77 protein-coding genes (1 of these 77 running past the window's edge) are annotated in these 88,195 nt (G+C 72.7%); 44 read left to right on the forward strand and 33 right to left on the reverse strand.

Going from position 1 to position 88,195, the window contains the following annotated elements; all coding sequences use genetic code 11:
- Both NLX94_RS33470 and NLX94_RS33475 read right to left on the reverse strand, forming a co-directional pair.
- Positions 1 to 949, reverse strand: partial view of a hemolysin family protein gene (locus NLX94_RS33470; RefSeq protein ID WP_254386902.1) — the 5' portion only. 71 nt of this gene lie to the left of the window's left edge; 949 of the gene's 1,020 nt are visible here — the first part of the coding sequence; its start codon is at positions 947 to 949; its stop codon lies beyond the left edge, outside the window.
- The gene (locus NLX94_RS33475) at positions 946 to 2,286 is read right to left on the reverse strand and encodes a hemolysin family protein (RefSeq protein ID WP_254386904.1); all 1,341 of its coding nucleotides are present in this window, start codon (positions 2,284 to 2,286) and stop codon (positions 946 to 948) included. The genes NLX94_RS33470 and NLX94_RS33475 overlap by 4 nt, the downstream gene beginning before the upstream one ends.
- Before the next feature lie 328 nt (positions 2,287 to 2,614).
- Between NLX94_RS33475 and NLX94_RS33480 the strand changes: the two genes are divergently transcribed.
- Together NLX94_RS33480 and NLX94_RS33485 are read left to right on the forward strand one after the other, a co-directional pair.
- Complete coding sequence (locus tag NLX94_RS33480; RefSeq protein ID WP_254386906.1) at positions 2,615 to 3,046, forward strand: GNAT family N-acetyltransferase; 432 nt, start codon at positions 2,615 to 2,617, stop codon at positions 3,044 to 3,046.
- Positions 3,043 to 3,681 carry a hypothetical protein gene (locus tag NLX94_RS33485; RefSeq protein WP_254386907.1) on the forward strand — a complete coding sequence of 213 codons (639 nt, stop codon included), beginning with the start codon at positions 3,043 to 3,045 and terminating at the stop codon, positions 3,679 to 3,681. The genes NLX94_RS33480 and NLX94_RS33485 overlap by 4 nt, the downstream gene beginning before the upstream one ends.
- Positions 3,682 to 3,704: 23 nt before the next feature.
- On the opposite strand, the gene NLX94_RS33490 is transcribed toward NLX94_RS33485, so the two are convergent.
- The 4 genes from NLX94_RS33490 to bioB all read right to left on the reverse strand — a co-directional run bounded on the left by NLX94_RS33490 (position 3,705) and on the right by bioB (position 7,979).
- The gene (locus NLX94_RS33490) at positions 3,705 to 4,577 is read right to left on the reverse strand and encodes a DMT family transporter (RefSeq protein ID WP_254386909.1); all 873 of its coding nucleotides are present in this window, start codon (positions 4,575 to 4,577) and stop codon (positions 3,705 to 3,707) included.
- Positions 4,578 to 4,698: 121 nt separating this feature from the next.
- Positions 4,699 to 5,400: a dethiobiotin synthase gene (bioD, locus tag NLX94_RS33495; protein WP_254386911.1), complete on the reverse strand. Its 702-nt coding sequence runs from the start codon at positions 5,398 to 5,400 to the stop codon at positions 4,699 to 4,701.
- 1 nt (position 5,401) lies between these two features.
- Entirely contained in the window at positions 5,402 to 6,739 is a 1,338-nt protein-coding gene (locus tag NLX94_RS33500) for an adenosylmethionine--8-amino-7-oxononanoate transaminase (RefSeq protein ID WP_254386913.1), read from the reverse strand.
- Positions 6,732 to 7,979, reverse strand: coding sequence for a biotin synthase BioB (bioB, locus tag NLX94_RS33505; RefSeq protein ID WP_254386915.1), 1,248 nt, complete (start codon positions 7,977 to 7,979; stop codon positions 6,732 to 6,734). Before bioB ends, NLX94_RS33500 begins: the two co-directional genes overlap by 8 nt.
- Before the next feature lie 157 nt (positions 7,980 to 8,136).
- Here bioB and NLX94_RS33510 point away from each other — a divergent pair, with 157 nt between their 5' ends.
- Complete coding sequence (locus NLX94_RS33510) at positions 8,137 to 9,312, forward strand: 8-amino-7-oxononanoate synthase (RefSeq protein WP_254386917.1); 1,176 nt, start codon at positions 8,137 to 8,139, stop codon at positions 9,310 to 9,312.
- A gap of 6 nt (positions 9,313 to 9,318) precedes the next feature.
- Here the strand turns inward: NLX94_RS33510 and NLX94_RS33515 are convergent, their stop codons facing one another.
- Entirely contained in the window at positions 9,319 to 9,558 is a 240-nt protein-coding gene (locus NLX94_RS33515) for a DUF397 domain-containing protein (protein ID WP_254386919.1), read from the reverse strand.
- Positions 9,559 to 9,570: 12 nt separating this feature from the next.
- Positions 9,571 to 10,458: a helix-turn-helix transcriptional regulator gene (locus tag NLX94_RS33520; protein WP_254386921.1), complete on the reverse strand. Its 888-nt coding sequence runs from the start codon at positions 10,456 to 10,458 to the stop codon at positions 9,571 to 9,573.
- Between the two features lie 198 nt (positions 10,459 to 10,656).
- Here NLX94_RS33520 and NLX94_RS33525 point away from each other — a divergent pair, with 198 nt between their 5' ends.
- Positions 10,657 to 11,109 carry an ATP-binding protein gene (locus NLX94_RS33525; protein ID WP_254386922.1) on the forward strand — a complete coding sequence of 151 codons (453 nt, stop codon included), beginning with the start codon at positions 10,657 to 10,659 and terminating at the stop codon, positions 11,107 to 11,109.
- Between the two features lie 6 nt (positions 11,110 to 11,115).
- Here the strand turns inward: NLX94_RS33525 and NLX94_RS33530 are convergent, their stop codons facing one another.
- The gene (locus NLX94_RS33530) at positions 11,116 to 11,505 is read right to left on the reverse strand and encodes a VOC family protein (protein ID WP_254386924.1); all 390 of its coding nucleotides are present in this window, start codon (positions 11,503 to 11,505) and stop codon (positions 11,116 to 11,118) included.
- A gap of 304 nt (positions 11,506 to 11,809) precedes the next feature.
- On the opposite strand from NLX94_RS33530, the gene NLX94_RS33535 reads away from it, so the two are divergent.
- The 7 genes from NLX94_RS33535 (at position 11,810) to NLX94_RS33565 (ending at position 18,354) form a co-directional block, all read left to right on the forward strand.
- Positions 11,810 to 12,112, forward strand: a complete 303-nt coding sequence (locus tag NLX94_RS33535) for an urease subunit gamma (RefSeq protein ID WP_254386926.1) — start codon at positions 11,810 to 11,812, stop codon at positions 12,110 to 12,112.
- Between the two features lie 14 nt (positions 12,113 to 12,126).
- Positions 12,127 to 12,474, forward strand: coding sequence for an urease subunit beta (locus tag NLX94_RS33540; RefSeq protein WP_254386927.1), 348 nt, complete (start codon positions 12,127 to 12,129; stop codon positions 12,472 to 12,474).
- Positions 12,467 to 14,188: an urease subunit alpha gene (locus NLX94_RS33545; RefSeq protein WP_254386928.1), complete on the forward strand. Its 1,722-nt coding sequence runs from the start codon at positions 12,467 to 12,469 to the stop codon at positions 14,186 to 14,188. The genes NLX94_RS33540 and NLX94_RS33545 overlap by 8 nt, the downstream gene beginning before the upstream one ends.
- Before the next feature lie 31 nt (positions 14,189 to 14,219).
- On the forward strand, positions 14,220 to 14,894 hold the full coding sequence (locus tag NLX94_RS33550) for an urease accessory protein UreF (protein WP_254386929.1): 675 nt from the start codon (positions 14,220 to 14,222) through the stop codon (positions 14,892 to 14,894).
- Between the two features lie 53 nt (positions 14,895 to 14,947).
- A complete protein-coding gene (gene ureG / locus NLX94_RS33555) occupies positions 14,948 to 15,643 on the forward strand; it encodes an urease accessory protein UreG (RefSeq protein WP_254386930.1) in 696 nt (231 codons plus the stop codon).
- Positions 15,644 to 15,666: 23 nt separating this feature from the next.
- On the forward strand, positions 15,667 to 16,446 hold the full coding sequence (locus tag NLX94_RS33560) for an urease accessory protein UreD (RefSeq protein WP_254386931.1): 780 nt from the start codon (positions 15,667 to 15,669) through the stop codon (positions 16,444 to 16,446).
- A 222-nt stretch (positions 16,447 to 16,668) separates the two neighbouring features.
- Positions 16,669 to 18,354 carry an alpha/beta hydrolase gene (locus NLX94_RS33565; RefSeq protein ID WP_254386932.1) on the forward strand — a complete coding sequence of 562 codons (1,686 nt, stop codon included), beginning with the start codon at positions 16,669 to 16,671 and terminating at the stop codon, positions 18,352 to 18,354.
- Between the two features lie 29 nt (positions 18,355 to 18,383).
- Here the strand turns inward: NLX94_RS33565 and NLX94_RS33570 are convergent, their stop codons facing one another.
- From NLX94_RS33570 to NLX94_RS33595, 6 genes are all read right to left on the reverse strand, one after another.
- A complete protein-coding gene (locus NLX94_RS33570; RefSeq protein WP_254386933.1) occupies positions 18,384 to 19,094 on the reverse strand; it encodes a lysophospholipid acyltransferase family protein in 711 nt (236 codons plus the stop codon).
- A gap of 77 nt (positions 19,095 to 19,171) precedes the next feature.
- A complete protein-coding gene (locus tag NLX94_RS33575) occupies positions 19,172 to 19,330 on the reverse strand; it encodes a hypothetical protein (protein ID WP_254386935.1) in 159 nt (52 codons plus the stop codon).
- A gap of 32 nt (positions 19,331 to 19,362) precedes the next feature.
- Positions 19,363 to 20,292, reverse strand: coding sequence for a cytochrome c oxidase assembly protein (locus NLX94_RS33580; RefSeq protein WP_254387021.1), 930 nt, complete (start codon positions 20,290 to 20,292; stop codon positions 19,363 to 19,365).
- A gap of 122 nt (positions 20,293 to 20,414) precedes the next feature.
- On the reverse strand, positions 20,415 to 21,443 hold the full coding sequence (locus NLX94_RS33585; RefSeq protein ID WP_254386937.1) for a 6-phosphofructokinase: 1,029 nt from the start codon (positions 21,441 to 21,443) through the stop codon (positions 20,415 to 20,417).
- 196 nt (positions 21,444 to 21,639) lie between these two features.
- Positions 21,640 to 22,368 carry a type 1 glutamine amidotransferase gene (locus NLX94_RS33590; protein ID WP_250740166.1) on the reverse strand — a complete coding sequence of 243 codons (729 nt, stop codon included), beginning with the start codon at positions 22,366 to 22,368 and terminating at the stop codon, positions 21,640 to 21,642.
- A gap of 19 nt (positions 22,369 to 22,387) precedes the next feature.
- Positions 22,388 to 23,626, reverse strand: coding sequence for a MurT ligase domain-containing protein (locus NLX94_RS33595; RefSeq protein WP_254386939.1), 1,239 nt, complete (start codon positions 23,624 to 23,626; stop codon positions 22,388 to 22,390).
- 123 nt (positions 23,627 to 23,749) lie between these two features.
- Between NLX94_RS33595 and def the strand changes: the two genes are divergently transcribed.
- The gene (gene def, locus NLX94_RS33600; RefSeq protein ID WP_254386940.1) at positions 23,750 to 24,319 is read left to right on the forward strand and encodes a peptide deformylase; all 570 of its coding nucleotides are present in this window, start codon (positions 23,750 to 23,752) and stop codon (positions 24,317 to 24,319) included.
- A gap of 229 nt (positions 24,320 to 24,548) precedes the next feature.
- On the opposite strand, the gene NLX94_RS33605 is transcribed toward def, so the two are convergent.
- Positions 24,549 to 25,193, reverse strand: coding sequence for a TetR family transcriptional regulator (locus NLX94_RS33605; protein WP_254386942.1), 645 nt, complete (start codon positions 25,191 to 25,193; stop codon positions 24,549 to 24,551).
- Positions 25,194 to 25,388: 195 nt separating this feature from the next.
- Here NLX94_RS33605 and NLX94_RS33610 point away from each other — a divergent pair, with 195 nt between their 5' ends.
- The gene (locus NLX94_RS33610) at positions 25,389 to 26,618 is read left to right on the forward strand and encodes an acyl-CoA dehydrogenase family protein (RefSeq protein WP_254386944.1); all 1,230 of its coding nucleotides are present in this window, start codon (positions 25,389 to 25,391) and stop codon (positions 26,616 to 26,618) included.
- Between the two features lie 57 nt (positions 26,619 to 26,675).
- Here NLX94_RS33610 and NLX94_RS33615 read toward each other — a convergent pair whose 3' ends face one another.
- On the reverse strand, positions 26,676 to 27,113 hold the full coding sequence (locus NLX94_RS33615; protein WP_254386945.1) for an SRPBCC family protein: 438 nt from the start codon (positions 27,111 to 27,113) through the stop codon (positions 26,676 to 26,678).
- 155 nt (positions 27,114 to 27,268) lie between these two features.
- Here NLX94_RS33615 and NLX94_RS33620 point away from each other — a divergent pair, with 155 nt between their 5' ends.
- Entirely contained in the window at positions 27,269 to 27,454 is a 186-nt protein-coding gene (locus NLX94_RS33620; RefSeq protein WP_250740159.1) for a DUF5999 family protein, read from the forward strand.
- 160 nt (positions 27,455 to 27,614) lie between these two features.
- Here NLX94_RS33620 and NLX94_RS33625 read toward each other — a convergent pair whose 3' ends face one another.
- Positions 27,615 to 29,636 (reverse strand): NB-ARC domain-containing protein, encoded by a 2,022-nt coding sequence (locus NLX94_RS33625; protein WP_254386946.1) that lies wholly within the window; start codon positions 29,634 to 29,636, stop codon positions 27,615 to 27,617.
- Positions 29,637 to 29,802: 166 nt separating this feature from the next.
- On the reverse strand, positions 29,803 to 30,822 hold the full coding sequence (locus NLX94_RS33630) for a fibronectin type III domain-containing protein (protein ID WP_254386947.1): 1,020 nt from the start codon (positions 30,820 to 30,822) through the stop codon (positions 29,803 to 29,805).
- A 277-nt stretch (positions 30,823 to 31,099) separates the two neighbouring features.
- On the opposite strand from NLX94_RS33630, the gene NLX94_RS33635 reads away from it, so the two are divergent.
- The 7 genes from NLX94_RS33635 (at position 31,100) to NLX94_RS33665 (ending at position 38,280) form a co-directional block, all read left to right on the forward strand.
- Positions 31,100 to 32,740 carry an ABC transporter substrate-binding protein gene (locus NLX94_RS33635; RefSeq protein WP_254386948.1) on the forward strand — a complete coding sequence of 547 codons (1,641 nt, stop codon included), beginning with the start codon at positions 31,100 to 31,102 and terminating at the stop codon, positions 32,738 to 32,740.
- Between the two features lie 56 nt (positions 32,741 to 32,796).
- Complete coding sequence (locus NLX94_RS33640; RefSeq protein ID WP_254386949.1) at positions 32,797 to 33,762, forward strand: ABC transporter permease; 966 nt, start codon at positions 32,797 to 32,799, stop codon at positions 33,760 to 33,762.
- Positions 33,763 to 33,772: 10 nt separating this feature from the next.
- Entirely contained in the window at positions 33,773 to 34,678 is a 906-nt protein-coding gene (locus NLX94_RS33645; RefSeq protein WP_254387022.1) for an ABC transporter permease, read from the forward strand.
- 59 nt (positions 34,679 to 34,737) lie between these two features.
- On the forward strand, positions 34,738 to 35,628 hold the full coding sequence (locus NLX94_RS33650) for an ABC transporter ATP-binding protein (protein WP_254387023.1): 891 nt from the start codon (positions 34,738 to 34,740) through the stop codon (positions 35,626 to 35,628).
- Entirely contained in the window at positions 35,621 to 36,280 is a 660-nt protein-coding gene (locus NLX94_RS33655; RefSeq protein WP_254386950.1) for an ABC transporter ATP-binding protein, read from the forward strand. Before NLX94_RS33650 ends, NLX94_RS33655 begins: the two co-directional genes overlap by 8 nt.
- Positions 36,281 to 36,380: 100 nt before the next feature.
- Positions 36,381 to 36,575 carry a hypothetical protein gene (locus tag NLX94_RS33660; RefSeq protein ID WP_254386952.1) on the forward strand — a complete coding sequence of 65 codons (195 nt, stop codon included), beginning with the start codon at positions 36,381 to 36,383 and terminating at the stop codon, positions 36,573 to 36,575.
- A 136-nt stretch (positions 36,576 to 36,711) separates the two neighbouring features.
- Complete coding sequence (locus NLX94_RS33665; protein WP_254386954.1) at positions 36,712 to 38,280, forward strand: hypothetical protein; 1,569 nt, start codon at positions 36,712 to 36,714, stop codon at positions 38,278 to 38,280.
- A 40-nt stretch (positions 38,281 to 38,320) separates the two neighbouring features.
- On the opposite strand, the gene NLX94_RS33670 is transcribed toward NLX94_RS33665, so the two are convergent.
- Both NLX94_RS33670 and NLX94_RS33675 read right to left on the reverse strand, forming a co-directional pair.
- Complete coding sequence (locus tag NLX94_RS33670) at positions 38,321 to 39,481, reverse strand: PP2C family protein-serine/threonine phosphatase (RefSeq protein WP_254386956.1); 1,161 nt, start codon at positions 39,479 to 39,481, stop codon at positions 38,321 to 38,323.
- A 106-nt stretch (positions 39,482 to 39,587) separates the two neighbouring features.
- Positions 39,588 to 43,055 carry a M28 family peptidase gene (locus NLX94_RS33675; RefSeq protein WP_254387025.1) on the reverse strand — a complete coding sequence of 1,156 codons (3,468 nt, stop codon included), beginning with the start codon at positions 43,053 to 43,055 and terminating at the stop codon, positions 39,588 to 39,590.
- A 200-nt stretch (positions 43,056 to 43,255) separates the two neighbouring features.
- Between NLX94_RS33675 and NLX94_RS33680 the strand changes: the two genes are divergently transcribed.
- From NLX94_RS33680 to NLX94_RS33690, 3 genes are all read left to right on the forward strand, one after another.
- A complete protein-coding gene (locus NLX94_RS33680) occupies positions 43,256 to 44,215 on the forward strand; it encodes a LysR family transcriptional regulator (RefSeq protein ID WP_254386958.1) in 960 nt (319 codons plus the stop codon).
- Positions 44,216 to 44,322: 107 nt separating this feature from the next.
- Complete coding sequence (locus tag NLX94_RS33685) at positions 44,323 to 45,723, forward strand: sulfatase (RefSeq protein WP_254386959.1); 1,401 nt, start codon at positions 44,323 to 44,325, stop codon at positions 45,721 to 45,723.
- A 78-nt stretch (positions 45,724 to 45,801) separates the two neighbouring features.
- The gene (locus NLX94_RS33690) at positions 45,802 to 46,686 is read left to right on the forward strand and encodes a formylglycine-generating enzyme family protein (RefSeq protein WP_254386962.1); all 885 of its coding nucleotides are present in this window, start codon (positions 45,802 to 45,804) and stop codon (positions 46,684 to 46,686) included.
- 7 nt (positions 46,687 to 46,693) lie between these two features.
- On the opposite strand, the gene NLX94_RS33695 is transcribed toward NLX94_RS33690, so the two are convergent.
- The 3 genes from NLX94_RS33695 to NLX94_RS33705 all read right to left on the reverse strand — a co-directional run bounded on the left by NLX94_RS33695 (position 46,694) and on the right by NLX94_RS33705 (position 50,489).
- Positions 46,694 to 47,293 (reverse strand): TetR/AcrR family transcriptional regulator, encoded by a 600-nt coding sequence (locus tag NLX94_RS33695; RefSeq protein ID WP_254386963.1) that lies wholly within the window; start codon positions 47,291 to 47,293, stop codon positions 46,694 to 46,696.
- Between the two features lie 82 nt (positions 47,294 to 47,375).
- Positions 47,376 to 49,367, reverse strand: coding sequence for a discoidin domain-containing protein (locus NLX94_RS33700; RefSeq protein ID WP_254387027.1), 1,992 nt, complete (start codon positions 49,365 to 49,367; stop codon positions 47,376 to 47,378).
- A gap of 309 nt (positions 49,368 to 49,676) precedes the next feature.
- Complete coding sequence (locus NLX94_RS33705) at positions 49,677 to 50,489, reverse strand: AraC family transcriptional regulator (RefSeq protein WP_254386964.1); 813 nt, start codon at positions 50,487 to 50,489, stop codon at positions 49,677 to 49,679.
- Positions 50,490 to 50,538: 49 nt separating this feature from the next.
- On the opposite strand from NLX94_RS33705, the gene NLX94_RS33710 reads away from it, so the two are divergent.
- From NLX94_RS33710 to NLX94_RS33765, 11 genes are all read left to right on the forward strand, one after another.
- A complete protein-coding gene (locus NLX94_RS33710; RefSeq protein WP_254386965.1) occupies positions 50,539 to 51,060 on the forward strand; it encodes a DUF2000 domain-containing protein in 522 nt (173 codons plus the stop codon).
- Positions 51,061 to 52,373: 1,313 nt separating this feature from the next.
- Positions 52,374 to 53,351, forward strand: coding sequence for a hypothetical protein (locus tag NLX94_RS33720; protein WP_254386966.1), 978 nt, complete (start codon positions 52,374 to 52,376; stop codon positions 53,349 to 53,351).
- The gene (gene pstC / locus NLX94_RS33725) at positions 53,348 to 54,370 is read left to right on the forward strand and encodes a phosphate ABC transporter permease subunit PstC (protein WP_254386968.1); all 1,023 of its coding nucleotides are present in this window, start codon (positions 53,348 to 53,350) and stop codon (positions 54,368 to 54,370) included. Before NLX94_RS33720 ends, pstC begins: the two co-directional genes overlap by 4 nt.
- Positions 54,367 to 55,698 (forward strand): phosphate ABC transporter permease PstA, encoded by a 1,332-nt coding sequence (pstA, locus tag NLX94_RS33730; protein ID WP_254386970.1) that lies wholly within the window; start codon positions 54,367 to 54,369, stop codon positions 55,696 to 55,698. The genes pstC and pstA overlap by 4 nt, the downstream gene beginning before the upstream one ends.
- A 69-nt stretch (positions 55,699 to 55,767) precedes the next feature.
- Positions 55,768 to 57,552 carry a phosphate ABC transporter substrate-binding protein PstS gene (locus NLX94_RS33735; protein WP_254386972.1) on the forward strand — a complete coding sequence of 595 codons (1,785 nt, stop codon included), beginning with the start codon at positions 55,768 to 55,770 and terminating at the stop codon, positions 57,550 to 57,552.
- Complete coding sequence (locus tag NLX94_RS33740) at positions 57,552 to 60,224, forward strand: hypothetical protein (protein ID WP_254386973.1); 2,673 nt, start codon at positions 57,552 to 57,554, stop codon at positions 60,222 to 60,224. The genes NLX94_RS33735 and NLX94_RS33740 overlap by 1 nt, the downstream gene beginning before the upstream one ends.
- A gap of 209 nt (positions 60,225 to 60,433) precedes the next feature.
- Positions 60,434 to 61,426 carry a substrate-binding domain-containing protein gene (locus NLX94_RS33745; protein WP_254386974.1) on the forward strand — a complete coding sequence of 331 codons (993 nt, stop codon included), beginning with the start codon at positions 60,434 to 60,436 and terminating at the stop codon, positions 61,424 to 61,426.
- A 38-nt stretch (positions 61,427 to 61,464) separates the two neighbouring features.
- Positions 61,465 to 63,039, forward strand: coding sequence for an Ig-like domain repeat protein (locus NLX94_RS33750; RefSeq protein ID WP_254386976.1), 1,575 nt, complete (start codon positions 61,465 to 61,467; stop codon positions 63,037 to 63,039).
- 111 nt (positions 63,040 to 63,150) lie between these two features.
- A complete protein-coding gene (locus NLX94_RS33755; protein WP_254386977.1) occupies positions 63,151 to 65,169 on the forward strand; it encodes a WxL protein peptidoglycan domain-containing protein in 2,019 nt (672 codons plus the stop codon).
- A gap of 44 nt (positions 65,170 to 65,213) precedes the next feature.
- Positions 65,214 to 66,113 carry a sortase gene (locus NLX94_RS33760; RefSeq protein ID WP_254386979.1) on the forward strand — a complete coding sequence of 300 codons (900 nt, stop codon included), beginning with the start codon at positions 65,214 to 65,216 and terminating at the stop codon, positions 66,111 to 66,113.
- An 11-nt stretch (positions 66,114 to 66,124) separates the two neighbouring features.
- Entirely contained in the window at positions 66,125 to 66,943 is an 819-nt protein-coding gene (locus NLX94_RS33765) for a phosphate ABC transporter ATP-binding protein (protein WP_254386980.1), read from the forward strand.
- A 25-nt stretch (positions 66,944 to 66,968) separates the two neighbouring features.
- Here NLX94_RS33765 and NLX94_RS39500 read toward each other — a convergent pair whose 3' ends face one another.
- Both NLX94_RS39500 and NLX94_RS33775 read right to left on the reverse strand, forming a co-directional pair.
- Positions 66,969 to 69,005, reverse strand: a complete 2,037-nt coding sequence (locus NLX94_RS39500) for a sigma-70 family RNA polymerase sigma factor (protein ID WP_254386981.1) — start codon at positions 69,003 to 69,005, stop codon at positions 66,969 to 66,971.
- A gap of 3 nt (positions 69,006 to 69,008) precedes the next feature.
- On the reverse strand, positions 69,009 to 69,332 hold the full coding sequence (locus NLX94_RS33775; RefSeq protein ID WP_254386983.1) for a YciI family protein: 324 nt from the start codon (positions 69,330 to 69,332) through the stop codon (positions 69,009 to 69,011).
- A 165-nt stretch (positions 69,333 to 69,497) separates the two neighbouring features.
- Between NLX94_RS33775 and NLX94_RS33780 the strand changes: the two genes are divergently transcribed.
- From NLX94_RS33780 to NLX94_RS33805, 6 genes are all read left to right on the forward strand, one after another.
- Positions 69,498 to 70,187, forward strand: a complete 690-nt coding sequence (locus NLX94_RS33780) for a DUF998 domain-containing protein (RefSeq protein WP_254386984.1) — start codon at positions 69,498 to 69,500, stop codon at positions 70,185 to 70,187.
- Positions 70,188 to 70,379: 192 nt separating this feature from the next.
- Positions 70,380 to 70,976 carry a hypothetical protein gene (locus NLX94_RS33785; protein WP_254386986.1) on the forward strand — a complete coding sequence of 199 codons (597 nt, stop codon included), beginning with the start codon at positions 70,380 to 70,382 and terminating at the stop codon, positions 70,974 to 70,976.
- A 145-nt stretch (positions 70,977 to 71,121) separates the two neighbouring features.
- Complete coding sequence (locus NLX94_RS33790; RefSeq protein ID WP_254386988.1) at positions 71,122 to 71,616, forward strand: hypothetical protein; 495 nt, start codon at positions 71,122 to 71,124, stop codon at positions 71,614 to 71,616.
- A gap of 113 nt (positions 71,617 to 71,729) precedes the next feature.
- Entirely contained in the window at positions 71,730 to 72,302 is a 573-nt protein-coding gene (locus NLX94_RS33795; RefSeq protein ID WP_254386989.1) for a hypothetical protein, read from the forward strand.
- Between the two features lie 102 nt (positions 72,303 to 72,404).
- The gene (locus NLX94_RS33800; protein ID WP_254386990.1) at positions 72,405 to 73,388 is read left to right on the forward strand and encodes a serine/threonine-protein kinase; all 984 of its coding nucleotides are present in this window, start codon (positions 72,405 to 72,407) and stop codon (positions 73,386 to 73,388) included.
- Between the two features lie 147 nt (positions 73,389 to 73,535).
- Complete coding sequence (locus NLX94_RS33805) at positions 73,536 to 74,759, forward strand: transposase (RefSeq protein WP_254387029.1); 1,224 nt, start codon at positions 73,536 to 73,538, stop codon at positions 74,757 to 74,759.
- Between the two features lie 62 nt (positions 74,760 to 74,821).
- On the opposite strand, the gene NLX94_RS33810 is transcribed toward NLX94_RS33805, so the two are convergent.
- The 3 genes from NLX94_RS33810 to NLX94_RS33820 form a co-directional block, all read right to left on the reverse strand.
- Entirely contained in the window at positions 74,822 to 75,079 is a 258-nt protein-coding gene (locus NLX94_RS33810; protein ID WP_254386991.1) for a response regulator transcription factor, read from the reverse strand.
- 201 nt (positions 75,080 to 75,280) lie between these two features.
- A complete protein-coding gene (locus tag NLX94_RS33815; RefSeq protein WP_254386993.1) occupies positions 75,281 to 77,809 on the reverse strand; it encodes a SpoIIE family protein phosphatase in 2,529 nt (842 codons plus the stop codon).
- Positions 77,810 to 77,896: 87 nt separating this feature from the next.
- Positions 77,897 to 79,453, reverse strand: coding sequence for an acyltransferase domain-containing protein (locus NLX94_RS33820; RefSeq protein WP_254386994.1), 1,557 nt, complete (start codon positions 79,451 to 79,453; stop codon positions 77,897 to 77,899).
- A gap of 219 nt (positions 79,454 to 79,672) precedes the next feature.
- Here NLX94_RS33820 and NLX94_RS33825 point away from each other — a divergent pair, with 219 nt between their 5' ends.
- Positions 79,673 to 80,323 (forward strand): hypothetical protein, encoded by a 651-nt coding sequence (locus NLX94_RS33825; RefSeq protein WP_254386996.1) that lies wholly within the window; start codon positions 79,673 to 79,675, stop codon positions 80,321 to 80,323.
- Positions 80,324 to 80,389: 66 nt separating this feature from the next.
- On the opposite strand, the gene NLX94_RS33830 is transcribed toward NLX94_RS33825, so the two are convergent.
- Complete coding sequence (locus tag NLX94_RS33830) at positions 80,390 to 82,069, reverse strand: carbohydrate binding domain-containing protein (RefSeq protein ID WP_374684056.1); 1,680 nt, start codon at positions 82,067 to 82,069, stop codon at positions 80,390 to 80,392.
- Positions 82,070 to 82,385: 316 nt separating this feature from the next.
- Here NLX94_RS33830 and NLX94_RS33835 point away from each other — a divergent pair, with 316 nt between their 5' ends.
- Both NLX94_RS33835 and gap read left to right on the forward strand, forming a co-directional pair.
- Positions 82,386 to 83,342 (forward strand): GlxA family transcriptional regulator, encoded by a 957-nt coding sequence (locus NLX94_RS33835; protein ID WP_254386998.1) that lies wholly within the window; start codon positions 82,386 to 82,388, stop codon positions 83,340 to 83,342.
- A 126-nt stretch (positions 83,343 to 83,468) separates the two neighbouring features.
- Positions 83,469 to 84,467, forward strand: coding sequence for a type I glyceraldehyde-3-phosphate dehydrogenase (gap, locus tag NLX94_RS33840; protein ID WP_254387000.1), 999 nt, complete (start codon positions 83,469 to 83,471; stop codon positions 84,465 to 84,467).
- A gap of 10 nt (positions 84,468 to 84,477) precedes the next feature.
- Here the strand turns inward: gap and NLX94_RS33845 are convergent, their stop codons facing one another.
- The 3 genes from NLX94_RS33845 to NLX94_RS33855 are packed head-to-tail and all read right to left on the reverse strand — an operon-like array spanning position 84,478 to position 88,077.
- Entirely contained in the window at positions 84,478 to 85,242 is a 765-nt protein-coding gene (locus tag NLX94_RS33845; RefSeq protein ID WP_254387002.1) for a hypothetical protein, read from the reverse strand.
- Complete coding sequence (locus tag NLX94_RS33850) at positions 85,226 to 86,836, reverse strand: VWA domain-containing protein (protein ID WP_254387003.1); 1,611 nt, start codon at positions 86,834 to 86,836, stop codon at positions 85,226 to 85,228. Before NLX94_RS33850 ends, NLX94_RS33845 begins: the two co-directional genes overlap by 17 nt.
- Positions 86,833 to 88,077 carry a hypothetical protein gene (locus tag NLX94_RS33855; RefSeq protein WP_254387005.1) on the reverse strand — a complete coding sequence of 415 codons (1,245 nt, stop codon included), beginning with the start codon at positions 88,075 to 88,077 and terminating at the stop codon, positions 86,833 to 86,835. The genes NLX94_RS33850 and NLX94_RS33855 overlap by 4 nt, the downstream gene beginning before the upstream one ends.
- Positions 88,078 to 88,195: the final 118 nt, after the last annotated feature.

An 88,195-nucleotide genomic window follows, 5' to 3' on the forward strand; every position in this document is an offset into this window, starting at 1 on the left:
CGTCCGGTCCGAGTACCGCAGCCAGGTGCGTACGGCTGCGCCGCATCGCGGTCAGCACGTCGTCCAGCGGGGTCTCCGCCCGGACCTGCGCGATCGGCCGCAGCGCGGTGACCGGGAAGGGCTCGTCCCGCTCCGTCGCGTCCAGCGCGTCCTTGACGTGCAGGTATCCCAGGATCCGGCCCCGAGCGTCGATCATCGGGAACCGGGAGTACCCCGACTCGGCCGACAGCCGCTCCAGGCCGGCCGGCGTGATGCCCTCGCGTGCCGGAACCACCCGATCCGCGGGCAGCACCACATCGGTCACCGGCCGCCGCCCCAGTTCCAGGGCGTCGTGCAGCCGCTCGCTCGCGCGGTCGTCGATGAGTCCCGCCTCGCTGGAGTCCTTGACGATCCGGGCCAGCTCGTCGTCCGAGAAGGTCGCCGCGACCTCGTCCTTGACCTCCACCCGCAGAAGGCGCAGCAGGGTGTTGGCGAAGGCGTTGATCGCGAAGATCACCGGCTTCAGCCCCCGGGTCAGGGCCACCAGCGGCGGGCCCAGCAGCAGGGCGGTCCGTACCGGCTCGGCCAGCGCCACGTTCTTCGGGAGCATCTCGCCGAAGAGCATGTGCAGGTACGTGGCCAGCGCCAGCGCCACCACGAAGGAGATCGCGTGCGTCAGCCCGGACGGCACCCCGAAGAGGTCGAACACCGGGGTCAGCAGGTGGGCGATGGCCGGTTCGGCCACCACGCCCAGCACCAGGGTGCACAGCGTGATGCCCAGCTGGGCCGCCGCCATGAGCGCCGACACGTGCTCCAGGCCCCACAGGACGGCACGCGCCCTGCGGTCGCCCTGCTCGGCGTACGTCTCGATCTGGCTGCGCCGTACGGAGATCATGGCGAACTCCGCGCCGACGAAGAAGGCGTTGACGACCAGGGTCGCCAGGCCGATCAGCAACTGGACGGCGGTCATCGGGCCTCCTCCACACCATCGCCGGGGGCCGGTCCGACCGGCACGTGCAACAGCACCCGCGCGGCCCGCCGCCCACTCGCGTCCACCACGTCCAGGCGCCAGCCGTCGAGCTCCAGGCTGTCGCCGACCAGCGGGATCCGCCCCAGCTCGGTCGCTATCAGACCGGCCAGCGTCTCGTACGGGCCGTCCGGCACGCGCAGTCCGATCCGCTCGAGCTGGTCGGTGCGCGCGGAGCCGTCCGCCGAGAACAGGGCGCGCCCCGTGTCGTCCTCGCCGGCCGGGGCCAGGTCGGGGGTCTCGTGCGGGTCGTGCTCGTCGCGCACTTCGCCGACGACCTCCTCGACGATGTCCTCGAGCGTGGCCACACCGGCCGTGCCGCCGTACTCGTCGATGACCACGGCCATCGTCTGCTTCCCGGACAGCCGGTCCAGCAGCCGGTCCACGGTCAGCGACTCCGGTACGAGGAGGGGTTCGCGCAGCAGCTGCGACACCGGGGTGCGGTGCCGCTCCTCCGCCGGAAGGGCCAGCACGTCCTTGATGTGGACGGTGCCGACGACGCTGTCGAGGCTGCCCCGGTAGACGGGGAAGCGGGACAGGCCGGTGGCGAGCGTCGCGTTGGCCACGTCCTCGGCGGTGGTCTGCAGGTCGAGGGCGGTGACCTGGACCCGCGGGGTCATGACGTTCTCGGCGGTCAGGTCGGCGAGGTTCAAGGTCCGCATGAACAGTTCGGCGGTGTCCTTCTCCAGCGCGCCCGCCCGCGCGGAGTGCCGGGCCAGGGCCGCCAGCTCCTGCGGGGTGCGGGCCGAGGCCAGTTCCTCGGCGGGCTCCATGCCGAACCGGCGGACCATGTGGTTCGCCGTGGTGTTCAGATGGCTGATGAGGGGCCTGAAGGCGCGGCTGAAGACCCGCTGCGCGGTGGCGACCCGCTTGGCCACGGCCAGCGGGGAGGAGATCGCCCAGTTCTTGGGGACGAGCTCGCCCACGACCATCAGGATGATGGTCGACAGCACCGTGCCGAGGATCAGGGCGGTGGAGGACGCCGCTCCGGCGGACAGTCCCATGGCCTCGAAGGGACCTTTGAGGAGGGCGGCGATCGAGGGCTTGGAGATCATGCCGATGACCAGGCCGGTCACGGTGATGCCGAGCTGGGCGCCGGAGAGCTGGAACGTCAGGCTGCGGACCGCGGACAGGGCGCTGTCGGCGCCGCGCTCGCCGCGCTCGACGGCCCGTTCCAGTTCGCTGCGCTCGATGGTGGTCAGCGAGAACTCGGCCGCGACGAAGACTCCGCAGGCAAGGCAGAGCAGCAGCGCCACGACGAGCAGGAGCACTTCGGTCATCGGTCCTTCACCTCCGTCCCATGATCAGCCAGGAGGAGGGGTGTCGCGCGCTGTCGCGGACGGGAAGGGAGGGGACTGGGAGGCTCGCCCATGGGCGGACGCTCACACCTTTCGTTCGGGGGAGGAGAAGAAGAACAGCTGCCCCCATGGTAAAGGAAGGGCAAAGTGCTCGGATCATTCTTTTGGCGGACCAGCCCGGTCACGCTGATGCCGCGATCGGGCCGGATGCGAACGATCTTCGCATCCCGGCCGCGCCGGTGTCGGGGGCGCGTCTCGGTGGGCGGAAGTCGGTGGCGGGCCGACGGCCGGCCGTGCTTGGCTCCCGGACATGATCGATCTGCACATACGGGCCGCCGTCGCGGCCGATGCCGAGACCGTGCTGGCCTTCTGGAAGGAAGCCGCGGAGGGCACCTCGATCACGGACGACGCGGACGGCGTGACCCGGCTGGTCACCCGTGACCCCGAGGCGCTGATCCTCGCGGAATGCGACGGGGTCCTGGTCGGGTCCGTGATCGCCGGCTGGGACGGCTGGCGGGCCTCCCTGTACCGGCTCGCCGTACTGCCGTCCCGGCGCCGCCAGGGGATCGCCACCGCGCTCCTGGAGGCGGCCGAGCGGCGCTTCGTCGCCGTCGGGGGCCGCCGCGGTGACGCGATGGTCCTCGAAGCGAACGAGAGCGCGCAGCGGGCCTGGGCCGCGGCCGGCTACCACCGCGAGGATCACTGGCGGCGCTGGGTCAAGCCGCTGGTGGAGACGCCGTGACGGCTCGTCCCCGCACCCGGATCCGGGTCGCGGCACTGCTCCTCGCCGCCGGAGCGGTCGCGCTGAGCGGCTGCGGCACGAGGGCCGCGGGCGCCGCGGACGAGGCCGGACCTCCGGCGCCGTCCGTGACCCCCTCCGTGGACTACGCGGCCCGGGCGGCCGCGGCGGTCGCGCGCCACGACCGGCTGTTCCCCGCGATCGCGGCGCGGTGCGCGGACGTCGGCGAGGGCACGGGGGGCGCGAGCCCCGGGCCGGGGGCGGGCGAGCTGCCCGAGGACCCCGAGGCACGCAAGTACGCGGAGAACCACGCCTACAAGCAGCAGGCTCAGCTCACCCCCGGCGCCCGGTGCCGGGGCGACGCGCACGCCGCACGGATCAAGGAGGCGGTGACCGGCGGTGCCGGCGGGAAGGCCGCGCCGCGCACGGCGGAGGAGCTCCGCGCGGTCCTGACCGGACTGGGGTACGGGTTCGACGGCGGGGGTGTTTACGAGTCCGGAGCGGTGAACGTCTCGTTCGTCCTCTCGGTCCCCGAGAGCGGCCCGTGCGTGACGGGCCGGCTGGGCCCGCCGGTGACCGTGAAGGCCCACGGGATGTACGTGGAGGGCGGCTGCCTGGAACCCCGCGGAGGCCACTGACCCTCAAGCGGCCGACTCCCGGCTCACGTCGCGTCGGCGTCGGCGGCGTCCTTCGCGGCGTCCCCGGCGAGGGCCAGGACTCCGGCGCAGATCAGGGACAGGCCCAGCAGCTGGGCCAGCAGCCACCAGTGCGTGCGGAGGTGTTCCTCGTACAGGAGCACGCCCAGTGCGACGCTCACGCCGGCGTCGCCGAGCGTCAGCGCGGGCTGGGAGGCGACCAGCGGGCCGCCCTGCATCGCATGTTCGAGGAGCAGGAGGGCGCAGATCCCGGTCGCGCCGAAGGCGTAGGTCTCCCAGGTGCGGAGGAAGGCGCCGATGCCGGCTTCGTCGAGCACGTGCATGGCCGATTTCATCAGCGCGGCGGTCAGCGCGTAGCAGACGGCGGTGGCCGCGCCGAGGCAGCCGGCGCGCATCCGGCCGGGGCGCCGCCGCAGGCCGGCCCAGGCGAGCACCGCCACGGCCACTGCGGACGCGGCCAGGGCCAGGATCCACCGGTCGGCCGGAACGTCCGTACGGTTGCCCGCCGGCGAGGCGGCCACCAGGACGATTCCGAGTCCGGCAACCACGCCGCCCACGGCGAGCCACAACGGCCCCGGCAGCCGGCTGCGCGTCACGAGGGAGGCGATCAGCAGCGCGAGCGGCAGCTCCAGGACGAACAGGGGCTGTACGAGGGCCAGCGGGCCCGTGGCCAGGGCCACGGCCTGGCCGACGCCGGCCGCGATCACCGCCAGGATGCCGCCGAGCCAGAGGGGGCGTCGCAGCAGGTCGAGGACCAGCCCGAAGCGGAATCCGTCGCTCTGCGGCACCGTGAGGGCCGCCCGCCGCTGGAGCACGGTCGCGAGGGCGTTGCTGAGCGCCGCGAACAGCGCGAAGAGGACCGGCACGAGGAAGCCCACGCCCCGATCCTCATCCGCCCCGCCGCCGCTCCCCGCCACGACACCGCCGGGTGGGCGCGCGGAGCCGCCCGTTCCCCCCGTCCGGCCTCACGGACGGGGCCGGGGGGAAGAGGGTGGAGGTTCAGGCGGAAGGTGCCGACCAGGTGCCGTGCAGGGAGGCGGCGAGCCAGCCGGGCGCCGAGGCGCGGAAGGCGGCCGGCGGGAGGGTGCCCGCACCGGCCGGGACCGCGCCCAGGAGGGGGAGTGCGGACACCGAGGGCAGGTCGGCCAGGTTGCAGCGGGACGCCAGGTCCGGCTCGGCCGGCCAGCTGCCGATCACCACGCCCGGGGAGCTCAGGCCGCGGGCCCGGAGGGCTTCGGCCGTGAGGGCGGTGGAGTTGAGGGTGCCGAGGCCTGCCGGAGCCACGATCAGCACCGGGGCGTTCAGCAGGCGGGCCGCGTCCGCCAGGGTGTGCCCGGCCTCGTCGAAGCGGACCAGGAGGCCGCCCGCGCCCTCGACCAGGACCAGGTCGTGGGAGAGGGCGAGTTCGCGGGCCGTCTCCGCGATCCGCTCCGGGGAGACGGTCGGGAGGCCCGAGCGACGGGCCGCCGTGTCCGGGGCCAGCGGCTCCGGGTAGCGGGCCAGTTCGACCGGGGTGACCGCGGAGCCGGCCAGCCGGCCGACCTCCGCAGCGTCCCCGGGCTCGTCCGGGCCGACGCCCGTCTGCGCCGGCTTCACTACGGCCACCGAGAGGCCCGCCGCGAGCGCCGCCGCCGCGACGGCCGAGGTGACCACCGTCTTGCCGATCTCGGTCCCCGTCCCGGAGACCATCAGTACCGCCATGTCAGGCCTCCCTCGCGGCCGCGACCACGGCCCGGCAGATGCGGGCCACGTCGGCGTCGCCCGTCACGTACGGCGGCATCGTGTAGATCAGGTCCCGGAACGGGCGCAGCCAGACGCCCTCCCGGACCGCCGCCGCCGTGGCGCGGCCCATGTCGACGGGGTGGTCGAGCTGGACCACGCCGATCGCGCCCAGGACCCGTACCTCCCGTACGCCCGGCAGGTCCGCGGCCGGGGCCAGGCCCTCCAGGAGGGCAGCCTCGATGCGCTTGACCTCGCCCTGCCAGTCCTGGCCCAGCAGCAGGTCGATGGAGGCCAGGGCCACCGAGGTGGCCAGCGGGTTGCCCATGAAGGTCGGCCCGTGGGCCAGGACCGGGACCTCGCCCTTCGAGATCCCGTCCGCCACCCGCTCCGTGCAGAGCGTGGCGGCCAGGGTGAGGTACCCGCCGGTCAGCGCCTTGCCCAGGCACATCACGTCCGGGGTGATCCCGGCGTGGTCCGCCGCGAACAGCGCGCCCGTGCGGCCGAAGCCGGTGGCGATCTCGTCCAGGATCAGCAGCACATCGAACTCGTCGCATAGCTCGCGCAGCACCCGGAGGTAGCCAGGGTTGTGGAAGCGCATGCCGCCCGCGCCCTGGACCACCGGCTCCACGATCACGGCCGCCAGTTCGTCCGCGTGCGCGGCGAACAGGGAGCGCAGGTGGGCGACGTAGGCCTCGTCCACGGGCGCGGAGAAGCCGCTCGGCGGGACGTCCGCGAAGAGCTGGCGCGGGAGGACGCCCGACCACAGCTCGTGCATGCCGCCCTCGGGGTCGCAGACGGCCATGGGCTGCCAGGTGTCCCCGTGGTAGCCGCCCCGCCAGGTGAGGAGGCGGGTCTTCCCGGCGCGCCCCACCGAACGCCAGTACTGGAGGCACATCTTCACCGCGACCTCGACCGAGACCGAGCCCGAGTCGGCGAGGAAGACGTGTTCCAGGCCGGCCGGGGTGAGCTCGACGAGCTTCGCGGCCAGCCGGACGGCGGGCTCGTGGGTGAGCCCGCCGAACATCACGTGCGACATCCGGCCGAGCTGGCCGGTGACCGCCCCGTTCAGCACCGGGTGGTTGTACCCGTGGATCGCCGACCACCAGGAGGACATGCCGTCGACCAGCTCGTCCTGTCCCTGCGAGGGCTCGGCGAGCCGGAGGCGGACCCCCGAGGCGGAGGCGACGACGAGCGGCTCCTGCCGCCCGGGCATCGGGCCGTACGGGTGCCAGACGTGCTGCCGGTCCAGCGCGAGCAGTTCGGCGGCCGGCAGCGCGTCGGGCGAACCCGTCTCGGAGGATTCCGCCTGATCAGGCATTGGGAGCGAGGTCCGTTCCCGCACCGCGGCGGCGTACCGCCACCAGGTCGGAGCGGACGTCGCCCGCCTCCGCCTGGACCGGTACGGGGGCCTCGTGCCCGGCGTGACCCGAGCAGCCGCCGCACGCCGAACCGCAGCCGGCCTCCTCCGCCGTGGCGGAGGAACCGCACACGCCGCCGGACGCGCCGCCGGAACCCTTCGTGCCGCAGCCTCCGGTGGCGGCGGCCGCGACGTCGGCGCGGTGCGCGGGAAGGGTCGTCGTACCGGCGCCCTCCACCTCGAAACCGGCGTCCGCGATCATGTCGAGGTCGGCCTGTCCGGCCTGGCCCTCACTGGTCAGGTAGTCGCCGAGGAAGATCGAGTTCGCCACGTGCAGCGCCAGCGGCTGCAGGGTGCGCAGGTGCACCTCGCGGCCGCCCGCGATGCGGACCTCGACGTCGGGGCAGACGAAGCGGACCATCGCGAGGATGCGCAGGGCGCGCTGCGGGGTGAGGTTCCACTCCTTGGCGAGCGGAGTGCCCTCGAAGGGGATGAGGAAGTTGACCGGGACCGAGTCGCTGTCGAGCTCGCGCAGCGCGTAGACGACGTCGACGAGGTCCTCGTCGCTCTCGCCCATGCCCGCGATCAGGCCCGAGCAGGCCGACAGGCCGGCGGCGTGCGCCTTCTGCACCGTGTCGACCCGGTCCGCGTAGGTGTGGGTCTTGGTGATGGCGCCGTACGTGGCCTCGGAGGTGTTCAGGTTGTGGTTGTAGGCGTCCGCGCCGGCGTCCTTCAGGCGCTCGGCCTGGCCGTCCGACAGCAGGCCGAGGCAGGCGCACACCTCGACGCCCTCGTTCTGCTCCTTGATGGCGGCGATCGTCTTGCCGACGCGCTCCACGTCGCGGTCGGTCGGACCGCGCCCGCTCGCCACCAGGCAGACCCGCTTGGCACCGCCGGCGACGCCGGCGGCCGCGGCCTGGGAGGCCTCATCGGGCTTCAGCCACGTGTACTTGAGGATCTCGGCCTTCGAACCCAGTCGCTGGGAACAGTACGAGCAGTCCTCGGGGCAGAGCCCCGACTTCAGGTTGACCAGGTAGTTCAGCTTGACCCGGCGTCCGAACCACTGCCGGCGCACCTTGCCGGCAGCGGCCACCACGTCGAGCAGTTCGTCGTCAGAGGTCGCCAGCACGGCGAGTGCCTCTTCGCGGGTCGGCAGCTCACGCCGCAGCCCCTTGTCCACGAGGGTGTTCAGCAGGTCCATGATGCCGATCCTGTCCCACCCGGGCACTCCCGGCCAAGGAGAGATCGAACAACATGGCCGGAAGAGAGTGTGTGTATCGCCACACCTGACGCAGGGGTCACGGGCGGTTAGGGTCGGGCAGGTCTGTGGACTGCCGACAAAAACCCGAGGACCGTCGATGCCGCACCAGCACACCCCCGCCCCCGTGGACGTCTTCTCCTGGATCGACGACGCGGAGCAGGTCAGGGAGCGGGCCGGACTCGTCCGGACGCTGCGTCCGCGTCCGGCGGACTCCCCGCTCCTCGATCTCGCGAGCAACGACTACCTCGGGCTCTCCCGGCACCCGGAGACCGTACGGGGCGCGCAGGAGGCCGCCGAGCGCTGGGGCGCGGGGGCCACCGGATCGCGCCTGGTCACCGGCACCACCGAACTGCACGCCGAACTGGAGCGGGAGCTCGCCGCCTTCTGCGGGTTCGAGGCGGCGCTGGTCCTTTCCTCCGGGTACGCGGCCAATCTGGCCGCCGTCACCGCGCTCAGCGACCGGGGCACCCTGGTGGTCTCCGACGCGGGCAACCACGCCTCGATCGTGGACGGCTGCCGGCTCTCGCGCGCCGAGACCGCCGTGGTCCCGCACGCCGACCCGGACGCCGCCCGCAAGACGCTCGCCGCCCACCAGGGACGGGCGCTGCTGGTCACCGACTCGGTGTTCTCGGTCGACGGGGACGCCGCCCCGCTCGCGGCCCACGCCGAGGTCTGCCGGGATGAGGGCGCGGCCCTGCTCGTGGACGACGCGCACGGCCTCGGGGTGCTCGGTCGGGGCGGCCGCGGGGCGCTGCACGCCGCCGGGCTCGCGGGGGCTCCCGGGGTGGTCGCGACGCTGACCCTCTCGAAGTCCCTGGGCAGCCAGGGAGGTGCGGTGCTCGGCCCGGCCAAGGTGATCCGGCACCTGGTCAACACGGCGCGGACCTTCATCTTCGACACCGGGCTGGCCCCGGCCGCGACGGGCGCCGCACTGGCCGCCCTGCGCCTGATCGAGCGGGAACCGGAGCGGGCGGACCGGGCCCGCGCGGTGGCCGCCGAACTGTACGGGCGGCTCACCGCGTCCGGCCTGACCGCGGCCCGGCCGGACGCGGCCGTGGTGTCGGTACGGGCCCCGTCGGCTTCGGCGGCACTGCGCTGGGCCGCCGACTGCCGCGAGGCAGGTCTGTCCGTGGGGTGCTTCCGGCCGCCGTCGGTACCGGACGGCATTTCCCGGCTGCGACTGACCGCGCGGGCGGATCTCACGGGGGACGAGATCAGCCGTGCGGTGGAGACGATCCTGGGGACCGCTCCGGCCGGAGCCACGGACCGCTGAGCCTTCCTACGTCCCGAGATCCGCGAGATCCGCAAGATCGGCACGGACGGAGACGAGGAAGCCGTTCCAGGCCGTCCCGGTGAAGAGGACGGCCGGGCCGTCCGCCCGCTTGGAGTCGCGGACGGCGAGCAGGCCGCCACTGAGGACGGCCGTTTCCACACAGTTGTTCATTCCGGTGCTGCGGCTGCTCCGCCGCCACCGCGCGCTGTTCAGAAGTCCGCCTGTGGATAAGGGGGTTGCGGACACGGGGGTGCCTCCTTACGCGTCGTCAGCGAGGGCGCTGATGAGATCCGACGAATCGCGGGGCGGGAGGGCGTGCGCCTGGATGGTGCGGAACGCGGCGCTGTACGCCTCAAGGTCTTCCTTCCGCTCCAGATAGAGGCTACTCGTCAAATGGTCGAGTACCACCACATCCAGATCGGCGATGTTCGGAAATGAGAAGATGACGAACGGTCCGGTCAGGCCGAGATGTCCCCCCACGCTGAACGGCAGTACCTGAAGCCGCACTTGGGGCAAACGCGCCACCTCCACCAAGTGCCTCAGCTGTTCCTCCATCACCCCCGCCCCGCCGATCGCGCGCCGCAGCACCGCCTCGTCCAGGACGGCACTCAGTTCGAGGGGCGGATCCGCCCGCAGTACGGACTGACGTGCCAGCCGTACGGCGACCAGCGCGTCCACCTTCGGCTCCGGCAGCCCGCCCAGCGCGGCCCGGGTCACGGCGCGCGCGTACTCCGGGGTCTGCAGCAGGCCCGGCACCACCGACAGTTCGACCGTGCGGGCCGAGCGGGCCCCCGCCTCCAGGCTGATGAAGTCCCGGTACTCCTGCGGCAGCAGCCCCCGGTAGTCGTGCCACCACTGGCGCCCACGCCCGGTGTCGGCGTCCGGGGCGGGACCCGCCGCCGAGGCCGAGAGGGCTTCCAGCAGGGCGCGCTGCTGCGCGCTCACCACGTCCTCCCCGTAGACGTCGAGCAGCAGCCGGATGTCCTCCACCTTGACCCCGCTGCGCCCCGTCTCGATACGGCTGATCTTCGACTGGTGCCATCCCGCCAGCCGGGCCGCCTCACCGCTGGTGAGTCCGGACCGGTCGCGAAGGGCACGCAGTTCCTCGCCGAGCTTGCGCCGACGCACCGCGGGACCGTGCTGCACACCCGCCTCCCTTCCACCGGCACAGGTCGCACCAGTCTGCCGTCCAAATACGCTCTTCCGTAGCAGAGTTCACCGCATTGAGCGACAGATATATGCATATCTTGAGGGATCGGCGGAAACGGCAGGACGATGGGTGGCACTCTGGCGTCCAGCACAGATCCGGGGCGGCTTCGCCCCGGTGGGAAAGGGACCGTCGCCATGGCAGATCACCTGGAAGCATCCGTCACTCTGCCGAGCGATCCCGCCTCGGTCGCGGCCGCCCGCCGCTACGTCGCGGAGGTGCTGGGGGAGTGGGGACTGTCCGAGGAGACCGAAGCCGCCGACAGCATCAGGCTCATCGTCTCGGAACTGGCTACCAACTCCGTGCAGCACACCTTCGGGCAGTCGCCGACCTTCACCGTGGACATCCGCCTGGAGCGCGAGGAGTGGCTCCGCATCGGGGTCACCGACAGCCACCCGCGCTGGCCCAAGCGGCTCCCGGCCGCCGTCCAGCAGGACAACGGCCGGGGGATGGTCATCATCCGCTGGCTCGCCGCGGAGGCGGGCGGCCGGCTCTCGGTCAGCCCGACCGAGGACGGCGGCAAGACCGTGTGGATCGCACTGCCGTGGGTGGCCGCAGGCGCCCCGGCACCGACTCCCACCGGTTGTTGAGGCCGGTCAGGCGCCGGCGCGCTCCGACGCGCTGCGCTCGATGCACAGCTCGTTGCCCTCGGGGTCGGTCAGCGTGACCCAGCCGCTGCCGTCCTCCCGGCGGTGGTCGCCCTGGAGCTTCGCGCCGAGCGCGATCAGCCGCTCCACGTTCTCGTCGCGGGTGCCGGTGGTCGGCTGGATGTCCAAGTGGACGCGGTTCTTGGCGGACTTGCCCTCGGAAACCTGGACGAACAGCAGTCCGGTCACCCCCGGCTGTCCCGGAACGAGCGAGATCTCCGGGTCGTCCGCCAGGTCGTCCGGGTGTATCGGCCAGCCGGTGACCTCGGACCAGAACTGCGCCAGCGCGTAGGGCTCCTGTGCGTCGAAGGTGATGTGGTGGACGGGGTTCGCGAACATGCTGCTCCTCGTGGGCGGCTCCGTATACGGAACCGGGCTGTGCGATGCCCGGAGTTGAACCGGGTACCTGCTCGAAACGTGGGTTAACTCAGCGGAAAAGCGCGGCACCTAGCGTGGCGTCCACGTTCCTTCCGTCAATGGTCACCCATGCTCCGGCAAAGCGGCGGTGAGCGGGACGGAAAGCCTTCCTCTGTGTTGGGCAAGACACGCTTGGCTCGGATATGCGCAGGTCAACAAAGTGTTGACGGCCCATAAGGTCGGCTCGGCGCGATGTCGGTCATGTCCCGGAAGCTTGGTGATTGCTGTGCAGCTGACCCCCCACGAGCAGGAGAGACTGCTCATCCACGTGGCCGCGGACGTGGCCGAGAGACGCAGGGCGCGGGGCGTGCTCCTCAACCATCCCGAGGTCGTCGCCCTGCTCACCGCCCACATCCTCGAAGGAGCCCGCGACGGCCGGACGGTGGCCGAGCTGATGGCCTCCGGGCGGACCGTGCTCACCCGCGAGGAGGTCATGGAGGGGATACCCGAGATGATCCACGACGTCCAGGTCGAGGCCACCTTCCCGGACGGCACCAAACTCGTCACCGTCCACCACCCCATCGTCTGAGAGCGAGTACCCGCATGATCCCCGGCGAAATCGCCTACGGGGACGGCCCGGTGCGCCTCAACGAAGGCCGGCCCGTCACCCGACTCACCGTGCTCAACGCCGCCGACCGGCCCGTCCAGGTCGGCTCGCACTACCACTTCGCCGAGGCCAACCCCGGCCTCGAGTTCGACCGCGGTGCCGCCCGCGGGCTGCGCCTCGACATCGCCGCCGGCACCGCCGTCCGCTTCGAGCCGGGCATCCCCGTCGCCGTGTCCCTCGTGCCGCTGGCCGGGCTGCGCACCGTGCCCGGACTGCGCGGGGAAACCGGAGGAGCGCTCGACGCCGGTGGGGCGCTCGATGCCGGAGGGCAGCTCGATGGCTGAGATATCGCGCCAGGTCTACGCCGACCTCTTCGGGCCCACCACGGGCGACCGCATCCGGCTCGCCGACACCGACCTCTTCGTCGAGATCGAGCGGGACCTCGGCGGCGGCCCCGGACGGGCCGGTGACGAGGCCGTCTTCGGTGGCGGCAAGGTCATCCGCGAGTCCATGGGCCAGGCCCGCACCACCCGCGCCGAAGGGGCCGCCGACACCGTCATCACCGGTGTGGTGATCCTCGACCACTGGGGCATCGTCAAGGCCGACGTGGGCCTGCGCGACGGCCGGATCTGCGGCATCGGCAAGGCCGGCAACCCCGACACCATGGACGGCGTCGACCGGGCGCTGGTGATCGGCCCCGAGACCGAGATCATCGCCGGCAACGGGAAGATCCTCACCGCCGGAGCCGTCGACGCCCACGTGCACTTCATCTCCCCGACCGTGATCGAGGAGGCCCTCGCCTCCGGCATCACCACCCTCGTCGGCGGCGGCACCGGCCCGGCCGAGGGCACCAAGGCCACCACGGTGACCCCCGGACCCTGGCACCTGGCCCGGATGTTCGCCGCCCTGGAGGCCTTCCCCGTCAACATCGGCCTGCTCGGCAAGGGCAACACCATGTCCCGCGAGGGCATGTACTCCCAGCTGCGCGGCGGGGCGCTCGGCTTCAAGCTCCACGAGGACTGGGGGTCCACCCCCGCCGTCATCGACGCCTGCCTCACCGTCTGCGAGGAGACCGGCGCCCAGGCCGCCATCCACACCGACACCCTCAACGAGGCCGGATTCGTCGCCGACACCCTCGCCGCCATCGGCGGACGGACCATCCACTCGTACCACACCGAAGGTGCGGGCGGCGGGCACGCCCCCGACATCATCACCGTGGTCTCCGAGCCCAACATCCTGCCCAGCTCCACCAATCCGACCCGGCCGCACACCGTCAACACCGTCGAGGAACACCTCGACATGCTGATGGTCTGCCACCACCTCAACCCCGCGGTCCCCGAGGACCTGGCCTTCGCCGAATCCAGGATCAGGCCCTCCACCATCGCCGCCGAGGACGTCCTGCACGACCTCGGGGCCATCTCGATCATCTCCTCGGACTCCCAGGCCATGGGCCGCGTCGGCGAGGTCATCCTGCGCACCTGGCAGACCGCCCACGTGATGAAGAAGCGGCGCGGCCCGCTGCCCGGGGACGGACCCGCCGACAACCACCGGGCCCGGCGCTACGTCGCCAAGTACACGATCAACCCCGCCGTCGCCCAGGGCCTGGCCCGCGAGATCGGCTCCGTCGAGACCGGAAAACTCGCCGACCTGGTGCTGTGGAACCCCGCCTTCTTCGGGGTCAAACCCGAACTGGTCATCAAGGGCGGCCAGATCGCCTATGCGCAGATGGGCGATGCCAACGCCTCCATCCCCACCCCGCAGCCGGTCCTGCCGCGCCCGATGTTCGGGGCCTACGGGCGGGCCCCCGGGCTGTGCTCGGTCAACTTCACCGCCCAGGCCGCCCTCGACGACGGACTGCCCGAACGGCTCGGACTCGGGAAGGAGTTCGTCGCCATTGAGAGCACCCGCAAGGTGACCAAGGCGGACATGCGCAACAACGACGCCATGCCGCGGGTGGAAGTCGACCCCGACACCTTCACCGTCACCATCGACGGCGAGGTGGTGGAACCCGCCCCGGCGGCGGAACTCCCCATGGCCCAACGCTACTTCCTTTTCTGATGGGGCCTCTTCTGAGGGGGCGGGTCTTCCGATGAGCCTCGCCACCCTCCTGGTCCTCGCCGACGGCCGCTTCCCCGCCGGAGGGCACGCCCACTCCGGCGGCGCCGAGGCCGCCTGCAAGGCCGGCCGGATCCACGACGCCGCCACCCTGGCGGAGTTCTGCCGCGGCCGGCTGCACACCGCCGGGCTCGTCGCGGCCGGACTGGCCGCGGCGGCGGCCCTCGGGACCGACCCGGTCGCCCTCGACGAGGCCGCCGACGCCCGGACCCCGTCGCCCGCGCTGCGCGCCGCCGGGCGGCGGCTCGGGCGCCAGCTGATGCGGGCCGCCCGCGCCACCTGGCCCGGCGCGGAACTGGACGCACTGGCTGCGGCGTTCCCGCGCGGGGCGCACCAGCCCGTGGTGCTCGGCGTCGCCGCCCGGTCGGCGGGGCTCGGGCCGCTGGACGCCGCGCACGTGGCGGCGTACGAGAGCGTGAGCGGGCCGGCCACCGCCACCGTGCGGCTGCTCGGCCTGGACCCCTTCGAGGCGAGCCGGGTCCTGGCCGGGCTCGCCCCCGAGCTGGACTCGGTGTCCCACCGGGCGGAGCGGGCCGCGCTGCGCGCCCGCACCGAGGGCACGCACACGCTGCCCGCGGCCTCCTCGCCGCTGCTGGACATCGCGGCACAGGCCCATGCCGACTGGCCGGTACGGCTGTTCGCCTCCTGATCCCCGGGCCCCGCAGGTCCTGCATCCCCCTGCTTCAGCACAAGGAGACCCCCATGCACCTCGATCACGCAGTGACCTTCCCGCACCGCCACACCCACAGTGCCGAGCCGCTGCGGGCGGACGGCAGCCGCCGGGCCCTGCGCATCGGCCTCGGCGGACCCGTCGGCTCCGGCAAGACCGCCACCGTCGCCGCCCTCTGCCGGGCCCTGCGCGCGGAACTGTCCATGGCCGTGGTCACCAACGACATCTACACCCGCGAGGACGCCGAGTTCCTGCTCCGCGAAGCCGTCCTGCCGCCCGAGCGGATCAGCGCGGTGGAGACCGGCGCCTGCCCGCACACCGCCATCCGCGACGACATCTCCGCCAACCTGGAGGCCGTGGAGGAACTGGAGGAGGCCTTCCACGGGAACGGACGGCTCGACCTGATCCTCGTCGAGTCCGGCGGGGACAACCTCACCGCCACCTTCTCCCGGGGCCTGGTCGACGCCCAGATCTTCGTCATCGACGTGGCCGGCGGCGACGACATCCCGCGCAAGGGCGGCCCCGGCGTCACCACCGCCGACCTGCTCGTCGTCAACAAGACCGACCTCGCTCCCCACGTCGGCTCCGACCTGGACCGGATGGCCCGCGACGCGGCCGAGCAGCGCGGCGAACTGCCCGTCGCCTTCCAGTCCCTGCGCGGCGAGGAGGGCGTGGCCCCGGTGGCCGCCTGGGTGCGCGAGCGGATCGCCGCCTGGACCGCCCGGTGAGCCCTACGGGGATCCCGGCCGCGATGCCCGTGCCCCCGGCCCCCGCTCCGGCCGGCCTGCGCGCCACCGCCCGGATCGGCGCCGCCGCCGACGGCCGGGGCTCCACCGCCCTGCCGCTGCTCGCCGGAGAGGGGCCCCTCGCGCTGCGCCGCACCCGGGGCGGGCCCGGCGAGGCGGGCGTCATGCTGGTCGGCGCGATGAGCGCCCCCCTGGGCGGTGACCACCTCAGGGTCGAGGCCACCGCCGGACCGGGCGCCCGGCTGGTGCTCCACTCGGCGGCGGCCACCCTGGCCCTGCCCGGCCGGCACGGGGAACCCGCGCGGTACGACGTACGGCTCCGGCTCGCGGACGGGGCGGCGGTGCGCTGGCTGCCGGAGCCCCTCGTCTCGGTGCGCGGCAGTGACCTCAGGGTCCGCACCCGCGCCGAACTCGCCCCCACCGCCCGGCTGCTGCTGCGCGAGGAGCAGGTGCTCGGCCGCACCGGGGAGGCTCCGGGCCTGCTGCGCGCCCGGCTCACCGTGACCCGGGACGGACGCCCGCTGCTCGACCAGGAGCTGGCCTGCGGGCCCGGCGCACCCGGCGGCTGGGACGGTCCGGCGGGACTCGCGGGCCACCGGGCGCTGGGCCAGCTGCTGGTGGTGGACCCGGAGTTCGCGAAGGCCCCGCCGCAGGCCGGGATGCTGGGGGAGTTCGCGGCGGTCACCCCGCTGGCGGGCCCCGCCGTCCTGGTCACGGCCCTGGCCCCGGACGCGCTGCGGCTGCGCGAACTCCTCGACTCCGCCCGGGCCGCCTACGGTTGGTGACCTCCGGAGGCCGCCCGGGAGGAACGCGGGCCGAACCCGGGACGAACCAGGCACCGCTCAGCGGTACACGCATTTCCGGATATCGGGTTGGCAAAAAACGGCCCCGTGCTCTGTCGCCCGCTCCCGGTCAGGCGGAAGTATCCCCTGCACATGCCGAAGCACATCCACACCGGCACGAACCACGCCGCCCACGGCGGCAGATGACGCAGGGGGAACAACCACGTGATACGCAACGCGGCGCTGGGGAGCGCCGCAACACTGATCACCGGCACGCTGGCGGCGAGCCTGCTGCTCGCCCCGCAGGCGTCGGCCTCCCAGACCCTCCCGTCCGGCTTCGGCCGCGACAACCCGATCGCCGAGGCGATCGGCACCCAGATCGCCGCCGCCCGCGCGGCGCGCACCGGGATCGACTGGAAGGACTGCCCGCCCGACTGGGGTTTCGCGGCGCCCATCCAGTGCGGATACGTGAAGGTCCCGCTCGACTACAGCAAGCCCTTCGGCAAGACGATCGACATCGCGGTCGACCGCGCCGTCAGCACCGGCACCAAGGAGGAGCGCCAGGGCGCGCTGCTCTACAACCCGGGCGGCCCCGGCGCCTCCGGCATGCGCTTCCCGCGCCGGATCACCACCAAGAGCCCGCTGTGGGTCAACACCGCGAAGGCCTACGACTTCGTGGGCTTCGACCCGCGCGGCGTCGGCCACTCCGCGCCGATCTCCTGCATCGACCCGCAGGAGTACGTCAAGGCGCCCAAGGCCGACCCGGTGCCGGACAGCAAGGCCGACAAGGCCGCCCAGCGCAAGCTCGCCGAGGAGTACGCGGACGGCTGCAAGGAGCGCAGCGGCGAGATGCTGCCGTTCATGACCACGCCGAACATCGCGCGTGACCTGGACGTCATCCGTGCCGCCCTCGGCGAGAAGAAGCTGAACTTCATCGGCGTCTCCTACGGCACCTACATCGCCGGGGTCTACGCGACCCTGTTCCCGACGCAGGTGCGCCGCATGATCGCGGACAGCGTGGTCGACCCGTCCCGCGACAACATCTGGTACGAGGCCAACCTCGGCCAGGACGTCGCCTTCCAGATGCGCTGGAACGACTGGCAGGACTGGGTCGCGAAGAACGACGCCTCCTTCCACCTCGGCACCACCCGCGCCGCGGTCGAGGCCAAGTGGCTGGCGCTGCGCGCCAAGGCCAAGGCCAACCCGCTCGGCGGGATCGTCGGCCCGGCGGAGCTCATCGGCTTCTTCCAGAGCGCCCCGTACTACGACTCCTCCTGGGTGCCCGTCGCCCAGACCTGGGCCGCGTACGAGGCCGGTGACGAGCAGGCGCTGATCGACGCCATCGCCCCCGACATGAGCGACACCGCGGGCAACGCCTCGGCGGAGAACGGCAACGCGGTGTACACCGCCGTGGAGTGCGCCGACGCCAAGTGGCCCACCAGCTGGTCCAAGTGGGACCGGGACAACACCAGGCTGCACGCCCAGTACCCCTTCATGACCTGGGCCAACGCGTGGATGAACCTGCCCTGCGCCACTTGGAAGTCCAAGCAGCACCACGCGATCGAGGTCGGGGTCGGCCCGGGCCGCGGTCTGCCCCCGGTGCTGATCGTCCAGGCCGAGCGTGACGCAGCCACGCCGTACAAGGGCGGGGTCTCGCTCAACCAGCGGCTCGCCGGCTCGCGCCTGATCACCGAGAAGAGTGCCGGTTCGCACGGTGTCACCAACCTGGTGAACCCCTGCATCAACACCCGGGTCGACACCTACCTGCTCACCGGCAAGGTCGACGCCCAGAACGTGACGTGCGACCCGCACGCCACCCCGGTGGCCCCGGCCCCCGTCGCCGCCAAGCTGCTCGCGCCGGCCCCGGCCGCCGACCAGCAGGCGATCGACGAGCTCCCGGCCGTCCGCTAGCCCTGAGAAGGCCCGGCACGGGGGAAGGCTCAGCGCGTCCTGCGCCGGGCCTTCTTCCGTGCTTCCTCCTCCTCCGCCTTCACCTCGGCGGCGTACCGGTCCACGTACTCCTGGCCGGACAGGGCGAGGACCTCGTACATGATCTCGTCGGTGATGGCCCGCAGCACGGCCCGCTCGCCCTCCATCCCCGCGTACCGGGAGAAGTCCAGCGGCCGGCCGAAGCGGATCGTGACCCGGCGGATCTTGGGGATCTTCTGCCCGGGCGGCTGGATCTCGAAGGTCCCGACCATCGCGCACGGGACGACGGGCACCCCGGCGCCCAGCGCCATCGCGGCCACGCCGACCTTGCCCTTGTAGAGCCGCCCGTCGTGCGAGCGGGTGCCCTCCGGGTAGATGCCGAGCAGTTCACCCTTGGACAGCACCCCGAGCCCCTCGCGGAGCGCCGCCTGACCGGCGTCCTTGCCGGAGCGGTCGACCGGGATCTGGCCCGCGCTGCGGAAGAAGGCGGCGGTGAGACGTCCCTTCACGCCCGGCCCGGTGAAGTACTCGGCCTTGGCGAGGAAGGTGATGCGCCGGCTGAGGATCGCCGGCATCAGGAAGTGGTCGGAGAAGGAGAGGTGGTTGCCCGCGATGATCGCGGCCCCGTCCTCGGGGATGTTCTCCAGACCTTCGATGCGGGGCCGGAACAGGAGCCGCAGCAGCGGCCCCAGGATCACGTGCTTGAGCAAGTGGTAGAACACCAAGCGGCTCCCGTCGACGTTCCGTGGTCATGGAACATCCTACGGACGGTCAGCCCGGGGGTGCAGGGGGCGGTGGCTCAGGTACCGCCCGAGGCAGCCATGCCCGCGGTGAGCAGCCCCAGCACCACCCAGCCGAACCACAGCCAGCCGTTGCTTCCGAGGGCCACGGAGTACGTGGCGATCGCCACCAGGGAGGCGAAGGTCATCAGTGCCATCGCCTTCACGGATCCGGTCATGCCCCATGGTGGCGCCTGAAGGTGGTTCCGCGCTACTGGCCACGCGCTTGGAGCGAGGCGAGATACGAGTTGTAGGCCGCCAGCTCCTGGTCCCCGTTGCGGTCCTCGGACCGGTCGGAGCGCTTCGCCGCCCGCTGTTCGGAGTGGTACCACTGGTAGACCAGCGCGATCAGCACCAGCACCGAGGGGATCTCGCTGAAGGCCCAGGCGATGCCGCCACCCCACTGCTGGTCGAGCAGCGGGTCGATGCCGAGGGAGGCAGGCGGGTTCGCGTACGTCTTGATCATCGGCTCGCTGGCCATCATCAGCGCGATGCCGAAGAAGGCGTGGAAGGGCATTCCGGCGAACAGCTCCAGCATCCGCATCACGTAGCCGGGGCGGTGCGGGCCCGGGTCCACGCCCATGATCGGCCAGAAGAAGACGAGGCCGACGGCGAGGAAGTGCACCATCATCGCGATGTGGCCGGTCTTCGAACCCATCAGGAAGTCGAAGAGCGGGGTGAAGTAGAGGCCGTAGAGGCTGGCGATGAACATCGGGATGGTGAACACCGGATGGGTGATCACCTTCATGTACCGGCTGTGCAGGAGCATCAGCAGCAGCTCGCGCGGCCCCTTGTGGCCGCGGGCCGCCGGCGGCAGCGCGCGCAGCGCCAGGGTCACGGGTGCGCCCAGCAGCAGCAGGATCGGGCTGAGCATGCTGATCACCATGTGCTGGACCATGTGCACGCTGAACATGACCATGCCGTAGTCGTTCAGCTTGGTGCACATCACCAGGGCCACGCTCAGCACGCCGATGGTGAAGGCGACCGACCGGCCGACCGGCCAGGCGTCCCCGCGTGCGCGCAGCCGCAGCACGCCCCACGCGTACAGACCGAGGCCGAGGAGCGAGCCGATCAGGAAGAAGGCGTCGAAGGAGAACTCGAGGCCGCGCCCGAGAGTGAAGGGCGGCAGGTCCATGTTCATGTCCATGCCGTCGTGCGCGAGGTAACTCAATCTCTTCACTCCCTTGACTGCGGTGCCCCACCACAGTAGTGCCGCCCCCGGACGGGAAATCGTCCGGGGGCGGTGTCAGGAGAGGGGAAAGATCACAGAACGTTCTGCGCCTCGTCGTACCGCTCGGCCGGAACCGTCTTCAGCGTCTGCACCGCGTCCGCGAGCGGCACCATCTCGATCTCCGTGCCGCGCAGCGCCGTCAGCATCCCGAACTCGCCCCGGTGGGCCGCCTCCACCGCGTGCCAGCCGAAGCGGGTCGCGAGGACGCGGTCGTACGCCGTGGGCGTGCCGCCGCGCTGGACGTGGCCCAGGATGACCGGCCGGGCCTCCTTGCCGAGACGTTCCTCCAGCTCGACGGCGAGACGGTTGCCGATGCCGGCGAACCGCTCGTGGCCGTACATGTCGGTGCCGCCCTCCTCCAGGGCCATCGAGCTGCCCGCCGCGGGCTTGGCGCCCTCGGCGACCACGACGATCGCGAAGCGCTTGCCCTGCTCGAAGCGTTCGCCGACGATCGCCGTCAGCTGCTCGATGTCGAACGGGCGCTCCGGCACGACGATGGCGTGCGCGCCGGCCGCCATGCCCGAGTGCAGGGCGATCCAGCCGGTGTGGCGGCCCATGACCTCCACGACCATCACGCGCTGGTGGGACTCGGCGGTGGTCTTCAGCCGGTCCAGGGCCTCGGTGGCGACGCCGACCGCGGTGTCGAAGCCGAAGGTGACGTCGGTCGAGGCGATGTCGTTGTCGATCGTCTTGGGGACGCCGACGATCGGCAGGCCGCCCTGCGAGAGCAGGTTCGCGGCCTTCAGGGTGCCCTCGCCGCCGATCGGGATGATGGCGTCCAGGCCGAGGTCGGCGACGTGACCGCGGGCCCGCTCCACGCCGTCGCGCAGATGGGCGGGCTGGACCCGGGAGGAGCCCAGGATGGTGCCGCCGCGGGCCAGGATGCCGCTCACGGCGTCCAGGTCGAGCTTGCGGTAGTCGCACTCCAGCAGGCCGCGCCAGCCGTCGTGGAAGCCGATGACCTCGTCGCCGTGGTCGACGACGGCGCGGTGCACGACGGAGCGGATGACGGCATTGAGCCCGGGGCAGTCGCCTCCGGAAGTGAGCACACCAATGCGCATGGCAGGAAGGACCTTTGCAACGTGGGCCGACGACCGGACCACGTCGTCCGGTTGGAACTACCCAGCACCCTACAAGCGGATCGAGGGTGGACTGAACCATCCTCCACATGCTGGTCAGATAAGTCGTACGAACGCACGTCGGCCCGGATCCCCCCAGGGGAATCCGGGCCGAACACCAGGTGTCGTGAGGGGACCGCTACGCGGGCTGCGTGGCCGCCGCGATCCGCTCGGCGCGCAGCGCCTCGTACCAGCGGTCGTCGATCGGCGGCAGCGCGTTCACGTCGAGGGCCAGCTTCAGCAGCAGGTCCGCGATCTGCGGGTTGCGCGCCAGCACGGGCCCGTGCATGTACGTGCCGAACACCGTGTCGTTGTACGCGCCTTCGGTGCCGTCACCGGTGCCGTTGCCCCGGCCCATCGTGACCCGGGCGAAGGGCTTGGCCGTCGGGCCCAGGTGCGTGACGCCCTGGTGGTTCTCGAAGCCGGTCAGCTGCGGCAGCCCGAGCCGCGGGTCGATGTCCCCCAGCACGTCGCCGACGCACCGCTCGCCCTCGCCGCGCACGGTCACCACGTCCAGCAGGCCGAGGCCCTCCTGGCGCTGGCCGACGTCGTTGACGAACTCCTGCCCCAGGATCTGGTACCCGGCGCAGACGGAGAAGACGATCGCCCCGTTCGAGACGGCGCGCTCCAGGCCGCCGTCGCGCAGCAGCCGCTCGGCGGCCAGCCGCTGCGGCCGGTCCTCGCCGCCGCCGATCAGGTAGATGTCGCCCGAGGTCGGGATCGGCTGGTCGCTGCGCACGTCCACGCGCTGCACGTCCAGGCCGCGCCGGCGGGCTCGGCGCTCGACGACCAGGGCGTTGCCCTGGTCTCCGTACGTGCTGAGCAGGTCGGGGTAGACCCACACGAGACGCAGGCTGTTGTCGCTCATGCTCTTGTCCTTATGGGTACTAGTTGCCGACGCGGCGGCGCACGTCCTGGAAGGCGGTGTAGTTGGCGATCAGCTCGATCTGTCCGGGCGGCGCCAGCTGCACGGCCTCGTCGAGGGTCTCGCACACCCGGAAGTCCAGGCCCGCGACCTCGAGGCGGACCGCGAGGTCCAGCTTGCGGTCGCCGATCACGAAGATCGGGTGGCCGGCCAGGCGCGGGTAGTCCACGTCCCACAGCCAGGAGGTGTCGGTGCCGTCCGCGCCGCGCGCGTTGACCGACAGGATCACCGGGGCCGGCGGCGGGTCGATCAGGGAGAAGGTCTCCAGCCAGCCGGCCGGGTTCTTCGCGAGCAGCAGCCGCAGTTCGCGGCCCTGGAAGCTGACCACGTCGTAGCGGCCGGCGACGGCCTGGACCTGGTACATCCGCTCCAGCGCGACCTGCGGCGGGACGCCGAAGACGGCTGCCACGGCGGCCGAGGTGGCGGCGTTCGCCTTGTTGGCGCGGCCCGGGAGCTGGAGGCTGATCGGCCAGGCGCTGCCGTGCGGGTCGAGCACGTGGTCGCCGGAGAGCACCCAGCTCGGGGTGGGACGCCGGAAACCGCACTCGCCGCAGAACCAGTCGTCGCCCGGACGCTGCATGACGCCACCGCAGGAGGGGCACGACCAGGCGTCGTCCTTCCACTCCTGGCCGGCCGCGACCCACACCACGTTCTGCGAGGAGGAGGCGGCCCACACGATGAGCGGGTCGTCCGCGTTCGCGACGACCACGGCCTTGGAGCCCGAGAGGCCCTCGCGCCACTTCTCGGCGAGCATGCGGGTCTCGGCGGCGCGGTCCAGCTGGTCGCGGGAGAGGTTGAGCAGGGCGATCACCTTGGGCGTGACGTCCCGGGCCACTCCGGCCAGGTACTTCTCGTCCACCTCGATGACGCCGTACTTGGCGTCCGAGCCGCCCGCCAGGGCGGAGGTGATGCCCGCGGGCATGTTCGCGCCCAGAGCGTTGGAGACGACCGGACCGCTGGCCCGCAGGGCCTCCGCGATCAGCCGGGTCGTCGTGGTCTTGCCGTTCGTCGCCGAGACGAGGACGACGTCGAGATGCTGCGCGAGCGCTCCGAGGAGATCGGGGTCGAGTTTGAGTGCGACCTTGCCACCGATCACCGATCCGCTTCCGCGTCCCGCGGCCCGCGACACCGCCGCCGCGGCCTTGCCCGCCGTCACGGCCAGCTTGGCCCGCGGCGAAAGCGGCTCTGTGTTGCCTGCCATCGTCCCTTGTCCTCCTTGCGTCGGTCGCCCCCAGCCTATCCATGACCTGCCCGCGCCCCGACCGCGGCGCCCCCGGTCCGCCGAAGATCTCCTCATATAGTCGCCCGTCGTACCCTTACGCCCATGCGACAGCGCCCCCGCCCCCTCCCCGGTACCTCCGGCATCGTCCGCACCATGAGCCTGCTGGGCGACCCGGTGCTCCATTCCGCTTGTGCGGAGGTCACCGAGTTCGGGCCGGCCCTCGACCGGCTCATCGAGGACATGTTCGCCACGATGTACGCCGCCCAGGGCGTCGGCCTCGCCGCGAACCAGATCGGCGTCGGGCAGCGGGTGTTCGTGTACGACTGCCCCGACGACGAGGACGTCCGCCACGTCGGGCACATCGTCAACCCGCGGCTGGTCTCTGTCGAGGGGGACGAGTTCGCCGGGCCCGAGGGGTGTCTGTCCCTGCCGGGACTGGAGGCGGCCACGGTCCGCTTCGACGAGGCCGTCGTGGAGGGCTTCACCTCGGACGGGGCGGCGGTGCGGGTGGCTGGGAGCGGGTTCTTCGCGCGGTGCCTGCAGCACGAGTGCGATCACCTGGCCGGTGTGGTGTACGCGGAGCGGGTCGCGGGGCTGCGGGCGCGCAAGCTGCGCCGGCAGATCCGGAAGACCGACTGGGGTCGGGCCGGGATCCACGCGCTGGGGGAGTGACCCCGGCGGGGCCGGGGTTCCCGGGGCTCCGCCCCGGACCCCGCGCCTCAAGCGCCGGCGGGGCTGATTCTGCCGGGCAGGGCTGATTTTGCCCGGCGGGGCCGCGGTTCCCGGGGCTCCGCCCCGGGCCCCGCGCCTCAAGCGCCGGCGGGGCTGGATTTGCCCGATGGGGGCCGGATGCGCCCGGCAGGGCCGAAAGCGAAGCGGGGCCGGATGTGCCCGGTGGGCTCTAGAAGCCCGGGCCGTCTGCGCGGTTGCCTGCTGTGGCCAGGCGGCCCCAGAGGAGGTCGGTGAGGGCGCTGACGAGTTCCTTGCGGTCGCAGGGGCGTTCGCCGAGCCACCAGTCGCCCGCCGCGTGCATCATGCCGACGATGCCGTGCCCCCAGACCCGGGCCAGGCGTTCGCCGCCGGGGCCGAGGTCCACGCGTTCGCCGATCACCTGGGCCAGCTCCTCGCCGAGGCGGCGCAGCAGCGGGGCGGAGTGCAGGCCGACGTCGAAGCCGCGCTCGGGGGCCTGGGAGTCCTCGGCCGGGTGCATGAGGAAGCGGTAGACCTGGGGGCGGGCCTCGATCGCCGCCAGATAGGTGTCGAGGGTGGCCTCCACCCGGCTGCGCCGTTCGGCGGGGGCGTCCAGGGCCGCGCGCAGGGAGTCGAGCAGGGCGTCCGTGTGCCGGACGGCCAGGGCCTGGTAGAGGCCGGCCTTGTCGCCGAAGTGGCGGTAGAGGATGGGCTTGGTGATCCCGGCCTCCGCGGCGATGGCGTTCATGGACGCCTTGGGGCCGTCCCGGAGGACGACCCGGTCGGCGGCCTCCAGCAGCTCCCGCCGCCGGCGCTCCGCCGCTCCCGGCTCGCCGGACTGCCGTGTGGTCTCCATGCCGTGTCACTCCCCGCCCTTGCGATGTCCTGAGGCCCACGCAACGTAACACCCCGCACACCCCGGTGATCTCATCGGCGGTCCGCCATCGCTCCTGCTTGACAGCGCTTACCGGCCGGTAACAGACTGGAATCGATGTGAGGGTTACCGTTGGTAACCGCTTGTGGGGCAGGCGAGATGAAAAGTGGAGGGGACATGGCGGAGTTCACCATGGAGCTGAACGACGACCAGAAGCAGGTGCGGGACTGGATCCACGGCTTCGCCGCCGACGTCATCCGTCCCGCCGCCGCGGAATGGGACGAGCGCGAAGAGACTCCGTGGCCCGTCATCCAGGAGGCCGCCAAGGTCGGCATCTACTCCCTCGACTTCTACGCCCAGCAGTTCTTCGACCCCACCGGCCTCGGCATCCCGATGGCCATGGAGGAGCTGTTCTGGGGCGACGCCGGCATCGCGCTGTCGATCGTCGGCACCGGCCTCGCCGCCATCGGGGTCGTCGCCAACGGCACCGAGGAGCAGATCGGCACCTGGATCCCGCAGATGTACGGCACCCCCGACGACGTGAAGGTCGCCGCCTTCTGCTCCTCCGAGCCCGACGCCGGCTCCGACGTCGGCGCGATGCGCACCCGCGCCGTCTACGACCAGGCCAAGGACGAGTGGGTGCTGAACGGCACCAAGACCTGGGCGACCAACGGCGGCATCGCCAACGTCCACATCGTCGTGGCCGTGGTCGACCCGGAGCTGGGGACGAAGGGGCACGCCTCCTTCATCGTGCCGCCGAACACCCCGGGCCTCTCCCAGGGCCAGAAGTTCAAGAAGCACGGCATCCGCGCCTCGCACACCGCCGCGGTGGTGCTGGAGGACGTACGGATCCCCGGCTCCTGCCTCCTCGGCGGCAAGGAGAAGCTGGACGAGCGGCTCGCGCGGGCCCACGAGCGGGCGAAGGCGGGCGGCGGCGAGCGCGTGAAGAACGCCGCCATGGCCACCTTCGAGGCCTCCCGCCCCGCCGTCGGCGCCATGGCGGTCGGCACGGCGCGCGCCGCGTACGAGGTGGCGCTGGACTACGCCAAGACCCGTACGCAGTTCGGCCGGCCGATCATCGACAACCAGGGCGTGGCCTTCCAGCTCGCGGACATGCGGACCTCCATCGACGCGGCCCGGCTGCTGGTGTGGCGGGCCTCCTGGATGGCGGTCGCGGGCAAGCCCTTCACCTCGGCCGAGGGCTCGATGTCCAAGCTGTTCGCGAGCGAGACGGCCAAGAAGGTCACCGCGCAGGCGGTCCAGATCCTCGGCGGCAACGGCTTCACCCGCGAGTACCCGGTGGAGCGCATGCACCGTGACAGCGCGATCTACACGATCTTCGAGGGAACCAGCGAGATCCAGCGGCTGGTGATCGCCCGCACCCTCTCGGGCATGCCGATCCGCTAGCCGCGGGTTTCGGACGGGGAAGGGGCCCGGGGCCGCCGTGAGGCGGCCCCGCGCCGCTCAGGGGCGCAGGAGGGCGTCCAGGGCGCGCGTGAAGAGGAGCCGGGCGGCCGCCGCCACGAGAGGGTCGAACGGGCGTCCCAGGCCGCGCACGCGCAGTTCCTCGCGCCATTCGGCCTCGCAGCCGCCGCCGGGCGCGGGGCGGAGTTCGATCTCCGCCCGGCCCCGCACCGCGCGGCCGTGTTTGACGAGCCCGACCAGCCCCGCGGAGCCGTCCCCGGGGGGCTGCCAGCGGACGACCTCCATGGGGTCGTCGAAGGTGATCCTCCCCACGCCCGTACGCATGGTGAAACGGGTTCCGGTGTGCGTGGGAGGCGGCGTTTCGATGATCGCCCGGGTGAGCGGGACGACGGAGGCGTGGCGTTCCCAGTCCGTCAGCCTCCGCCACGCCTCCGCGGGCTCGAGAAGTGTGTGCCGAATGATCCGGATAGCGGGCATGAGCGCATCGTAAGCGGGCATACACACCCTGAACTGGGCGGCGAATATGGGTTCCGCCCGGGGGTGGCGATCAGTAATACTCACCGCCACCGTGGATCGCGGATTCGACCGGGTGACCACCGGCCTTCCCGCCCCACACTGCGAGGAGGTGCGCCATGTGCTCCCACCAGCCCCCCTGCCCGTCCGCCGACAGCGTCGACCACGACGCCGCCCGCACCGTGGCCTTCCACCCCGAACAGGGCTGGAATCTGCTCTGCAACGGCGCCGTGGTCTTCGACGACACAGGTGAACTGCTCCCCGACGGCCGCACGGTGGAACCCCGCCGCCCGGCCCTTGTCTGAGCGAGGAGGCAGCATGCGCCAGCAGCTGATCCGAAAGCCCGTTCCGAAGCCCGCACCCCGAGACCTGGATCTGCGTACCCCGTCGGGCAGACCCCTCCCGTACTGACGGGAGCCCCGGAGTTACGCCACGGCGCCACCGGCCGGTCCCCACGCGGGGAAGTCAGCCGGTGGGCGCCGCCGCGCCGCCCAGGAAGGCGGTTTCGTACGCCTCGTCGCCGATCGCCGCCCGGGCCTGCCGTTCGCCCTGGTCGCGTACGGCCGTGAGGGACGGGGAGCCCATCTGCGGCCGCCCCACCGTGCGCCACCAGGCGTGTCCCGTGCCCAGCAGCCGGGCCGCCAGCTCGCCGTCGCCGAGGGCCGCCACCGCCGCCGCCAGCAGGTCGAGGCCGAGCGCGATCCCGAAGCGGTCGCCCAGCAGCCTTTTGCCCGACAGCATCGCCCGCGCGTGCCGGGCCGCCTCCCCGTGGTGGCCGAGTCCGAGCGCCGCCACCGCCAGGATGTAGTCCGCGTACGCCCGCAGCCAGCGCTCGCCCAGCTCCGCGCAGGCCTCGCGCAGGCCCTGCGCCTCCCGCTCGGCCTCCTCGAAGCGCCCGAGGTCGCACAGGGCGTAGCCGGTGGCCAGCCGGCACAGCAGCCAGCCCACGCCGGTGGGTCTCCCGCCGTGGCCCCCGCGCGCCCGGGGGCCCGCGAGCGCCAGGGCCCGTACGGGATCGCCCGGCATCAGCACCGACACCGCGTGCAGGTAGGCGGCGCGCAGCTCCGGTTCCGGGTCGGCCAGGGTCGCCGCGGCGGCCGTGCACTCCTTGCCCAGCTCCTCTGCCGTGCCCAGTTCGCCCTGGAGCAGGGCGGTGAGCCCCAGGGCCCACAGGGCCTGGACGTACGCGGCCCCCGAGCGCGGGCCCCTGCTCAGGGCCCGTTCCAGGAAGGACCGGCCTTCGGCGACGTGGCCGCAGGAGAACCAGAAGAACCAGAGCGCGCCGGCCGTCTCCAGGGCCGCCGTCGGATCCGTGCGGAGCAGGTGCTCCAGGGCGGTACGGAGCTGCGCGTGCTCGGCGGTCATCCTGCGGTACCAGTCCACCTGGCCGGGGCCCATCCACCCCGGGTCGGCGGCCTTGGAGAGCGCCGCGTACCAGTGGGCGTGCCGGTCGGCGACGACCCGCTCCTCTCCGAGCTCCGCCAGCCAGTCCTGCCCGTACTCGCGGATCGTGTCCAGCAGCCGGTACCGGGCGCCCGCGCCCCGCTCTTGGCTGCACCGGACCACCGACTTCGCCACCAGGCCCGCCAGCACCCGTTCCACCCGCGCGGCGGGCAGGGGGCCGCCCGAGCACACCGCGCGCGCCGCGGCGACGTCGAAGTCCCCGGTGAACACCGAGAGCCGGGCCCACAGCAGCCGCTCGACCGGCTCGCACAGTTCGTGGCTCCAGCCGATCGCGGTGCGCATCGTCTGGTGCCGGGGGAGACGGGCGGTGCTGGTGCCGGAGAGCAGGTCGAAGCGGCCTTCGAGGCGCTGGGCCATCTGTTCCAGGGTCCAGAGCCGCATCCGGGCGCCGGCCAGTTCGAGGGCGAGGGGGATCCCGTCCAGGCGGCGGCAGATGTCCGCGGCGAGGGCCGCCCGGTCCGGGTCGGCGAAGGCGGCCGCGGCCTGCGGGGTGGCGGCGAGGGCGCGGGCCCGGAACAGGGCGAGGGCGTCGCTCTCCGGCCCCTCGCTGGGCAGCGGGCTGACCTCGACGAGGTGCTCCCCGGGGCTGCGCAGCGGCTCGCGGGTGGTGATCAGCACGGTCAGGCCCGGTGCGGACTGCAGGAGTTCGCCCACCAGGTGCCGGCAGGCGGTCACCAGGTGCTCGCAAGTGTCGAGGACGAGCAGCAGCTCCTTGTCGGCCATCCACGCGCACAGTTCCTCGTCGAGGGAGCGCGGTGACTGGTGGGCGAGGCCGAGGGTGTGCGCGACGGTCGCGGAGAGCAGTTCGGCGTCGCGCAGCGGGGAGAGCTCCACCCACCACACTCCGTCGGGCCTGCGCTGACGCGGGTCGGCGGCGGCCCGCAGGGCCAGCCTGGACTTGCCGACGCCGCCCACGCCCGTGAGCGTCACGAGCCTTCGCTCGCGCAACAGGTCTGACAGCAGGCCGAGTTCATGCTCACGGCCCACGAAGCTCGCCGTTTCCGGCGGCAGGTTTCCCGGCACGGCGCCAGAGTCTGGCCCAGTCGCGCTGTCCATGGAATCTGCCTGATTGTTGTTGACCGAGTACTCACCGAACACGGGAGTATTCTGCGCGATCTTCTTTCCCCGTAGTGCCGTTCGGTCCAGATGGAACGAACGGGTTGTCAGGATCCGCTCCTCCGCGCGGGGTTCAGGAGGCCAGTACGACCCGCTGTTCGGCGGAGAAGGCCCCCCAGGTGCCGTCGGGCAGCCGCGCCCGGATCTTCACGGTCCATTCGGTTCCGGGCGGCTCCGCGACCGTGAGCCGGTGCTCGGCGCGGCCCGCCGGGACGGCGCCCGCGCCGAACTGGATGACGGTGGTGGGGCGGCCGTTGACGTAGAGCTCGTACTCGCTGGTCTCCCGGCCGGTCGCCGGCGGGGTCCAGGCGAGGGTGACCGTGCCGGGCGAGGCGGCCGCGGTGAAATCGCCCGGAGCGGTGCCGGTCCGCTGCCCGGGACCGGGCGGGGTGGTCACGTCGGCGGCGGGGCCGGCGGGGGAGGAGTTGTCGGCGCCGTCGCGGGCCCGGACGGTGAAGGTGTACACGCTGTCGGGCCGGAGGTCCTCCAGGACCGTGCTGGTGACGCCGGGGCCGACCGTGTGGATCCGGGCGTCGCCCTGGTAGACGTCGTACGCCGTGACGCCCTTGTCGTCGGTGGCCGCGGCCCAGCTCAGCCGGGCGGAGGTGGGCCCGAGGGCCTGGCCGTCCGTACGGGGCGGCGCGCTCGGGGGCACCCGGTCCTCGGCCGTGGCGGCGGGGGTGGTGACCGCGGCGGCCGCGGAGGTGGGGGAGGTGTTCCCGGCGGCGTCCCGGGCGCGGACCGTGAACGCGTAGTCCGTCTGCGGGGTGAGGCCGGTGATGTCGGTCATCGTCTTGTCGGCGGGCAGTTCGCGGACCAGCCGGTCCTTCTGGTAGACGAGGAAGGAGGTCACCCCGTCCGAGGGTGCGGGCGACTGCCACATGACGTGCACGGACGTGGCGCTGCCGGCCTGGGCCGTGAGTCCGGACGGGGCCGCCGGGGGCGTGGTGTCGGAGGCTCCGCCGCACGCCGTCAGCGCGAGGGCCAGTGCGAGGGCCAGTGCGAGGGAGAGGGCGGGCGCGGCTCCCCGTGCGGCGGGCCGCCGGGAGCGGCGCGGGGGGCGCGGCGCGGTGCGGGGTGCGGGGTCGTGCACGGCGGGCGCCCTCTTCTTCAGGTGTCTCGGCTTCGGGTGTCCCGGGTTCTGTGCCCCGGTCCGGTGTCCAGGGTCCGGTGTCCAGAGTCCGGTGTCCCGGTTCCTGCGTCCGGGGTCTCCGGCTTCCCGGAAAGGTCTAGACATATATGGCACGGTCCGGCGCGGCCGGGCAAGACCCCTGCGCGGTCGCGTCCCGCCGGGGATGCCCGGTTCGTGTTCACCCGTCCCCGTCTGGCATTATTGCGATCTCTTTGCAATAACGAAGGAAGTGCACCACATGAAGGCCCGGACCGTACGGGGAATGGCCGGGGCGACCGCGGCCGCGGTGATCGTCACGGGCGCGGCGGCCTGTTCCGCCCCCGGGGGAGGTGCCGCGGCGGGTGCCGGGGCAGCCGACTCCGTCGTGGTCGGCATAGCCACCGAGCCGGAGAGCCTCAGCCCGCTGCTGGGCTACGGCAAGGACGGCAACTCGAAGATCTTCGACGGACTGCTCGCGCACGACGCCGACATGAAGCTGAAGCCCGCGCTGGCCGAGGCCCTCCCGGAGGTCTCCGCGGACGGGCTCACGTACACCTACGCGCTCCGCCGCGATGTGCGGTTCAGCGACGGACAGCCCTTCGGAGCCAAGGACGTCGTCTTCACCTACCGGACGATCCTCGACGCGAAGACGAACAACGCGTCCAAGTCCGAGCTCGACGCGATCGCGGACGTCACCGCCCGCGGCGACGAGGCCGTCGTCTTCACCCTGAAGTACCCCTACGCCCCCTTCGCCGAGCGGACCGTCCTGCCCATCGCCCCCGAGCACCTCGCGGGCGGCCAGGACGTCAACAGCGGCGATTTCACCACCAAGCCCGTCGGCACCGGGCCGTACATGCTCAGCGCCTGGTCCAAGGGCGAGAAGCTCAGCTTCAAGGCCAACCCGGCCTACTGGGGCGGCGAGCCCGCGGTGAAGAAGTTCACCATGGCGGTCATCAAGGACGACGACGTCCGCGCCACCCGGCTGCGCTCCGGCGAACTGGACGGGGCCGTCCTGCCGCCGAACCTGGCCAAGGGCTTCGCGGCGGGCAAGGCCGGCGAGGCGGCCGGCCAGGCCGACAAGGCCGGCAGGAACATGAAGACCTACGCCGCCAAGAGCTTCGACTACCGCAACGTCACCCTGCCGACCGAGCACCCCGTCACCGGTGACACGGCCGTCCGCCAGGCCCTGGACATCGCCGTGGACCGCGCCACGATGGTCGACAAGATCCTGGAGGGCGCGGGCAAGGCCGCCTACGGCCCCGTCCCGACCGGCAGCCCGTGGTTCGCCGCCGGCACCGAGCGACCGTACGACCTCGCCAGGGCCAAGAAGATCCTCGACGACGCAGGCTGGATCCCCGGCGCCGACGGCATCCGCGTCAAGAACGGGGTCCGCGCCGCCTTCCCGCTCTGGTACACCTCCGGCGACAAGCTCCGCCAGGACCACGCCCTTGCCTTCGCCTCCGACGCGAAGAAGGCCGGCGTCCAGGTCACCACCGAGTCCGGCAGCTGGGAGGTCATCGAGCCCCGGATGCGGACCGACGCCGTCCTCGCGGGCGGCGGCTCCCCGGCCGACCCGGACTTCGACCAGTACCTGACGCTGAACTCCGCGCTCGCGGGCGACGGCTTCAACAACATGGCCCGCTACGCCAATCCGGCCGTGGACAAGGCCCTGCTCGACGGCCGCCGCAGCGCCGACCCGGCCGCGCGCAAGGCCGCGTACGACACGGTGCAGCGCGAGCTCGTCAAGGACCCGGGCTACGTCTACCTCACCCACATCGACCACCTCTATGTCGTGGCCGACAAGTGGGACGGCCCCACCACCCAGGTCGAGCCGCACGACCACGGCCTCGGAACCGGCCCCTGGTGGAACATCGAGAGCTGGAAGCCGAAGCAGAAGTGAGCCGTCCCCACCGTCCCCACGGGCCCCATCTGCGCCACCGGCTCCCGTGGGGGCCGATGGCGCGGATGGCGGGGCGGCGGACGCTGTTCGCCGGACCCGTTCTGCTCGTGGTCACCTTCGGGGTCTTCGCGGTCGCCGCGCTCTCCCCCTTCGACCCCGTCAAGGCCTACGCCGGCACCGCCGGGCTCACCTCCTCGCAGGCCGGGCTCGACCAGTTGCGGGCCAACCTCGGGGTGGACCAGCCGTTGCTCGCGCGCTGGTGGGAGTGGCTCACCTCGGCACTGACCGGCGACCTCGGCACCTCCTCCGTCATGCGCCAGCCCGTCTCCGACGTCATCGCCGAGCGGCTCGGCTGGTCGGTCCTGCTCGCGCTGTGCGCCTTCGCCGTCGCCGTGACCCTGGGCACCGGGCTCGGGGTCCTGGCCGCGCGCCGGCAGGGCGGGCCGCTGGACCGGGCCGTCTCCGGGCTCGCGTACACCCTCGAAGCGGCTCCGGCCTTCTGGCTGGGCCTGCTCGCGGTCTGGCTCTTCTCGGTGCGCCTCGGCGTACTGCCGTCCGGTGGCCTCACGGACGCCGGCAGCGACGTGGTCACCGCCGGGCAGGTGGCCCGCCACCTGGTGCTGCCCGCGCTGGTGCTCGGCATCTCCCAACTGCCCTGGTTCTTCCTGTACGTCCGGCAGGGCGTGGCCGACGCGCTGGAGGAGGACCCCGTACGGGGCGCCCGCGCGCGGGGCCTGGGGGAGCGGCGGGTGCTGCTCGGCCACGGGCTGCGCTCCGGAATGCTCCCGATGCTGACCCTGATCGGGTCGCGGGTGCCGGAGCTGATCACCGGCGCGCTGCTGGTGGAGACCGTCTTCAGCTGGCCCGGCATCGCCGAGGCCACCGTGCGGGCCGCGACCTCGGTGGACTTCCCGCTGCTGGCCGCGCTGACGGTCCTGGCCACGGCGGCCGTGCTGGCCGGGAACCTGCTGTCCGACCTGCTCTACGGGCTGGCGGACCCGAGGGTGGGCTTCGATGGCTGAGGCGACCGGCATGGCGGGGACGACCGCCCCGGCTGGGACGACGGACGCGGCCGGAGCGCCGCTCTGGCGGTCACGCGGCCGCGACCGCGGCTCCACCCGGACCCTGCGGGTGCGGATCTCCGCGGCGGTCGTCGTCCTCATCGCGCTGGCGGTGCTGCTCGTGCCGCCGCTGGTCCAGCTCGACCAGCAGGCCGTCGACTTGTCGGCAAAGCTCCTTCCCCCCTCCTGGGCCCACCCCTTCGGCACCGACGACGTGGGCCGCGACCTGCTGCTGCGCTGCGTGTACGGGCTGCGCGTCTCGCTGCTGGTCGGACTGGTGGCGGCGCTGGTCGCCACCCTCCTCGGCACGGCGGTCGGCGCGCTGGCCGGGGCGCTCGGCGGGTGGCCGGACCGGTGCGTCATGCGCGTGGTGGACGCGCTGTCCTCGATCCCGCACCTGCTGCTCGGCATCTTCATCGTGGCGATGTTCCGGCCGGGGGTGTGGCCCGTGGTCGTCTCCGTGGCGCTGACCCACTGGCTGTCCACGGCCCGCATCGTCCGCGCGGAGGTCCTCTCGCTGCGCTCCCGGCCCCATGTGGACGCGGCGATCTCGGGCGGCGCCTCGCGGTGGCGGGTGGCCGTACGCCACCTCGTGCCCGGGGTGCTGCCGCAGGCCGGGCTCGCCGCCGTGCTGATGATCCCGCACGCCATGTGGCACGAGTCGGCCCTGTCCTTCCTGGGCCTCGGACTGCCTGCGCACCAGGCGAGCCTGGGCGGTCTGGTCCAGACGGCCCGCGGTTCGCTGCTCGCCGGGGACTGGTGGCCCACGCTCTTCCCGGGACTCCTCCTGATCGTCCCGACCCTGGCGATCGCAGGCCTCGCGGGCGCCTGGCGCGAGCGCCTCAACCCCCGCCGCCGCTCGGAGCTCAGCCTGTGAAGACACCCGTCCCTCCGGAACCCGTCCTCGCGCTGGACCGGCTGTCCGTGCGCTTCCGGATGCGCGGCGGCCGGTACGTCGCGGCCGTCTCCGACGCCACCCTCGTCCTGGCCCCCGGCGAATGCCTCGCCCTCGTCGGCGAGAGCGGCTGCGGCAAGTCCGTCCTCGCCTCCGCCCTCCTCGGCCTGCTCCCCGGCAACGCCGAGACCGCGGGCTCCGCCCGGCTCGCCGACGGGACCGATCTGCTCGCCCTCGACGAGCGCACCCTCGCCCGGAGCATCCGGGGCCGCCGCGTCGGCCTGGTCCCGCAGAGCCCGGCCGCGCACCTCACCCCGGTCCGCACCGTCCGCTCCCACCTGGAGGAGACGGTCCGCGAACTGACCGGGACCGGCAGGGCGGAACTGCGGTCGGCCGCCGAAGCCGCGGCTGACCGGGCGGCCTTCCCCGCCACCCACCTCGACCTCCATCCGCACGAGCTCTCCGGCGGGCTCGCCCAGCGCGCCGCCACCGCCCTCGCGCTGATCGGCGACGCGCCCCTGCTGCTCGCCGACGAGCCGACGACCGGCCTCGACCGGGACCTCGTCCACCGCACCGTCGACGAACTGCGCGCCCACACCCGGGACGCCGGCCGCGCGCTGCTGATGATCACGCACGACCTCGCGGCCGCGCACCGCATCGCCGACACCGTGGCCGTCATGTACGCGGGCCGCATCGTGGAGACCGCCCCCGCCGGAGCCTTCTTCGGCGCTCCGGGCCCCCGCCACCCCTATGCCCGCGGGCTCCTCGAGGCCCTCCCCGAGCGGGCCTTCACCCCCATCCCGGGCGCCCCGCCCGAGCTCGGCGCGCTCCCGCCCGGCTGCGCCTTCGCCGCCCGCTGTGCGCGCGCCGACTCCCGCTGCCGGGCCGAGCGGCCCGCGCTCACCGAAGGGGTGGCCTGCCACCATGCTTGAGCTCACCGGCATCACCGCCGGCTACGACCGCCGGGCCCCCGTCGTGCGCGGCGCCCACCTGAGCCTCGCCCCCGGCGAATCCCTCGGGCTGCTCGGCCCCAGCGGCTGCGGCAAGTCCACGCTGGCCCGGGTCGCCGCCCTGCTGCACCGGCCCGACCGGGGGACCGTGGCCTTCGACGGGCGCGCCGTGACCGGCTTCCGGCACCGGGCGCCGCGGGCCCTGCGCACCTCGGTCGGCGTGGTGTTCCAGCAGCCCCGGCTGGCGGCGGACCCGCGGCTCACGCTGCGCGCGCTCGTCGCCGAACCGCTCCGGGCGACGGGCAGGCGCAGCGAAATCGACGCCACCGTCCCGGAGTTGGCGGACCGGGTCGGCCTGGGCGCGGAGCTGCTCGGACGGCGGCCCCACGAGGTCAGCGACGGCCAGCTGCAACGGGCCTGCGTGGCACGGGCCCTGGTGCTGCGGCCGCGCTGGCTGGTGTGCGACGAGATGACCGCCATGCTCGATGCGTCCACCACGGCCGCGCTGGTCGGCGTAGTGGAGGAGTACCGGGCGGAGTCCGGGGCGGGGCTGCTCGCGGTGGGTCACGACCCCGTGCTGCTCGGGCGCTGGTGCGGGCGGACGGTCCGCTGGGACGAGATCGTCAAGGGCTGAGCGCCGGTCACGGACCGTCAGCACCCGTTTGGCGGACAGGGGTTTCGCCCGAAGGGCCCTCCGGCTGCGCCACCATGGCGCCGCACAAGGAGGTGTTCCGATGGTGATCTCCCTCTCCGTCGTCGTCCTGCTCCTCGTCCTCGCGTGGATCTTCATGCGCGGGGGCGGCCTCAAGGTGTCGCACGCGCTCGTCTGCGTCCTGCTCGGCTTCTACCTCGCGAGCAGCAGCCTGGCGGCGACGATCCACAACGGGATCTCGGCCACGGCGAACGTGGTCGGAGGCCTCAAGCCGTAGCCCGTGATCAACTGTTGCGCCTTCGTGAATCATCCGGCTCTTCCATGGACTCCTCAGGCAGTGCGATCTAGCGTCTGGCCGCGGCGCGATGTCATACGCAATGTCAATAAAGCTGAGGACAAGGGAGGAAGTCCGGATGTTCCGAAGAGCGCTGAACTGCGCCGTGGCGCCCGCTCTCGCCGCATGCGCGGTGATCTACGGGGCCGCGCCGGCGGCCGCCGAGGAGATACCCCTGGCCCCCGGCCACCGGCTGGTCAGCCACTACGAGGGCGGCCCCGCCACCGCCGCGCCGCTGCCCGGCGAGGCCCCGCCGCAACACCCCCACCTCGCGCCCAACGGCCGCAGCGGCATGCACTCCGACGCGGCGGGCAGCGCCACCTCGCCCTGGTCGGGACCGCTCGGCAAGAACCCGCAGGTGACCAGCGAGAAGATCGCCGCCCTCGGCGGCGAATGCGCCACCGCCACCTTCGACTCGGGCGGCCGGCTGGTCACGGTGTGCGGCACCTTCGGCGGCTTCAAGGTCAAGCTGCTGGAGCCCCGTACGCTCGCCACGCTCGCGGAGTACCAGCTCCCGCAGCGTTCCTCGACGGTCCAGGCGATCACCTCGCTCGACTTCTCGAAGATCTTCAAGGACACCTCGGGCGGCGCCTACTTCTACCTGGACAACCAGGACCGGGCGGTGCTGGCCGACTCCCGCCAGCACGTCCTGAGGCTCTCGCACGTCCAGAAGCCCGACGGCTCCTGGCAGTTCAAGGTCGACAACGACTGGGACCTCACCGGCCACGTCCCGCACGACTGCGTCGACTGGACCAACCTGTGGCCCACCGGCACCTGTGACCCCGTCACCTCGGTGATGCCCGACTGGGACGGCCGCATCTGGTGGGTCACCCGCCAGGGCCGCGTCGGCACCGTGGACCCGGCGACCTCGGTGATCCGCTCGATCCGGCTGCCCGGCGAGGAGATCCAGAACTCCTTCTCGGTCGGGGAGGACGGGGTCTCCATCGTCACCGACCACGCGCTCTACAGCTTCACCGCCTCGGCCGACGGCACCCCCGCCGTGCAGTGGCGCCAGACCTACGACCGGGGTACGGGAACCAAGCCCGGCTCGGTCAACCAGGGTTCGGGCACCACCCCGGACCTCTTCGGCAACGGCTACGTCGCGATCACCGACAACGCCGACGACCGGATGAACGTCCTGGTCTTCAAGCGGGGCCTGGACGTGCCCGAGGGCCAGCGGCTGGTGTGCAAGGTCCCGGTCTTCGGATCCGGCGCCTCGACCACCGACAACTCCCTGATCACCTGGGGCAACAGCATCGTCGTCGAGAACAACTACGGCTACGAGAACGTCACCTCGCTGGTGCTCGGCAAGTCGGTCGTCGGCGGCGTCAGCCGCATCGACGTCCGCGCCGACGGCAGCGGCTGCGACACGGTCTGGCAGAGCGCGATCCGCTCGCCCTCCGTGGTCCCCAAGCTCTCCACCGCGAACGGGCTGCTCTACTTCTACGAGAAGGAGCCGAACTTCTGGGGGATCGACGCCTGGTACCTCACGGCCGTCGACTTCCGCACCGGTGAGCGCCGCTGGCGGCAGCTGACCGGCACCGGCCCGCTCTACGACAACAACTGGGCCCCGATCACGCTGGGCCCCGACGGGACGGCCTACGTCGGCGTCTTCAACGGCATCGTCGCGGTCCGCGACGGCGGCTGAGCCCCGGCGCCGCACCCCGGCGCCGCACCCCGGCGCCGGATCATCGCGGGGGCCCGTCCACCGGACGGGCCCCCGCCCGCGGCAGCGGGCCGACCCGCTCGACGGCCACCATCGCCGCGTCGTCGCCGAGCAGGCCGTCCGGGGTGTGGGCGAGGAGATCCGCGCAGAGGTGGCGCAGGAGGGCCTCGGGACCCTCGCCGGGCCAGTCCGCGACCCGCTCCGGCAGCGGGTAGAAGGCCCCCGACGCGTCACGGGCCTCGATGACGCCGTCCGTGTAGAGCAGGACCACGTCCCCCGGCTCGAAGGGGAAGGACTGCGCGGTGAAGCCGGTGTCCACGAACTCGGACAGGCCCAGCGGCGGCGCAGGACGGTCCACCTGGAGCGGGAGGACCCGGCCCCCGCGCAGCAGCAGCGGCGGCGGGTGCCCGCAGCTGACCACCCGCAGTGCGGGCTCCGCGTCGGGAACCTCGAGCACCGCGGCCGTGGTGAAGCCCTCCTCCGGCCGGCCGGGGCCCCCGGGGCCGTCCGGGGCCCGGTCCGGGTCGGCGGCCACGGCGGCCTCCAGATAGGCCACCAGGCCCGGCAGGTCGGCCTCCAGGTGGGCGGCGGCCCGGAAGGCCCCGAGGACCACCGAGGCCTCTCCGACCGCCTCCAGCCCCTTGCCGCGGACATCGCCGATGATCAGCCGGGTGCCGTCGGCGGTACGGGCTGCCGCGTACAGGTCGCCGCCGATCTGGGCCTCGGCCTCCGCCGACAGGTACACGGAGGCGATCCGCAGCGGGCCCATCCGGTCGCGCAGCGGTCGTAGGACCACCTGCTGCGCCGCGACGGCCACGGAGCGCAGCCGGGTGAGCTGCCCCTCGTGGACTTCGCGCAGGTGTGCGAAGAAGGTGACGAAGGCCGAGATCAGCACGAGGGCGATGATCTGGAAGGTGTGGTTGAGGTCCGTCAGGGAGGTCCGCACGACGGCCACGCCCACCTGCGCGAGGACCGCCACGGCGCCGACGAACCCCGTCATCCGGGGCCCGGCGAAGGAGGCGGTCAGAGCGGGGGCGGCCACCAGGAAGGGGCCCAGGTGGACCTCGGGCGGGGCCAGTACGTCCACCACCGTGACGGCGGCGATCAGCAGGAACGGGACCGCCAGCACCGCGCGCGATTCCCGGAACCGGCTGGTGCGTGGGTGCGGCGCTGAGGGGGCCATGCCTCCTGCATACACCGCGCACGGCCGGGCGGCACCCGCTCCGGCCGCGGGGCCGGGGCAGGTGCCGCCCGGGTGGTGCGCAGCGCCGCTCAGGGCGCCGGGGACGTCAGCTCACCTGGAGAGTGACGTCGTCCACGACGAAGGAGGTCTGCAGGGAGGCGTCCTCCACGCCCTGGAACTTCAGGGTGACCGTCTGGCCGGCGAACCGGGAGACGTCGTACGTCCTGAGCTGGTAGCCGGCCGCGGCGTTCACGTTGGACAGGCTCGCCAGCGTCTGGCCGCCCACCGAGACCGTGAAGGTGTCGTAGACCGTGTTCTCGGTCTCGGCCGTGTCGATGTGCAGGTAGAAGGCGAGCTGGTACGAGGAGCAGCCGGTGGGGATGGTCACGGACTGGGCGGCGCTGTCCGTGCGGGGCGTGCCGTAGCCGTTGAGCCAGGCCTTGTAGGTGCCGCCGTGCGGGGTCTGGCCGGCCTGGTTGGTGATGACGTTCGTGGTGGTCGTCCACGGGGTGGTGCCGCTCTCGAACCCGCCGTTCGCGATGAGCTGGCGCGGGGTGCAGGAGGGGCCGGTGCCCGTGACGGTCAGGGTGTAGGTGGTGGTGTGGCTGACCGAGCCGGTGCCGGTGACGGTCAGGGTGTAGGTGCCGGGTGCGGTGCTCGCGCCGACCTGGACGGAGAGGGTCGAGGAGCTGCCCGACTGGACCGAGGTGGGGCTCAGCGAGGCGGTGGTGCCGGCGGGGGCGCCGGTCACGGACAGGGCGACGGTCTGGGCGGCGCCGCTCACGGTCGCGGTGCTGATCGTGGAGCTGACGCTGCCGCCCTGGGCGGCGCTGCCGGTGGCCGGGGAGGCGCTGATCGAGAAGTCGGGGCCGGGGGTGGTGCCGCCCACGGCCTGGTTCCATACGGTGTAGGCGACACCGTCCGCGCTGCGGTCCAGGACCGTGGCGCTGATGTTGTTCGTGGTGTCGCAGGAGGCGTGGTAGCAGGGGTCGTACGCCGCGTTCGCGGTGCCGCCCCACTTCGCTGCCTGGGCCGAGGTCTTGCGGGCGCTGGCTCCGGACGCGTAGCCGGAGGTGGGGATGCCGCCCTGCTGGAAGGAGTAGTCGTCACTGCGGCCCTGGCCCTCGGTGTTCTCCTCGGGGGCGAGGTTCAGCGAGGTCCAGTAGGCCTTGAGCGGGGCGGCCGCGGTGGAGTTGACGTTGTTGATGAAGTAGCCGCCGTTGGTCGAGCCGACCATGTCGAAGTTGTAGTAGGCCTTGATGGCCGACTTCTGGGTGCTGGTCAGCTGGTTGACGTAGAACTTCGAGCCGTTGAGGCCCTGCTCCTCGTCGGTCCACCAGGCGAAGCGCACGTGCTTGGTCATGGTGGGGTTCTTCTGGGCGAGGACGAGCGCGTTCTCCAGCAGGGTCGCGGAGCCCGAGCCGTTGTCGTTGATGCCCGGACCCGCCGAGACGCCGTCGAGGTGGGCGCCGAACATGATCGTCTGGTCGGCGGGGCCGCCGGGCCAGTCGGCGATCAGGTTGTTCGAGGGGTAGGTGCAGGAGGAGCAGTTCTGCTCGGTCACCGTGTAGCCGGCGGCCTGCAGCTTGCCCTTCACGTACGCCAGCGAGGCCGTGTAGCCGGCGCTGCCCGCACGGCGGTGGCCGCCGTTCTGGGAGGCGATCGTGTTGAACTGGGTCAGGTGCGCCCGGACCGCGGCCACGTCGATGTCGGGCGCGCCGGGGTTGGGCGTGGTGCCGCCGACGGTGAGCGCGTAGTCGACGGTGTGCGAGAGGCTGGTGCCCTGGCCCTTGACCACGACGGTCGAGGATCCCGGAGCCGCGCTGGAGGAGGCGGTCAGCGTCAGCGTCGAGGACTGGCCGGACTGCACGGTGGCCGGGCTGAAGGAGGCGGTGACCCCGGCCGGGAGGCCGGAGGCGGTGAGGGTCACCTGCTGGGCGCTGCCCGTGGAGACGGCGGTGGCGACCGTGCTGGTGGTCGAGGCGCCCTGCTGGACGGTGCCGGAGGCCGGGTTCAGCGCCAGCGAGAAGTCGCTCTCCTGGCCGCTCGGGGTGCAGGTCGGGTCGGCGGTCTGGGCGGGCACGCTGATGGCGTCCCAGGCGGCCTTGGTCTTGTTGAACAGGTTGCAGGTGGTGTCCAGCGACTTGGCGGAACTCAGCGTCGCCGTACGGTACTTCTTGTAGGACATGCTGGAGGTCTTCAGCAGCATGCCGCCGTAGAAGATCTTGCCGGCGTTCTGGATGCCCACCCCGGTCAGCGTGGACTGGTTGCAGGTGCTGCTGTTCGGCTTGCCGCCGCCCGGGCTGGTGCCCTCGGCGAGCAGGTAGAACCAGTGGTTGAGGGGACCGGCGGCCGCGTGCACCTCGGTGCCCGGTATCGAGGAGCTGTAGCAGGACGGGTCGTTGTTGACGGCCGGCGGGTTGTACATGTTGCGGATCGGACCGTTGCCCACGAGGTTGATCGTCTCGCCGACGAGGTAGTCCGGAGTGTCGTACGGGGAGGGCTGGTTGATGAAGGCCTCGGTCAGCGCGCCGAAGATGTCACCGGTGGCCTCGCCGAGCCCGGACTCCTGGCCGCTGGTGCCGCCGGGGGTGTTGGTGTCGATGGCGTGCCCGTACTCGTGGGCCACCACGTCCACGCCGGCGATCCACTCGTTGGCGTTGTTGTGGCCGATGGTGACCGTGCTGCCGTCCCAGTACGCGTTCACGTCGTTCAGGCCGACCTTGGCCGGGAAGCTGCGGCCGTTTCCGCTGACGCCGTTGCGGCCGAGCCACTGGCTCAGCATGTCCCACTGCTTCTGCGCGGCGAACATCAGGTCCACGCAACCGGTCTCCTTGGAGGTCGGGTTGCCGGTGCCCCAGGAGTCGGAGGACTTCGAGAAGACCGCGCCGGAGCTGTAGTCGGCGCAGCTGAGGCCGGCCCGGTTCGGGTCGCGCAGGGAGTACGTGCCCCCGGAGGCCGTGGTGTCGATGGTCAGCGGGTTCGGGCCGTTCCACTTGCTGTTGCCGCTGCCCGCGACCACCTCGTCGAAGCGGTCGAGCACCTTGCCGGTGCGGGCGTCCACGAACACGTGCAGTTTGCTGGGGGCCTTGGCGGTCCGCCCGATCAGGACGGTCTCCCAGGCCAGCGCCGCCTTGTCGTCCTTCAGCTTCACGACGAGCCGGCGGCTCTCCACCTTGTCGGTCTTCACCTGCTCGGCGCGCGAGACGGCCTCGGCGGCCTGCGCCGAGACCGAGGCCGTGGTGGCCACGTCGATCACGGTCGCGGAGGCCGACTGGAGGGCGCGCACCCGGCCTTCGCCGTCGGCGAGGACGACCGCGTCGCCCCCGACCACCGGCAGGCCGCGGTAGCTGCGCTCGTAGGCGACCGAGTACAGGTCCTTCACCCAGGGGGTGACCAGGCGCCGGTCGTACTGCTGCTGCGGGGAGTTGACCAGGCTGTCGAGTCCGCTGCGGACGGCCGCGTCGGCCGCGGCGACGGCCCGCTCGGCGGAAGTGGGCGGGGCGGGATCCGCCGGCTGCAAGGCGGTGGCGGTGGTGGCCAGCGTGCCGGCGAGGCCCGTGGTCAGCACCATGGCCGCGAGGGCGGCCAGCCATCTGGTGGGCTGCAAGAGTCCACTCCGATCGTGTGGGGGGATGGGGCGGGGAGGGTGCCGAAAGGCGGTCTGGCTGTTCGCGGCCGAGTATGGGCGTGTCCATGACGGGATCGGGACATCCCTGCCGACATAAGACCGGCGTTATGGTGCCGACGCGTGACGCTGCGTAAGCTGCCCGGATGCAGCTGGAGTTGAGACATCTGCAGGCCGTCTGCCAGATAGCGGAGACCGGAAGCCTGGGGGGCGCGGCGCGGATCCTCGGGATCTCCCAGCCGGCGCTCTCCGCCCAGCTGCGCCGGATCGAGCGGGTCACCGGCGGCGAACTCTTCGTCCGCGGCCGCCTCGGCGTCGAACCCACCCCGCTCGGCCAGTTCGTCCTGGCCAAGGCGCGCCGGGTGCTCAGCGAGATGGACGCCCTCGGGGCGGAGACCCGGGCCCGGACGGCCGACGCCCCGCTGCGCCTGGGCTGCATCCTGCTGGTGCTGATCGACGGACTGATCGCCCGGCAGGACCTGGTCCTGTCGGGCCGGGAGATCACCGTGGACCTGGAGGACTCGGTGACCGCCCTGGTGCGGATGCTCGGCGCGGGCCGCTACGACGTCATCGTGTACGGGGAGGTCAACGACCACGAGGTGCCGCTGCCCGGGGGAGTCACGGCCCGCACCCTGGTCCCCAAGGAGCCCTTCTGCATCCGGATGTCGGCCCGGCACCCGCTGGCCCGGCTGGAGGCCCTCGACCTCGCGGACCTCGCCGACGAGCAGTGGATGACCCTGGTGGAGGACGACGACGGCGGACCGGAGGCCCTCGTCGAGGCCTGCGCCAAGGCCGGCTTCGTCCCCGCGCTGCGCTACCGGATCACCGACCGCATGATGCAGTACGACCTGATCTCCGCGGGCCGCGCCGTCTCCCTCAGCCAGCCCACGGCGCCCGCCGTGGCCGGCACCGTGATGCGGCCGCTGATCGGGTCACCGATCACGGGGCGCATCCGGCTCGCCTGGAACCGCTCGGCGGTCTCGGCCCGCCAGGCGGAGCTCTTCTACCGGTCGGCCGCCTACGCGTACCTGGCCAATGTGGACAACAACCCCTTCCACCGGGCCTGGTGGGACGAGCATCCGGAAGCCCATCCGGCCCTCGACTGACGTCATTTCATACTGCGTACATGGAACGGGTATTCGGATCCCTTTACGCTCTCCGCATGGCAGTGGCCGCCACACCATTTCCCTTCGGAGAGCTGGAGGAAATACCCATGACCCCAAGAGCCCGCACGCAGGTCAGCCGGAGAGGCTTCCTCGCCGGCACCGCGGCGGCCGCGGCCGCCGCCACCGTGCCCGCGATCGGCCAGGCCGCCGCAGCCCCCGCGGCGGCGGCCGCCGGCCGCCCGAACATCCTGCTGATCGTCACCGACGACCAGCCCGAGCAGACCGACTGGGCACTTCAGAAGACCATCGGCTGGCTCGCCGGCCAGGGCGTGAAGTTCAACCACGGGCACGTCACCACCCCCCTCTGCTCCCCCTCCCGCTCCTCGGTGTTCTCCGGCCGCTACGCCCACAACCACGGGGTCCGCAACAACGCCTCCTCGGCCGTGCTCGACCAGAACACCACCGTCCAGCGCTATCTGAAACAGGCCGGATATCGCACCGGCCTCTTCGGCAAATACCTCAATGCGTGGAACATCGCCGACGCACCCCCGCATTTCGAGGAATTCGCGCTGCTCCAGCCCGGATACGTGGACGCCAAGTGGAACGTCAACGGATCGGTCCAGACGATCAACGGCTACACCACGAACATCATCAAGAACCGCACGCTGAGCTTCGTCGACAAGGCGGCCACCGACACCCGCCCCTGGTTCGCCTACGTCACCCCCTACGCCTCGCACGGGCCCCGCACCCCCGAGGCCAAGTACGCGGGCACCCCCGTCCCCGAGTGGAACGGACGCCCCTCCGTCACCGAGGCCGACCGCAGCGACAAGCCGCCCTACATCCAGAACGCCACCGGCACCCTCGAGGACGGCAAGCGCATCCGCGCGGAGCAGCTGCGCGTGCTCCTCTCCGTCGACGACGCGGTCCAGGCCTTCAAGGACAAGCTGGCGGCCACCGGACAGCTCGACAACACCCTCGTGATCTACATCGGAGACAACGGCTTCGGCTGGGCCGACCACGGCTGGACCGCCAAATCCGTCCCCTACAGCCCCGCCCACGAGGTGCCGTTCTACCTCTCCTGGCCCGCCGGAGGGCTCGGGGCCGGCACGGTGGACAACCGCATCGTCGCCAACATCGACATCGCGCCCACCATCCTCGACGCCGCCGGGATCACCCCGAACACCCCGCAGGACGGGGTCTCGCTGCTGGGCACCCACAGCCGCGACCACCTGCTCGTCGAATGGTGGAAGCAGGGCACCGGCGCCGACCACCGCACCTGGTCCTCCTACGTGGCCAAGGACAAGCAGTACGTGGAGTACTACAAGCTGCACACCGACGCCAACGGCACCGTGTCCGGCACCGGGGAGGTCACCTTCCGGGAGTACTACGACCTCGCCGCCGACCCCCACCAGCTGGTCAACAAGCTGTACCAGGCCACCCCGGCGCAGGAGCGGAACCTGGGCATCCCCGCCCTCGCCGCCCAGCTCGCCGCCGACCGGGTCGGCTAGCAGCCGGACCTCCGGCCGGGCGCACACCGTCCGCGCCCGGCCGGACCGCACCCATCCGCACCTTCACCGGAGTCCTTCATGTCCTCCTCCTGCTGCACCCCGGGGCACGACTCCCCGGCCGGCGCCCTCACCCTGCTCGCCGCACCCCCGGTCCCCGCGCCGCGGGCCGCGCGCGGCCTGCTCGACCTGCCCGGGGGCCGCTTCCTCATGGGCACCGAGGACGCGGACGGATTCCCTGCGGACGGGGAGGGCCCGGTCCGGGAGGTGGCGGTGGATCCCTTCCGGATCGCGCCGACGACGGTCACCAACGCCCAGTACGCCACCTTCGTCAAGGCCACCGGGCACGTCACGGAGGCCGAGGAGTTCGGCTTCTCCTTCGTCTTCGCCGGACTGCTGGCGCCCGAACTCGCCGCCACCGCACCGCCGGTGGCCGGGGTCCCCTGGTGGCGGGCGGTGTCCGGGGCGAGCTGGAAGCACCCCGAGGGGCCCGGGTCCTCCGTCACGGCCCGGCAGAACCACCCCGTCGTCCACGTCTCCTGGAACGACGCCCAGGCGTACTGCGCCTGGTCCGGGACCAGGCTGCCCACCGAGGCCGAATGGGAGTACGCGGCCCGCGGCGGCCTGGAGCAGCGCCGCTACCCGTGGGGCGACGAACTCGCCCCGGAAGGCCGCACGCTGCTCAACATCTGGCAGGGCGAGTTCCCCACCACCCACACCGGTCCCCACCTCGGCACCGTCCCCGTGAAGTCCTACCGCCCCAACGGCCACGGGCTCTACAACGCCGTCGGCAACGTGTGGGAGTGGTGCGAGGACCCGTTCGGGCCGGGACACGCCTCCCGCACCATGCGCGGCGGGTCCTTCCTCTGCCACGACTCGTACTGCAACCGCTACCGGGTCGCGGCCCGCAGCTCCAACACCCCCGACAGCTCCACGTCCAACATCGGCTTCCGGGTGGCGGCCTGAGCGGGCGTCAGTCCCGCTGGACGACCAGCCCGGCCACGTGGTCGGTGACCATGTCGAGGATCCCGGCTGCTGCCTCCTCGTCGCCGAGGACCAGGAAGTTCAGGGTCACCCCGTCGGTCATGGCCGCCAGGTACTGGGCCAGCACGTGCACCGGCACGCTGAGCTCGTACGGGTGGATCCGGCGCAGCTCTTCGAGCAGCTCGGTGTACGTGTCGCAGTAGGACTGGTACTGCTTGCGCGCCAGGTGGCCGAACTCCGGCTGCCGCAGCGCGTACTGGGTGAGCTCGTAGGTGAGCATGTGCGCGCCGGGACTGGCCGCCACGTGGTCCCAGTACGCCTGGAAGCCGGCCCGGATGGTCTCCCGCAGCGTGGGCCTCGGCAGGATCGCGGCCTTCACGAGGGTGACGTAGTGCGCGGTGATGGTCTCGATGACCGACTCCAGGAGCGCCTGCTTGGAGTCGAAGCAGTAGTGGAAGACGCTCAGGGAGACGCCCGCCTCGGCGGCGATGGACCGGGTCGTGGTCCTGGCCACCCCGTCGCGGGTCATCGCGCGGATCGCCGCCTCCGTCAGCTGCCTGCGCCGGTCGGTCAACGGCATCCGTGCCATGTACGGGTTCCCCTTCGCTCCGGTGCGCCCCGGGCGGGGCGTCCGCGGGCACGGAGGCCCGCGGACACCCCGCCCGACGCCGTCAGCTGCTGTATACGCCGACTTCGTGCAGCGAGTAACCCCATTGGGTGCCGCGTCCCGCTCCGTGGACGCGTACGTACCGGGCCGGGACCCCGGAGAACCTCGCCGTGTCCACCCCGCCGTCGCCCTCGGCCGTGGACCAGGCCGTCGTCCAGTCCGTCCCGTTCGAGGAGACCTCGATGCGGTAGGCCCGCCCGTACGCCGCCTCCCAGTCCAAGGTGACCCGCTTGACCAGCTGCTGGGAGCCGAGGTCGACCTGCAGCCACTGGTTGTCGTTCCACTCGCTCGCCCAGCGGGTGCCCCGGTTGCCGTCGAAGGCGAGGCCGGGCGCGAAGCTGACGAAGGGGTTCCACCACTCGGAGGTGCTCGCGGAGGCGGGCCGGCCCGCGGCGAGGTTCACGCCGGCCTTGTGCTGCTCGGACCCGCCCCAGGTGCGCAGGTACGACTCGGCGCCCTTGAACAGGTCGTCCACCACGCCCTGTCCGCCGACGATGCGGATGTCCTCGATCCAGTCGGGCACCAGGCCGTAGTGCGAGGCGCCGTCGGTGTTGAGGTCCCAGGTGCGCTGGCCGGTGGTCTGCTTGTCGATGACCGAGCCGCCGTCGGTGCTGCGGAAGGGGTACGTGACCGGGTTCGGCGTGTTCGCCCCGCGCGGGCCGGGCCAGCCGCCGACGCCGTTCATGTCGGTGCCGTAGCCGTAGCCGACGTTGTACTTCTCGCGCAGCGCGTCGGTCCGCTTGGCCTCGGCGCTGAAGCCCTCGGAGCCGCCCATGTACGCGGTGGCGAAACCGCCGAGCTTGTAGAGCCGCTCCATCCAGCCCAGGTCCATCCAGCTGTGCGAGGAGATCACGCCGGGGTAGTTCTCGGACTCGAGGATGTCGAAGGCCTGCCCGGCCGCCTTCACGCTCATGTGGTCGAGTTCGAGCATCATCTTGCGTTTCATCATGCCGCGCACCGCGTAGTCACCGAGGTCGGTGAGCCCGCGGGTGTTGCACTGGGCGCCCGAGGCGTACGAGGGCACGCTCACGCCCGCCGGCAGCTGCTTCTCGGCGGCGGCCGCCGGGGCCAGGCCGATGGGGTTGTCGTGCTGCGGGCCCTTGCACGCCTCCGTCATCCAGAAGGTGCCGGTCGACAGGAACTGCCCGACGTTGATGGCCGTTCCCAGCGCGCCCTCGTCGAAGCGGACCCCGCACAGGGCGTTGTCGAACTTGTGGCACAGGAACATGCTGCGCACGCCGAGGTTGTACAGCTCGTCGAGGCCCTTGTCGATGTCCGCCTGACTGCACTGCGCGATGTCCAGGATCTGCTTGCACCCGAAGGGCTCGGAGGTCTCGACGCCGAGGACCACTGCCAGCTTCCCCTGCTTGATCACGTCGCGGGCCTGCCCGGAGTCGGTGACGATGCGGAACCAGCCCTTGCCCGGGCCGCCGTACATCTTGTCGACGTAGGCCTGCATGTCGTAGGTCTTCTTCGCCTCCAGGCGGATGGCGGTCATCTCGTCGCAGCTGCGGTCCTTGAAGAAGTAGACCGAGCAGATCACCCCGTTGGTGACGAGGTCGTTGACGAGGACGCGCTGGCCGCCGCGCCAGGCGCGCTCGATCCACGCGTAGTAGTTCTGCTGGTGGGTCAGCGAGTCGTGGGCGGGCCAGTCCTTGAAGGTGGGCCAGCCGTCGGGGTCGTGCTTGCCGTCGCCGCCCTTGGTGATGAAGTCGAAGATCGCGAGGCTGCCGTCGGGGTAGTGCTCGGGACAGTCCTTGAGCGCGTCGGCGATCCCGGCGTCGGAGAAGGGCTTTCCGCAGATCAGACGGCCGCCGAAGCCCTCGTTCGACATGATGTGGTCGTGCGCGTCGACGAAGCCCCGGACGTTGCCCTGGGCGTCGGTGCCCTTGAAGGGCTCGCCGGTCACGTTGATCTGGGAGTCGGGCGCGGGCCGGGCGGTGGGCTCCCACCAGTTGTTGTCGGCGGCGGCCCCCGGGACGGGGCCGAGCACCATGGCGAGCAGGCCGAGGAGCAGGGACAGGATCGCGACCGGCTTGCGCCGGTGGCGGCGGGGCGGTTCCGGTCGTTGCCTGCGGGGTTCTTGGGGTCCTTGTGGTTCTTGGGTCGTGGCCACTACTCACGTCCTCGGTCGGCGGAGGGCGCGGTCGAGGACACGGTCCACCGGAGGCGTGGCCGCCTTGGCACCTGTTTGTCATGTCCCGCGCAAGCATTGCGATGAGAATCGCTACTGCCGGGTACAGAGTCAAGAGTCCGGGTCACATGACCTGATGGCGCGTCACCCTACTCGCCCGGCGGGTTCCCGTCAGCGGGTCGGCGCGGAACGGGCGTAGCGCCCGGGGGTGGTGCCGACGACCCGCTTGAAGTGGCGGGTGAAGTGGGACTGGTCGTAGAAGCCCGCCTCGACCGCCACCTCGGCGGCCGGGCGGCCCTCCAGGAGCAGCCGGCGGGCCAGGGCGACCCGGCGCGAGACGAGGTACTGGTGGGGGGCGATGCCGAAGGTGCCGCTGAACGTGCGCACCAGGTGGGCGGGGTGGGCCTGGAGCAGACCCGCCGCCTCCTCCAGGGACAGGCCGCCGGCCGCCCGTTCGTCGAGCAGCTCGCGCAGGTTCCGCGCGAGGCCGGGGCCGGGCAGGGCGGCGCGGGCGTGCGGGAGTTCGAGGCGGGGCCGGAGCAGGGTGCGCAGCCGGTCGCCGATCAGGGCCAGCCGGCTCTCCGCCTCGAACTCGTCCCCGGGGGCCGCCAGGGCCCGGTGGAGCTGCCCCACGCGCCGGCGCAGGACCGGGTCCGCGAGGTCGGGGCCGTCCACGGCGGCGCCGATGAAGCGCTCGTCCAGCAGGGTCGTGTCGAGGTAGACGACGCGCTTGCGGAACCCGTGCGGGGTGGCGGCCGAGCCGTTGTGCGGGACCTGGGGCGGGAGCAGGCTCACGGTGTCGCCCGGGGTGCCGCGCCGGTGGCGGTCCAGGTCGTAGCGGATGGCGCCGTCGTCGACGATCAGCAGGGTCCACGCATCGTGGACGTGCATGGGGTAGGCGTGCGCGGTGAAGCGGGCGTGGAACACCTCGACGACACCCGCGACCCGCGGACGCCAGGCCGAGACCTCCTGCTGGGGCTGCACGTGAAGAACGTACAAGACCGCACGCGGGGGCGCCCGGCAGTCTCAGGGCATGAGAGACGAGCACGATGCGAAGCATGAGCAGGTCGGGCAGGTCGGGCAGGTCGGGCAGGCCGGGAACGGCGGGAGCGGCGGGAGCGGCGGGAGCGGGGCGGACGGGCCCGTGCGGTTCGACACCAAGATCGCGGTGCTGCTGCGCGAGGACCTGGAGACGTGGCAGCGGCTGAACGTCACCGCCTTCCTCGTCAGCGGGCTCGGCACGGCCTGCCCCGAGGTGGTCGGAGAGCCGTACGAGGACGCCGACGGGACCCCCTATCTGCCGATGTTCCGCCAGCCCGTCCTGGTCTTCGAGGGCGGCAAGGAGACGCTGGCGGCGGCGCACGAGCGGGCGGTGCGGCGCGGGCTGCCCACGGCGGTGTTCACCTCGGACCTGTTCGCCACGGGCCACGACCGGGCCAACCGGGCGGCCGTGGCGGCGGTGGGCAAGGACCACCTCGACCTGGTCGGAATCGCCGTCCACGGCGCACGCAACTCCGTGGACAAGGCGCTCAAGGGGGCCCGCATGCACGGCTGAGGGGGGCACCGGGGGCGGGGGCGCCGGGGGCCGGGCGCCGGGGACACGGCGGCGGCGGCGCCGCGCGGCCGGTGGGGGCAGCGTCCCCGGGGGCCGGGCGCCCGAGGGGCCACCCGGGGCGGGCGCCGGGCGCCGGTGGCGGGGAAACGGGGTGCCGTGCGGCGGGTGGGGCGGGGCCACCGGGGGCCGGGCACCCGGGGGACCACCTGGGGCGGGGCGCGCGCCGGTGGCAAGGGGGACAGGGGAGCCGGGGTCCGGGCGCCGGTGGCGGGGGAAGGGGGTGCCGCGCGGCGGGTGGGGCGGGGCCACCGGGGGCCGGGCACCCGGGGGACCACCTGGGGCGGGGCGCGCGCCGGTGGCGCAGGGGCAGGGGACAGGGGCGTGGGGGAGAAGTGCGGCCGGTGCACGGGGGCTCGGGGGAGACGCGTGGCCGGTGGGAGGGGGCGCCGGGGTCTGGGTGCCGGTGGGGCGGGGGATCGGGGGCGTTGTGCGGCGCGGGAAGGATGCGCGGGTGGTGGTGTGGGGGCCCGGTGGTGTCGGGTGGGTGGTGGCGTGTCGGCCATTTTGGTGGCGTGGGCCGACTTGGGTTTCTGGTGTTCGCCGCCGTTCCCGGCGCGGATGCAGGGTCCCGACCGGCTGTGCGAGTGGGCCGGGGATGCTTGCTGCGTGGGCGGCCCTGATGGGGTCTCCTCGCCTGGGGCCGCGCGGCCGGGGTGGGGGCTCGGTGGTGTCGGGTGGGTGGTGGCGTGTCGGCCATTTTGGTGGTGTGGGCCGACCTGGGTTTCTGGTGTTCGCCGCCGCTTCCGGCGCGGATGCAGGGTCCCGACCGGCTGTACGAGTGGGCCGGGGGATGTTCTCCGCGTGGGGCGGACCTTGCAGGCCTTGCCGCCGTGGTCGTGGGGAGGGCCGCCGCCGGGGTGGGGGTGGGGCCCGCGGGCGAGAGTGGGCCGGACGGTGCGGCGGCGGTCCCGGCGGGGGGCGGCCGTGGTCCGGGTCGCCGGCGAGTTCCGGTCGCCGCAGGCGAAACGTGCCTCCGCCGCGCGTTCACGTGTTCTCCGTTTCTGCTTCACCGATCCGTGTGCCCCAGAGCCCTACGCCCCGTGGATTGTCATGCCCGCGGCCATGGGTGGGTGGCCGTTTTCCGGCCACGCACGGCTTGTGGGGAAGGGGGCGGTCCGGTGTCTCGGCCACGTTTTCTGTTCGTGTCCTGGGTGGACGTGGAAAGACGTCAGGCGCCTGCGCCGATGGCGGGGGGAGCGCACGCGGGGCGGGGGGACGGCGGCCCCGGTGGCCACGGAGGCGGGCCCGACGCCGTGACCTGGCGGCTGGTCGGCTCCAACAACCACGAGCTCGGCCGCAGCCCTTCCGTGTACCGCTCCCTCGGTGCCTGCGGCGCGGCCGTCGAGCGGCTCCGTGAGCGGATCGGCGAGGCCGTCCCGATCGTGATGATGTCCACGGGTGGTGGGGTCGTGGCGGCGGGTCAAGGTCCCCGAGGAGCGGGGGGCGCGGTCCCGGGCGCCTCCGGCCCCGGTTCCGGCGCGGCTCCCGGCTCCGGAGCGATGTCAGGGTCCGGCGCGAAGCGGGGCTTGGGCTTGATGCCCGGTTCCGGCGCACTGCCCGGTTCCGGCGCGCTGCCGGGCTCCGGCGCGTCGTCCGGTTCCGGCGTGATCTCCGGCCCGGGCACGATGCCGGGCTCAGGCGTGCTGCCCGGTTCCGGCGCGCTGCCGGGCTCCGGCGCGCCGTCCGGTTCCGGCGTGATCTCCGGCCCGGGCACGATGCCGGGCTCAGGCGTGCTGCCCGGTTCCGGCGCGCTGCCGGGCTCCGGCGCGCCGTCCGGTTCCGGCGTGATCTCCGGCCCCGGCGCGATGCCGGGCTCAGGCGTGCTGCCCGGTTCCGGCACGTTGCCGGGCTCCCGCGCGTCGTCCGGTTCCGGCGTGATCCCCGGCCCGGGCACGATGCCGGGCTCCGGCGCGCCGTCCGGTTCCGGCGTGCTGCCCGGCTCCGGCGCACTGCCCGGCTCCGGTGCTATGCCGGGTCCCGGTGTGATGCCCGGTTCCGGCATCGGGGCCTGGACCTGGCAGCTCGTGCTCGACGAGCAGTGCGTGGCTGTCGCCGTCCGCACCTTCCGGCGGCAGCGCGAATGCCGCCACAGCCTCCAGCTGTTCCTGGCCGCCGTCGCCGAGGCGCAGGTGGCCTCCGGCGTCACCCACACCCGGCGGCTGCGCGGTCTGCGGCTGCCCGGCGCCGGTGACGTCCCGGGGCTGGCCCTGCGCGGGGGAGGGCTGCGATGACCGTGACCACGGTGGTTCCTCCGGCCGCCCCCGGGGACGAGCACATCACCCCGCGGGCCCTCTCCAAGAGCGGCGATCCGGCCGACCGGATCTTCCGCGGCTCGGCCCGCGCCGCCGGCGCCGCCGTCCTGCTCATCATGACCCTGGTCGGCGTCTTCCTCGGCGGCCGCGCCCTGCTGGCCCTGGACGTGGCCGGCTGGTCCTTCCTCACCACCTCCGCCTGGGAGCCCGACTCCCACAACTTCGGTGTGGCGGCGATCCTGATCGGCACGCTGCTCATCGGCGGCGTCGCGATCTTCTTCGCGCTGCCGCTGGCGATGGGCACGGCCCTCTACATCACCGAGTACGCCCCGCGCCGCGTCAAGCAGACCCTCATCAGCCTCGTCGACCTGATGGCCGCGGTGCCCAGCGTGGTCTACGGCCTGTGGGGGCTGTTCCTGTTCCAGCCGCACGTGGTCGGGCTGTCCCGCTGGCTCACCACGTACCTGGGCTGGTTCCCGCCCTTCGCGGTGGACGGGGACGACCCGCGCGACCCGCTCAGCCCGAACACCTTCTACACCTCCTCCACCTTCATCGCCGGCATGGTAGTCGCGCTGATGGTGACGCCCATCGCCTGTTCGGTGATGCGCGAGGCCTTCGCCCAGGCCCCGCCCGGCGAGCGCGAGGGCGCCTTCGCGCTCGGCGCCACCCCGTGGGGCGTCATCCGCTCCGTCGTCCTGCCCTTCGGCAGGGGCGGGATCATCGGCGGCACCATGCTCGGGCTCGGCCGTGCGCTGGGGGAGACCATCGCCGTCTATCTGATCATCTCCCCGGTCTTCGTGATCCAGCCGCACATCCTCCAGAACGGCGCCATCTCCGTGTCCTCCCTGATCGCCCTGCGCTACGGATCGGCCAGCCCCCTCGGGATATCCGCGCTGATGGCGGCCGGGCTCACGCTCTTCCTGATGACCCTGGTGGTCAACTTCATCGCCTCCTCGGTCGTGGCCCGCAGCCGCTCCGGAGCGGGGGCCGACGCATGACCGCCCTCACCCACAGGCCGCACGGCCCGGGTGCGCCGGGTGCCCCGGACGCCCCCGGCGTACCCGGTGGCCCGCACGCGCCCGTCGCCACCGTCCGCCCTCCCGTGGTGCACGACGGCGCCGGGGTACCGCCCGAACACCGGCGCAACACCGCGACCCTGCACGTGCGCGACGTCCTCGCCATGGTGGGCGCGGCCGCCGCCGCGCTCGCCATGACCGCCCTGCTGTTCGGCCGGATCCTGCCCTTCGACGCGCCCCTCGGCTTCACCGTCGTCCTCTACCTGGCCTTCATGGCCCTCTACGCCGTCCTCGTCTCCCTCGACGAGCCCGCCGCCACCGTGCGGGCCCGCCTCGCGCAGGTCCTCGTGCACAGCATCGCCGTCCTGCTGATGGCGGCCCTGGTGTTCGTCGTCGGCTACGTGCTCATGCGCGGCTGGGACGCCCTGGCCCACCTCAACTTCTTCACCGAGGACATGGGCGACACCGGTCCGCTGGAGCCGCTGACCCAGGGCGGGGCGCTGCACGCCATCGTCGGCACCCTGGAACAGATCGGCATCGCGCTGGCCGTGACCGTGCCGCTGGGGCTGGCCTGCGCGGTGTTCCTCAACGAAGTCCCGGGCCGCTACGCGCGGTTCGTCCGCACCATCGTCGAAGCCATGACCGCGCTGCCCTCCATCGTGGCCGGCCTGTTCGTCTACGCGACCTGGATCCTGCTGCTCCACTTCGACAAGTCCGGCTTCGCCGCGGCCCTCGCGCTGTCCGTGATGATGCTGCCGATCGTGATCAGGGCCTCCGACGTGGTGATCCGGCTGGTGCCGGGCTCGCTGAAGGAGGCCTCCTACGCCCTGGGCGCCGGTCAGTGGCGCACCGTGTGGACGGTGGTCCTGCCCACGTCGCGCTCCGGACTGACCACCGCCGTCATCCTGGGCACCGCCCGCGGCATCGGGGAGACCTCCCCGGTGCTGCTCACCTCCGGAATCGCCAACGGGCTCAACGCCAACCCCTTCGAAGGGCCGCAACTCTCCCTGCCGCTCGCGGTCTTCAGCCTGGTCCAGTCACCGGAGAAGTCCATGATCGCCCGGGGGTTCGGCTGCGCCGCCCTGCTGATGGCACTGGTGCTGCTGCTGTTCGTGCTCGCCCGGCTCATCGGGGGCAAGGCCCCGGGCCAGCTCGGCCGCGGCGCCCAGCACCGCCGGGTCCTCGCGTCCGCCCGTGACGTGGAGCGGATGCGCGCCCGGGCCGCCGAGCGGGACCTCGCCCTGACCGAAGAAGAGGCCGGGGGACCGGAGGCACAGGGGTGGCGGGCGGTGCCCCCGCCCCGGGCGTAGCCCGCCCCGCTCTTCGCGGCCCGCGCCGCGTCCATTCGTACGATCTGTGACCGATCAGGAGAGTTACCCATGCCCGGACGACCCCCGGCATACCCCGTGCGTGCCCCTTCGGGCGACCGCGCACCCGCCCGGCGCCGACGCCTGCTCGTCCGCGGACTCGCGCTGTGCCTGGCCGCGCTGGCCGCCGTCCTGCCCGGTGCGGTACCGGCCGCCGCCGAGACCTACGTGCCGGTCTCCGGTGCCGGTTCCACCTGGAGCCAGAACGCCCTCGACCAGTGGCGGGCCAACGTCAAGCAGTACGGCATGACGGTCAACTACAGCGGTACGGGATCGTCCGACGGCCGCAACCAGTTCCGCAACGGCACCGTCGACTTCGCGGTCTCCGAGATCCCGTACGGGATCAAGGACTCGGGGGTCGTCGACCCGCCGCCGGCGCGGAAGTTCAGCTACATGCCGATCGTCGCGGGCGGCACGGCCTTCATGTACAATCTCAAGATCGGCAACCGCCGGGTCACCAACCTGCGCCTCTCCGGCGAGAACGTGGCCAAGATCTTCACCGGCGTGATCACCACCTGGAACGACCCGGCGATCAAGGCCGACAACCCGGGCCTCGCCGCCGCCCTCCCCGCCCGCAGGATCGTCCCGGTCGTCCGCTCCGACGGCTCGGGCACGACCGCCCAGCTGACCAAGTGGATGAGCTCGCAGCACGCGCCGCTGTGGGACGCCTACTGCTCCAAGGCCGGCCGCTCCACCCCCTGCGGGCAGACCTCCAACTTCCCCACCATCGCCGGCCGCGGATTCGTCGGCCAGTCCGGCTCCAACGGCGTCTCCGGCTACGTGGCCCAAGAGGGCAACATCGGCACCATCACGTACGTCGAGTACTCCTACGCGGTCTCCACGACGGGCTTCCCGGTCGTCAAGGTCCTCAACAAGTCGGGCTACTACACCGAGCCCACCGCGCAGAACGTCGCAGTGTCGCTCATCAAGGCGGAGATCGAACCCGACCTCACGCAGAAGCTGGAAGGCGTCTACACGGGCGGCGACGAGCGGACCTACCCGCTCTCCAGCTACAGCTACATGATCATCCCGACGGCGCAGGAATCGAACTTCAACCCGCAGAAGGGCAAGGCGCTCGGCGCCTTCGCCTACTACTTCCTCTGCGAGGGACAGCGCTCCGTCGACCGGCTCGGCTACTCCCCGCTCCCCATCAACCTCGTCCAGGCGGGACTGGATCAGGTGCGCCGCATCCCCGGCGTGGCCGTGGCGAACATCGACATCAAGAACTGCCGCAACCCCACCTTCTCGCCCGACGGCAGGAACATCCTGGCCGAGACCGCCCCGAAGCCCCCCGCCTGCGACAAGCAGGGCCCCACCCAGTGCGACACCGGCACCGGAGGCAACAAGAACCCGACGCAGCCCGGCGGTTCCGGCGGCGGTGCGGCCACCGGCGGCGCCGCGGCCAGTGGCGGTGCGGCCTCGGGAGGCGGCACCGGCGGGACGGGCGGTACCGGGGGCGCGGCCTCCGGCGGAGCCACGGGCGCCGCCGCGGGCACGGCCGCGGGCGCCACGGGCGGAGCCGACGGCGGGGGCGGCGCCGCGGCCGCCACCGGCGGTACGGGCGACGGCGGCGCCGGCGCGGACGGCGGGGCGGTGGACCCGCAGACCGGGCAGCCCCTCGCGGCGGGCGCGGCCGACCTGTTCGGGATCCCCGTCACCACGTCGACGGGCATCGGCGGGACCCTGCAGACCGTCCTGATGGTGCTCGGCGCCCTGCTCCTGCTGGCCGTCACGGTCGCCCCGCCGCTGCTCACCCGGCGCCTGGCGCGGCGCGGCCGCACGGGAGGCGGCTCCTGATGCGCGCACCCTTCCGCACGCGCCGGATCCGGCTGCTGTTCGGCACGCTCTGCCTGCTGCTGCTCCCCGTGGTCGCCACCTCCGGGCCCGGCGGCCTGGGGCCGCAGGCCGCGTACGCCGCCGGGGAGTCCGGGGGCTCCGAGGTCACGGTGTCCGGGACCGGCGACTTCGCCGACCTCAAGGTGACCGTCGGCCAGACCCGCAACCTCGTCGGACAGGTCGTCAAGATCTCCTGGACCGGCGGCAAGCCCACGGTCTCCGACACCAACTACAGCGCCAACTACCTCCAGATCATGCAGTGCTGGGGGGACGAGCCCACCGGACCCGGCACCGACCAGTGCCAGTTCGGCGCCTCCTCCGCCCTCGGTTCGGGCTCCGGCCAGGCCGGGGCCTACACCAACACCCGCCAGCTCAACTACGGGGCCAACCTGCAGGACTCGGAGAAGGAGCCGCTGCCGCCCCCCACTCCGAGCGGGATCTCGTACGCCCCCTTCCGTACGGTCGGCGGGGACCCGGTCACTCCGGGCAACTGGAACGAGTTCTACGACGTCAACAGCACCAACGAGGTGCCGTACGCCCGCACCAACGCCCGCGGCTCCGGCGAGGTCTGGTTCGAGACCCAGACCGCCATCGAGGCCCCCGGCCTCGGCTGCGGTTCCGCGCTCCCCGGCTCCCAGGTCGCCGCCACCGGACGGGGCTGCTGGCTGGTGATCGTGCCGCGCGGAGAGAAGGAGGTCGACGGCAGCCCGCACACCGCGCAGTCCAGCGGCCAGCTCCAGTCCTCCCCGCTCAGCCCGGCCAACTGGAAGCAGCGCATCCTCGTCCCGCTCGGCTTCGAACCCCTGGGCAGCTTCTGCCCGATCGGCGCCGAGGAACGCGGCACCATCGGCAGCGAGATGGCCGCCGAGGCCGTCACCCGCTGGCAGCCCGCCCTGTGCCAGACCGGCGGCAAGGCCATCTACGGCTACGCCCAGGTCCCCGACGAGACCGCCCGCGTCAAACTGCTCTCCGGCACCCCCGGAATGGTCTTCCTCGGCCGGCCCGCCCCGGCCGACCCCGACCGCAAACCCGTCTACGCGCCCGTGGCCCTCTCCGGCATCACCATCGGCTTCTTCATCGAGAGCCAGGCCGGGTTCACGGCGACACCCGAGGTCAAGGCCCGCAACGGCATCCGGCTCGGCAGCCTGCGGCTGACCCCCAGGCTGGTGGCGAAGCTGCTGACCGAGTCCTACCAGGACGGAAACTCACGCTTCGCCGACAGCACCGCGAAGAACCCGGTGAACCTGGGCCACGACCCGGAGTTCATGAAGCACAACCCCGAGTACGCGGGACTGGACTTCCCCAACAAGCTCGGTGACGCCCTGGTCCCGCAGCCGCTCGCCGACACCACCCGGCAGCTGTGGGACTGGGTGTCCCGCGACCCGGCCGCCCGGGAGTTCCTCGACGGCGCGCCCGACAACACGGGTGCGCACGGGGACCCCTCGTACGCCGGCATGGCCGTGAACCCGAACTACCGGGGTCTCGCCGTGCCGTTGGACACCTTCCCCAAGAGCGACCCGTACTGCCAGGCCTTCCCGGACCACCCCGAGTCCCCGCTCTGCATCCAGGACAAGCACCCCTACGCCACCGACATGCACGCCGCCGCGCGCGCTTCGAGCCGGGGCGACACCCTGGCCCGTACCTCCTGGGACGCCACCGCGACCCCGCCCGCCTACAAGAAGGACCCGCCGCAGCTCGCCGGCTCGCGCGCCGTGCTCGCCGTCACCGATACCGCCACCGCCGACCGCTACGGTCTGGTGAGCGCCGAACTCCTCAACGCGGGCGGGAAGTTCGTCGCCCCCGAGCCGGCCGCGCTCATCGCCGCCGCCAACGCCCGCAAGGCCGGGGCCGACGGGGTCAGTTCCCCCGACCCGGCGGCCGCGGACCCGGCGGCGTACCCGCTCACCGTCCTCACCTACGCCGCCACCGTGCCCGCCGACCTCACGGAGGCCGAGGGCAGGGACTACGGCGCCATGCTGGCCTACGCGGCCGGCCAGGGGCAGACCCCGGGCGTGGCCGCGGGCAGCCTGCCGCACGGCTACGCCCCGCTGCCGGAGCCGCTGCGCGCCCAGACCCGGGCGGCGGCGCAGCGGGTGAGCACGGAGGCGGGCAAGAAGCCGGCGCCGACGCCGGAGCCCCCGGCGCCGAGCGCGCCGGCCCCGGGCGGCGCCGGCGGTACGCCGTCCGGCCCGGGCGGGGCGGTGGCGCCCCCGGCCTCCGGGACGGCCGGTACGGGAACCTCCGGCGCCGCAGGCACGGCGGCGGGCGGCGGCTCCGCCGCGCCCGGCCCCGCCCCGGCCTCGCCCAGCGCCCCGGCCGCGGCGGCCACGGGCGGCCCGGGGACCACCGGCGGCTCGGGCGCCCCGGCCGCACAGGCGGCCGGGACCACACCGGCCTGGGCCGTCGGAGCCATCCGCAACGTCCTGCTGATCTGCCTCGTGGTCGGGGCTCTCGCGGCCTTCGCGGGACCGCTGCTCCCGCGCCTGCTGCCCCCGGCCCTGTCGTGGCTGCGGTCGCTGCGCGCCGCCGGGGGAGTCCCCGCGGCGTCCGGCGGGCCCGCGGACCTTCCGGCGGACTGGGCGACCCACAAGAAGGCCGGCCCCAGGGACTGGAGTCCGCCGGACCAGGACTGAGGTCCGCGTCCCGTCCCCGCCCGTCCCGAATCCCGGTCCCGAATCCCGGTCCCGGCTCCCGGTCCCGAATTCCGGTCCCTGTTCAAGGTCGCACGACGAAAGGAAGGTGATGCCCGGCGACAACCGTCTGACCAATCCGCGCCAACGGAACTTCATCCCACGCGCGCCGGGCACCACCCGGGCGCAGCCTAGCTGAGGGGTCACCCCAAGTGAACAAGAAGAAAATCGCCTTCGGCGTCTCGGCCTTCGCTCTCGCGGCGACCATGGCCGGAGCCGGCCTCGCCGCCGCCGACCCGTCGGGCCCGCCGCAGTACCGCCAGCTCTCCGGCGTCGGCTCCGACACCACCCAGGACGTCATGAACGGCATGGCCGCGGCCATCACCGTGGGCGGCCAGAAGGTCATCGGCTCCTACGACTCCACCGGCTCCGCCAACATCACCACCAAGGACCCGGCCAACGGCAACTGCACCATGGCCCGCCCGAACGGCTCGGGCGCCGGCCGCTCCGCGCTGCTCACCTCCCTCCAGGCGAACAACGGCTGTCTGGACTTCGCCCGTTCCTCCTCGCTGAACCTGGCGGCGGCGGCACCGGGCCTGACCTACGTGCCCTTCGCGGTCGACGGCGTCACCTACGCCATCACCCCCGGTTCGGCGATCCCGCGCAAGCTGTCGCTGACCGACCTGAAGGCGATCTACCACTGCGACCCGAACTACGTGGGCCAGGGCCCCAACTACGCCATGACGGTCTACCTGCCGCAGGCCGGCTCGGGCACCCGCGGCTTCTGGGAGTCCCAGATGGGGATCACGGACGCCGACGTCGTCGCGGGCGTCTACCCCTGCATCAAGGACAAGAAGGGCACCACCCCGGTGCAGGAGCACGACGGCCGCCTCCTCGACGACAAGTCGATCGTGCCGTTCTCCATCGCCCAGTACCAGTCGCAGTCCTCGCAGACCATCGCGGACCTGCGCGGCCGCGCCATCCTCGGCACCATCGACGGCACCGCGCCCACCGTCCTCAACAGCGGGTTCGGCGTGAAGCGCGACGTCTACAACGTGATCCCGACCAGCAAGGTCGCCACGGCTCCGTGGAGCACGGTCTTCGTCGGCGCCAACTCCGAGATCTGCAAGCAGACCTCGGTGATCAACACGTACGGCTTCGCCACCAGCCCGAACTGTGGCGACATCACCAAGCAGACTCCCTGACCCTGATCGCCGCCCGAGCTTCACATTCTGGAGACGTTGTGCTGAAGAACAGAGTTTTGCGGACCATGGCCCTGGGCGTCGCCGCCGTGACCACCGCCTTCGCGGCGGGTCTGGCCGGGGCGGGCGCCGCGTACGCCGCCCCGATCGGCACCATCGAGATCAACCCGGCGACCGGCGCGGACACGTCCGGCATCGCGTTCACCACCTCGGCCGCCTGCCCGGAGACCGCCACCAACGTGCTGGTGAAGGTGGAGGGTTCCGGCTTCCCGGCCGAGGGCCTGAACGTGGTCGGCAACTCGCCCATCGCGACCTACCCGACCGCCGCCAACGGCGGCATGGTCATCCCGCTCACCTCCACCATGCGGGACTACGCCAGCCAGGCGGGCTTCACCACCCTGCAGGGCAAGTACGACTTCACCGTGATCTGCCGGACCGCCTTCAACGGCACCAGCCTCGGCGACTACACCGGCGCGATCTGGTTCACCTCCAACACCACCTACCAGAACACCGACCCGGCGGTGAAGACCGACACCGTCACCTCCCTCGCGGTCACCCCGGCCGGCCCCGCGCAGGCGGGCACCCCGGTCACCCTCACCGCGGGCGTCACTCCGGCCGGCGCCGGCGGCACCGTCCAGTTCAAGGACGGCGCGGCCGACCTGGGCACCCCGGTCACCGTGAACAACGGCACCGCGGCGCTCACCACGTCCAACCTCACCGCCGGTACGCACAGCCTGACGGCCGTCTTCACGCCGGCGAGCGCCTCGTACAACGGCTCCGCCTCCTCCGCCGTCTCCTACGTGGTCACGGCCGTCCCGGCCGCGACCACCACCACCGCCCTGGCCGTCTCCCCGGCCGGCACGGCGCCGCAGTTCAGCCCGGTCACCCTGACCGGTACGGTCACCCCCGCGGGCGCGGCGGGATCGGTGAAGTTCACCGACACCGTCGGCGGCTCCACCGTCACCCTGGGCACCGTCCCGGTGGCGGCCGGCACCGCGGTCCTGAACACCAGCAGCCTCCCGGTGGGCAACCACTCCTTCACCGCCGTGTTCGTGCCGGCCGACGCGGGCGCCTTCACCGGCTCCGACTCGGGCGCGATCCCGTACGTGGTGGGCGCCTTCGCCGGTGTCTCCGCCTCCGAGACGATCACCACCACGGTCAACTCGGGCGCGCTGGCCATCAGCGTCGCCAACCCGCAGGTCACCCTGCCCTCGCCGGTGCTCAACTCCGACGGGGACCTGCTGACCACGGCCGGCTCCATCAACCCGGTCACCCTCACCGACACCCGCGCCGGCAACCCCGGCTGGACCGTCAGCGGCCAGGTCACCGACTTCTCCGACGGTGCCACCCACGCCATCAACGGCCAGAACCTGGGCTGGACCCCGAAGGTCGTCGACAAGGCGCCCGCGCAGACGGTGACGGCCGGCTCCGCCGTCGCCGCCGCCAACGGAGCGGCCGCCGGCGACCCGGGCACGGCGGGCCTCAAGTCCGCCCGCACGCTCGCCAACGGCACCGGTCTCGGCACCGCGCACGTCACCGCCGACCTGGCGCTGAACGTCCCGACCTCCACGGTGGCCGGCACCTACTCCGCCACCCTCACGCTCACCGCCATCTGATCCAGGCGTGAGCCCCGGGTCGGAGCGGACCGTGCTGTCCCGCGGTCCGTTCCGACCCGCCCCTGACACCTGGACCCGCCGCACCCCTTCCCCGGATCGGACGCCCGAGCCATGAACCCCACCGTCCCCGCCGCCCGGCGCGGCCGCCGCCCCGGCCGGCAGGCCGGGTCCGCCCCGTCCCCCTCCCTGCTGCTCACCCTGCTCGCGCTCGCCGGGCTGCTCGCGCTGGTCGCAGTGGCGCCCGCGCGGGCCGCGACCGCGGCCCCGGCCGCTCCCGGGGAGGACCGCAAGTCCACCTTCGGCGTGCAGCCCGCCGGGCCGAAGGGGCCCGACGCCCGGCCCCACTTCTCCTACGGGGTCACCGGCGGAGCCACGACCCGCGACCAGATCGCCATCTGGAACTACGGCGAGGAACCGCTCACCCTCGATGTCTACGCGAGCGACGCGGTCAACACCGCCGACGGAGGCTTCGACCTGCTCCCGGCCGGCCAGGCCCCGAAGGACGCGGGCAGCTGGATCAAGCTGGACAAGGACAAGGTGACCGTCCCGCCCAAGGGCAACGTCGTCGTCCCCTTCACCGTCACCGTCCCCCGCGAGGTCACCCCCGGGGACCACACCGGCGGCATCGTCGCCTCGCTCGCCTCCGGGGCCCAGGACGGCCAGGGCAACAAGGTCAAGCTGGACCAGCGGGTCGGCGCCCGCGTCTACGTCCGCGCCGCCGGGACCCTCACCCCGCGCCTGGAGGTGCAGGAGGTCTCCGCCTCGTACGAGGGCTCCGCGATCCCCTTCGCCGACGGCTCGGCGACCGTCACGTACACCCTGCGCAACACCGGCAACGTACGGCTCGGCGCCCGGCAGGCCGTGCGCGTCAACGGCCTGTTCGGCACCTCCGTCACCGCCTCCGGCGCGAAGGACCTCGGCGACCTGCTGCCCGGCACCTCGCTGACGATCACCGCCAAGGCCGACGGAGTGGCCCAGGTGCTGCGGTCCTCCGCCGTCGTCTCCGTCCAGCCGGTCGCCGCCCGCGACGGCGTGGACCCCAAACTCCCCTCCCTGACCCGCTCGGTGTCGCTGTGGACGGTCCCGTGGGCGCTGCTCGCGCTGGTCCTCGTGATCACCGGGGGCGGGCTGTGGGTGTGGCGCCGCAGGCGCCTGGCCCGGGCCGCGGCCTCCGCCGCCGCGTCGGCCCGGCGGCGCGCCACTTCCGATACGCCAGAACGCCAGAACGCCAAGAAGGAGTCCATCGTGCAGTTCACCCGCCCCAGCCGGCGATCCGCGGCAGGTGTCGCCACCGCGGCCGCCGCCGCCCTCGTGGGCCTGGCCCTGACCGGGCCGACGGCGGCCCACGCCGCCCCGGCCGGCACGGCGAAGATCAACCCGGCCACCGGCAACGACGGCAGCAGCATCGACGTGACCACGTCGGGCGCCTGCCCGGAGCCCACCACGTACGTCCTGGTCACGGTGGCCGGCAAGGGCTTCCCGGCCGAGGGCCTCAACGCGGTCGGGAACGCGCCCATCACCACCTACCCGCCGACGTCGACGGGCGCCTTCACCGTCCCGCTGACGACGACCATGCGGGACTACGCCAACCAGGCCGGCTTCAGCACCCTCGAAGGCCGCTACGACCTGACGATCGTGTGCCGCCAGGCCTTCGGCACGGAGACCTACGGGACCTTCGCGGCCTCCCTGTGGTTCACCTCCAACACCGAGTACACGACGACGGACCCGGGCACGGGCAACCCGACGCCCACCCCCACGCCGAGCCCCACCCCGACCCGGACCCCCACGCCGACCCCGACGCCGACCGCAACGCCCACTCCGACGCCGACCGCCACCCCCACCCCGACCCCCACGGAGACGGCGTCCCCGACCCCGACCCCGACCGACACCCCCTCCCCGTCCGCGTCGGCCTCCACCGGGACGACCACGGGCAGCGGCGGCAGCGTGGGCGTCTCCACCAACGTCACGGGCGGATCCTCGGGCGGCTCGGGCGGCCCCGGCGGCGGCCTGGCCAACACCGGCGCCGACACCACCACGCTCGGCCTGCTCGCCGGAGGCCTCGTCCTCACCGGCGGCGCGCTCGTCTGGTGGGTCCGCCGCCGCGGCCTGCTGACCTTCTCGGGCAACTGACCACCCCTGCCGCCTCATCCGCTTCCGCATCCGGAGAAGACACGATGACAGCCACCTCCACCCCGCCGGTGGACGTGCGCCCCGACCCCGCCGGAGCCCCCGGGGCACCGGCGGGGCGTACGGGCCCACCCGGCCTGTGGGCCACCGGCGCGGCCCTGGCCATCCTGGGCGCCCTGCTCCTCGGCTTCGTCGCGGAGGTCGGGCCGCTGGGACACCTCCGCCACGAGCGGGACCGCCGGGTGGGGTACGCGCAGCTGCGGGAACAACTCGCCAACGCCACCGCGCCGTTGGGGCCGGCCGAACCGGGTGCCCCCGTCGCCCTGCTGGAGATCCCGCAGATCGGACTGCGCGAAGTGGTCCGAGAGGCGACCACCTCCGGGGTCCTGGCCTCCGGACCCGGTCACCGGCGCGACACGGTCCTGCCCGGCCAGCCCGGCACGAGCATCCTCATGGGCCGGCAGGCGGGCTACGGCGGCCCCTTCGCGCACATCGAGGACCTGGAGCGCGGGGAGACCTTCCGGGTCGTCACCGGCCAGGGCGAGCACACGTACAAGGTGCTCGGCGTCCGCCGCGCCGGCGACCCGCAGCCGGCCGGGCCGGCCGCGGGCACGGCCCTGCTCACCCTGATGACCGCGGACGGCACCCCGTACATGCCGAAGGGGGTGGTGCACGTCGACGCCGAACTCACCACGCCCGTACAGCAGTCGGGCGGCCGCACCCCGGGGCGGCTCGCCGCGGACGAGGCCCCGCTCGGGAGCCAGACCTCGGCATGGTTCCCGCTGGTCCTGTGGGCGCAGGCGCTGCTGCTCGCCGCCGCGGCCCTGGCCTGGGCGCGGATCCGCTGGGGCCGCGCGCACACCTGGCTGGTCGGCTTCCCGGTGCTGGCCGCCCTCGGCCTGGCGGTCGCCGACCAGGCCGCCCTCCTCCTGCCCAACCTCCTGTGAACGAGGCCGTGATGACCACGCAGACGATCCCGCTCCCCGCCCTCCCGGCAACCGGCGCGTCCACCCTCGACGCCCGGGACATCTCGGCGTGGTTCGGCGGCCGCAAGGTCCTCAACCGGGTCTCCCTGACGATGCCCGGCGGCCAGGTGACGGCCCTGATCGGCCCCTCGGGCTGCGGCAAGTCCACCTTCCTGCGGATCCTGAACCGGATGCACGAGCTGATCCCCGGCGCCGAACTGGCCGGCGAGGTACTGCTCGACGGAGAGGACGTCTACGCCCGCGGCCGCCGGCTCACCGACGCCCGCCGCCGGATCGGCATGGTCTTCCAGAAGCCGAACCCCTTCCCGGCCATGTCGGTCTACGACAACGTCACGGCGGGCCTGAAGCTGACCGGCACCCGCGCCTCGACGGCCGAGAAGGACGAGCTGGTGGAGGAGTGCCTGACCAAGGCCGGCCTGTGGAAGGAGGTCCGGGACCGGCTCCGCCAGCCCGGCGGCGCCCTCTCCGGCGGGCAGCAGCAGCGGCTCTGCATCGCCCGCTCCCTCGCGGTGCGGCCGCGGATCCTCCTGATGGACGAACCCTGCTCCGCCCTGGACCCCACCTCCACGCGCCGCATCGAGGAGACCGTCCGCGAACTGGCCGACGAGGTCACCATCGTGATCGTGACGCACAACATGCAGCAGGCGGCCCGGGTTTCCGACCAGTGCGCCTTATTCCTCGCGGAACAGGGCACGCCCGGCCAGATCGTGGAACACGGACCCACGGCGGCCATGTTCTCCACCCCCGCCGACCCGCGCACCTCGGACTACGTCCAGGGCCGCTTCGGCTGACCCGGCAGCTCCGCCCGGTGGCGGATCACCCCGTCTCCGGACCGGGTTTGAGCCGGCGCAGGGTGTAGCCCCCGCCTTCCGGGTCCAGGGACCTGGCGGCCTCCTTGAACAGGTGCTCGGCCCGCTCGTAGGACAGCCGGCGGCGGCCCGTGTCCGGGCACAGATCGGCCGGCCCGGGGGTCCGGGCCGGTCCGGGCCGCCGGTCGGAGAGGAACACCGGGCCCCGGGTGCGTCCGGCCAGCAGCCCGGGCAGGAGCCGGGCCGTCCCGGAGCGCCAGCTCACCCAGGTGCGGCCCGCGCGGGCCCGGCGGTCCTCCAGGTCCAGGTCCTCCACGTTCAGGGACAGGACCGTCTTCACCCCGGCCCCGGATTCGTGCAGGAGCCGCCACAGCGTCCGTTCCCGCAGCGGCACCGCGGGGTCGCCCCACAGCGCGTCGAGCTGCGCCGGACCCAGGGATGAGGCCCGGGGGCGGGTCTCGGCGCGCCGCTCCAGCCCGGCCGCGAGCCCGTCCATGCCGGCCCAGGCGCCGAAGGACCGTACGGCCGAGCGGTGCCGGTTCCAGGTCCTGGCCGCGGCGCCGCCCCAGGCTGCCGTGCACACCCGGGCCACCTCCCCGGCCGTCAGCCGGGACAGCGGCAGCTCGTCGCCGAGGTCCAGCCGCAGCCGCCGCAGGGTCTGGCCGTACGAGCGCACGGTCGCGGCGTCCAGATCCGCCCGGCCGAGGAAGCCCTCCGCGGCCCCGCCGAGCGTCGGACCCGGTGGCGGACCGGCCGGGCCGCCGGGGCCGGGCACCTCCCGGGCGCGCCGCCGGAGGAAGGCGCGCTCGGCGGAGTTCCGGGCGAGGGCCGCCGCCCGGAGGAACTCCGTCCGGGCCTCCGGGCCGCGGTCCAGGCGCAGCAGCAGGTCTCCCCGGACGCTGGGGAGGAGGTGGTAGTCGCGGAGCACGGGGTCGGAGACCAGGGAGTCGACCAGGTCGAGACCGGCCTGCGGCCCGTACGCCATGCCGAGCGCCACCGCCCGGTTCAGCTGGACCACCGCCGTCGGCAGCAGCCGGGCCAGCGCCCCGTACAGGGTCGCGATCTGCGCCCAGTCGGTCTCCTCGGCGGTGCGCGCCTGCGCGTGGCACACGGCGATCGCCGCTTGCAGCACGTACGGGCCGGGAGTCCCGCCGGCCTCCCGCGCCCGCAGCATCGCGGTGAAGCCGCGGCGGACGAGCAGCTGGTCCCAGCGCCCCCGGTTCTGCTCGTGGAGCTGGACGGGCTCGCCCGAGGGCCCGGTGCGCGCCGCCGAACGGGAGGCTTGGATCTCCATCAGCGCGACCAGGGCGTGCGCCTCGGCCTCCCGGGGGAGCAGCCCGGCCAGCAGCCGGCCCAGCCGGAGCGCTTCCAGGCAGAGCCCGGGGCGCATCAGATCGTCGCCGGAGGTGGCCGAGTAGCCCTCGTTGAAGATCAGGTAGATGACCTCCAGCACCGAGGACAGCCGCTCGGGCAGCTGCGACTGCGCCGGCAGCTCGAAGGGCACGCGGTGCTCGGCCAGCGTGCGCTTGGCGGCGGCGATGCGCCGGGTGACGGCGTTCTCCGTGACGAGGAAGGCCCGGGCGATCTCCTCGGCCGTCAGCCCGCCCAGCAGCCGGAGGGTGAGCGCCGCACGGGCCCCGGTGGGCAGCACGGGGTGGCAGGAGATGAACATCAGCCGCAGGACGTCGTCCTGTTCGGGCTCCTGCCCGTCCTGCCGCCCCCGCTCGTCCTGCTCCTGTTCCTGCTGCTCTTCGTGCCGTGCCTGCCGCTCCTCCAGATCGTGGGCGAGCAGCTCCTGCTTGTCCGTCAGCAGCCGGGAGCGCCGGATGTGGTCGACCGCCCGCCGCTTGGCCGTGGTCGTCAGCCAGGCGCCGGGGTTGTCGGGGACCCCGGCGCCGGGCCACTGCTCGAGCGCGGCGACGAGTGCGTCCTGGGCCAGCTCCTCGGCCAGGCCGACGTCGTGCACCAGGCGTGTGAGCGTGGCGATGATCCGGGCCGATTCGAGCTTCCAGACCGCGTCGATCGTCCGCTTCGTGTCCTGCACGGATCAGGGGCCGAAGACCTGCTGGACCACGCTCTCGCCGTCGCCCACGATCCTGCGGAAGCGGCGGGCCAGCTCGATCGCCTCTTCCCTGGACCGGACCTCGATCAGCGCGAAGCCGGCCACGGCCTCCTTGGCCTCGGCGAACGGCCCGTCCGTCACGGTGATCTCCTCACCGGCCGAGGTGACCAGGATGCCGCCCGGCTCCAGCCCGCCCGTGGCCAGCAGCACGCCGGCCGCGGTCAGTTCCTCGATGAACCGGCCCATCTCGGCGTACAGCCGCTCGTCGGGGGCGGCGTCGGAAGGCTTCGTCGTCATCAGGTAGCGCATGGGGACTCCCTCGTCTCGTGGTGCCGAGCTGCTGCCCGCACCCTGCCTACACGTCGAACCGCCGATGTGACAGGGAACGCGCCGATTCCGTGCCACATCGACGGTTCGACGTACCGGCGAGAACCGCACCAGAGCCGTATACGACGAACCCGAGAGGCACCCGCCATGAGCACCCGGACCCCCGCCGCCACCACCCCTGTCCCCTCCGCCGCACCCCGCCCCTCCTCCTCCGCCACCACCCGGTCCCTGCTCACCTGCGCGGTCGTGGCCTCGCCGCTGTGGGCGGCCGTCTCCCTGACCCAGGCCGCGACCCGCCAGGGCTTCGACATCACCCGCCACCCGCTGAGCGCGCTGAGCAACGGCGGCCTCGGCTGGCTCCAGATCACCAACTTCCTGCTCGCCGGAGCCCTCCTCGTCCTCGGGGCCACCGGCCTGCGGCGGGCCCTGTACGGCACCCCGGGCGGCACCTGGGCCCCGCGGCTGGTCCGGATCGGGGGCCTGGGCATGATCGCCGCGGGAGCCTTCGTCATGGATCCGGTCGACGGCTTCCCCGGGGGCGCCCCCTCCGCGGAGACCGCCACGCTCACCTGGCAGAGCTACGCCCACTTCGCCGCCGGGTCGGTCACCTTCACCTCGCTCATCGCCGCCTGCTACGTCCTGGGCCGGCACTTCGGCCGCGCCGGGAACCGCCCGTACGCCCTCGCCTCCCGGGTCGCCGGTACGACCCTCCTGCTCGGCAACGGCTGGGCGATGGGCGGGGGCCGGGCCGGCACCCTGACCCTGGCCGTCGGAGCCGTCACGGCGATGCTCTGGATCTCGGCGGTCGCGTTCCGGGCACGCCGCGAGGCCTTCTAACCGGTGGTCCGGAGGGTGTCAAGTCCCGAGTTTCCGGAACGTGACCGGGATGTCCCCGCCGGGGCTTACTTGAGGCACGAGGAAGGGACGGAACGGAAAACCTCTCCGAGAAACTCCTCCTCTCCTCGAATTACCGCACCGTTTCGAATATCCGGAACGAGCGCACATTCCTCTGGATCTTAGGAGAAGGCCATGAACCGTAAGACTCGCACCAACAACGTCGTCCGTACCAACCGCCGCGGATTCCGCATCGCGACACTGTTCGCATCGGCCGCCATGATCTCGGGAGGAGTCCTCCTTCCGGCCTCCATGGCCACGGCGGCCCCGATGCCCGCCCACGTGGCGACCGCTCTCCCGGCCGCCGGTGGCGCCGGAGGGGACGGCGGCGAAGGCGGCGGCGGCCTCGTAGGCGGCGGTGGCGGCTCCGGCGGCTCCGGTGGCGGCAGCGTCCTCGGCACCGGCGGCGAAGGCGGCAAGGGCGGCAAGGGCGGCGACGGCATCCTCTCCGGCGGTGGCGGCGGTGGCGGCGGCGGTGGCGGCGACGGCGTCATCGGCGGCAAGGGCGGCGGCGGCGGCGATGGCGGCAGCGGCCTCTTCGGCGGCGGCGGCGGCAACGCCGGCAGCGGCGGCGACGGCATCCTGGTCGGCGGCGACGGCGGCAAGGGCGGCAAGGGCGGCAACGGCGTCTTCGAGGGCGGCAAGGGCGGCAAGGGCGGCAAGGGCGGCTTCGGTGGCCTGTTCGGCGGCCTCGGCGGCGGCGGTGGCGCCGGAGGGTCCAGCATCTTCTGATCGCTGATCCGCTGATCCCCACTTTGCTCGACGGGGGTGGAGGCCTTCAGGGACTCCACCCCCACCCCACCCGCTCCACCCCCACCCGCTCCACCCCCACTTTCCTCCTCAGCGACATCCGTGCTCACGGAAACGGAGAACCCCCATGTTCACGAGCCCCTGGCAGCGTCCGCTCATCCTGGCGGCGGCCTCCCTGGCTTTCGTCACCGGTACGGCGTGCGCCGCGCAAGCGTCGCAGTCCCACACCCCCGCAAGCTCCGTTTCCTCGATCACGATGGGATCGCCCGCCCACTGCGGGCTCGGCGGCGAAGGCGGCGAAGGCGGCAAGGGCGGCGAGGGCGGCAAGGGTGGGGAGCCCGGCAAGCCCGGAGAGCCCGGCAAGTCCGGAACGGCCGGCTGCTTCCGGTTCGACGACCTGCCGGACAAGCCGAAGTCGGAGCTGACGATGGTGGACAAGGTGCGCATCGTGGTGACCCTTCTGGCCGACGACTCCGAGGAAACGAAGGAGAAGATCGCCAAGAAGTACGACATCCCGGAGAAGGAGATCGACAACTGGAAGAAGAGCTACCTCGACGGCGACTGGTTCGCCCTGATGGGAACCGGCTCCCCCTTCTCCCCCTTCTCCTCCGTCAACACGTGATCGACGGGCCCGTCCGGCCGGTGGCCGGCCGGGTCCTTTTCCGTCCGAATTCCCGGCACTGGTCCCCGGCATCAATTCCCCCGGTCCTCCCCACCCTCGGCAAGGAGAATCCCATGCGCACCCATTCCTGGAAGTTCCGTATTGGTCTTGTCATCTCGTCGACGCTGATCGGTGCCGGTGCGATGGCCCCCGCGGCGCTGGCGGCCCCGGCCGCGACGGTCCAGACGGTCCAGAGCGCCCCGGCATCCGGCGGCTGGACGGGCGGATACGGAGGCGGTGACAGCGGATCGGGCACCAAGCGGCTCGGCGGCAAGGTCCAGGTGGGCAACGGCAGCGTCCGCGTCGGGAACAAGGTCTGCGCCGGCAACTGCAACGGAACGGTCAACGGCACCAACGGGGGCAACGGCGGAATCTGCGCCGGACTCTGCAACGGCAGCGCCAACGGCGGGAACGGCACCCAGGGCCGGCCGTCCGGGAACGGCACGAACGGGGGCAACGGCGGAATCTGCGCCGGAGTGTGCGGCGGCAGCGTCAACGGCGGCAACGGGGGCAACGGCGGCAACGCCGCCCCCGGTGGCGACGGCGGCGGCGGCGGCCGGGGCGGCAACGGCGGCATCTGCGTAGGCGTCGGCTGCGAGAGCAGCGGCCGCGGCGGCAACGGCGGAGCCGGCGGTGACGACGACTGACCGCCGGGCCGAGGGCCTGACCGGATCCCCGTGGGGCGAGCACCGCTCGCCCCACGGGCGTGCTCGGGGGCCACTGGATAGACTTTTTGCAGGAGGCGCCTGATGGGCACCGCAGCGAACCAGGGCCTTTACACGGGCCGGGCCTCCGGCCTGATCGGGAGGCAGATCGCCGGCTACCGGATCGAGCGCATCATCGGCCGGGGCGGCATGGCCGTCGTCTACCAGGCCAGGGACCTGCGGCTGGACCGTACGGTCGCGCTCAAGCTGATCGCCCCGGAACGCGTCCGGGACGAGGTCTTCCGGCGCCGCTTCGCCCACGAGTCCCGGGTCGCCGCCCGGATCGAGCACCCGCACATCGTGCCCGTCTTCGAGGCGGGGGAGACCGACGGGGTCCTCTACATCGCCATGCGGTACGTCGTCGGGCCGGACCTGCGCACCCTGCTGGACCGGGAAGGGCCGCTGCCCGTCCCGACCGCACTGCGCATCGCCGCCCAGGTGGCCTCCGCCCTCGACGCCGCCCACGAGCACGATCTGGTGCACCGGGACGTCAAACCCGCCAACATCCTGGTCGCCGAGGGCACCGACAGCGACCACCCGGAGCACATCTACCTCACGGACTTCGGACTGACGAAGAAGTCGCTGGCGCTCACCGGGTTCACCACGGCGGGCGAGTTCGTCGGCACGATCGACTACGTGGCGCCGGAACAGATCTCCGGGCGCCCGGTCGACGGCAGGTGCGATGTCTACAGCCTCGGCTGTGTGGTCTACGAGTCCCTCGCCGGCGGGCCGCCCTTCGTCCGGGACGACGCCCCCGCGCTGCTGTGGGCGCACCAATACGAAGAGCCGCCTCCCCTGACGGGGAAGCGGCCCGGTATCGCGCCGGCGGCCGACGCCGTACTGGCGAAGGCCCTGGCGAAGGTCCCGGAGGACCGTTACGGCTCCTGCCTGGAATTCGTGTCGGCGCTCCGTGCGGCCACTGTCATCGCCGCGGCCCCTGCCCTGCGGACGGCTCCACGGCCCGCGGATGCGGGGAGCGGGGCGCCGCCCAGGGAGCCCCCGGAGTGGGCCGGACCGGTGTTCACCTGATTTCTCCCATGATGCCCCGTCCTTTAGGGCGGGGAGGATTGGGTCCTTGGGTCGGAGGCGCGGAGCGCCGGAGTTCGGTTCGCATCTGTTCTGACCTGCCCTTTTCGGCTGTTGTCAGTGGTGGGGGGATAGGTTGCTGGGGTGACGATGGCACCGATGGCGGGGGATGCCGGGCATGCCCGGTGGACTTTCCGGCTGCGTGTGTCGTCCACGGCCCGCGCGGCCCTGTTGGGCGAGTGGAACCGGTGCCGGTGGGTGTGGAACGAGTCCTGCGCGAAGTCGAAGCAGACGCACCTCGCGAACAAGAACCGGCCCGAAGGCACGGACAAACAAACGTGTGGCCCGGCGCAGCTCGACAAGATGCTGACCGAGGCCCGGAGGGCGAACGCTTGGCTGCGGGCGGGCTCCTCGGTGCCGCAGCAGCAGTTGATCCGGGACTTCGGGAACTCCCGTGCGAAGGCGCAGAAGGACATCAAGGAACGGCTGCCGATGCGGCAGCGCGCCGGGATGCCGAAGTACAAGAAGAAGCGGGAAGCGCGGCCGTCCCTCAACTACACCAAGCGCGGCTTCCGGATCAAAGACGGGAAGCTGCACCTGGCGGGCGGCATCGCCCTGACGGTGGTGTGGTCGCGGAACCTTCCCGCAGGCCCGTCTAGCGTGCGCGTGTATCAGGACAGCCTCGGGCACTGGTACTGCTCGTTCGTCGTCCCCGCCGAGACCCAGCCGCTGCCGGAGACCGGCCGTGTGATCGGGATCGACTGGGGCGTGCGGGAAACCGCGACCACTACATCCGACGATCACGACCTGCCCCACGCCCAGCACGGCAAGAACGCGGCCGTCAGGCTGGCGCGCTACCAGCGGATGATGACCCGCCGTAAGCCGGCGAAGGGCAAGCCCGGCTCGAAGGGATACCAGCGGGCGAAGAAGCGAGTCGCGAAGCTGCACAGGAAGGTGGCCCGGCAGCGTCAGGACACCGGCCGAAAGTGGGCCAAGTGCGTGGTCCGCGACCACGACGCCCTGGCGGTGGAGGACTTCAAGCCGAAGTTCCTCGCCAAGTCGACCATGGCCCGCAAGGCCGCCGACGCGGCGATCTCCGCGACGAAGGCGGCCTTGGTCGAGATGGGCCGAAAGCACGGCCGGGCCGTGTATCTGGTCCATCCCGCGCACACCACGATGGACTGTGCGCAGTGCGGAGCGAGAACCAAGCACGCACTACCTCTCTCAGAACGTACCTACGCTTGCACCGCGTGTGGAGCCGTGTCCCCCAGGGACAAGAACTCCGCCCGCGTGATGCTGGTCCGGGCTGGTCTCAACCCGGCTGGTGCTGATCGCGGAAGACCAGGTGGGGCGCGGCCCCACCTGGCAGCGTGAGCCAGAAATCCCCGATCAGCCCTGGAGGGCGAGGAATCCCCTCCCTTCAGGGAGGGGAGGATTCAAAGTCCCAGGGAGATGGCCAGACGGGTCAGCTCGGCCGTGGTGTTGATGCCCAGCTTGGCCCGGATGCGGCGCAGGTAGGCGTCGACCGTGTGCTTGGAGAGTCCCATCGAGCGGGCGGTCTGCACGTAGGTGCACCCGGCGGCGATGTGGCGCAGCGCCTCCTGCTCGCGCGGGGCCAGTACGGTCGCGGGGGCCTCGGTGGCTGCGGGGGCGGTGGTGGCTTCGGGGTGCGGCGTGACGAGTGTGAGGCTCATGGGACTTCCTCCGGCACATCGGCTCGGTCATCACGGCTGCTCGCACCTTTGGAAGCAGAGGACATGTCCACGAATGTGAATGTATGTCCGTGTTAAAGAGCCTGTGGGTGGGAGTTCATCGCCCTGTCCGTCGTCTGTCACGGGCGTGTCACAGGGAAGGGCACATGGTCCTTCGGAGGGGGAAACGGGGAAACACGGTCCTCAGAGTTCCACGAGGGACTGCTCGGCCCAGATGGTCTTGCCGAAGAGGGTGTGCCGGGTGCCCCAGCGCTGGGTGAGCTGCGCGACCAGCAGCAGCCCGCGCCCTCCCTCGTCGAAGATCCGGGCCCGCCGCATGTGCGGGGCGGTCCCGCTCGCGTCCGAGACCTCGCAGATCAGCGTGGTGCCCTCGTGGATCAGCCGGAGCTGCACGGGCGGCTCGCCGTAGCGGATGGCGTTGGTGACCAGTTCGCTGACCACGAGCTCGGTGACGAAGGCGGCCTCCTCCAGCCCCCAGGCCTCCAGCTGGTCGGTGGCGTTGCGGCGGGCCTGCCCCACGAGGGAGGGGTCGGAGGGCAGGTCCCAGACGGCGACCTTGTCGGTGTGCAGGGCCCGGGTCCGGGCGACCAGCAGGGCCACGTCGTCGTCGGGGCGGCGGGTCAGCAGCGCCGTCAGCACCCGGTCGCAGACGGTGTCCAGGGCGGCGGCCGGCCGGATCAGCTCGGCGAGCATGCTGTCGAGGGCCTCGTCGATGTCGTGGTCGCGGCCCCGCAGGAGGCCGTCGGTGTACAGGGCGAGGAGGCTGCCCTCGGGGAGTTCGACCTCGACGGTCTCGAAGGGCAGGCCCCCCAGGCCCAGCGGAGGCCCCGCCGGGACGTCGAGCAGGTACGCGGAGCCCTCGGGGGAGACCACGGCGGGCGGGAGATGACCCGCCCGGGCGGCGGAGCACCGGCGGGTCACCGGGTCGTAGACCACGTACAGGCAGGTGGTGCCGATGCCCCCGGACGTCTCCTGGCCCGTCTCGTCGGCCGACAAGTGGATGATGAGGTCGTCTAGGTGGGTGAGCAGCTCGTCGGGCGGCAGGTCGACGTCCGCCAGCGTGCGCACCGCGGTGCGCAGCCGGCCCATGGTGGCGGAGGCGCGGATGCCGTGGCCGACGACATCGCCCACGACCAGGGCCACCCGGGCTCCGGACAGCGGGATCACGTCGAACCAGTCGCCGCCCACACCGGCCTCGCCGGTGGCGGGCAGGTAGCGGGAGGCGATCTCCAGCGCCGACTGCGCGGGCAGGGTGTGCGGGAGCAGGCTGCGCTGCAGGGTCATCGTGGTGGTGTGCTCCCGGGCGGTCCTGCGCGCACGGTGGATCGCGGTGGCCGCCCGGGTCGTGAGTTCCTCGGCCAGCCGCAGGTCCTCCGGGTCGAAGGGGTCCCGGTCCTGGTGACGGCTGAAGACGGCCAGGCCGAGGGTGACCCCGCCGTCGCGCAGCGGCACCAGCATGATCGAGCGCGTCCCGTACTCGCTGATCCAGCCGGCCCCGGGGTCCTGCGCGACCCACCGGGCGACCGCCGGGTCGGCGGTCCCGTAGACCGCGCCCCGCCCCGCGGCCAGACACTCCGCGGGGGGCGACAGCGCCGGGTAGACGAGAGTCTCCCCGACCGCGAACCGGGCCTCCCGGCTCCCGCCGAGGACCGACCGTACGGCGGTGCGGGACACCCGGAGCGGCCCCTTCCCGGGACCCCCGGCGGGCATCTCGCCGCGGGCGGAGGGTTCCAGCAGGTCGACGACCGCGAAGTCGGCGAGCCGGGGGACGGCCGCGTCGGCCAGCTCCTGCGCGGTACGGGCACTGTCCGGGGTGCTCCCGATGTCGAGGCGGGCGCCGGCGAGGGTCGGCGGGAGCGGCTGCCGCGGGGCGGCGCCGGCCGCGGGCCGGTCGTGCGCGGCCAGGTACACGGCCCGTACCCGGCCGTCCGGACCCGGTACGGGGGCCAGCGAGGTCGCCCAGCCGGGTGACGCGCTCGCGCCGGGCGGCCGGACGAAGCCGTCCACGGACTGCGGCTCGCCCGTCTCCAGCACCCGGCGCATCCCCCGCTCGGTCTCCTCGCTCACCGGGTCGGGGGAGATCTCGGACAGCCGCAGCCCGCGCATCTCGCCCTCGGTGAGGGAGAGCGCGCGGTGCATGCCCTCGTTGGCCCGCACCAGCCGCAGCTCCTCGTCGAAGACCGCCAGCACGCAGGGGGACCGGTCGAAGGCCCATGCGCCCAGGTCGCCCGGGTTGCCCGGGGCGCCCGCGCCGCCCGAGGTCCCGTCCCAGGACCCGCCGGACGCCCCCGTCACGGCGGACACCAGGAACCACTCGGCCGCTCCGACGGCGGTCGGCCTGCGGTGCGCGAGCAGTCCCGCGTCCAGTCGGCGGCCGTCCCGGTGGCGCAGCGGGACGGTGCCGCTCCACCGCTCCTGCCCGGGAGCCACCGGCCGCGCCGCAGCGCCCGTACCCACCGAATCGCCCGTACCTCCCGTACCTCCCGTACCGCCGGAGCCCGCAGGCCCGTAGGACCGCTCCGCGAGCAGGTCCGCGGCGGGCCGCCCCACGATCTCCGCGGGCGCGTAGCCGAGCAGCCGGCGGGCGCCCTCGCTCCACCCGGTCACGAGGCCCTGCTCGCTGATGGTGGCCGTGGCCGTGTACGCGGCCCCCGGGGAGGCGTGCGTGGTCCCGGCGGGCCGCTCACCGGGAGGGGTGGGAAGTTGCTCCATCGCCGCTCATCTCGCCTTCGCTGGCCAGGGGCTCCACTGACAAGCATGATCCGGCCCGGCAAGGAGCACCAACGCAGTGCGGCCCCCTCAGAGGTTCGCGGGAGCGGGGGCCAGTGCGCGCGGGTCGACCGGGGCGCCCAGGACCGCGAGCCGGGCGAGCGCCAGGACGAAGGTGCGGGTGTCGTCCGGCACCTCCCCGGTGACGGGGACGACGTGGACGTCGCCGTGGCCGGTGAGGTTGCGGCGGACCGAGGTCAGGAGCGAGCTCCCGCCGGTCACCTGGAGGAAGACGCGGGCCCCCTGGCCGTAGGCGGTGCGGACGGCGTCGTCGAAGCGGACGGGCACGGAGGCGTGCCGGACCCACAGGGAACGCAGCCGGTCGGGGTCGGCGCAGACCTCCGCGTTCACGGAGGAGACGAACGGCACCGAGGGGACGCCGATGCGACGGGTGGCGAGCCCCGAGCGCACGGCCTCCTCGGCGCGGGCCAGCCGGGGGGAGTGGAGGGCGTTCGCCGTGTCGAGCACGGCCGTGACGACCCCGGCCCGGGCGCAGGCCTCCCGCAGGGCGGCGAGACCTTCCGGGGTGCCGCTGACCACCACCTGCCGAGGCTGGTTGAAGCAGGCGAGCCACACGTCGTCGATGCCGGCGGCGAGGCGGCGGCAGGTCTCCTTGTCGGTCTGCACGGCCAGCATCCCGCCCCGGAGCCCGGCCCCGGCCCGCCGCAGGGCCGCGCCCCGGTGCACCAGCAGCCGGACGGCGTCCACGTGGGTCAGCGCCCCGGCCGCCGCGGCCGCCGCGAACTCCCCGGCGCTGTGGCCCAGGGCGAGGTCGGGGCCGATCCCGCAGTCGGCGAGGACCCGGGTGGCGGCGATCTGGACGGTGCCGAGCAGCGGCTGGCACACCTCGGTGGCGGAGAGCCTGCGGCCCAGCTCCCCGTTGTCCACGGGGGAGGCGGGGGAGGCGGGGGAGGCGGGGGAGGCGGGCGCGGAGGCCTCGCCGTAGAGCACGTCGGCCAGGTCGAAGCCGAGCCCGGCCCGGGCCACGGCGCTGAGCACGCAGACGGCCGAGCGGTAGGCAGGGAACCTCGCGTAGAGGTCCCGCATCGTGCCGGGCAGCCGGCCGTCCTGACCGGGGAACAGGAAGGCGATACGGCGCTGCGCGGGCGGCAGCGGGGCATCGGCGGCGAAGGCGCCGTCGCCGAGGTCGCCCCGGGCTCCGTCGAGGAGCTGCTCGCGGGCCCGGCGCAGCCGCAGGAGGAAGCCGGCCGTGTCGGTGGCCACGATCGCGAGCCGGGCCGGCAGCGGCGGCCGCGCGGCTAGGGCGTGGACCACGGCCGCCAGCGGCGTACGGTCCGCCGCGTCGAGTACGTCGAGAACCTCGCCGATGTGCTGGTCCAGGAGCCCGGGGCTGCCGGCCGAGAGGAAGAGGAGCTGGGGCCCGGTACCGGCGCCGGAGGAGCGGACGGCGGCACCTCGCCGGGTGCCGCCGCACCGAAAGGGCCAGGGGGCTTCGGCGCGGTGCCGGGAGTCGGAGCCGTCCACGGAGTCAGGGAGGGCGACCGGCTCCGTACAGGCGGCCGCACGGGGGGCGGACCGGTCGCCGGGGAAGCAGCAGCCGGGTCCGATGAGGGCGATGTCAGTCATGGCGGGTCCGCCTTCGCTCCGGATGGGCGCGTCGCTCCTGCTGTGCGCAGGACGGTCGCTCTCCACCGTGCCCGGAGGGCGGGCGGCGGCGTAGACCCGGGTTTTCGTCACTTGACAGGTGCGGAGTATCGCGCAGGGGCATCGGGGGCGGCGGTGCACGCCGGCTGGGAAGGTGGAGGGTGAAGGAGGGGGAGGGGGTCACGCGGAAAGGGCTGAGCCATGGCGAACACGGATGGTGCCCGGGGTACGGGCAAGGTGGCGCGGATCCTGGAGAGTCCGTTCGTGGGGCTGTCCCCCTGGATCGTCTTCGCCTTCGTGGTGGGGCCCGGACGCTTCGAATGGGCGGTGGGGCTGGCCCTGGCCATCTCCGTCTGCCTCGTCGTCGGCAGCAGGATGCTCCGTCCCGGATCCTCGCTGAAGATCCTGGAACTCGCCGACGTCGTGTTCTTCGGGATCCTGACGGTGGTCGGGGCCTTCGCGAGCGACGGCACGCGCCGCTGGCTGGAGACCTACGCGGGCGAGATCTCGAACATCGCCCTCTTCGCCATCGCCTTCGGCTCCATCCTGGTCGGGGTGCCGTTCACCCTCCAGTACGCCCGGGAGCAGGTCGACCGGAAGTTCTGGGACTCGCCCGTCTTCAAGCGGACGAACTACCTGATCACCGGGGTCTGGGGGCTGGCCTTCCTGGTCAACGCGATCGTGGGGGCGTACGGCGACCTGGTGCTCCGCGACCCGGACAACATGTGGACCGGCTGGATCATCCAGGTCCTCACCATCGTCGGAGCCCTGCGGTTCACCGAAAGGTATCCGGAGGCCGTACGGGCCCGGGTGCGGGCCGGCGCCGAAGGGGAGGCCCCGACCGGTTCCTGACCCGGTACGGGGCGCGGGGGCCGCCGCGGAACTCCGCGACGGCCCCCGCTGCTGCGGGGCGGTGGATCAGCCGGTGAAGCCGGCCGTGATGGAGGTGAACTGCCAGTCGCTCTGGGCGATGCCGGAGCAGGTCTCCTGCAGGCCGCCGCCGGGGCAGCCGCGGTCGCGGTTCACCGACCAGAAGGCGAGGCGCGCGATGTGGTGGGAGTTGGCCCAGTTCCGGATGTCGGTCCAGTTCTGGACGGTGGTGGTCTCCTGGGTGTCGCTGATGCCGTTCATCCCCGAGATGCCGATGTGGGAGTAGGCGGTCGCGTCGTCCCAGCCGTAGACGGACTTCAGCTTGGCCTTGAGCCCCTCGGTCGCGCTGACCGTGCTGGCGTACATGTCCGTCGAGGCGTTGCCGAAGTCGAACGGCATGATCGTGAAGACGTCGATCCCGGCGTTCAGTGCCTTGGACTGCTCGATCAGGCGGTTGCCCCAGCTGGTCGGGCCGGTGGTGGAGGTGCCGAAGGTCAGGATGGTCCTCAGGCCGGGGTTGTTCTGCTTGACGATCTTGAGCGCGCCGAGGATGCGGTCCTGGACCACGGCGTTCTCGAACTCGTCGGTGTTCTCTATGTCCACGTCGATGGCCTTGAGGCCGTACGCGCTGATGACCTGCTGGTAGGCGCCGGCCAGGGCCTCGGCGCTGGAGCAGTTGGGGCCGAGCTTATTGCCCTGCCAGCCGCCGATGGAGGGCACGATGTCACCGCCCGCCGCACGGATGGAGGCGATGGTGCTCTGGTCGATGCCGCCGGTCAGCGGGCGCTGGCCGTCCCAGGACGGGTTGCAGCCGCCGGAGGAGAGGATGAACGCCATGGTGAACCACTTGGTGCCGGTCGCGTTCATGACGGTGGTCGCGCTCGGCGGGTTGCCCCAGCCGAGGTAGAGGTACGGAGCGGCCTGCTTGAAGCCGGCCGGCGGCACGGTCCCGGTGTCGGTGGTGACGTTGACGGTGTTCGAGGCGGCCGAGGTGTTCCCCGCGGCGTCGCGGGCGCGCACGGTGAACGCGTAGGCGGTGCTGGGGGTCAGGCCGGTGACGGTCGCGCTGGTGGTGGTGGAGGTCGCGACCTTCGCCCCGCCCTGGTAGATGTCGTAGCCGTTCACGCCGACGTTGTCGGTGGAGGCGGTCCAGCTCAGGGAGGCCGTGGTGGAGGTCTTCCCGGTGGCGGCGAGGCTGCCGGGCACGGTGGGCGCCTGGGTGTCGACGGTGCCGCCCGGACCGTCCAGGGTGATGTCGTCGGCGTGGTAAGTGCCCTGTCCGTACCAGCCGTTGAGGTAGATCTCGGCGCTGGTCTGGGAGGCGCCGGTGGTGAAGGAGACCGTCAGCTTGGTGTAGGCGGCCGCGGAGGGGGTCCAGGTGGAGGCGCCGCCGGTGACCCCGAGGTAGACGTAGCTGCCGCGGACCCAGGCGGAGAGCGTGTACGTGGTGCTGGGCTGCACGGCGACGGTCTGGACGCACTTGGCGTTGTCGCTCGCGCTGGCCGCGCCGGCCAGGGCCTTGCTCCCGCCGTGCACGGGCGAGCCGACCACGGAGCCCAGGCCGCCGGAACAGGACCAGCCGGCCGTGGTGCCGGACTCGAAGTCGCCGTTCGAGAGGATGTTGGCGCCGAAGGCCGCACCGGGAGAGGTCAGCACCGCGGCCGCGCCGAGCAGGGTCGCGCCGACGGCGCAGGCCAGCCGGGTACGGGTTCGGGTAGGGGTACGCAAGGAAGTGCCTCCAGTGGGAATGGGGGGACGGCGCGGAGCGCGGAGCGTGGGCGTGCGGCCCGCCGGGGGCGCGTGGGGGCGCCGGCGGCGGGCGGGGGGAGAACCCGTGGTGGGGCCGTACATCCGGACGGAAAGGGGGAGTTGACGTCGTGTCCGCTTCGGAGCTGCTGCGAATCCGCTTCGTGGCCGGGAACCTAATCCTCCGGAAGGATCGCCGTCAACAGGTCTGGACCAACTGATAGGTGGTGATCTCAATCGGAAGGTTTACTAACCGTGGTGCTTGACAAGCCTCCCGCCCCTTCGGAAGCATGTCGCGGTGCCAGCCTCCCGCCCCCACCACGTCGCCGTGCTCGTCCTCGAAGGGGCCAAACCCCTCGACGTCGGCATCCCCGCGCAGGTGTTCACGACCCGCGCGAGCATGCCCTACGAGGTTCGGGTGTGCGGAGCCGCCCCGGGGCTGGTGACCGGCGGCGACGGCCTGTCGTACTCCGTCGCCCACGGCCTCGAAGCCCTCGCCTGGGCCGACACCGTCTTCGTCCCCGGGTACCGGTTCCCCGACCGCGAGGACCCGCCGCGGGCCGTCGTCGAGGCGTTGATCGCCGCCCACGACCGGGGCGCGCGCCTCGCGGCCATCTCCACGGGAGCCTTCGCGCTCGCCGCCACGGGCCTGCTCGACGGCAGGCGCGCCACCACGCACTGGCACTACGCCCGGGCGCTCGCGGCGAAATGGCCGCTGGTCCAAGTCGACGAGAACGTGCTGTTCGTCGACGAGGGCTCCGTGCTGACCTCGGCCGGAGCCGCCTCCGGGATCGACCTCTGCCTGCACATCCTGCGCCGCGATCTCGGGGTGGCCGCGTCGAACCACACGGCCCGGCGGCTCGTCGCCGCCCCCTACCGCAGCGGCGGCCAGGCGCAGTACGTACGGCGCAGCGTGCCCGAGCCGCTCGGCCCGCGGTTCGCCGCCACCCGCGAGTGGGCGCTGCACCGGCTCGGCGAACCCCTCACCCTGGAGGTGCTCGCCCGGCACGCGGCGGTCTCCCCGCGGACGTTCTCGCGGCGGTTCGCCGAGGACACCGGCTACACGCCGATGCAGTGGGTGATGCGCGCCCGCATCGACGTGGCCCGCGAACTGCTGGAGCGCTCGGAGCGGAGCGTGGAGCAGATCGCCGCGGACGTGGGCCTGGGCACCGGCGCCAACCTGCGGCTGCACTTCCAGCACATCCTGCGCACCTCGCCGAGCGAGTACCGGCGCACCTTCGCCCGGGGCGAGTGACGGACAGGAGGCCTGTCCGCCTCTTGGCGCGATCCTTGCGGACCGTGGCGATCGCGCCGCTGTCGCGGGTGCTCCCGAGCCGCGAATCTGGTGGGGAACCCAAGGGACAGGGAACAGGGAGACACCATGACTCGCATCGCCATCAACGGATTCGGCCGCATCGGACGCAACGTGCTGCGTGCTCTGCTCGAGCGCGACAGCAAGCTCGAGGTCGTCGCGGTCAACGACCTCACCGAGCCCACCGCCCTCGCGCGGCTCCTCGCCTTCGACACCACCTCCGGCCGCCTCGGCCGGCCGGTGAGCGTGGAGGGGGACGTCCTCGTCGTCGACGGCCGCCGCATCAAGGTGCTCGCCGAGCGCGAGCCGGCGCAGCTGCCCTGGGCCGAACTCGGCGTGGACATCGTGCTGGAGGCCACCGGCCGCTTCGCCACCGCCAAGGCGGCCCGCGCACACATCGAAGCGGGCGCCAAGAAGGTGCTCGTCAGCGCACCGGCGGACGGGGCCGACATCACGCTCGCCTACGGGGTGAACAGCGACTCCTACGACCCGGCCCTGCACACGATCGTCTCCAACGCCTCCTGCACGACCAACGCGCTCGCGCCGCTGGCCGCCGTCCTGGACGAACTCGCGGGCATCGAGCACGGGTTCATGACCACGGTGCACGCCTACACGCAGGAGCAGAACCTGCAGGACGGCCCGCACCGCGACCCCCGGCGCGCCCGTGCGGCCGGCGTGAACATCGTGCCGACCACGACGGGCGCCGCCAAGGCCATCGGCCTGGTCCTGCCGAACCTGGACGGCAAGCTCTCCGGCGACTCGATCCGCGTCCCCGTCCCGGTGGGCTCGATCGTCGAGCTGAACACCACCGTCTCCCGCGACGTGACCCGCGAGGACGTGCTGGCGGCCTACCGCGCCGCGGCCGAAGGCCCGCTCGCCGGCGTCCTGGAGTACTCGGAGGACGCCCTCGTCTCCTCCGACATCACGGGCAACCCCGCCTCCTCCATCTTCGACTCGGAGCTCACCCGCGTCGAAGGCCGCCACATCAAGGTGGTCGCCTGGTACGACAACGAGTGGGGCTTCTCCAACCGGGTGATCGACACGCTCGAACTCCTCGCGAGCCGCTGAGGCCCCGCCTTCAGCGGAAGATGGCCATCGCCTGAACCTCCAGGACGCCTTCGTCCGGATTCCATTCCTGGACCTTGCCCAGGCAACGGGCGGAGAAGGTGCCCTGGGGGACCTGGTTGCGCAGGCCCTCCGTGGCGCAGGTGACGCGGACACGGGGGCCGGCGGCGGGGTCGGCCGGGTCTCCGTACGGGGCCAGGAAGACGGTGGATCCGCCCTCGGGGCCCTCGCCGGTCGCGCGGAACCGGCCCCGGATCAGCACGAAGCCCTCGATGTCGCGCAGCCGGACCTCGCCCCGCGCCGCCGTGGACGCCGTCCGCAGCAGCGCGGGGCTGCGCGTGACGGACCGGCTCGGAAGGTCGACGTGGACGATGACCCGCTTCTCCTCCAGGACCTTCATGATCAGGCCGATCACCGAGATCGGTTCCGCGACCTCCATGTAGCGGCTGACGATCTCGGTGTTCTCCCTGCGGCCGCCGTCCGCACCGACGCCGAAGACCTTCGCACGGACCGTTCCGTCCTTGCTGTCGCTGGTGCGCTGTTCCACCTCCTTGCGCAGGGCGGCCGTGTACCCGCGCATCTGGTAGTGGTCCATGACCGTCCTGTCGTGCAGGTAGAAGCAGATGCCGTCCGTGAGGTCCCCGGCAGCGGCCCGCCGGGATCGGACGAGCCCCAGCAGGGCCACCGTCAGGAGCGCCGCGAGGCCCGTCCCGGTGGCCGCCCACAGCAGCATCCAGGGCCACCAGACGGCCCACCACGCTTCACTCGTGACACCCACGGATCTCCTTGAACGCGTCGAGAAGGGACTGCCCGGTGGCATCGGCCATGTGCCCGCCGGTGGCCCTGGCGGCCCGGTCGGCTTCCCCCGGGTCGGCTTCGCCGTACCGGACGGTGTAGGTGCGCACCGCGCGTACGGCCGCGGGCAGGGCCTCGTACCGGGTGAGGAAGGCATCGAGGCTCATCCCGGCGTTGTTCTCCCCGTCGGTCATGAGCACGATGGACACGCGCCGGCCGGGTTCCTTCGCCAGAGCGCCGGCCGCCGTCCCGTAGGCGTGATCGAGGGCCGACCACACGGCGGTGCCCGGGGCGAAGCCGTCATCGGCGACGAAGCCGCGCAGCCGCTCCAGGTCGGCCGCACCCGTGTACGTCACGCTCCGCTCGTCCAGTACGCGGCCGCCGAAGCGCATCACCGTGAGGGTCTCGCCCCGGTGGAAACGGGTGAACTTGCCGGAAGGGGACCCGTCCGCGCCGCTGAGCCCGTCCATCGTGGCGCGCAGGGCCGCGATCCGCTCGCCGCGCATGGAACCGGAGAAGTCGAGCAGGAAGAGGACGTGGGCCGGGCGCTCGGTCCGTGCCCGGTCGTAGTCGGCCAGCAGCCGGTCGACGACCGCCTGGCTGTCCGGGAAGTACAGGGCGTTGCCGAGCGGGGCGCGCAGGTCCGGCCCGCGGGTGATGCCCGGGTCGACCGGCCGGCGCAGCGTCCGTTCCATGATCTTCTGCTGTACCGGTCCGCTCCGGAGCCAGGACGTCAGCCGGTCGTACGCGGCCCGCTTGGCCGGGTCGAGGAGCATCAGCGGATAGTCGGACAGCACGATGCCGTCCTTCGGATAGACGATCTCCAGGGGAGTGCGCAGGGTGCCCGCGCGGTTGAGGGCGAGCAGCTCGGACTCGTAGGTGATCAGCGCGTCGAGGTGGTCCTCGCCCCGTACGTAGGCGTCGGCGAGGCGTCCCGAGCTGTCCTCGGTCACCGCCTGCCCGGTGAAGAAGCCCCGCAGCCGGTCACAGGAGACGTCCTCGGGGCGCAGGGCGCCGCCGGTGCCCGCCGCGGCGGTCGCGACGCCCACGAGTGCGGCGAGTCCGCTGTTGGTGCGGCGGGGGTCGGCCATGGCGTACTTCAGCGAGCCGGCCGCAGCGGCGTCCGCCAGGTCCGCCCAGGACAGCCGGCCGTCGGGGGTCGCCCGCCGCAGCGTCCCGGCCACCTCGGGCTTGATGCCGACGACCACGGGGGAGCGCATGGTGCTCGTCGACAGCGGGCTCTGCGTCAGGCGTCCGCTCTCCTTCAGCAGGAGCTGGAAGGGGCGGGAGGAGGAGAGCCAGGCGAGGTCGTGCCCGTAGCTGCCGGTGGCCAGGGAGGCGGCGGCCTCGACGGTGCCCCGGTACTCCATCGTCAGCGTGATGCCGGTGTCGCGCCGCAGGTCGTCCAGGAGGGGCTGCATGTCCGCGAGTTCGGAGCCGGCGAGCACGGTCAGGGTCACCGGCTCGTCCTCGCCCTCGGAGCAGGCGGTGAGCAGGGCCAGTACGTACAGGCAGGCCAGGGCGAGCGCGGTCCGGGCCCTGCGCCGGCTCCGGCGGCGTGCGCCGTGCGCCGTCACGGCGCCCCGTCCGGCAGCGGGGCGGGCGGGCAGTCGCCCACGATGGAGATCATCCGCTCCAGGTAGCGGATCCGGGGCATGGGCGAGCGGGTGTCGTCACTGCGCAGGACGGGCACCGGGACGTTCCGCCCGGTCAGGAACCGCGCCAGCTGGTCTCCGGCGACCTCGCCGGCCGGGTCCAGGATCCGGAAGCCCAGCTCCATCGCACGGCGGCGCAGCTCCGGGTCCGTGGTGATGAGTTCGCCGAGCCGCTCGCCCTTGGCGTTCAGGGAGATGAACTGGGGCTGCGTGACGAACTGGCTGGAGGGGTAGAGCAGTACGCGCTCGGAGTCGAGCCGGCCGGATTCGGCCCGGTACCGGACCTGGTAGGTGAGGTACTGGTGCTCGTACGCCACGACCACCGGGGCGATGCCCTTGCCCTCCGGCGACATGTACGTCCGGAACACGTCGGCGGCGGGCAGGCCCTGCTCCATGAGGTGTTTGACGGCCTGTCCGCGGCTGCTCGCCTCCTGCTCGGTGGCGGGGACGTCGGGACCGTTGCCGCGCCAGGTGAAGGAGACCAGGGCCAGGTAGGTGCCGGCCGAGTTGGAACTGCACACGTCGGGGGTCTGGGCGACGATCCGGTTGGCGTTGGAGATCCCGTGCCGGTCGATGCCGAGGCTGTTCCAGCGCAGTCCGCCGTCGATGGCGGCGAGGAACTTGTGCATGTCCAGCGAGTAGTAGAGCGGCCGGTCCGCGCCCCCGGAGGGCAGCGGGGCCGCGATGCCGGCGTCGCGCAGGGTCTCGGCGTACTCCCGGTAGGTGGCGAGCACGATGGGGCTCACGAACGGGCGGTGCACCTTGGCGTACTGGCCGGCCGCCGCGCGCATTGAGGTGATCAGGTCGCCGGCCGGCTGGCCGGAGGGGAAGACGAAGTCGAAGGCGGCGACGTCCCGCAGGGCGACCTCGCGCGAGCCCGAGTCGGTCGTGTGGACCCTGATGCGGTGCTTCAGCAGGATCCGCTTGACCTCCTCGTCCTCGAAGAAGTCCCGCTTGGAGGCCATCTTGCCTTCGAGGACGACCACCCTCTCGAAGGGCAGCAGCAGATTGCCCGATACGGCCAGCGTGGCGAGCCCCGTCACCACCGTGGCCAGCGCGGGCAGGAAGAACAGCAGCAGGCTCCGCCGCGACCAGGAGCCGGCCGACCGGCGCCGGACGGCCAGACGTGGCTCCTCGACGATCGGTCTGTCCGCGACAACCACCCGCGCCCCCTAGGCCGTCTCTTCCGGATCTTGCCTGGCCCGCGCCGCCCGGCACCGCACCTCGCCGTGCTGCCGGGGCACCCGAGTACGTCCAGTACGCGGGAGCCCCGGCAGCACG

The sequence above is a fragment of the Streptomyces sp. TBY4 genome (assembly GCF_024213195.1).
GTDB lineage: Bacteria > Actinomycetota > Actinomycetes > Streptomycetales > Streptomycetaceae > Streptomyces.

Coding starts and splice junctions, on each gene's coding strand:
- NLX94_RS33475 (WP_254386904.1), bottom strand. CDS start 2,286: ATGACCGAAGTGCTCCTGCTCGTCGTGGCGCTGCTGCTCTGCCTTGCC.
- NLX94_RS33480 (WP_254386906.1), top strand. CDS start 2,615: ATGATCGATCTGCACATACGGGCCGCCGTCGCGGCCGATGCCGAGACC.
- bioD (WP_254386911.1), bottom strand. CDS start 5,400: ATGGCGGTACTGATGGTCTCCGGGACGGGGACCGAGATCGGCAAGACG.
- NLX94_RS33500 (WP_254386913.1), bottom strand. CDS start 6,739: ATGCCTGATCAGGCGGAATCCTCCGAGACGGGTTCGCCCGACGCGCTG.
- bioB (WP_254386915.1), bottom strand. CDS start 7,979: ATGGACCTGCTGAACACCCTCGTGGACAAGGGGCTGCGGCGTGAGCTG.
- NLX94_RS33510 (WP_254386917.1), top strand. CDS start 8,137: ATGCCGCACCAGCACACCCCCGCCCCCGTGGACGTCTTCTCCTGGATC.
- NLX94_RS33525 (WP_254386922.1), top strand. CDS start 10,657: ATGGCAGATCACCTGGAAGCATCCGTCACTCTGCCGAGCGATCCCGCC.
- NLX94_RS33530 (WP_254386924.1), bottom strand. CDS start 11,505: ATGTTCGCGAACCCCGTCCACCACATCACCTTCGACGCACAGGAGCCC.
- NLX94_RS33540 (WP_254386927.1), top strand. CDS start 12,127: ATGATCCCCGGCGAAATCGCCTACGGGGACGGCCCGGTGCGCCTCAAC.
- NLX94_RS33545 (WP_254386928.1), top strand. CDS start 12,467: ATGGCTGAGATATCGCGCCAGGTCTACGCCGACCTCTTCGGGCCCACC.
- NLX94_RS33550 (WP_254386929.1), top strand. CDS start 14,220: ATGAGCCTCGCCACCCTCCTGGTCCTCGCCGACGGCCGCTTCCCCGCC.
- ureG (WP_254386930.1), top strand. CDS start 14,948: ATGCACCTCGATCACGCAGTGACCTTCCCGCACCGCCACACCCACAGT.
- NLX94_RS33560 (WP_254386931.1), top strand. CDS start 15,667: ATGCCCGTGCCCCCGGCCCCCGCTCCGGCCGGCCTGCGCGCCACCGCC.
- NLX94_RS33575 (WP_254386935.1), bottom strand. CDS start 19,330: ATGACCGGATCCGTGAAGGCGATGGCACTGATGACCTTCGCCTCCCTG.
- NLX94_RS33580 (WP_254387021.1), bottom strand. CDS start 20,292: ATGAACATGGACCTGCCGCCCTTCACTCTCGGGCGCGGCCTCGAGTTC.
- NLX94_RS33585 (WP_254386937.1), bottom strand. CDS start 21,443: ATGCGCATTGGTGTGCTCACTTCCGGAGGCGACTGCCCCGGGCTCAAT.
- NLX94_RS33590 (WP_250740166.1), bottom strand. CDS start 22,368: ATGAGCGACAACAGCCTGCGTCTCGTGTGGGTCTACCCCGACCTGCTC.
- NLX94_RS33595 (WP_254386939.1), bottom strand. CDS start 23,626: ATGGCAGGCAACACAGAGCCGCTTTCGCCGCGGGCCAAGCTGGCCGTG.
- def (WP_254386940.1), top strand. CDS start 23,750: ATGCGACAGCGCCCCCGCCCCCTCCCCGGTACCTCCGGCATCGTCCGC.
- NLX94_RS33605 (WP_254386942.1), bottom strand. CDS start 25,193: ATGGAGACCACACGGCAGTCCGGCGAGCCGGGAGCGGCGGAGCGCCGG.
- NLX94_RS33610 (WP_254386944.1), top strand. CDS start 25,389: ATGGCGGAGTTCACCATGGAGCTGAACGACGACCAGAAGCAGGTGCGG.
- NLX94_RS33615 (WP_254386945.1), bottom strand. CDS start 27,113: ATGCCCGCTATCCGGATCATTCGGCACACACTTCTCGAGCCCGCGGAG.
- NLX94_RS33620 (WP_250740159.1), top strand. CDS start 27,269: ATGTGCTCCCACCAGCCCCCCTGCCCGTCCGCCGACAGCGTCGACCAC.
- NLX94_RS33635 (WP_254386948.1), top strand. CDS start 31,100: ATGAAGGCCCGGACCGTACGGGGAATGGCCGGGGCGACCGCGGCCGCG.
- NLX94_RS33640 (WP_254386949.1), top strand. CDS start 32,797: ATGGCGCGGATGGCGGGGCGGCGGACGCTGTTCGCCGGACCCGTTCTG.
- NLX94_RS33645 (WP_254387022.1), top strand. CDS start 33,773: ATGGCGGGGACGACCGCCCCGGCTGGGACGACGGACGCGGCCGGAGCG.
- NLX94_RS33650 (WP_254387023.1), top strand. CDS start 34,738: ATGCGCGGCGGCCGGTACGTCGCGGCCGTCTCCGACGCCACCCTCGTC.
- NLX94_RS33655 (WP_254386950.1), top strand. CDS start 35,621: ATGCTTGAGCTCACCGGCATCACCGCCGGCTACGACCGCCGGGCCCCC.
- NLX94_RS33660 (WP_254386952.1), top strand. CDS start 36,381: ATGGTGATCTCCCTCTCCGTCGTCGTCCTGCTCCTCGTCCTCGCGTGG.
- NLX94_RS33665 (WP_254386954.1), top strand. CDS start 36,712: ATGTTCCGAAGAGCGCTGAACTGCGCCGTGGCGCCCGCTCTCGCCGCA.
- NLX94_RS33670 (WP_254386956.1), bottom strand. CDS start 39,481: ATGGCCCCCTCAGCGCCGCACCCACGCACCAGCCGGTTCCGGGAATCG.
- NLX94_RS33675 (WP_254387025.1), bottom strand. CDS start 43,055: ATGGTGCTGACCACGGGCCTCGCCGGCACGCTGGCCACCACCGCCACC.
- NLX94_RS33680 (WP_254386958.1), top strand. CDS start 43,256: ATGCAGCTGGAGTTGAGACATCTGCAGGCCGTCTGCCAGATAGCGGAG.
- NLX94_RS33685 (WP_254386959.1), top strand. CDS start 44,323: ATGACCCCAAGAGCCCGCACGCAGGTCAGCCGGAGAGGCTTCCTCGCC.
- NLX94_RS33690 (WP_254386962.1), top strand. CDS start 45,802: ATGTCCTCCTCCTGCTGCACCCCGGGGCACGACTCCCCGGCCGGCGCC.
- NLX94_RS33695 (WP_254386963.1), bottom strand. CDS start 47,293: ATGGCACGGATGCCGTTGACCGACCGGCGCAGGCAGCTGACGGAGGCG.
- NLX94_RS33700 (WP_254387027.1), bottom strand. CDS start 49,367: ATGGTGCTCGGCCCCGTCCCGGGGGCCGCCGCCGACAACAACTGGTGG.
- NLX94_RS33710 (WP_254386965.1), top strand. CDS start 50,539: ATGAGAGACGAGCACGATGCGAAGCATGAGCAGGTCGGGCAGGTCGGG.
- pstC (WP_254386968.1), top strand. CDS start 53,348: ATGACCGTGACCACGGTGGTTCCTCCGGCCGCCCCCGGGGACGAGCAC.
- pstA (WP_254386970.1), top strand. CDS start 54,367: ATGACCGCCCTCACCCACAGGCCGCACGGCCCGGGTGCGCCGGGTGCC.
- NLX94_RS33735 (WP_254386972.1), top strand. CDS start 55,768: ATGCCCGGACGACCCCCGGCATACCCCGTGCGTGCCCCTTCGGGCGAC.
- NLX94_RS33740 (WP_254386973.1), top strand. CDS start 57,552: ATGCGCGCACCCTTCCGCACGCGCCGGATCCGGCTGCTGTTCGGCACG.
- NLX94_RS33755 (WP_254386977.1), top strand. CDS start 63,151: ATGAACCCCACCGTCCCCGCCGCCCGGCGCGGCCGCCGCCCCGGCCGG.
- NLX94_RS33760 (WP_254386979.1), top strand. CDS start 65,214: ATGACAGCCACCTCCACCCCGCCGGTGGACGTGCGCCCCGACCCCGCC.
- NLX94_RS33765 (WP_254386980.1), top strand. CDS start 66,125: ATGACCACGCAGACGATCCCGCTCCCCGCCCTCCCGGCAACCGGCGCG.
- NLX94_RS33775 (WP_254386983.1), bottom strand. CDS start 69,332: ATGCGCTACCTGATGACGACGAAGCCTTCCGACGCCGCCCCCGACGAG.
- NLX94_RS33780 (WP_254386984.1), top strand. CDS start 69,498: ATGAGCACCCGGACCCCCGCCGCCACCACCCCTGTCCCCTCCGCCGCA.
- NLX94_RS33785 (WP_254386986.1), top strand. CDS start 70,380: ATGAACCGTAAGACTCGCACCAACAACGTCGTCCGTACCAACCGCCGC.
- NLX94_RS33790 (WP_254386988.1), top strand. CDS start 71,122: ATGTTCACGAGCCCCTGGCAGCGTCCGCTCATCCTGGCGGCGGCCTCC.
- NLX94_RS33795 (WP_254386989.1), top strand. CDS start 71,730: ATGCGCACCCATTCCTGGAAGTTCCGTATTGGTCTTGTCATCTCGTCG.
- NLX94_RS33800 (WP_254386990.1), top strand. CDS start 72,405: ATGGGCACCGCAGCGAACCAGGGCCTTTACACGGGCCGGGCCTCCGGC.
- NLX94_RS33805 (WP_254387029.1), top strand. CDS start 73,536: ATGGCACCGATGGCGGGGGATGCCGGGCATGCCCGGTGGACTTTCCGG.
- NLX94_RS33810 (WP_254386991.1), bottom strand. CDS start 75,079: ATGAGCCTCACACTCGTCACGCCGCACCCCGAAGCCACCACCGCCCCC.
- NLX94_RS33815 (WP_254386993.1), bottom strand. CDS start 77,809: ATGGAGCAACTTCCCACCCCTCCCGGTGAGCGGCCCGCCGGGACCACG.
- NLX94_RS33820 (WP_254386994.1), bottom strand. CDS start 79,453: ATGACTGACATCGCCCTCATCGGACCCGGCTGCTGCTTCCCCGGCGAC.
- NLX94_RS33825 (WP_254386996.1), top strand. CDS start 79,673: ATGGCGAACACGGATGGTGCCCGGGGTACGGGCAAGGTGGCGCGGATC.
- gap (WP_254387000.1), top strand. CDS start 83,469: ATGACTCGCATCGCCATCAACGGATTCGGCCGCATCGGACGCAACGTG.